The sequence below is a fragment of the Amycolatopsis sp. NPDC051061 genome (assembly GCF_040682935.1).
In the GTDB taxonomy this organism is placed as follows: Bacteria; Actinomycetota; Actinomycetes; order Mycobacteriales; family Pseudonocardiaceae; genus Amycolatopsis.
In genome coordinates this window covers 1-109,957 of record NZ_JBFBBZ010000026.1, presented here as the reverse complement: position 1 = coordinate 109,957, position 109,957 = coordinate 1, and the positions used below count along the sequence as shown (strand labels likewise).

113 protein-coding genes, 2 tRNA genes, 1 other RNA gene and 1 pseudogene (1 of these 117 cut by a window edge) are annotated in these 109,957 nt (G+C 70.4%); 73 read left to right on the top strand and 44 right to left on the bottom strand.

What is annotated here, in order from left to right:
* The 3 genes from AB0N03_RS31250 to AB0N03_RS31240 form a co-directional block, all read left to right on the top strand.
* Positions 1-47: the 3' end of a VOC family protein gene (locus tag AB0N03_RS31250; RefSeq protein ID WP_246265157.1), read on the top strand. The gene continues 292 nt to the left of window position 1, outside the view; the window shows 47 of its 339 coding nt (coding positions 293-339); its start codon lies off the left edge, out of view; it ends in the stop codon at positions 45-47.
* Positions 48-217: 170 nt separating this feature from the next.
* Positions 218-412 (top strand): hypothetical protein, encoded by a 195-nt coding sequence (locus AB0N03_RS31245; RefSeq protein ID WP_364378872.1) that lies wholly within the window; start codon positions 218-220, stop codon positions 410-412.
* Between the two features lie 182 nt (positions 413-594).
* On the top strand, positions 595-924 hold the full coding sequence (locus AB0N03_RS31240; RefSeq protein WP_364378869.1) for a hypothetical protein: 330 nt from the start codon (positions 595-597) through the stop codon (positions 922-924).
* Positions 925-1,149: 225 nt separating this feature from the next.
* Here AB0N03_RS31240 and AB0N03_RS31235 read toward each other — a convergent pair whose 3' ends face one another.
* Positions 1,150-1,386 (bottom strand): hypothetical protein, encoded by a 237-nt coding sequence (locus tag AB0N03_RS31235; RefSeq protein WP_364378866.1) that lies wholly within the window; start codon positions 1,384-1,386, stop codon positions 1,150-1,152.
* 517 nt (positions 1,387-1,903) lie between these two features.
* Between AB0N03_RS31235 and AB0N03_RS31230 the strand changes: the two genes are divergently transcribed.
* The 3 genes from AB0N03_RS31230 to AB0N03_RS31220 are packed head-to-tail and all read left to right on the top strand — an operon-like array spanning position 1,904 to position 3,745.
* Positions 1,904-2,242 (top strand): helix-turn-helix transcriptional regulator, encoded by a 339-nt coding sequence (locus AB0N03_RS31230; RefSeq protein ID WP_364378863.1) that lies wholly within the window; start codon positions 1,904-1,906, stop codon positions 2,240-2,242.
* 16 nt (positions 2,243-2,258) lie between these two features.
* The gene (locus AB0N03_RS31225; RefSeq protein WP_364378860.1) at positions 2,259-3,125 is read left to right on the top strand and encodes an ImmA/IrrE family metallo-endopeptidase; all 867 of its coding nucleotides are present in this window, start codon (positions 2,259-2,261) and stop codon (positions 3,123-3,125) included.
* Entirely contained in the window at positions 3,122-3,745 is a 624-nt protein-coding gene (locus AB0N03_RS31220; RefSeq protein ID WP_364378857.1) for a hypothetical protein, read from the top strand. The genes AB0N03_RS31225 and AB0N03_RS31220 overlap by 4 nt, the downstream gene beginning before the upstream one ends.
* Before the next feature lie 172 nt (positions 3,746-3,917).
* On the opposite strand, the gene AB0N03_RS31215 is transcribed toward AB0N03_RS31220, so the two are convergent.
* A complete protein-coding gene (locus tag AB0N03_RS31215) occupies positions 3,918-4,163 on the bottom strand; it encodes a hypothetical protein (RefSeq protein ID WP_364378854.1) in 246 nt (81 codons plus the stop codon).
* A gap of 798 nt (positions 4,164-4,961) precedes the next feature.
* On the opposite strand from AB0N03_RS31215, the gene AB0N03_RS31210 reads away from it, so the two are divergent.
* Together AB0N03_RS31210 and AB0N03_RS31205 are read left to right on the top strand one after the other, a co-directional pair.
* Positions 4,962-5,528, top strand: a complete 567-nt coding sequence (locus tag AB0N03_RS31210; RefSeq protein ID WP_364378851.1) for an excisionase family DNA-binding protein — start codon at positions 4,962-4,964, stop codon at positions 5,526-5,528.
* Positions 5,417-6,634 (top strand): site-specific integrase, encoded by a 1,218-nt coding sequence (locus tag AB0N03_RS31205; protein WP_364378848.1) that lies wholly within the window; start codon positions 5,417-5,419, stop codon positions 6,632-6,634. Before AB0N03_RS31210 ends, AB0N03_RS31205 begins: the two co-directional genes overlap by 112 nt.
* A gap of 89 nt (positions 6,635-6,723) precedes the next feature.
* Here AB0N03_RS31205 and AB0N03_RS31200 read toward each other — a convergent pair.
* Together AB0N03_RS31200 and AB0N03_RS31195 are read right to left on the bottom strand one after the other, a co-directional pair.
* A tRNA-Ser gene (locus AB0N03_RS31200) sits at positions 6,724-6,808 on the bottom strand.
* Positions 6,809-6,854: 46 nt separating this feature from the next.
* Positions 6,855-7,619 carry a protein phosphatase 2C domain-containing protein gene (locus AB0N03_RS31195; protein ID WP_364378845.1) on the bottom strand — a complete coding sequence of 255 codons (765 nt, stop codon included), beginning with the start codon at positions 7,617-7,619 and terminating at the stop codon, positions 6,855-6,857.
* Positions 7,620-7,695: 76 nt separating this feature from the next.
* On the opposite strand from AB0N03_RS31195, the gene AB0N03_RS31190 reads away from it, so the two are divergent.
* Together AB0N03_RS31190 and AB0N03_RS31185 are read left to right on the top strand one after the other, a co-directional pair.
* Positions 7,696-9,402, top strand: coding sequence for an N-6 DNA methylase (locus AB0N03_RS31190; RefSeq protein ID WP_364378842.1), 1,707 nt, complete (start codon positions 7,696-7,698; stop codon positions 9,400-9,402).
* Positions 9,396-10,286, top strand: a complete 891-nt coding sequence (locus tag AB0N03_RS31185; protein ID WP_364378840.1) for a serine/threonine-protein kinase — start codon at positions 9,396-9,398, stop codon at positions 10,284-10,286. The genes AB0N03_RS31190 and AB0N03_RS31185 overlap by 7 nt, the downstream gene beginning before the upstream one ends.
* Here the strand turns inward: AB0N03_RS31185 and AB0N03_RS31180 are convergent.
* Positions 10,276-10,785 (bottom strand): hypothetical protein, encoded by a 510-nt coding sequence (locus tag AB0N03_RS31180; RefSeq protein ID WP_364378838.1) that lies wholly within the window; start codon positions 10,783-10,785, stop codon positions 10,276-10,278. The two genes, AB0N03_RS31185 and AB0N03_RS31180, sit on opposite strands and share 11 nt — an antisense overlap.
* Before the next feature lie 251 nt (positions 10,786-11,036).
* On the opposite strand from AB0N03_RS31180, the gene AB0N03_RS31175 reads away from it, so the two are divergent.
* Both AB0N03_RS31175 and AB0N03_RS31170 read left to right on the top strand, forming a co-directional pair.
* Positions 11,037-11,684: a L,D-transpeptidase gene (locus tag AB0N03_RS31175; protein WP_364378835.1), complete on the top strand. Its 648-nt coding sequence runs from the start codon at positions 11,037-11,039 to the stop codon at positions 11,682-11,684.
* Positions 11,685-11,795: 111 nt separating this feature from the next.
* On the top strand, positions 11,796-14,624 hold the full coding sequence (locus AB0N03_RS31170) for a PQQ-dependent sugar dehydrogenase (RefSeq protein WP_364378832.1): 2,829 nt from the start codon (positions 11,796-11,798) through the stop codon (positions 14,622-14,624).
* 74 nt (positions 14,625-14,698) lie between these two features.
* Here AB0N03_RS31170 and AB0N03_RS31165 read toward each other — a convergent pair whose 3' ends face one another.
* Positions 14,699-16,216, bottom strand: coding sequence for a 3-hydroxyacyl-CoA dehydrogenase (locus AB0N03_RS31165; protein ID WP_364378829.1), 1,518 nt, complete (start codon positions 16,214-16,216; stop codon positions 14,699-14,701).
* Between the two features lie 53 nt (positions 16,217-16,269).
* On the opposite strand from AB0N03_RS31165, the gene AB0N03_RS31160 reads away from it, so the two are divergent.
* A complete protein-coding gene (locus AB0N03_RS31160) occupies positions 16,270-16,755 on the top strand; it encodes a TetR family transcriptional regulator (RefSeq protein WP_364378826.1) in 486 nt (161 codons plus the stop codon).
* Here AB0N03_RS31160 and AB0N03_RS31155 read toward each other — a convergent pair.
* On the bottom strand, positions 16,752-17,423 hold the full coding sequence (locus tag AB0N03_RS31155; protein ID WP_364378823.1) for a TetR/AcrR family transcriptional regulator: 672 nt from the start codon (positions 17,421-17,423) through the stop codon (positions 16,752-16,754). The two genes, AB0N03_RS31160 and AB0N03_RS31155, sit on opposite strands and share 4 nt — an antisense overlap.
* Positions 17,424-17,550: 127 nt before the next feature.
* Between AB0N03_RS31155 and AB0N03_RS31150 the strand changes: the two genes are divergently transcribed.
* Complete coding sequence (locus tag AB0N03_RS31150) at positions 17,551-17,997, top strand: nitroreductase family deazaflavin-dependent oxidoreductase (RefSeq protein ID WP_364378821.1); 447 nt, start codon at positions 17,551-17,553, stop codon at positions 17,995-17,997.
* On the opposite strand, the gene AB0N03_RS31145 is transcribed toward AB0N03_RS31150, so the two are convergent.
* The 4 genes from AB0N03_RS31145 to AB0N03_RS31130 all read right to left on the bottom strand — a co-directional run bounded on the left by AB0N03_RS31145 (position 17,987) and on the right by AB0N03_RS31130 (position 20,941).
* Complete coding sequence (locus AB0N03_RS31145) at positions 17,987-18,187, bottom strand: hypothetical protein (RefSeq protein ID WP_155547900.1); 201 nt, start codon at positions 18,185-18,187, stop codon at positions 17,987-17,989. The two genes, AB0N03_RS31150 and AB0N03_RS31145, sit on opposite strands and share 11 nt — an antisense overlap.
* A 9-nt stretch (positions 18,188-18,196) precedes the next feature.
* Complete coding sequence (locus AB0N03_RS31140; RefSeq protein ID WP_364378818.1) at positions 18,197-18,862, bottom strand: response regulator transcription factor; 666 nt, start codon at positions 18,860-18,862, stop codon at positions 18,197-18,199.
* Positions 18,859-20,019, bottom strand: a complete 1,161-nt coding sequence (locus AB0N03_RS31135; protein WP_364378815.1) for a histidine kinase — start codon at positions 20,017-20,019, stop codon at positions 18,859-18,861. The genes AB0N03_RS31140 and AB0N03_RS31135 overlap by 4 nt, the downstream gene beginning before the upstream one ends.
* 256 nt (positions 20,020-20,275) lie before the next feature.
* Positions 20,276-20,941 carry a hypothetical protein gene (locus tag AB0N03_RS31130; RefSeq protein ID WP_364378813.1) on the bottom strand — a complete coding sequence of 222 codons (666 nt, stop codon included), beginning with the start codon at positions 20,939-20,941 and terminating at the stop codon, positions 20,276-20,278.
* A gap of 175 nt (positions 20,942-21,116) precedes the next feature.
* Between AB0N03_RS31130 and AB0N03_RS31125 the strand changes: the two genes are divergently transcribed.
* The 11 genes from AB0N03_RS31125 (at position 21,117) to ffs (ending at position 32,534) form a co-directional block, all read left to right on the top strand.
* The gene (locus tag AB0N03_RS31125) at positions 21,117-21,866 is read left to right on the top strand and encodes a response regulator transcription factor (protein WP_364378811.1); all 750 of its coding nucleotides are present in this window, start codon (positions 21,117-21,119) and stop codon (positions 21,864-21,866) included.
* The gene (locus AB0N03_RS31120; RefSeq protein ID WP_364378809.1) at positions 21,844-23,352 is read left to right on the top strand and encodes a HAMP domain-containing sensor histidine kinase; all 1,509 of its coding nucleotides are present in this window, start codon (positions 21,844-21,846) and stop codon (positions 23,350-23,352) included. The genes AB0N03_RS31125 and AB0N03_RS31120 overlap by 23 nt, the downstream gene beginning before the upstream one ends.
* A gap of 86 nt (positions 23,353-23,438) precedes the next feature.
* Positions 23,439-25,304: a glycosyltransferase family 39 protein gene (locus AB0N03_RS31115; RefSeq protein WP_364378806.1), complete on the top strand. Its 1,866-nt coding sequence runs from the start codon at positions 23,439-23,441 to the stop codon at positions 25,302-25,304.
* A 445-nt stretch (positions 25,305-25,749) separates the two neighbouring features.
* Entirely contained in the window at positions 25,750-26,763 is a 1,014-nt protein-coding gene (locus AB0N03_RS31110; RefSeq protein ID WP_364378804.1) for an ABC transporter substrate-binding protein, read from the top strand.
* A complete protein-coding gene (locus AB0N03_RS31105) occupies positions 26,760-27,632 on the top strand; it encodes an ABC transporter permease (RefSeq protein WP_364378801.1) in 873 nt (290 codons plus the stop codon). The genes AB0N03_RS31110 and AB0N03_RS31105 overlap by 4 nt, the downstream gene beginning before the upstream one ends.
* Positions 27,629-28,417 carry an ABC transporter ATP-binding protein gene (locus AB0N03_RS31100; RefSeq protein WP_364378798.1) on the top strand — a complete coding sequence of 263 codons (789 nt, stop codon included), beginning with the start codon at positions 27,629-27,631 and terminating at the stop codon, positions 28,415-28,417. Before AB0N03_RS31105 ends, AB0N03_RS31100 begins: the two co-directional genes overlap by 4 nt.
* A 25-nt stretch (positions 28,418-28,442) precedes the next feature.
* A complete protein-coding gene (locus AB0N03_RS31095; RefSeq protein ID WP_364378795.1) occupies positions 28,443-31,016 on the top strand; it encodes a nitrate- and nitrite sensing domain-containing protein in 2,574 nt (857 codons plus the stop codon).
* Positions 31,017-31,063: 47 nt separating this feature from the next.
* Complete coding sequence (locus AB0N03_RS31090; protein ID WP_364378792.1) at positions 31,064-31,498, top strand: roadblock/LC7 domain-containing protein; 435 nt, start codon at positions 31,064-31,066, stop codon at positions 31,496-31,498.
* Complete coding sequence (locus AB0N03_RS31085; RefSeq protein ID WP_364378986.1) at positions 31,498-31,851, top strand: DUF742 domain-containing protein; 354 nt, start codon at positions 31,498-31,500, stop codon at positions 31,849-31,851. Before AB0N03_RS31090 ends, AB0N03_RS31085 begins: the two co-directional genes overlap by 1 nt.
* Entirely contained in the window at positions 31,829-32,437 is a 609-nt protein-coding gene (locus tag AB0N03_RS31080; protein ID WP_364378789.1) for an ATP/GTP-binding protein, read from the top strand. Before AB0N03_RS31085 ends, AB0N03_RS31080 begins: the two co-directional genes overlap by 23 nt.
* 2 nt (positions 32,438-32,439) lie before the next feature.
* An RNA gene (ffs, locus tag AB0N03_RS31075) (signal recognition particle sRNA small type) lies at positions 32,440-32,534 on the top strand.
* 107 nt (positions 32,535-32,641) lie between these two features.
* Here ffs and AB0N03_RS31070 read toward each other — a convergent pair.
* Positions 32,642-33,493 carry a fused MFS/spermidine synthase gene (locus AB0N03_RS31070; protein ID WP_364378787.1) on the bottom strand — a complete coding sequence of 284 codons (852 nt, stop codon included), beginning with the start codon at positions 33,491-33,493 and terminating at the stop codon, positions 32,642-32,644.
* 98 nt (positions 33,494-33,591) lie between these two features.
* On the opposite strand from AB0N03_RS31070, the gene AB0N03_RS31065 reads away from it, so the two are divergent.
* The gene (locus AB0N03_RS31065) at positions 33,592-35,712 is read left to right on the top strand and encodes a DNA polymerase III subunit gamma and tau (RefSeq protein ID WP_364378784.1); all 2,121 of its coding nucleotides are present in this window, start codon (positions 33,592-33,594) and stop codon (positions 35,710-35,712) included.
* A gap of 190 nt (positions 35,713-35,902) precedes the next feature.
* On the opposite strand, the gene AB0N03_RS31060 is transcribed toward AB0N03_RS31065, so the two are convergent.
* Complete coding sequence (locus AB0N03_RS31060) at positions 35,903-36,751, bottom strand: N-acetylmuramoyl-L-alanine amidase (RefSeq protein ID WP_364378781.1); 849 nt, start codon at positions 36,749-36,751, stop codon at positions 35,903-35,905.
* A 79-nt stretch (positions 36,752-36,830) separates the two neighbouring features.
* On the opposite strand from AB0N03_RS31060, the gene AB0N03_RS31055 reads away from it, so the two are divergent.
* Positions 36,831-37,190, top strand: a complete 360-nt coding sequence (locus tag AB0N03_RS31055) for a YbaB/EbfC family nucleoid-associated protein (RefSeq protein ID WP_155549341.1) — start codon at positions 36,831-36,833, stop codon at positions 37,188-37,190.
* A 5-nt stretch (positions 37,191-37,195) separates the two neighbouring features.
* On the top strand, positions 37,196-37,792 hold the full coding sequence (recR, locus tag AB0N03_RS31050) for a recombination mediator RecR (protein ID WP_364378778.1): 597 nt from the start codon (positions 37,196-37,198) through the stop codon (positions 37,790-37,792).
* On the opposite strand, the gene AB0N03_RS31045 is transcribed toward recR, so the two are convergent.
* Together AB0N03_RS31045 and AB0N03_RS31040 are read right to left on the bottom strand one after the other, a co-directional pair.
* Positions 37,789-38,346: a glucosaminidase domain-containing protein gene (locus AB0N03_RS31045; protein ID WP_364378775.1), complete on the bottom strand. Its 558-nt coding sequence runs from the start codon at positions 38,344-38,346 to the stop codon at positions 37,789-37,791. The genes recR and AB0N03_RS31045 overlap by 4 nt on opposite strands.
* A gap of 57 nt (positions 38,347-38,403) precedes the next feature.
* A complete protein-coding gene (locus AB0N03_RS31040; RefSeq protein WP_364378772.1) occupies positions 38,404-39,501 on the bottom strand; it encodes a UDP-N-acetylglucosamine 2-epimerase in 1,098 nt (365 codons plus the stop codon).
* A gap of 84 nt (positions 39,502-39,585) precedes the next feature.
* On the opposite strand from AB0N03_RS31040, the gene AB0N03_RS31035 reads away from it, so the two are divergent.
* The 11 genes from AB0N03_RS31035 to AB0N03_RS30985 all read left to right on the top strand — a co-directional run bounded on the left by AB0N03_RS31035 (position 39,586) and on the right by AB0N03_RS30985 (position 51,823).
* Positions 39,586-40,605: a glycosyltransferase gene (locus AB0N03_RS31035; protein ID WP_364378770.1), complete on the top strand. Its 1,020-nt coding sequence runs from the start codon at positions 39,586-39,588 to the stop codon at positions 40,603-40,605.
* Between the two features lie 11 nt (positions 40,606-40,616).
* The gene (locus tag AB0N03_RS31030) at positions 40,617-41,912 is read left to right on the top strand and encodes a hypothetical protein (protein WP_364378768.1); all 1,296 of its coding nucleotides are present in this window, start codon (positions 40,617-40,619) and stop codon (positions 41,910-41,912) included.
* A 64-nt stretch (positions 41,913-41,976) separates the two neighbouring features.
* Positions 41,977-43,956, top strand: coding sequence for a DUF6541 family protein (locus tag AB0N03_RS31025; protein WP_364378765.1), 1,980 nt, complete (start codon positions 41,977-41,979; stop codon positions 43,954-43,956).
* Positions 43,957-43,973: 17 nt separating this feature from the next.
* Positions 43,974-44,717 carry a glycosyltransferase family 2 protein gene (locus AB0N03_RS31020; protein ID WP_364378762.1) on the top strand — a complete coding sequence of 248 codons (744 nt, stop codon included), beginning with the start codon at positions 43,974-43,976 and terminating at the stop codon, positions 44,715-44,717.
* Positions 44,718-44,728: 11 nt separating this feature from the next.
* Positions 44,729-45,163 carry a DUF2304 domain-containing protein gene (locus AB0N03_RS31015; protein ID WP_364378759.1) on the top strand — a complete coding sequence of 145 codons (435 nt, stop codon included), beginning with the start codon at positions 44,729-44,731 and terminating at the stop codon, positions 45,161-45,163.
* A 37-nt stretch (positions 45,164-45,200) separates the two neighbouring features.
* On the top strand, positions 45,201-45,785 hold the full coding sequence (locus AB0N03_RS31010) for a uridine kinase (protein ID WP_364378984.1): 585 nt from the start codon (positions 45,201-45,203) through the stop codon (positions 45,783-45,785).
* A 248-nt stretch (positions 45,786-46,033) separates the two neighbouring features.
* The gene (locus AB0N03_RS31005; RefSeq protein ID WP_364378756.1) at positions 46,034-47,704 is read left to right on the top strand and encodes an ABC transporter substrate-binding protein; all 1,671 of its coding nucleotides are present in this window, start codon (positions 46,034-46,036) and stop codon (positions 47,702-47,704) included.
* Positions 47,705-47,790: 86 nt separating this feature from the next.
* A complete protein-coding gene (locus AB0N03_RS31000) occupies positions 47,791-48,792 on the top strand; it encodes an ABC transporter permease (RefSeq protein WP_364378754.1) in 1,002 nt (333 codons plus the stop codon).
* On the top strand, positions 48,789-49,712 hold the full coding sequence (locus AB0N03_RS30995; RefSeq protein ID WP_364378751.1) for an ABC transporter permease: 924 nt from the start codon (positions 48,789-48,791) through the stop codon (positions 49,710-49,712). The genes AB0N03_RS31000 and AB0N03_RS30995 overlap by 4 nt, the downstream gene beginning before the upstream one ends.
* Positions 49,713-49,718: 6 nt before the next feature.
* Complete coding sequence (locus AB0N03_RS30990) at positions 49,719-50,714, top strand: ABC transporter ATP-binding protein (protein ID WP_364378748.1); 996 nt, start codon at positions 49,719-49,721, stop codon at positions 50,712-50,714.
* Positions 50,711-51,823 (top strand): oligopeptide/dipeptide ABC transporter ATP-binding protein, encoded by a 1,113-nt coding sequence (locus AB0N03_RS30985; RefSeq protein WP_364378745.1) that lies wholly within the window; start codon positions 50,711-50,713, stop codon positions 51,821-51,823. The genes AB0N03_RS30990 and AB0N03_RS30985 overlap by 4 nt, the downstream gene beginning before the upstream one ends.
* 48 nt (positions 51,824-51,871) lie before the next feature.
* Here AB0N03_RS30985 and AB0N03_RS30980 read toward each other — a convergent pair whose 3' ends face one another.
* Positions 51,872-52,303, bottom strand: a complete 432-nt coding sequence (locus AB0N03_RS30980; RefSeq protein WP_364378743.1) for a nuclear transport factor 2 family protein — start codon at positions 52,301-52,303, stop codon at positions 51,872-51,874.
* A gap of 79 nt (positions 52,304-52,382) precedes the next feature.
* On the opposite strand from AB0N03_RS30980, the gene AB0N03_RS30975 reads away from it, so the two are divergent.
* The 3 genes from AB0N03_RS30975 (at position 52,383) to AB0N03_RS30965 (ending at position 55,060) form a co-directional block, all read left to right on the top strand.
* Positions 52,383-52,754, top strand: coding sequence for a YciI family protein (locus AB0N03_RS30975; protein ID WP_364378740.1), 372 nt, complete (start codon positions 52,383-52,385; stop codon positions 52,752-52,754).
* Positions 52,751-53,926: a DUF6596 domain-containing protein gene (locus tag AB0N03_RS30970; protein ID WP_364378737.1), complete on the top strand. Its 1,176-nt coding sequence runs from the start codon at positions 52,751-52,753 to the stop codon at positions 53,924-53,926. Before AB0N03_RS30975 ends, AB0N03_RS30970 begins: the two co-directional genes overlap by 4 nt.
* A gap of 486 nt (positions 53,927-54,412) precedes the next feature.
* Positions 54,413-55,060, top strand: coding sequence for a DedA family protein (locus AB0N03_RS30965; protein ID WP_364378734.1), 648 nt, complete (start codon positions 54,413-54,415; stop codon positions 55,058-55,060).
* Here the strand turns inward: AB0N03_RS30965 and AB0N03_RS30960 are convergent.
* On the bottom strand, positions 55,057-55,947 hold the full coding sequence (locus AB0N03_RS30960) for an EamA family transporter (RefSeq protein ID WP_364378731.1): 891 nt from the start codon (positions 55,945-55,947) through the stop codon (positions 55,057-55,059). The genes AB0N03_RS30965 and AB0N03_RS30960 overlap by 4 nt on opposite strands.
* 202 nt (positions 55,948-56,149) lie before the next feature.
* On the opposite strand from AB0N03_RS30960, the gene AB0N03_RS30955 reads away from it, so the two are divergent.
* Together AB0N03_RS30955 and AB0N03_RS30950 are read left to right on the top strand one after the other, a co-directional pair.
* The gene (locus AB0N03_RS30955; RefSeq protein ID WP_364378729.1) at positions 56,150-57,082 is read left to right on the top strand and encodes an EamA family transporter; all 933 of its coding nucleotides are present in this window, start codon (positions 56,150-56,152) and stop codon (positions 57,080-57,082) included.
* 24 nt (positions 57,083-57,106) lie between these two features.
* Positions 57,107-58,012: a LysR family transcriptional regulator gene (locus tag AB0N03_RS30950; RefSeq protein ID WP_364378726.1), complete on the top strand. Its 906-nt coding sequence runs from the start codon at positions 57,107-57,109 to the stop codon at positions 58,010-58,012.
* Here AB0N03_RS30950 and AB0N03_RS30945 read toward each other — a convergent pair.
* Positions 58,002-58,607, bottom strand: coding sequence for a TetR/AcrR family transcriptional regulator (locus AB0N03_RS30945; protein ID WP_364378723.1), 606 nt, complete (start codon positions 58,605-58,607; stop codon positions 58,002-58,004). The two genes, AB0N03_RS30950 and AB0N03_RS30945, sit on opposite strands and share 11 nt — an antisense overlap.
* A 62-nt stretch (positions 58,608-58,669) precedes the next feature.
* Between AB0N03_RS30945 and AB0N03_RS30940 the strand changes: the two genes are divergently transcribed.
* On the top strand, positions 58,670-59,287 hold the full coding sequence (locus tag AB0N03_RS30940; protein WP_364378720.1) for a peroxiredoxin-like family protein: 618 nt from the start codon (positions 58,670-58,672) through the stop codon (positions 59,285-59,287).
* On the opposite strand, the gene AB0N03_RS30935 is transcribed toward AB0N03_RS30940, so the two are convergent.
* Both AB0N03_RS30935 and leuA read right to left on the bottom strand, forming a co-directional pair.
* Positions 59,274-59,825 carry a DedA family protein gene (locus AB0N03_RS30935; protein ID WP_364378717.1) on the bottom strand — a complete coding sequence of 184 codons (552 nt, stop codon included), beginning with the start codon at positions 59,823-59,825 and terminating at the stop codon, positions 59,274-59,276. The genes AB0N03_RS30940 and AB0N03_RS30935 overlap by 14 nt on opposite strands.
* An 80-nt stretch (positions 59,826-59,905) precedes the next feature.
* Positions 59,906-61,666 carry a 2-isopropylmalate synthase gene (gene leuA / locus AB0N03_RS30930; protein WP_364378714.1) on the bottom strand — a complete coding sequence of 587 codons (1,761 nt, stop codon included), beginning with the start codon at positions 61,664-61,666 and terminating at the stop codon, positions 59,906-59,908.
* A 217-nt stretch (positions 61,667-61,883) separates the two neighbouring features.
* On the opposite strand from leuA, the gene AB0N03_RS30925 reads away from it, so the two are divergent.
* Entirely contained in the window at positions 61,884-62,264 is a 381-nt protein-coding gene (locus AB0N03_RS30925; RefSeq protein ID WP_364378711.1) for a hypothetical protein, read from the top strand.
* Positions 62,265-62,278: 14 nt separating this feature from the next.
* On the opposite strand, the gene AB0N03_RS30920 is transcribed toward AB0N03_RS30925, so the two are convergent.
* Both AB0N03_RS30920 and AB0N03_RS30915 read right to left on the bottom strand, forming a co-directional pair.
* Positions 62,279-63,454 carry a Fic/DOC family N-terminal domain-containing protein gene (locus AB0N03_RS30920; RefSeq protein ID WP_364378708.1) on the bottom strand — a complete coding sequence of 392 codons (1,176 nt, stop codon included), beginning with the start codon at positions 63,452-63,454 and terminating at the stop codon, positions 62,279-62,281.
* Positions 63,455-63,607: 153 nt separating this feature from the next.
* Positions 63,608-64,198 (bottom strand): nitroreductase family protein, encoded by a 591-nt coding sequence (locus AB0N03_RS30915; RefSeq protein WP_364378705.1) that lies wholly within the window; start codon positions 64,196-64,198, stop codon positions 63,608-63,610.
* 229 nt (positions 64,199-64,427) lie between these two features.
* Between AB0N03_RS30915 and AB0N03_RS30910 the strand changes: the two genes are divergently transcribed.
* Positions 64,428-65,693, top strand: coding sequence for an aspartate kinase (locus tag AB0N03_RS30910; RefSeq protein WP_364378702.1), 1,266 nt, complete (start codon positions 64,428-64,430; stop codon positions 65,691-65,693).
* The gene (locus AB0N03_RS30905) at positions 65,693-66,733 is read left to right on the top strand and encodes an aspartate-semialdehyde dehydrogenase (RefSeq protein ID WP_364378699.1); all 1,041 of its coding nucleotides are present in this window, start codon (positions 65,693-65,695) and stop codon (positions 66,731-66,733) included. The genes AB0N03_RS30910 and AB0N03_RS30905 overlap by 1 nt, the downstream gene beginning before the upstream one ends.
* Positions 66,734-66,782: 49 nt before the next feature.
* On the opposite strand, the gene AB0N03_RS30900 is transcribed toward AB0N03_RS30905, so the two are convergent.
* Positions 66,783-67,889 carry a DUF4034 domain-containing protein gene (locus AB0N03_RS30900; RefSeq protein WP_364378696.1) on the bottom strand — a complete coding sequence of 369 codons (1,107 nt, stop codon included), beginning with the start codon at positions 67,887-67,889 and terminating at the stop codon, positions 66,783-66,785.
* Positions 67,841-69,376 (bottom strand): M48 family metallopeptidase, encoded by a 1,536-nt coding sequence (locus tag AB0N03_RS30895; RefSeq protein WP_364378693.1) that lies wholly within the window; start codon positions 69,374-69,376, stop codon positions 67,841-67,843. The genes AB0N03_RS30900 and AB0N03_RS30895 overlap by 49 nt, the downstream gene beginning before the upstream one ends.
* A gap of 156 nt (positions 69,377-69,532) precedes the next feature.
* Between AB0N03_RS30895 and AB0N03_RS30890 the strand changes: the two genes are divergently transcribed.
* Positions 69,533-70,714 carry an RtcB family protein gene (locus tag AB0N03_RS30890; RefSeq protein ID WP_364378690.1) on the top strand — a complete coding sequence of 394 codons (1,182 nt, stop codon included), beginning with the start codon at positions 69,533-69,535 and terminating at the stop codon, positions 70,712-70,714.
* Between the two features lie 16 nt (positions 70,715-70,730).
* Positions 70,731-71,114, top strand: a complete 384-nt coding sequence (locus AB0N03_RS30885) for a hypothetical protein (RefSeq protein ID WP_364378687.1) — start codon at positions 70,731-70,733, stop codon at positions 71,112-71,114.
* 18 nt (positions 71,115-71,132) lie between these two features.
* On the opposite strand, the gene AB0N03_RS30880 is transcribed toward AB0N03_RS30885, so the two are convergent.
* Positions 71,133-72,269: an MFS transporter gene (locus tag AB0N03_RS30880; RefSeq protein ID WP_364378981.1), complete on the bottom strand. Its 1,137-nt coding sequence runs from the start codon at positions 72,267-72,269 to the stop codon at positions 71,133-71,135.
* Positions 72,270-72,501: 232 nt separating this feature from the next.
* Between AB0N03_RS30880 and AB0N03_RS30875 the strand changes: the two genes are divergently transcribed.
* The 3 genes from AB0N03_RS30875 to AB0N03_RS30865 all read left to right on the top strand — a co-directional run bounded on the left by AB0N03_RS30875 (position 72,502) and on the right by AB0N03_RS30865 (position 75,476).
* Positions 72,502-73,980, top strand: a complete 1,479-nt coding sequence (locus AB0N03_RS30875; protein WP_364378684.1) for a DHA2 family efflux MFS transporter permease subunit — start codon at positions 72,502-72,504, stop codon at positions 73,978-73,980.
* The gene (locus AB0N03_RS30870; protein WP_364378681.1) at positions 73,961-74,560 is read left to right on the top strand and encodes a TetR family transcriptional regulator; all 600 of its coding nucleotides are present in this window, start codon (positions 73,961-73,963) and stop codon (positions 74,558-74,560) included. The genes AB0N03_RS30875 and AB0N03_RS30870 overlap by 20 nt, the downstream gene beginning before the upstream one ends.
* Positions 74,561-74,951: 391 nt before the next feature.
* Positions 74,952-75,476 (top strand): hypothetical protein, encoded by a 525-nt coding sequence (locus AB0N03_RS30865; protein WP_364378678.1) that lies wholly within the window; start codon positions 74,952-74,954, stop codon positions 75,474-75,476.
* 256 nt (positions 75,477-75,732) lie between these two features.
* Here the strand turns inward: AB0N03_RS30865 and AB0N03_RS30860 are convergent, their stop codons facing one another.
* Positions 75,733-76,785 (bottom strand): alpha/beta hydrolase, encoded by a 1,053-nt coding sequence (locus AB0N03_RS30860; RefSeq protein WP_364378675.1) that lies wholly within the window; start codon positions 76,783-76,785, stop codon positions 75,733-75,735.
* 126 nt (positions 76,786-76,911) lie between these two features.
* Between AB0N03_RS30860 and AB0N03_RS30855 the strand changes: the two genes are divergently transcribed.
* The 6 genes from AB0N03_RS30855 (at position 76,912) to AB0N03_RS30830 (ending at position 81,585) form a co-directional block, all read left to right on the top strand.
* Entirely contained in the window at positions 76,912-77,484 is a 573-nt protein-coding gene (locus AB0N03_RS30855) for an NADPH-dependent FMN reductase (protein ID WP_364378672.1), read from the top strand.
* A 196-nt stretch (positions 77,485-77,680) separates the two neighbouring features.
* Positions 77,681-78,103, top strand: coding sequence for an organic hydroperoxide resistance protein (locus AB0N03_RS30850; RefSeq protein ID WP_364378669.1), 423 nt, complete (start codon positions 77,681-77,683; stop codon positions 78,101-78,103).
* 55 nt (positions 78,104-78,158) lie between these two features.
* A complete protein-coding gene (locus AB0N03_RS30845; RefSeq protein WP_155547858.1) occupies positions 78,159-78,635 on the top strand; it encodes a DNA starvation/stationary phase protection protein in 477 nt (158 codons plus the stop codon).
* A 73-nt stretch (positions 78,636-78,708) separates the two neighbouring features.
* The gene (locus AB0N03_RS30840) at positions 78,709-80,097 is read left to right on the top strand and encodes a glutamate decarboxylase (RefSeq protein WP_364378666.1); all 1,389 of its coding nucleotides are present in this window, start codon (positions 78,709-78,711) and stop codon (positions 80,095-80,097) included.
* A 246-nt stretch (positions 80,098-80,343) separates the two neighbouring features.
* On the top strand, positions 80,344-80,979 hold the full coding sequence (gene cmk, locus AB0N03_RS30835) for a (d)CMP kinase (protein WP_364378663.1): 636 nt from the start codon (positions 80,344-80,346) through the stop codon (positions 80,977-80,979).
* 162 nt (positions 80,980-81,141) lie between these two features.
* Positions 81,142-81,585: an HIT family protein gene (locus AB0N03_RS30830; RefSeq protein ID WP_364378660.1), complete on the top strand. Its 444-nt coding sequence runs from the start codon at positions 81,142-81,144 to the stop codon at positions 81,583-81,585.
* Here AB0N03_RS30830 and AB0N03_RS30825 read toward each other — a convergent pair.
* The 5 genes from AB0N03_RS30825 to AB0N03_RS30805 all read right to left on the bottom strand — a co-directional run bounded on the left by AB0N03_RS30825 (position 81,527) and on the right by AB0N03_RS30805 (position 86,067).
* Positions 81,527-82,129 (bottom strand): class I SAM-dependent methyltransferase, encoded by a 603-nt coding sequence (locus AB0N03_RS30825; RefSeq protein ID WP_364378658.1) that lies wholly within the window; start codon positions 82,127-82,129, stop codon positions 81,527-81,529. The genes AB0N03_RS30830 and AB0N03_RS30825 overlap by 59 nt on opposite strands.
* A 69-nt stretch (positions 82,130-82,198) precedes the next feature.
* Positions 82,199-82,966 (bottom strand): hypothetical protein, encoded by a 768-nt coding sequence (locus tag AB0N03_RS30820; protein WP_364378655.1) that lies wholly within the window; start codon positions 82,964-82,966, stop codon positions 82,199-82,201.
* Between the two features lie 24 nt (positions 82,967-82,990).
* Entirely contained in the window at positions 82,991-84,061 is a 1,071-nt protein-coding gene (gene thiL / locus AB0N03_RS30815) for a thiamine-phosphate kinase (protein WP_364378652.1), read from the bottom strand.
* 40 nt (positions 84,062-84,101) lie between these two features.
* Positions 84,102-84,779, bottom strand: a complete 678-nt coding sequence (locus AB0N03_RS30810) for an HIT domain-containing protein (RefSeq protein WP_364378649.1) — start codon at positions 84,777-84,779, stop codon at positions 84,102-84,104.
* Between the two features lie 226 nt (positions 84,780-85,005).
* The gene (locus AB0N03_RS30805) at positions 85,006-86,067 is read right to left on the bottom strand and encodes an NADH:flavin oxidoreductase/NADH oxidase (protein ID WP_364378646.1); all 1,062 of its coding nucleotides are present in this window, start codon (positions 86,065-86,067) and stop codon (positions 85,006-85,008) included.
* A gap of 73 nt (positions 86,068-86,140) precedes the next feature.
* Here AB0N03_RS30805 and AB0N03_RS30800 point away from each other — a divergent pair, with 73 nt between their 5' ends.
* Together AB0N03_RS30800 and AB0N03_RS30795 are read left to right on the top strand one after the other, a co-directional pair.
* Entirely contained in the window at positions 86,141-86,767 is a 627-nt protein-coding gene (locus tag AB0N03_RS30800; RefSeq protein WP_364378643.1) for a TIGR03085 family metal-binding protein, read from the top strand.
* A gap of 10 nt (positions 86,768-86,777) precedes the next feature.
* Positions 86,778-86,963: a tautomerase family protein gene (locus AB0N03_RS30795; RefSeq protein ID WP_086859558.1), complete on the top strand. Its 186-nt coding sequence runs from the start codon at positions 86,778-86,780 to the stop codon at positions 86,961-86,963.
* A 60-nt stretch (positions 86,964-87,023) separates the two neighbouring features.
* Here the strand turns inward: AB0N03_RS30795 and AB0N03_RS30790 are convergent, their stop codons facing one another.
* Positions 87,024-88,874: a prolyl oligopeptidase family serine peptidase gene (locus tag AB0N03_RS30790; RefSeq protein ID WP_364378640.1), complete on the bottom strand. Its 1,851-nt coding sequence runs from the start codon at positions 88,872-88,874 to the stop codon at positions 87,024-87,026.
* Between the two features lie 39 nt (positions 88,875-88,913).
* Between AB0N03_RS30790 and AB0N03_RS30785 the strand changes: the two genes are divergently transcribed.
* Positions 88,914-89,678: a methyltransferase domain-containing protein gene (locus tag AB0N03_RS30785; RefSeq protein ID WP_364378637.1), complete on the top strand. Its 765-nt coding sequence runs from the start codon at positions 88,914-88,916 to the stop codon at positions 89,676-89,678.
* A 127-nt stretch (positions 89,679-89,805) separates the two neighbouring features.
* Here AB0N03_RS30785 and AB0N03_RS30780 read toward each other — a convergent pair.
* Together AB0N03_RS30780 and AB0N03_RS30775 are read right to left on the bottom strand one after the other, a co-directional pair.
* A tRNA-Pro gene (locus tag AB0N03_RS30780) sits at positions 89,806-89,879 on the bottom strand.
* Between the two features lie 29 nt (positions 89,880-89,908).
* A complete protein-coding gene (locus tag AB0N03_RS30775; protein WP_364378634.1) occupies positions 89,909-90,889 on the bottom strand; it encodes a metallophosphoesterase in 981 nt (326 codons plus the stop codon).
* A 182-nt stretch (positions 90,890-91,071) separates the two neighbouring features.
* Here AB0N03_RS30775 and AB0N03_RS30770 point away from each other — a divergent pair, with 182 nt between their 5' ends.
* Positions 91,072-92,859 carry a protein kinase gene (locus AB0N03_RS30770; RefSeq protein WP_364378631.1) on the top strand — a complete coding sequence of 596 codons (1,788 nt, stop codon included), beginning with the start codon at positions 91,072-91,074 and terminating at the stop codon, positions 92,857-92,859.
* A 41-nt stretch (positions 92,860-92,900) separates the two neighbouring features.
* Here AB0N03_RS30770 and AB0N03_RS30765 read toward each other — a convergent pair whose 3' ends face one another.
* Entirely contained in the window at positions 92,901-95,075 is a 2,175-nt protein-coding gene (locus AB0N03_RS30765) for a transglycosylase domain-containing protein (RefSeq protein WP_364378628.1), read from the bottom strand.
* A gap of 341 nt (positions 95,076-95,416) precedes the next feature.
* On the opposite strand from AB0N03_RS30765, the gene AB0N03_RS30760 reads away from it, so the two are divergent.
* Positions 95,417-95,713, top strand: coding sequence for a WhiB family transcriptional regulator (locus AB0N03_RS30760; RefSeq protein ID WP_364378625.1), 297 nt, complete (start codon positions 95,417-95,419; stop codon positions 95,711-95,713).
* 73 nt (positions 95,714-95,786) lie between these two features.
* On the opposite strand, the gene AB0N03_RS30755 is transcribed toward AB0N03_RS30760, so the two are convergent.
* The 3 genes from AB0N03_RS30755 to AB0N03_RS30745 are packed head-to-tail and all read right to left on the bottom strand — an operon-like array spanning position 95,787 to position 98,170.
* Positions 95,787-96,896 carry an ArsA family ATPase gene (locus AB0N03_RS30755; RefSeq protein ID WP_364378622.1) on the bottom strand — a complete coding sequence of 370 codons (1,110 nt, stop codon included), beginning with the start codon at positions 96,894-96,896 and terminating at the stop codon, positions 95,787-95,789.
* On the bottom strand, positions 96,893-97,900 hold the full coding sequence (locus tag AB0N03_RS30750) for an ArsA-related P-loop ATPase (protein ID WP_364378619.1): 1,008 nt from the start codon (positions 97,898-97,900) through the stop codon (positions 96,893-96,895). Before AB0N03_RS30750 ends, AB0N03_RS30755 begins: the two co-directional genes overlap by 4 nt.
* 21 nt (positions 97,901-97,921) lie before the next feature.
* Positions 97,922-98,170 carry a hypothetical protein gene (locus AB0N03_RS30745; protein ID WP_364378616.1) on the bottom strand — a complete coding sequence of 83 codons (249 nt, stop codon included), beginning with the start codon at positions 98,168-98,170 and terminating at the stop codon, positions 97,922-97,924.
* A gap of 140 nt (positions 98,171-98,310) precedes the next feature.
* Here AB0N03_RS30745 and AB0N03_RS30740 point away from each other — a divergent pair, with 140 nt between their 5' ends.
* The 7 genes from AB0N03_RS30740 to AB0N03_RS30710 all read left to right on the top strand — a co-directional run bounded on the left by AB0N03_RS30740 (position 98,311) and on the right by AB0N03_RS30710 (position 102,693).
* Positions 98,311-98,472, top strand: coding sequence for a DUF4177 domain-containing protein (locus AB0N03_RS30740; RefSeq protein ID WP_086679227.1), 162 nt, complete (start codon positions 98,311-98,313; stop codon positions 98,470-98,472).
* Positions 98,473-98,476: 4 nt separating this feature from the next.
* Positions 98,477-98,932, top strand: coding sequence for a RidA family protein (locus AB0N03_RS30735; protein ID WP_086840822.1), 456 nt, complete (start codon positions 98,477-98,479; stop codon positions 98,930-98,932).
* Positions 98,932-99,558 (top strand): hypothetical protein, encoded by a 627-nt coding sequence (locus AB0N03_RS30730; RefSeq protein WP_360666663.1) that lies wholly within the window; start codon positions 98,932-98,934, stop codon positions 99,556-99,558. Before AB0N03_RS30735 ends, AB0N03_RS30730 begins: the two co-directional genes overlap by 1 nt.
* 36 nt (positions 99,559-99,594) lie before the next feature.
* The gene (locus AB0N03_RS30725) at positions 99,595-100,749 is read left to right on the top strand and encodes a hypothetical protein (protein WP_364378612.1); all 1,155 of its coding nucleotides are present in this window, start codon (positions 99,595-99,597) and stop codon (positions 100,747-100,749) included.
* Between the two features lie 110 nt (positions 100,750-100,859).
* Positions 100,860-101,678: an NUDIX hydrolase gene (locus AB0N03_RS30720; protein WP_364378609.1), complete on the top strand. Its 819-nt coding sequence runs from the start codon at positions 100,860-100,862 to the stop codon at positions 101,676-101,678.
* Complete coding sequence (locus AB0N03_RS30715; RefSeq protein WP_364378606.1) at positions 101,675-102,445, top strand: MBL fold metallo-hydrolase; 771 nt, start codon at positions 101,675-101,677, stop codon at positions 102,443-102,445. Before AB0N03_RS30720 ends, AB0N03_RS30715 begins: the two co-directional genes overlap by 4 nt.
* Positions 102,442-102,693: a glutaredoxin domain-containing protein gene (locus AB0N03_RS30710; protein WP_364378603.1), complete on the top strand. Its 252-nt coding sequence runs from the start codon at positions 102,442-102,444 to the stop codon at positions 102,691-102,693. Before AB0N03_RS30715 ends, AB0N03_RS30710 begins: the two co-directional genes overlap by 4 nt.
* Here AB0N03_RS30710 and AB0N03_RS30705 read toward each other — a convergent pair.
* Positions 102,674-103,855 carry a carboxylesterase family protein gene (locus AB0N03_RS30705; RefSeq protein ID WP_364378600.1) on the bottom strand — a complete coding sequence of 394 codons (1,182 nt, stop codon included), beginning with the start codon at positions 103,853-103,855 and terminating at the stop codon, positions 102,674-102,676. The genes AB0N03_RS30710 and AB0N03_RS30705 overlap by 20 nt on opposite strands.
* On the bottom strand, positions 103,852-104,673 hold the full coding sequence (locus AB0N03_RS30700) for a VOC family protein (protein WP_364378597.1): 822 nt from the start codon (positions 104,671-104,673) through the stop codon (positions 103,852-103,854). The genes AB0N03_RS30705 and AB0N03_RS30700 overlap by 4 nt, the downstream gene beginning before the upstream one ends.
* Positions 104,674-104,756: 83 nt before the next feature.
* Between AB0N03_RS30700 and AB0N03_RS30695 the strand changes: the two genes are divergently transcribed.
* A complete protein-coding gene (locus tag AB0N03_RS30695) occupies positions 104,757-105,719 on the top strand; it encodes an Lrp/AsnC family transcriptional regulator (RefSeq protein WP_364378594.1) in 963 nt (320 codons plus the stop codon).
* Here the strand turns inward: AB0N03_RS30695 and AB0N03_RS30690 are convergent.
* The 4 genes from AB0N03_RS30690 to AB0N03_RS30675 all read right to left on the bottom strand — a co-directional run bounded on the left by AB0N03_RS30690 (position 105,716) and on the right by AB0N03_RS30675 (position 109,585).
* Positions 105,716-106,777, bottom strand: coding sequence for a DNA polymerase III subunit beta (locus AB0N03_RS30690; protein WP_364378591.1), 1,062 nt, complete (start codon positions 106,775-106,777; stop codon positions 105,716-105,718). The genes AB0N03_RS30695 and AB0N03_RS30690 overlap by 4 nt on opposite strands.
* Before the next feature lie 57 nt (positions 106,778-106,834).
* On the bottom strand, positions 106,835-108,097 hold the full coding sequence (locus tag AB0N03_RS30685) for an MFS transporter (RefSeq protein WP_364378979.1): 1,263 nt from the start codon (positions 108,095-108,097) through the stop codon (positions 106,835-106,837).
* A 413-nt stretch (positions 108,098-108,510) separates the two neighbouring features.
* Positions 108,511-109,185, bottom strand: a complete 675-nt coding sequence (locus AB0N03_RS30680) for a Crp/Fnr family transcriptional regulator (protein WP_003081747.1) — start codon at positions 109,183-109,185, stop codon at positions 108,511-108,513.
* A gap of 148 nt (positions 109,186-109,333) precedes the next feature.
* Positions 109,334-109,585, bottom strand: coding sequence for a hypothetical protein (locus tag AB0N03_RS30675; protein ID WP_013230551.1), 252 nt, complete (start codon positions 109,583-109,585; stop codon positions 109,334-109,336).
* Between the two features lie 227 nt (positions 109,586-109,812).
* On the opposite strand from AB0N03_RS30675, the pseudogene AB0N03_RS30670 reads away from it, so the two are divergent.
* Positions 109,813-109,957 (top strand): annotated as a pseudogene (locus tag AB0N03_RS30670) (endonuclease III); the annotation flags it as partial.

Sequence of the window (109,957 nt, the reverse complement as noted above, 5' to 3'; positions counted from 1 at the left end):
TACTCCTGGATCCGGCCGGCCACCCCTTCTGCCTGACGTCTTCCTGACGTCACCGGCGTTGACAGGTATCCCCCGTCAGACGCCGTAGCGCTCAGGCTTGGGCGAGCGGTTCATCAGCTGCTGGCCGCCTCGGAGAGGGCATGGCCTCAGATGCGCTGGTCACAGCCACTCGTTGATGGCCGCTACCAGTACGGTTGCCTCGTAGCGGACCGCGAGCTTGTCGAAGACAATGAGCAATCACACGATCGGACATGCCGGGGCGGAGGTCAAGCGTCGCTGGCTGATGCTCGCTGCATGTGCCCTCGCCGCACTGGCCGTGGCGCTGGCCGTCACCGCCAACGGGCCGGTTGCGGTGCGCGATCCCGGCTGGGGGCGGCGTTCGAACCGTCTCGATGCAGCTGACCACGGCTGAGCTGGCGGCGTGGCAGGCGCAGACTGCGACGCCGGCCGGCCGCGCCGAAGTCGTCACGCTGATGCGGGACGCCTTCGCGGGCGTCGCTGTCGTCGGCACCGGTCCCCGGGAGACGCGGGGGTGCCGCCGTCGGTGCGGGGCACATCCAGACGGCTGCATACACCGGCGGTGTCCGTCCGGCCGTGGCCACCGGCATCACTGGTGACCGCTTCTGGATCACTGCGTCCTACGCCGACATGGCCAACGGTGCGATCTGGGGTGCGGTGCGCGCATGCCAGACCCGGCTGCCCGGCTGGCTGTGCACCAGCGCCGGCAACTTGCTGTCCAGCTGGGCGCAGGGCTGGGGTTCGGCCAGCAACCACGGCCTGTGGGCGGAGATCTATTGGGCTCCGCCGCACGTCAACGCCGGGCGTTGGAAGCCGGTTGATCGACGGCCGGGGCGCGCCATAGTGGCACGCCCCGGCCGTTCCAGCTGTCCGTGCATCTTGGCCGCGGGTTTGCAGTCGCGCTGATCTGGTGCCGAGGCTGCCGCGCGGTGGCCGCGAAACTCACGCGCGGCGAGCGACGACGCTCGCCGCGCGCATGAGTACATCGGCACCCCGCCGGGTCGCCACGGCAGCCTCGCCATCCTCGGCTCACCGGCGCCTGACCGCCCGTCTGGCTTGTGCCCGCGCGTCGGCATAGGCCAGACGGGACCTCAGGCGAGATTCATCAGCTCCTTGGCTGTCGAATTTTGATCAGCAGGCGAGGCGGGTCGCTCTTGACCGGGGTGAAGTCATGTTCGCGATAGAAGGCGGCTGTATGTCATCGAGTGCGTCGACGGCGAGTAGCCGGCCGGCAGCCAGGTCGGCGACGCCGACGATACGTCCGATGGCATCGAGCAGGAGATCGGTCCCGAGGTCCTGGCCGTGCAGGCTGCGATTGAGAGCGAGCCGAGCAAGGAGGTGGCCGGGTAGGTCCAGCGCAACGCGCAAGCCCTCATATTGGGCGACGACGCCCTCGGATGGTCACTGCTGATCGCAGTCTGACCCGGTCGTGGGTTTCGCATCGCAGCTCACCTGGGCTGGAGAGGACGGCGAGCTGGTCGCGTTGTCCGCCGCCTACCAGCGACACCGGCTCGTGCGGCAGGGTGATTGGACAGCAGATGTGGCGGCATCGATGCACCTGCCAGGCCGTCCGCATGCGTCGTCTGTGTCGCCTGAGGTATGCCCGAGGTTGCGCTCACTCCTGCGATGAGTGACAAGCGCAGGTGGTGTCCGTCAGCGGTCTCGGGTGAGAGTCGTGTGGTGTGCGGGCGGCGGCATGCGGTGGTGGAACGGCTACGCAAGCTGCCAAGGCGTGATCGACAGATTGCCTGGTCAGTGCAGTGAAGGGGATGGTCGAGTGTGACCAAATCGTGCTGTGTTCGCAGCCTCTGCCCTGGCGGGCTTGACGTCCGCACCTTATACTTGAATCACTGATGATGAGAATGATTCACCGATGTGAGGGGCTATGCCGACGACGAACGTTGGCGCGCTGATCGAGCGCGCTCTCAAGACCGCCAACCTCAGCCAACGCACCCTTGCAGACGCCACTGGCATCTCGCAGCCCACGCTATCTCGCATCATTGGTGGCCAGAGGGCTGCCAAGATGCCGGAGATCGTTGCCATCGCCCAGGCCACAGGGCATACGGTCGCCCAGCTCGCCGGTACAACGACGGTAGCTGACCGCGTGCAATGTGCGGCGAGGTCAACGAACGAATCGGAGATGCAGCAGATGCGGGAAGCGCTGCTGCACTACCTGGAGTTGGACGCATACCTGGACGACCAGGCTGTCCTGGCGACCGTGTGAGCAGCTGACAGGAATCATGAGCACGGAAGCTGAAGGCCGGAGCAAGGCAGAGAAGTTTCGAGCCGATCATCACCTGGGGGACCAGCCGCTGGGTGACCTTGCTGCAGTGATCGAGCAGACGACCGGTTTTGATGTAGCTGTGCTCGATGTCGGCCCGGACGAGCATGGGCTCGCCATGCGCGACCCAGCGCGCGACGCTGTCTTCATCGGCGTCGCGCGCACGCTCAACCCGATGCGGCAGCGCAGCACACTCGCCCACGAACTCGGACACGTGCTGTTCGCAGACTGGGTTGATACCCGCGAGGTCGCCTGGGGAGGCAAGAGCCCCACTGAGAGTCGAGCGAATGCGTTCGCGCGGCATCTGCTGGTCCCCCTCGCAGGGCTGCACGAGTTCCTTGAAGGGCGCCCGGGGCCCACGCTGGCCACCTTGTCGGCCGTAGTGCAACGGTTCCTCGTATCCCCTGCCGTCGCGGCCATCCAGCTGTGCGAGGGCCGGTACATCGACGTGGCCACCAAGGACGAGTGGAAGCGCCACGACACGCCACAGCTGGCCGCACGCTTCGGGTGGAGCGATCAATATGGTGGCCTGCAGGCGGAGTCCAATCGGCGTCGCGCGCCGCAACGGCTGCTGGCCCGAGCGATCAACGGCTACGCCGAGTCTGTCCTGTCTGCGCAGGCCATCGCCACCTTGCGCGGTATTCCGCTGTCCGAGGTCGAGAAAGACCTGCAAGAGGCAGGCGTGGTTCCTGAGCAGCGAGAAGTGGGTTGGGCCGACGCAGCGGAGCTGCCTAACGCTGATGTCGACCTGGCCGAGCTGGATGCGGCCCTCAGTCGCCCCGACGAGGAGGGCGAGGGTGACGCGCAGGATCGAGAGGTCAGATGAGCCATCGGCCGATCATTGACGCTGGCCCTGGCCTCAACTTCTTCTCGATCAACCGGGAGCGCCTGCTCATTGGCGCATTGGGCAAGCTCTGTACTCCGGAATGCGTGCGAGACGAGATCCGCGGGAAGGCGGCGCGCGACACGCGCTTCAGGGCCGCGGAAGCGGTCTGGGGAAGGATCACGCCCAACTGGATGGAAGTACTCTCCGACGACTCGACGGCGGAGCTCGAAGCGGCTGTGCAGCGGATCACTCAGTTGCCCATGGCTCAGCGGCTGGCAGATCCGAAGGATCTGGGCGAGCTGATGGTCGTCGCGCACGCGGTCGTCGTTGCAGAGGAGGGCGCTGACGTCACGGTCCTGATAGACGATGGGCAAGGTGCCCGCCTTGCGAGCTCCGAGATAGCGAGGCTCGGTCGCCGGCAAGCCCAGGGCAAGTCCGTGGGCTCCATTCAGCTGGTAGGTACCGTGACGGTCCTTCAGATCGCAGCTCGAAGAGGCCTGCTGCGGGATAAGGCGGAGATGCGTGATGTCTACGGGCGGATGCGCGGCCTCGATGACGGTCTCCAGCCGATCGAGGTCACGAATCTTCTTGCCAAGGAACTATGGGGCCGCCCAGACTGACCTGCCCATCGCTCAGGGCGGTGCCTGGGACCGGCAGGCAATCCGGCGGCCCTGCTTGGCGGGCTCTGATCGCTCGGTAGAGCTTCTCCTGTGCTGCGGCAGGATGTCCGTCAAAACGGATCAGGCTCACTCGCCGAACAGTTCGCCGCCCGTCGCATCAGTACCGACCAGATCACACTGGCAGATCGGCGAGGGAGCTTGTCCGGGAGGCTGCGGTGCGCCGGTACCACGCGACGCAGATGGCGATCCCCATGAGCACGGGCACCAGGAGCGGTGCGATCGCGAGGCTGAGGTCGGCGAGCTTCTGCAGAGCGGGGACGTGGTCGGTGGTCTTCTTGTAGTAGGTGTTCGGGAAGAAGTGGCCGAAGTACCACCAGCGCAGGCACCAGTAGACAACCCAGCCGCCCAGAACGAACACTGCGGCGCCAAGTCCGATGGGGCGATTTTCTGTGGTCCTTGTCCCCGCGGGGCTGTTTTTCCGGAACTAGTAGGTGACAGCACCACGACCCCGCCGGTACGTCCCGGCGGCACCTGGCACCGGAGGCCCCCTCATGACCCGACGCTGGCAGCCTCCGGACGGCCGTCCCCACTACCGAGGAGATTCGACCCGTCCGCCGCGCAGGTGGCGCGGCCGTAACCGCGCTCCCGCCGGAGCCCGCAGCAGCACCGCCGCCGACGCCCGCGCGGCCTCGTGGCCAAAGTGGTCCAGCGCGCCGACGCACGAGCACCGAGGCGTCAGCCCCGATCCCGGCGACGTGCGGAGCCGATCCGATCGACGCGCACGAGACCTGGCCGGCGCCGATTGTTGGGGGCGCAACGCGACCGCGTCACCGGGCCCTCTGCGGACTCGGCCACAGGCGCGGCAGGTAGTTCGGCTATCCGTGGTCGCGGCGGCGTTGGGCTCGTGGCGAGGGGAACGGGCAATCTGGCACTCGTCGCGCTATCAGCGCAGGTCGCCGAGCACGTGTCGTTCGACCGGCTCGCGCCACGCAGCACGCCGATCTGCTCTACCTACAGCACATCGTGGCGTTGCACACCCCGGTCCGGGCCAGCGTCTGCATGCCGGGCCGAGTGCGTCGGCGGCCGCAGCTGTCGGCTGTGTTCAGTTACAGACGGCGGGCCAGTTGACCCCAACGTCTCCAACACGCTGTTTCAGGTATCGACCCCTGAACCCGCACTTGCCAGCGCCAGTGCAAACCGAGTTTAAGAGGCCGTCATGACGAATCCTAAAGAGATCGCTCAACTCGTCGGCACACTCGTGCGGCTGACGGAGAGGCTGGCTGCAGACGCCAGCCAGCGAAAGTCCTTTGACGCGCCAGCGGCGTCTCAGGTCTTGCTGACCGTCGAAGAGACAGCCCGGCGACTCAGCGTCGGACGTACCACGACCTTCCGCTTGATTGGTTCAGGTGAGCTTGTTTCGGTTCGTATCGGTCGGCTGCGGCGGGTTCACGTTGATGTAATTGACGCCTACGCCGCAAGCCTGGCCTCTCAAGTGGACGGTGAGCGTGCTCCTCGGAGAGAGGGAAAGCCATGCCAAGACCGAAGCGACCCGAAGGTACTCGTGCACCCAACGGGGCAAGCAGCGTCTACTTCAGTGAAACGGACAGCCACTGGCACGGCCGGGTCACGGTCGGACGTAGGGACAACGGAGAACCGGACCGTCGCCACAGCATGTCCAAGGACGAGTCCAAAGTCCGCAACAGGGTGCGGGAGTGGGAGAACGAACGCGACGAAGGGCGCGTCCGGAAGGCGGGGAAGAACTGGACAGTCGAGAAGTGGCTGAACCACTGGCTGTACGAGATCGTGGCCCCACCGACCATCACCGAGAACGCCTGGGAGGCGTACGAGGTGGCGTGCCGCGTGCACCTTGTCCCGGGCGTTGGTGCACATCGCCTTCAACGATCCCACACAGATCACAAGCTGGAACCTGAGCACCTGGAGAAGCTCTACCGGAAAATGATGCAGGCCGGCGCCGCTCCCGGCCGCGTGCACCAGGTTCACCGCACGATCCGAACTGCCCTCAAGGAGGCCGCCAAGCGCGACATCATCACCAAGAACCCCGCGGAACTGGCTCGGGCCCCGAAGGTGGAGGAGCAGGACTACGAGCCATACGACGTCGACGAGATTCAGCGCATCCTCGAGACCGCCAATCGTCATCGCAACAGCGCGCGGTGGGCGATCGCGCTCGCCCTGGGGCTCCGACAGGGCGAAGCCCTGGGCATCCAGTGGTCGGATGTGAACTGGGATCGCTGGGACCGGCCGTGCAAGCAGCACAAGTCGCCATTCTGCGCCAAGTGTTTCAAGCGACACGCGCCGGAAATCGGTGTGCGGCGAAATCGGCTCCGGCCGAAGTACAAGCATGGTTGCGCGACGCCGTGTGGCCGGAAGTTCGCCGGATACTGCCCTCAGCGCGTCTCGACTCGCCGGGAGACCGCGCCCACGAAGTCGCGGGCCGGTAAGCGGTACATCGGGCTGCCGAAGCAACTCGCGCTCCTGCTCGTGCGGCACCAGGCTGCCCAGGCCCAGGAACGCGCCTTGGCGGCCGACCTCTGGGAGGAGACCGGCTACGTCTTCACCAAGCCGACCGGTCAGCCGCTCGTGCCCAACACCGACTACCACCACTGGAAGGAGCTGTTGCGCGACGCCAAGGCGGGAGAGCGTCGGCTCCACGATGCCCGGCACACCGCCGCGACGGTTCTCCTGCTGCTGGAGGTCCCCGAGCGGACTGTCATGTCCATCATGGGGTGGTCGAGTACCGCCATGGCCGCGAGGTACCAGCACGTGACCGACCGCATCCGCCGGGGCGTGGCCGGCCGGGTCGACGGGCTGCTCTGGGCACCGCCAGACGGCGCGGCGAACGAGGGCGACGAGACGCCGGAGGTGGCCTGACCAGGGTCAAATGAGACTAGAACTGAGACTAAGGCGGAAAACGCCGGGTGTCCCGAAGACGGGCACCCGGCGTTTTGCCTGATCAAGCGCGGAGGATACAGGATTCGAACCTGCGAGGGCGTGAACCCAACACGCTTTCCAAGCGTGCGCCTTAGGCCGCTCGGCCAATCCTCCGCAGGAGACGATACCGGATGGGTGTCCCGGGACCTGAAGGCGGGTCTCAGCTGTTGGTGGCGGGCGGCGCCGCGACGATGTCGGCCACCACGCACGTGATGTTGTCCGGGCCGCCGCCTTCGTTGGCCAGGCGGATCAGCTCCGGGATCACCTCGGCCGGGTCCGGGATCGCCGCCAGGACGTCGCGCAGGGTGGCTTCGCTCACCGGGCCGCTCAGACCGTCCGAACAGAGCAGATAGCGGTCTCCCGGCTTCGCCGTGAACGTCCAGATGTCGGGGTCGCTGGAACCCGTCGTCTGCAGCGCTTTCATCAGCAGCGACCGCCGCGGGTGCGAGTCCGCGTCCTCGGCCGCGACCCGGCCGTCCTCGACCAGGGCCTGCACGAGCGTGTGGTCGCGGGTCAGGCGGCGCAGGCCGCCTTCGCGCAGCAGGTACCCCCGGGAGTCGCCGACGTGGGCCGCCGCGAACTCGATGCCGTCGAACATCAGCGCCGTCAACGTCGTGCCCATGCCCACGGTCGCCGGCTCGTTCGAAGCGACCTCCGCAAGTCGTTCATCGATGGACTTGACCACGCCGGCCAGCGTCGCGGCCAGGTCGATGCTTGTGAGGTCGATCCGCCGCAGGTCGACGTCGAGCTCACGCACCACGTCGACCGCGGTCGCGCTGGCGACTTCGCCGTGCGGCTGGCCGCCGATGCCGTCGGCGACCGCGAGCAGGCGGGAACTCGCGTACAGCGAGTCCTCGTTGACCTGGCGGCGCCGGCCGACGTCCGACCCCGCGGCGTACCGGAGGACGTACCGATCGTGTGTCATGTCCCCATGAAAGCATTGGTTGACTGAGTTCACAAGCAACTCCGCTGAATGGAGCACTCTCCGATAGAGTGCCGCCATGGACGACGACGCCACGGTCAGCGCGGCCGACATCGCGCGGCTCGCCGGGGTCGGCCGGGCCGCGGTGAGCAACTGGCGCCGTCGCTACCCGGACTTCCCGCCGCCCGTCGGCGGCACGGCGTCGAGCCCGTTGTTCGGGCTGTCGGCCGTCGCCGGCTGGTTCCGCGCCCGCGGCAAGAAGTTCGAACTGTCCGCCGGTGAACGCGCGTGGCAGCGCCTGCGCGCGTTGGGCGACGACCTCGACCTCGCCGAGCGCGTGAGCCGCGCCGGCGCCTTCTTCGCCTTCCAAGCCGGGATTTTCGAAACCTTCGACAGCTTGCTCGACGATCCCGAGCTGCTCACCCTGCTCAGTGAGATGACGCACCGGGCCGGGCCGCTCGAGTCGTTCGAACTGTTGTGCCGCCGGTACTTCGAGGCGCATTCACGGCGGTTGTCGGCCACCCCGGAGCCGGTCGCCGAGCTGATGGCCCGGCTCGCCGGCCCGGTCTCGGCGATCCTCGACCCCGCCTGCGGCTTCGGCGCGCTCGCGCTCGCGAGCGGCGCGAAAACCGTGCTGGGTCAGGACAGCGACCCGATGACGGCCTCGATCGCGACGCTGCGGCTGCGGCTGCGCGGCATCGAGGCCGAGGTCTACGCGGTCGACGCGCTGCGCGAAGACGCCTTCGCCGGCCGGACCGCCGAAGCCGTGCTGTGCGACCCGCCGTTCAACGAACGGGCCTGGGGGCACGACGAACTCGTCGGCGACGCGCGCTGGGAGTACGGCCTGCCGCCGCGCGGCGAGCCGGAGCTCGCCTGGGTGCAGCACTGCCTCGCGCACGTCGAACCCGGTGGCCCGGTGGCGATCCTGATGCCGGGCGCGGCGGCCGGGCGGCGCAGCGGGAAGCGCATCCGTGGCAACCTGCTGCGCGCGGGCGCGGTGCGCGCGGTCGTCACGCTGACGTCGGTGGGTCCGGACCTCTGGCTGCTGCGGCGGCCGGTGCCCGGGCAGCGTCCGCCGTCCACCGTCCTGCTGGCGGAGGCGGGTGCCGATCTGTCCACAGTGGATGAACTGTGGCGGGAGTTCCGCGAGCATCCCGAATCCGGCGTCCGGATCATCGACCTGCTCGACGACGACGTCGACCTCACGCCGGCCCGGCGCCGCGGCCGGGACGAGGATCTCGGCCAGGCGTTCCAGGCGGTGCGGGGCCGGTTCGCCGGACTGGCGCCGCAGCTGCCGCCGCTCGAAGCCGTCGACACCGAGCCGGCGTTCACGACGATCGGCGAGCTGGTCAAAGCCGGGGTCCTCGAGGTCCGGCACGCGGCCCGCGCCGACGCCGAGCACCCGAGCGCCGAAGCGGGTGACGTCGTCGCGTCCGTGACCGGGATCGCGTACGTCCACAGTGGACCGTCAGAACCGGTCGGCGCCGGCCTCACCGTGTACCGCGTCGACCCGGACCGGCTGGACGCGGACTTCCTCGCCGGGTGCCTGCGCGCGGCCGACCTGCCCGCCGCGTCCGCGTCGACGCGCATCGACGGCAGGCGCGTGCGGGTCCCGCTGGTCGCGATCGACGTCCAACGCGAGTACGGCGAGGTCTTCCGGCGGCTCGCCGAGTTCGACGCCGTCCTGCGCGAGACGGCGGAAACGGGCCGTGAGCTGGTGAGGCTAGGCTTCGCTGGACTTGTCGAAGGACGGCTCACGCCGGGCCGTCAGGGGAACGGATGCTGATCGCCGACCGCTACGAGCTCGAGGAGCTGCCGCTCGGGCGCGGCGGGATGGGCGCGGTGCACGGCGGACACGACCGCAGGCTCGGCCGGCGCGTGGCGATCAAGCTGCTCAGGCTGCCTGGCCGCGACGAAGAGCTCGAAGCCCGCTTCGCCCGCGAAGCACGGATCCTCGCGACGCTCGATCACCCCGGCGTGCCGACGCTGTACGACTACGGCACCCACGACGACCGGTTGTTCCAGGTCATGCAGTTCGTCGACGGCGTGACGGTCGCCGACCTGCTCGCCGAGCACGGTCCGCTGCCGGTGCCGTGGGCCGCGGCGATCGCGGCGCAGGCGTGCGCGGTGCTGACCGCCGCCCACGCGCTCGCGGTCTGCCACCGCGACCTCAAGCCGTCCAACCTGATGCTCGGGCCGGACGGCGGGGTCAAGGTGATGGACTTCGGGCTCGCGGTGCTCCGCGAAGCCGACGCCGCGCAGTTCACTCGGGCCGGGCAGCTGCTCGGGACGCCGTCGTACATGGCGCCCGAGCAGATCCAGCGCGGTGGCGCGGAGCCGCGAAGCGATCTGTACGCGCTGGGGTGCGTGCTGCACGAGATGCTCACCGGGCGCCGGCTCTTCGACGGGCCCACGGCGTACGCGGTGTTCGAGCGGCAGGTCAAGGAGCTGCCGCCGCCGGTGCCGGGGGTGCCGAAGCAGCTCAACGCGCTGCTCGCCGAGATGCTGGCCAAGGACCCGGAAGCGCGACCGCCCGGGGCGGCCGCGCTGTACGAGCGGCTCGGCGCGTTCGTCGGTGCGCTGCCCCCGCTGCCGGGCTTCCTGGTGCCGCCGTCGGTGCCCAGCCCCGGCCGGATGTACGCCCGGATGCTGGGCCGCGTCAGCGGCTGAGTGCCGCCGGCCGCTGGTCGGCGAGCGGCAGGCCGCGCCGCTGGATGCGGGAGTACGTCGTCGCGTTCTGCACCGCGATGCTGACGCCGAGGGTGAGCGCGATCGACGCCGAGGTCAGCGGACCGGCGACGCCGAGCGCGGTGCCCAGCGCGATCAGGCCCACCCGGACGGCGATGGTCAGCAGCCACAGCCCGACGGTGACGGCCGAGCCCTTCTGGAAGGTCGTGCCGTCGCGCTCGGTGAGCGTCGTCGTGGTGCTGCGCAGGACCCCGAGCCCGGCGAGGACGACGAGGTCGGCGCCGAGCAGCCCGAGTTCGGCCGGCGACGCGCCGGGCAGCGCTTTCGCGGCGAGGTACCCGCCGACGGCGACCAGGATCAGCGGCATCACGACCAGCGTCTTGCGGGTGAGCAGCGTGCCGCGGACCTGCTTGTAGACGACCTTGTAGAGGACGTAGGCGGCGATGGCCGCGTAGAGCAGGACGTTCACTGCGCTGGGCATTTCGGGGCTCCCTGGCTTTCGAAGGTGCCCTCAGCTTCGGCGAACGGCGGCCGGTTTTCGTCGGCGTGGGGACCGGGGCCGGGTGGAATCCGGGCTCAACCCGGAGGTGGAGATGCCAGGTACTACGGCGAAACGATCACCGTGGGTTCATCATCTGCCCAAATCGTGACCTTTTCGGACGAACCTCGAACGGGTGACCGCCGTCTTTACGGGTGTCCACAAGCGATGATCGAGTATGGGGGTAACGGATCGTGAAGAGGCTTCTGGCGGGAGCGGCCGCGCTGGCCACCGCGTTCGTGCTGGCCGCGTGCTCCGGGGGTGGGGCGGCGCCCGAGGGGCCGAACGCCGGCGGCGGGGCCGTCGCCGCGGCCGGGACCGGGGGCGGGGCGCCGACCACGTCGAGCACCACCGCGGCCCCCACCACGACGAGCGCGACCCCGACGCCGTCGACCACCAAGCCGGCGCCGACCAGCACCACGGCCAAGCCGAAGCCGAAGCCCAAGCCCAAGCCGGCGGCTCCGGCCGGCGACCCGGGCGTCCCGTGCGCCGCCGCGGCCGCCGCGTCGGGCACCGCCGCCTGCGTCGACCTCTCCGCGCACAAGGCGTGGATCCTGCAGGGCGGCAAGGTCGTCTACGGGCCGGTGCCGATGCTGCCGGGCCGCAAGGGCTACGCGACACCGACCGGCACCTTCCACGTGCTGTCGAAGGAGAAGGTGCACCTGTCGAAGGAGTTCGACAACGCGCCGATGCCGAACTCGGTGTTCTTCTACCCGGGCGACGCCTTCCACACCGGCAGCCTTTCGGTGTACTCGCACGGCTGCATCCACCTGTCGGCGAGCGCATCCCTGAAGTTCTTCAACACTTTGCACGTCGGTGACGTCGTCCAGGTTGTCCCGTAACCACCGGCGAACCGGCACGGACAGTAGGTCACGAACAGATAAATTCGCTCGGCCGAGTGCAACTGGTTCCCCTGCTCAGGCGATAAGTGATCGCTTGGGAAGGGGGGCCAAATGGCCTTGGGAAAGCTCAGAGCACTACGCCACGCCTTGGTGGCGGCGGTGCTGACAGGGGCGTTGCTGCCCGTCGTGTCCACGGGGGTGGCGACGGCGGCGACGACGCTCCCGCAGGGATTCGTCCTGCGGGACACCAGTACCGGGCTGGGGAACTACCAGCTCACCGATTTCGCGTACCTGCCCGACCAATCCGTGCTCGCCACGGCGAAGAACGGGCGCGTCCAGTGGGTCCCGGTCACCGGGACGCCACGGACGGTCGCGACACTGCCGACCCGTGAGATCAGCGACCTGGGGCTGGTCGGGCTGGCCGTGGCGCCGGACTACGCGACGTCGCACACGATCTACGTGACGCGGTCGGTCAACGTCGGCAGCGGCTTCGTCCTGCGGCTCTCGAAGTTCACGGTGACCGTGGACGCGGCGGGCGCGCCGGCCGGGCTGACCGGCGAGCAGCCGGTGTTCGAGGTGCCGGGCTTCTTCGACGTCCACGGCATCGACACGGTCGTCGCGGCCGCCGACGGGACACTGTGGCTGTCCATCGGCGACAACGGCGACTTCACGCAGGTGGACGCGGGCGCGCTGCGCGCCCAGGACGTCAACCAGCCGTACGGCAAGATCTTCCACCTGACCGCCGACGGCAAGGGCGTGCCGGGGAACCCGTACTACGACGCGGCCAACCCGGCGTCGACCGCGAGCAAGGTCTTCGCGCGCGGTTTCCGCAACCCGTTCCGGTTCACCATCGACGCGAACCTCGGCCTGCCGGTCGCGGGTGACGTCGGCTGGAACAACTGGGAAGAGGTCGACGTCGTCCAGCGCGGCGGCAACCAGGGGTGGCCGTGCTGGGAAGGCACCCACCCGACGCCGGGCTACAGCACGCTCGCGGGCTGCGCTGGCGTGGCGAACCAGGCCCCGATCTTCGAGTACCCGCACGGCAACGGTGCCATGCAGGGCAACAGCGTCAGCGGCGGGATCGTCTACAACGGATCCAGCTACCCGGCGTCGTACCGCGGCTCGTACTTCTTCGCCGACTACGTGACGCACAAGCTGTGGACCCTGCGCTACGACGACCAGGGCAAGCTCACGCAGGCCCCGGAGAACCCGCCGGTCTTCACCGACATCGGCGGCCCGACGAGGCTGGCGTCGGCGCCGAACGGCGACATCGTCTACGCCGACATCCTCACCGGCAACCTGCGGCGGCTGAGCTACTCGGCCGGCAACACCGCGCCGGTGGCGAAGGCCACGACGACGACCGACCCGGACACCCGCACGGTGTCGTTCGACGGCTCCACGTCGGTCGACTTCGACGGCGACCTGCTGAAGTACGACTGGGACTTCGGTGACGGGACCACGGTCACCGACGGCGGCCCGGCGGTGAACCACGCCTACGCGGCGGGCACCGGGTCGTTCACCGCGCAGCTGACGGTCCGGGACCCGCTGGGGGCCACCGGCACGACCACCATCGCGGTCGCGCCCGGCAACCACACCCCGCAGCTCGAGCTGACCACGCCCGGGGACACCGCGACCTTCGCGGTGAACCAGCAGGTCGGCGTCAGCGCCACCGCGACGGACGCCGAGGACGGCACGCTGCCGATCTCGTGGACCACCGCGGTCCGGCACTGCCCGAGCGAGGCGACGTGCCACTCCCACCCCGGCGCCGGCGGCACCGGGACGAGCTTCGCGCAGCCGTTCACCGAGCACCCGGACTCCCGGATGGAGTTCACCGCGACGGTGACCGACAGTGCGGGCGTCACCACGTCGAAGACGTACACGGCGATGCCGCGTCAGCACCGGATCACCCTGCTCAGCACGCAGCCCGCGGCGCTGAGCATCCCGGTCGAGGGCGGCGTCAACTCGGCGCTGGTGACCGAGGGCGCCAGCTTCGACGTCGAGGCCGCGCCGCTGGGCACCGACGGCGTCTCGAAGTTCATCGGCTGGCAGGGCGGTCCGTCGGCGACGACGTGGGTCGTCACGGTCGGCGCGAGCGACCTGACGCTGACGGCGAACTACGACACCCCGATCGACCAGCGCTACAACGCCGACCCGGCGTTGCGGACGATGCTCGGGGCGCCGACCGGCACCGAGGTCACCGACGGCACGGTCCACTACCGGACCTACGCCAACGGGCGCCTGTACTGGAGTGCCGTCGGCGGTACGAAGGTCCTCACCGGTCCGGTGCTGGACAAGTACCTCGCCGTCGGCGGGATCACCAAGCTCGGGCCGCCGACGTCCGACACCGCGACCAATGCGGACGGTGCGCAGTTCAACGACTTCGTCAACAACGGCAACGTGGGGTCGATCTACTACACGGCCGCGACGGGCGCGCACACGATCTACGGTGAGATCCGGAAGAAGTGGGCGGCGCTCGGCTACGGGCAGATCCTGGGTTACCCGACCAACGACGAGGACGGCACGCCGGACGGTGTCGGCCGGTTCAACCACTTCATCAAGGGCACCAACGTGGGGTCGATCTACTTCACGCCCCAGACGGGCGCGCACGGGATCTACGGCGAGATCCGGAAGAAGTGGGCCGCCCTCGGGTGGGAACGCGGCCTGGGTTACCCGACGAACGACGAAGACGGGACTCCCGACGGCGTCGGCCGGTTCAACCACTTCAGCCTCGGCCACTCGATCTACTTCACGAACGCGACCGGTGCGCACGCCGTGAAGGGCGAGATCCGCAAGCGCTGGGCGGCCCTCGGGTGGGAGCGGTCCTACCTGCGGTACCCGACCACGGACGAGTACGTGACGAACGGGGTGTACCGCAGCGACTTCCAGGGCGGCTACATCACGTTCACGCCGGCGACGGGAGCGGTCGACCGCCCCTGGTGAAGCTGAACTGATCAGCGCCCACCTGGCCCCGGAAAGCTCCGGGGCCAGGTGGGCGCTTTCCCGTGCAAGCCCGCTCAGGAACGCAGGCCGGCGGGGGTGGTCCCGGCCGACGTCAGCGGCAGCCCGAGCGCCACCCGCTCGGTCAGCCAAGGACTCGGCCGGTACCGCGGATCCCCGGTGGTCGCGGCCAGGCCGCGCAGGATCCGCAGCACGATGTCGCCCCCGACGAGGTCGCCCCACGCCAGCGGTCCGCGCGGATATCCGAGACCCAGCCGGACCGCCGTGTCGATGTCCTCCGGGGACGCCAGGTTCTGGCCCGCGATGAAGCACGCCGTGTTGACGATCGACGCGAGGAGGCGCTGGGCGATCGGGGCCGGGCCGTCGCGGACCACCGTCACCGGGTGACCCGTGGCCGCCAGCGCGCCCCAGGCCGCGCGGCCCGCCGCCGGGTCGAGACCCGGGTGGACCGACATCGTCAGGCGCCGCTCGTAGCCACCCAGCGGATCCACGCCGGCGACGCGGTCCAGCGGCAGCCCCGCGCGGGTGGCCGCGTCCACTGTGGACTCGCCGTAGAGCGGGACGAGCAGGACCGCGTCCGGGTACGCGTCCGACACCACCTGCACGCCGGCCGTCGACAGCACGCGGCCCAGGTGCTCGTCCGCCACGAACACGGGGCTCGACGGCATCGGCGGCGCCTCCGGCTCCTCGGTGACCTGCTGCTTGCCGTCGGTGTAGGAGTAGAAGCCTTCGCCGTTCTTGCGACCGAACTGCCCGGCGGCGACGCGCGGGCGGGTCAGCCACGACGGCCGCAGCCGCGGTTCGCCGTGGAAGCCGCTCCAGATGCTCTCCAGCACCGCGTGGGACACGTCGAGACCGGTCAGGTCGAGCAGTTCGAACGGCCCGAGCTTCAGGCGGAGTACGTCCCGCGCGACGCGGTCGACGTCGGCGGGCTCGGCCAGCGCCTCGGCGAGGATCTGCAGCGCCTCGGTGTTCAGGCCGCGCCCGGCGTGGTTGACCAGGAAGCCCGGCGCGTCCTTCGCCAGCACCGGCTCGTGGCCCCAGCTCTTGACCAGTTCGAGCGCCTCGCCGGGCAGCCAGTCGTGCGTGCGCGTGCCCGGGACCACCTCGACCAGGCGCATCAGCGGCACCGGGTTGAAGAAGTGCAGGCCGATCAGGCGGCCCGGGTCGGCCAGTTCGGCGGCGATCTCGGTGACCGACAGCGAACTCGTGTTCGTCGCGAAGATCGTCTCCTGTGGACAGACGCGCTCGAGGTCGGCGAACAGGGCCCGCTTCGTTCCGAGGTCCTCCCGCACGGCCTCGACGACGAGGTCGACGCCGTCCGCGGGCGCGTCGGGGGCGTCCACCGCGACCAGCCTGCCCTTGACCGCCTGCGGGTCGTCGAGCTTGCCCTTCGCGGCCAGCTTGCCGACCATCGCGCCGACGTGGTCGATCGCCTCGGCGACGGCCTCGCGCCGGACGTCGGCCAGTTCGACGGTCACCCCCGCGGTCGCCGCCAGCTGGACGATCCCGCGGCCCATCACCCCGGTCCCGATCACCCGGATCCTGCCGACCTTCCCGGCCCACCCCGTCACGTCGTGCCCGCCTTTCGCGCCGATGTTCCTCGGGCGACGGTACCGTCTCGGCCGTGACGGGGAAGCGGCTGACGCGGGCGGAAAGCCGCGAACGCACGAAGGACCGGCTGCTCGCGGCGGCCGCGGAGCTGTTCGCCGGACGCGGTGTCAACGGCACGTCGGTCGAGCAGATCGCCGAGCGTGCCGGGTACACGCGCGGAGCCTTCTACGGAAACTTCGAGGACAAGCACGAGCTGGTCGTGGCTTTGCTGGAGCGTCCGGTGCCGGGGGTGCTGCGGGCCGAACTGGTGCTGCACGCGGTTCGGGACCCGGCGGTCCGGCCGCACTTCGAAGCGCACGAACGGTGCGCTCGCGCGCTCGTCGAGACCCGGTTGCGGGCGGACTTCGCCGCAGGGGGAAGCACGCCACCCGCGAGCCCGGAGTTCCTGGCGCTGGTCGTCCGCGCGCTCGAGGACGGCTTGCTGCTGCACGGCCTGCTGACCCCGGAAGCCGGGCCGGCCGCGCTCGCCGAAGCCGTTGGTCTGCTGCTGCGCCCCTAGAGGCCGACGAACTCCGCCATCCGCTTCGCCGAGTGCGTGAAGAACTCGTCGGCCGGGTCGACGCTGCCGACGTACTGGCCGAAGAGGTCGAAGTTGATCGCCCCGAACAGCTGGGTCCACGCCATGATCAGCCGCGTGACGGTCTCGGGTCCGGCGACGATCCCGAGGACCTTGGTGAGCGTCTCGGCCTGGGCGCGCAGCTGGGGCGGGACGTCGCCGTCGATCGCCCGCAGCTCGGTGTGCGTGAGGACCTTGACCAGGGCGAGCGCGACGCGGCCGGCCGGCGCGACCGTGTCTTGTGGGGCCTGGTAGCCGGGGATCGGCGAACCGTAGATCAGCGCGTACTCGTGCGGGTGCGCGCGGGCCCAGTCGCGCGTCGCGTGCCAGATCGCGAGCCAGCGGTCGCGGAGGGCGCCCTTGCCCGGGTCGGCCTGCTCGGCCGCCTCGCCGATCGCGTTGTAGGCGTCGACGATCAGGTCGGTCAGGAGCCGGTCGCGGCTGGGGAAGTACCGGTACAGCGCGGACGACACCATGCCCAGCTCCCGCGCCACCGCGCGCAGGGACAGCCCGTGCGCGCCGACCTCGGCGAGCTGGCGGCGGGCCTCGTCCTTGATCTCCTGGGTGAGTTCGGCGCGGGCACGTTCGCGCGCGGTCCGGGTCGCGGTCATGGCGATCAGTGTGCCACGACGAGAGCGGCGCACAAAATAGAGATCGGTGCTCTTGACACAGTGCGGTGCTCAGGTGTTCACTGCTCTTAACCGAGAGCACTGCTCTCCCGAAGCTTCGGAGGACACCATGACCGGGACCCGCTACATCAAGCCGAAGAAGTCGACCAACGCCTTCAACGAAACCGTTGCGAAGCTGACCCGGATGGGCTTCAGCGTCTGGGGCAGCCGGGTGCTGACGGTCGTCGGCCGCAAGAGCGGCGAGCCGCGGTCGGTGCCGGTCAACCTGCTGACCGTCGACGGCGTGCGCTACCTCGTCGCCCCGCGCGGCGAGACGCAGTGGGTGCGCAACCTGCGGGCCGCCGGCCAGGGCACGCTGCGCGTCGGGCGCCGCGTCGAGGAGTTCACCTTCCGCGAGCTGGGCGACGACGAAAAGCCGGGCATCCTGCGCGCCTACCTCAAGCGCTGGAAGTTCGAGGTCGGCGTGTTCTTCGACGGCGTCGACGCGAAGGCGTCGGACGAGAAGCTGCGGGAGATCGCGCCCGGCTACCCGATCTTCGAGATCTTCACGAAGTAGGTTTGCGCCGCTTGGTCAGGTTCGCCGCCATCAGGACGACGCCGACCAGGAACGCGACGAGCCCGATCAGGAACCACAGCTTCTGCCCGGTCATGAAGCTGCCGGTGATCACCCCGATGCCCTGCAGCACCCAGACGGCGCCGACCAGCACGAGCACGACCCCTACCGCGAAGGTGATCCAGCGCCTCATTCGGCCAGTCTAGGCAGGCCGGTCGCCCGGGACGAGTTCGTGCCGGTAGGCGTAGACGACGGCGTGCACGCGGTCGGGCAGCCCGAGCTTGCTCAGTACGCGCGACACGTGCGTCTTGACCGTCTCCTCGCCGACGTGCAGCTGCCGCGCGATCTCGGCGTTGCTGCAGGCGCCGGCGATCAGCAGCAGGACCTCCCGTTCGCGGGAGGTGAGCCGGGCCAGCTCGGGTGGCTCGATGGCCGCGGGTTCGAGCACCGACGCGAACTTCGCGACCAGCCGCCGCGTCACCGACGGGTCGATCAGCGCGTCGCCGCGCGCCGCGACCCGCATCGCCGCGACCAGCTCCTCCGGCGCCAGGCTCTTCAGCAGGAACCCGCTCGCCCCGGCACGCAGCGCGCGGTAGACGTACTCGTCGGCGTCGTAGGTCGTGAGCACGAGGACGCGGGTGTCGTTGCCCGGCGCGGCGAGGATCGCCTCGGTCGCGGCGAGGCCGTCGAGGCGGGGCATCCGGACGTCGAGGACCGCGACGTCCGGGCGCAGGCGCGCGGTCTCGGCGACGGCTTCGCGACCGTCGGAGGCCTCGCCGACGCAGGTGAAGTCGGGCTGGGTGTCGAGCAGCGCGCGCATCCCGGAGCGGAACATCGCGTGGTCGTCGGCCAGCAGGACGCGGATCATGTGCTCTCCACCGGGAAGGTCGTGCGCAGCTGCCAGTGCTCGCCGGTTTCGCCGTAGGAGACCTGGCCGCCGAACAGGGTGACGCGCTGCCGGATCCCCGCCAGGCCGCGGTGCGCGTGTTCGTTCCGGCTCGTGCGGCCGGGACGCAGGCCGTTCGTCACGGTGAGCACGACTTCGGTGCGGCCGTGGTTCAGCTCCACCTCGACCGGGCCCCGGCCGTGGCGCAGCGCGTTGGTCAGGGCTTCCTGGACGATCCGGTACAGGGCGACGTCGAGCGAGCCGGGGAGCTCGCGGGGTTCGCCGCGCAGGGTCAGCCGGGTCGGCAGGCCGGCGGCGCGGACGGTCTCGACCAGCTCGTCGAGGTTGTCCAGGCCGGGCTGTTCGGCGTTGGTCTCCGCGTGCAGGAGGTCGAGCAGGCGGCGCAGGTCGGCCATCGCCGAGCGGCTGGCGGACTCGACCGCGCCGAGCGACTTCCGCACGGGCGTGTCGCCGTCGGGCAGCCCGAGCCGGGCCGCGCCGGCGTGCACGCCGATGGCGCTGACGTGGTGGGAGATGACGTCGTGCAGGTCGCGCGCGATGGTCGTGCGCTCCTCGGTGACGGCTCGTCGGATGGCTTCTTCTTCGTGCTGGCGGCGTTCGTCGGCTTCGCGCTCGAGATCGGCGATGTAGGCGCGCCGGGCGGTCGTGTACCGGCCGACCAGCCACGGCAGGAGGCCGCTGACGCTGACGCTGATGGCGATCAGCCGCCAGTCGGACGCGGTGCGCCCGCCGCCTTCGATGCACCCGGCGACGACCCCGGCGAGCAGGGCGAGGAGCGCGAGGACGGCCGGTTTCGGGCGCAGCCAGGCGCCCGCCCGGTAGCCGGCGATGAGGATGCCGGCGTTGTTGCCGACGACGTAACCGGTGCAAGTGCAGAGAAGCAGGGGCGAGCCGGCGAAGAGGAGGGCGTGCGCGAGGGCGACCCAGCCGGAGTACCGGGCGGGGCCGGCGAGGGCGGCGTTGACGGCGACCCCGCCGAGCAGGACGACCCAGGCGCGCCAGCCGGTCTCGCCGAGCTGCGCTTGGGCGCGGAGGCCGAAGAGGGCGGCGTCGCAGACGACACAGACGAGCGCGACCAGCAGCGACTGGCGTCGCAGGGACCCGCTGATGTCGTGCACCCCGCAACTGTGCCCTAGTCGGAAGGCGGGATGGGCGGGAACGCCCCGATGCGGCGGGAGGGGGACGCGGCACCGGGGCGTTCCCTGGTAGGAGGGTCAGTGGTTCCCGAGCGCCCCAAGGTGGCCTTGGTTGCGTCCAACGCACCGAAGGCCACCTTGGGTGCGTTGAATCAGCATTGCGGCGCTAAGCGCCTCCGTTGAGGGCGGCGGTGGGGGCATCGGTGGAGCACCGAAGGCCACCTTGGGGCGCTCGGCCTCAGTTCGTCGGGCGGGCCGAGTAGCTGCCGCCGCGGCGCTGGCCGCCGCCCGGGCGCTGGCCCTGCGTCGCCTGGCCCAGCGAGGCCGCCGTCGCCGTGGTGCCGTCCACCTTCGCCACCACCGTCACGTTCGCGTCGCCCTGCTTCACGTCGCCCGTCTTCTGGGTCGAGCCGTCGAGCGTGTACGTCTGCTTGTAGCCGTCCTTGCTCGTCAGCGTCACCGAGGTCGCGCTCAACGCCGTGACGTCGCCCGTCTGGAGGCGCTCGGTCGTGTAGCCGCCGCTGCCGTTCGACACCACGAAGTCGCCGTGGAGCGCCTCGCGCAGCGCCGTCATTCCGCCGCCGAAGCCGCCGCCGAAGTTGCCGCCCGGACCGCCTTGGCCGGGGAACTGGCCGCCGCCCGGGCCGCCGAATCCGCCCGGGCCCTGCTGGGCCGAGTTGTCGGCACTGCTGGTGCCCGCCCAGATCGCCGCGCCGCCGCCGGCCGCGATCACCACCGCGATGCCGGCCGCGATCGCCGTCTTCTTGCCGGACCAGCCCTTCTTCGGCGGGGCGGACGCCGGGTCGCCCCAGTTCGCCGGGGCCGGTTCGCCCCAGGCCGGGGTGCTCGCGGCGGGTGCCGGGCCGCCCTCGGGCGGCGTGTTCGGCGTCGGCTCGGTCGTCATCGTGTCCTCCGGTCGTACCCACACTGGTCCTGGCCAGACTCACCGCCGAGGCTGTGTTTGAGCTGTGCGAGGCGTCAGCACGCGCTGTGGCTCCCTTACCCGGACGAAGGACTCTCACAGGAAACGCACAGCGCGGTCACAGTGAGCACCGATGAGCCGCCGAGAAGATGGCACTATGACCGCTATGAACGCCACGTCACCCGGCCCCGGCAAGGCCGACCTGCGCCGCGCCGACGGGAGCCCGGTGCGGGTCCTCGTCGTCGACGACGAGGCGACGCTGGCCGAGCTCGTGTCGATGGCGCTGCGCATGGAGGGCTGGGAGGTGCGCAGCGCGGGTGACGGCACCGAGGCCGTCCGGATCGCGCGCGACTTCCGCCCGGACGCCGTCGTCCTCGACGTCATGCTCCCCGACTTCAGCGGCCTCGAGGTGCTGCGGCGGATGCGGTCCGAGGCGGCGAACCTGCCGGTGCTGTTCCTGACGGCGAAGGACGCGGTCGAGGACCGCATCGCCGGGCTCACCGCGGGCGGCGACGACTACGTCACCAAGCCCTTCAGCCTCGAAGAGGTCGCGCTGCGCCTGCGCGCGCTGCTGCGCCGGGCGGGCGGGGTGACCGGCGCGAGCGGGTCGACGCTCGTCGTCGGCGACCTCACCCTCGACGAGGACAGCCGCGAGGTGCACCGCGGCGGCGACCTCGTGCCGCTGACCGCGACCGAGTTCGAGCTGCTGCGCTACCTCATGCGCAACCCCAAGCGGGTGCTGTCGAAGGCTCAGATCCTGGACCGCGTGTGGAGCTACGACTTCGGCGGCCAGGCCAACATCGTCGAGCTCTACATCTCCTACCTGCGCAAGAAGATCGACGCCGACCGCGAGCCGATGATCCACACCATGCGGGGCGCCGGGTATGTCCTCAAGCCAGCGGGCTGAGCGGCGGCGGTTCCGGGTGCAGCGGCCGTGGTCGCTGCGGCGGCGGCTGATCGTCCAGCTCGCCGCGCTGCTCGCGCTGGTGTGCCTGGTCGTCGGCGTGGTCACGGAGTTCGCGCTGAGCGAGTTCCTCGTCGGCCAGCAGGACAAGCGGCTGGCCGCGGCGACGGACCGCGCCGCGCACGCGCCGGACCGGTCGACCTGGCCGTACGGCGACGCCCCGCCGCCGGACCCGCTGCGCGCGCTCGGCCAGGGCGACGGCACGCTCGCGGTGGTCCAAAAGGGTCCGCTCGCCCAGGGCAGCGTGCTCGACTCCAGCGTGGGCGCGCCGTCGAAGCACAAGCCGCCGTTCCGCGGCCTCCCGAAAGACCAGGTGCTGGCGCTGCTGGCGGTGTCGTCCGACGGGAGGCAGCACAGCATCGACCTCGGCGGCGGTCTCGGCGAATACCGCGTGGTCTCGACCGTGGCGCCCAGCGGCGAAAAGACGGTCATCGGCCTGCCGCTGAAGGACGTCAACGAAACGCTCTGGCGGCTGGGCTTCATCCTCGGCGGCGTCGCGCTCGCCGGGATCCTGGTGGCCGGCGCGGTCGGCGCGGCGACGATCCGGCGCACGATGAAGCCGCTCGACCGGCTGGCCGCGACGGCGACGCGCGTCTCCGAGCTGCCGCTGGACCGCGGTGAGGTCGCGTTGTCGGAACGGGTCCCGGACGCCGACACCGACCCGAACACCGAGGTCGGCAAGGTCGGCTCGGCGCTGAACCGGATGCTGCAGCACGTCGCGAACGCGCTCACCGCGCGGCACGCGAGCGAGAACCGCGTCCGCCAGTTCGTCGCGGACGCGAGCCACGAGCTGCGGACGCCGCTGGCGGCGATCCGCGGGTACGCCGAGCTGACCCGCCGCGGCGGCGAGCAGGTGCCGCCGGACGTCGCGTTCGCGATGAGCCGCGTCGAATCCGAGTCGCGCCGGATGACGACGCTGGTGGAGGACCTGCTGCTGCTCGCGCGGCTCGACTCCGGGCGGCCGGTGGTGCACGAGTGGGTGGACCTGTGCCGGCTGGTGGCCGACGCGGTCGCGGACGCCCACGTCGCGGGGCCGGGCCACAAGTGGCTGATGGACGTCCCCGGCGAGCCGATCGGCGTCCTCGGCGACGCGGGCCAGCTGCACCAGGTGGTGATCAACGTCCTGGCCAACGCGCGCACGCACACGCCGGCCGGCACGACGGTCACGACCGCACTGTCCACTTCGGACGGCGTGGTCCGGCTCCGCGTGGCCGACGACGGGCCGGGTATCCCGCCGGACGTCCTCCCGGACGTCTTCGAGCGCTTCGCCCGCGGCGACAACTCGCGCTCACGGGCGGCGGGGAGCACCGGGCTCGGGCTGGCGATCGTGGCCGCGGTGGTGGGGGCGCACGGCGGCCGGGTCCGAGTGCAGAGCCGGCCGGGGCGGACGGAGTTCGAGATGACTTTCGCGGAGGCCCCTGGCCCCTAGGCCGCTCACCCGATCGGGCCGGATGCACAGCGCACGCACAGCTTCGGCACAAGTTCACCACATGCGGCACCGACACGGTCGGAACCATGACGACCACGCTGTCGGCGCCCGAACACGCCCAGCCCGCTCCCGAGACCGCCCGGGAACCGCGCTGGGTCAAGCCTTCCGTCGCCGGGCTGCTGCTCGGCACCGGCCTGCTCTACCTGTGGGACCTGGCGAAGACCGGCTGGGCCAACGACTTCTACGCGATGGCCGCCCAGGCCGGCACGTGGAGCTGGAAGGCGCTGTTCTTCGGCTCGCTCGACCCGGGCAACGTCGTCACCGTCGACAAGCCGCCGTTCTCCCTGTGGGTCATGGGGCTGTCCGGCCGGCTCTTCGGCTTCTCGAGCTGGAGCCTGCTCGTGCCGAACGCGCTCGCCGGCGTCGCCTCCGTGGGCCTGCTCTACCTCGCCGTGCGACGGCTTTCGGGGCCCGGCGCCGGGCTGCTCGCCGGGGCCGGGCTCGCGCTGACGCCGGTCGCCGCGCTCATGTTCCGCTACGACAACCCCGACGCCTTCCTCGTCCTGCTGCTGGTCGCGGGCGCCTACTGCGTCGTGCGCGCGCTCGAGCACGCGAGCACGAAGTGGCTGCTGCTCGCCGGGGTCGCGGTCGGGTTCGGCTTCCTCGACAAGATGCTGCAGGCGTTCCTGGTCCTGCCCGCGTTCGTGCTGGCGTACGCCGTCGCGGCGCCGACGTCGCTCGGGCGCCGGATCGGCCAGCTGGTCGCCGCGGCGGGCGCGGTGCTCGTCTCGGCGGGCTGGTGGATCGCGGTCGTCGCGCTCTGGCCGGCGGCGGACCGGCCGTACATCAGCGGGTCTACCGACAACACCGTGCTGGAACTGGCTTTCGGCTACAACGGTCTGGGAAGGATCTTCGGGGAAGGCCGGGGCGGCGGGACGTTCACCCCGCCGTCCGGGGCCGGTGGTGGCTTCGGAGGTGGCTTCGGTGGCGAAACCGGCCTGACGCGGTTGTTCGGCGGCGAGTTCGGCGGGGAGGCGTCGTGGCTGCTGCCGGCCGCGGTGCTCGGCCTGGTCGCGGGCCTGTGGTTCACGCGGCGGGCGCCCCGCACCGACCGGACCCGCGCGGCCCTGCTGCTGTGGGGCGGCTGGCTGGTCGTCACGACGCTCGTGTTCAGCTACATGAGCGGCATCATCCACCCGTACTACACGGTCGCGCTGGCGCCGGGGATCGCGGCCACGCTGGGGATTTCCGCGCGTGAGCTGTGGCACGGCCGGGCGAACTTCGCGGCCCGCGCGGTGCTGGCCGTGCTGCTCGCGGTCACCGCGGTCTGGGGGTTCGTGCTCCTCGCGCGGACGCCGGACTGGCAGCCGTGGATCCGCTACGCACTCCTCGTGCTCAGCGCGGCCGGTGTCCTGGCCCTGCTGTTCGGCGCCGACCGGTTCCGGCGCTTCGGCCCGGCGGTGGCCGTGGCCGGGCTGTGCGGCGCGCTGCTCGGCACGGCGTCCTTCACCCTGGCCACGGCGGCGACCGCGCACTCCGGCGGCACGCCGTCGTCCGGCCCGGCCGTCGCGAGTGGACGCGGGTTCGGCGCCCGGGGCGGCTTCGGCGAAGGCCAGACCGACGCGGCGGTCATCGACCTGCTGAAGAGCACGACGACGAAGTGGGCCGCCGCGCAGAGCGGTGCGATGCAGTCGGCCGGGCTGGCGCTGTCGAGCGGGCGGCCGGTGCTCGCGATCGGCGGCTTCAGCGGCAGCGACCCGGCGCCGACGCTCGCGCAGTTCCAGCAGTACGCCGCGGCCGGTGACATCCACTACTTCGTCGCGGGCGGGCGCGGCGGCTTCGGCGGCGGCCGCGGTACCTCGGGCGAAATCCAGACCTGGGTCGAGCAGAACTTCGCGCCGGCGACGGTCGGCGGCACGACGATTTACGACCTCACAAAATCTGTCAATTGATCGAAATTCGAGCGATTGTTTCCGGCGTGTTAACAGTCGAGGAATGATTCGCCGATCCGAGGCCGGTGCGATATCGGCGGAGGCGTACACCTGTTCGATCTCCGTCTCGATGACCGGCGCATTGTGAACGATTGTTCGGTTCCCGGAAATAGCGCTCGGTGATGATCACGGCGTGAGGTAACGACGAGGGACTACAGCCCGTGCAATCGCACGTGCCCGGAGCCGTGATCTTGGCCGGGCGGCCGACAGAAACGCGGGATACTCGATCTTGAAGCAGTCTGATATCGCTGGTCCGCCCGGCCGGAGGTCACTCGTTCGGCTGCATTGCCGGGGCGTTGTGGAGATCTTGTGCTAGTCGCTAGGCTCTCCGCCGGTCCGTGGTCCTGAGCACCGCGTTTCCTCAGGTACGGCACCACACCACTTCCCCCGCAGCTGGGAGTTCGTTGTGATTTCCCGTTCCCGCCCCCGTCCGCTGACGGTGCTCCTGACCTTGCTGACCCTCGCCGGGGTCACCGCGCTTTCCGGGTGCAGTGACAGTTCCGCCACCGGCACCGGCGGCAAGATCACCCTCGGGTTCAGCGCCTGGCCGGGCTGGTTCCCCTGGCAGGTGGCGCAGGAACAGGGCCTGTTCGCCAAGAACGGCGTGAACGTCGACCTGAAGTACTTCGACAACTACACCGACAGCATCAACGCGTTGTCCAGCGGAGCCATCGACGCGAACAGCCAGACCCTCAACGACACGCTTTCCTCGGCTTCCGGCGGCGCCAAGCTGTCGATCGTGCTGGTGAACGACAACTCCACCGGCAACGACAAGATCATCGCCCGGGACGGGATCAACGCCGTCGCCGACCTGAAGGGCAAGAAGGTCGCGGTCGAGCAGGGGACGGTCGACCACTACCTGCTGCTGCTCGCGCTGCAGGAGGCGAAGCTGACCGAAAAGGACATCGAGCTGGTCAACCTGCCGACCGACGCCGCCGCGGCCGCGTTCGTCGGCGGCCAGGTCGACGCCGTGGGCGCGTTCGCGCCGTTCACCTCGAAGGCGCTCGAGCGCCCGGGCAGCCGCGCGATCTCGACGTCGGCGGAGTTCCCCGGCGCCATCCCGGACCACCTCGTCACGTCGCAGAAGCTCATCAAGGAGCACCCCAAGGACGTCCAGGCGCTGGTCGACACCTGGTTCGAGACGCTCACCTGGATCAAGAACAACAAGGACGCGGCCGTGGGGATCATGGCCAAGCGCGGCGGGGTCTCCGACGCGGACTACCGGACCTACGACGCCGGCACCACGATCTTCACGCGCCAGCAGAACCTCGACGCGTTCACCCCCGGGGTCACCGCGCAGCACCTCGACTTCCAGGCGAACAAGATCGTCGACTTCATCGTGAACACCGGGCTCGCCCAGCAGCGGCCGTCGCTGGACGGGCTGTTCGACGACCAGTTCGTGAAGGCCGCGCCGCAGTGACCGGCCCGGCCCAGCGGCTCGCCGAACGCCGGGAGGCCGGCCGCCCGGCCTGGGGACCGCTGCCGCGCCGGGACGCGCCGAAGTCCGTCTCGCCGCTGTTTTCGTTGCGCACGCCCATTTCCGCGTCGGCGCGCTGGAAGCTGGCGTTGCTGTCGTTCGCGATCCCGATCCTCGCGTGGATCGTGCTGAGCGTCAGCGGGGTCGTCAACTCGACGTTCCTGCCGTCCCCGGTCGCGGTGGTCAAGGCCGGCGTCGGCATGGCGGGCACCGGCGAGCTCTTCGACGACCTCTGGGCGACGACCCAGCGGGTGCTCGAAGGCTTCGGCCTCGCCGTGCTGGTGTCGGTGCCGCTCGGCATCCTGATGGGCGGCTTTTCCGCCGGGCTAGCGTTTTTCGAGCCGCTGCTCGGGCTGCTGCGCTACCTGCCGGCGAGCGCCTTCATCCCGCTGCTGATCATCTGGCTCGGCATCGGTGAGCCGTCGAAGATCGCCATCCTCTTCATCGGGACGGTCTTCTTCAACACGCTGATGACCGCCGACGTCGTCCGCGGAGTGCCGGGCGAGCTCATCGACGTCTCCTACACCCTCGGCGCGCGCCGAGGCGAGGTGCTGCGCAAGATCGTCGTGCCGCACTCGCTGCCGGGCATGATCGACGCCATCCGGGTCAACGCCGCCGCGGCGTGGAATTTCGTGGTCGTCGCCGAGCTGATCAACTCCTCCGCGGGCCTCGGCTACCGGATCGTGCGGGCGCAGCGGTTCCTGCGGACGGACCAGATCTTCGCCGTGCTCGTGGTCATCGGGATCGCCGGGCTGGTCATCGACGTCCTGCTGCGCCTGCTGCGGACGCGCGTCGGGAAGTGGACGGCATGACGCTGGAACTGCGGAACGTCGCGAAGGACTACAGCGTCCGCGGCCGGGTGACGCGCGCGCTCGACGGCGTCGACCTCGAGGTGCTGCGCGGCGAGTTCGTCTGCGTCGTCGGCGCGAGCGGCTCGGGCAAGTCGACGCTGCTGTCGCTGGTGGCGGGGCTCAGCCGGCCGACCGAGGGCGAGATCGTGCTCGACGGCGTCCCGGTGACCGGCCCCGGCCCGGACCGCGGGCTCGTCTTCCAGGCCGGTGCGCTGTACCCGTGGCGCAACGTCGAGAAGAACGTCGCGTTCGGGCTCGAGCTGCTGCCGGTCGACGCGGCCGAGCGCACCAAGCGCGTGGACTGGTACCTCGCCGAGACCGGGCTCGACGCCGTGCGCAAGTCGCTGCCGAAGCAGCTGTCCGGCGGCCAGCAGCAACGCGTCGCGATCGCGCGGGCGCTCGCGTGCGAGCCGGATGTCCTGCTGCTGGACGAACCCTTCGGCGCCTTGGACGTCCAGACCAAAGAGGACATGCAGGTGCTCATCCGCCAGGTGCAGGCCGACACCGGCACCACGGTGCTGATGGTCACCCACGACGTCGAGGAAGCGGTGTTCCTGGGCGGCCGGGTCGTGGTGCTCGCTTCCGACCCGGGCCGGATCGCCGCGGACGTCGAGGTGACACTGCCCGCCGAGCGGGACCTGGCGGTGAAGCGCGAGCCCGCGTTCCTCGCGCTGCGCGCCCGGATCGAGGACCTCGTCCGCGAGCAGCACCGGGGTCACGTGAGACGGGTGGCCGCGGTCGAGTGAGAACGGAAGACGGGAAGGTGGCGGGATGAGGCACGGCAGGGCGACCGCGGAACGGGCCGGCGGCGGGGGAATCCTCGCCCGGCTCGGCATTCGCGGCAAGCTGAACCTGCTGCTCCTGCCCCCGCTGGCCGCGGTGGTGCTGGTGTCGGTGCCGTTCGTGCTGACCCAGGCGAACAGCGCGCTGGCCGCGACGCAGTCGGCGACGGTGGCACGGCACACCCAGCAGCTCGGCGGGCTGGTCTGGCAGCTGCAGCGCGAACGGCTGCTGACCGGCGCGTACGTCGCGACGCCGTCGATGTCCGCCGACCAGATGCTGCGGCAGCAGAAGGTGGTGAACGCGGCGGTCGAGGACGTGCGGTCGTCGCTGGGCGCCGACGCGCCGGACGAGCTTTCCGCGGCGCTGACCCGGATCGGCTCGCTCACCGAGCTGCGACAGAACGCGCAGGTCCGCGGCGTCGCGCTCGACAGCGTCGCCCGCACCTACCACGCGGTGATCGGCGCGGTAATCGATTCACTGCGGCTCGTCCCGCAGCTCACCAGCGACGCCGAGGGCACGCGGGAGCTGACCGCGCTGGAGGCGCTGCTGCGCGCGAACGAAGAGAACTCGTTGCGCGGCATGGCGTTGATCGTGACGGCGGTGTCGCCGGAGGCCGGCCGGTCCATCCTGGACGACGCGACCCAGCAGGCGCCGATCTTCACCGACCGGTTCGTCCAGCAGGCCGACGACGACACCGACCGCGACCAGTCCGCCCTGGTCGTCAACGTCGAACAGAGCGACGCGGGCCGCCGGATCGACGAGCTCGCGACCCAGGTCGGCAACCCGCGGGACGCGGCCGCGATCTCCCAGTACGTCACCGACGTCCTCACCGCGTCGGAAAGCCAGGCGGGCCAACGGAAGCTGGTCCAGGAGCGGGTCACCGGCGAGATCGCCGACGCCGCGAACGGCCGGGCGGACGCCGGCACGCGGCTGGCCTGGCTGGTCGGCGTCGGCGCGGGCCTGCTGTTCCTGCTGGTCGCGTTCCTCGCCGTCGCGGTGTCCCGCTCGATCGCCTTGCCGCTGCGGCGGCTGACCACCGCGGCGACGTCGGTCGCCGACCTCGCCGGCACCGAGCTCGTCCGCGTGACCGACACCGAGGAGGCCGAGGAGCAGGTCCCGCGGCTGGCCACCATCGACGTCGTCTCCGGCGACGAGCTCGGCCAGCTGGCCGCCGCGTTCAACCGGGTCCAGACCACCGCGGCCGAGCTGGTCGAACGGCAGGCGCTCACCCGGCGCAACACCGGCCTGATGTTCGCGAACGTCGCGAAGCGCACGCAGAACCTCGTCGGCCGCCAGCTCGCGCTGATCGACGAGGTCGAGCGCAACGAGCAGGACACGCGGCTGCTGGCCAGCCTCTACCGGCTCGACCACCTCTCCACCCGCCTGCGCCGCAACGCCGACAACCTGCTCGTGGTGTCCGGCACCCGCGACGAGACGCGCATCGCCGGCCCGATCGAGCTGTCGACGGCCCTGCGTTCCGCCCTCGCCGAGATCGAGGACTACCAGCGCGTCAAGCTCGGCGTCGTCGCGGAAATCCTGCTGTCGTCGGCGCTCGGCGCCGACCTGGTGCTCGTGTTCGCCGAGCTGCTGGAGAACGCGACGTCGTTCTCGCCGCCGGGCTCGATGGTCGAGGTCGACACGATGTTCCTGGCCGACGGCTCCTGCCTGGTGAGCATCGTCGACCACGGCATCGGCATGACCGCGCAGAAGATCGCCGAGGAGAACCAGCGGCTCGTCGAGCGCGAACGGCTCGAGCTGGCGCCGACCAGCGTGCTCGGCCTGTTCGTGGTCGGCCGCCTGGCGCGGCGCCACGACCTGGGCGTCGAGCTGCTCGCGACGCCGACCACCGGCGGCGTGACCGCGCGGCTGACGATCCCGCCGTCGCTGTTCAGCCACCGCGCGGGGGTGCGCGTGAAGACCCCGCCGGCGATCCCCGCGCAGGTCGTGCCCGAGGCGCGTCCCGCGGAAGCCGTCGCGGTGACCGCCGCGGCGGCCACTGTGTCCACTGTCGACGCGCTGCGCCCGGTCGAGCTGCCCGCGCCGGCGATCCCGGCGCTCCTCGGGTCCCGGAACGGCTTCCTCTGGTTCAACCAGCGGGAACCGGTGTGGCCGGACGCCGAGCCGGAAGAGCCGGCGAGCCGGGGCGGCCTCAAACGGCGCGTCCGTGGCGCGCAGCTGCCGAGCCCGGGCACCACGGCGCCGGTCGCCGCCGAGGCCAAGCCACGGCACGACCCGGAGGCGACGAGGACCGCGATGGACGGGTTCCAGAGCGCCTTCGCAAGGGCTGCCTCACCGGGCGACGGCGCGTCGCTGCCGGCCCGGGTGCCCGGGGGCTCGGCGATGGCCGCCGAAGCCCCGGCGTCACGGGACGGCCTGGTCCGCCGGGTCCCCGGCGCCCAGCTCGCCCCCGGCCTGCGCCCGGCGACCGCCGCGGGCCGGCCGGCCGCGAGAGCCGTCGTGAACCGCCCCCGGCGGGACCCGGCGGCCGAGCGGGCGGCGTTCGACTCGTTCGCCGCCGGCCTCGCCAAGGCGGACGTGGTTACGGCAGACAGCCCGCCGTAAGGCGTGGTCGCCGGTCGTGTGATGGAACGAGGAGAAGAGAGCAGGAAATGAGCATCCCCGCAGCTGGCGTCAGTGTCGAAGCCCAGAACTTCAACTGGCTGGTGAGCCGCTTCGCGCAGCACACCGCGGGCGCGATCGCCGCCATCGCGGTCTCGGCCGACGGCTTGCTGATCGCCGTGTCTTCGGAGCTCGAGCGGTCCAACGCCGACCGCCTCGCCGCGATCTCCTCCGCCATGCTCGGGCTCGCCCACGGCGTCTCCGAAAGCCACCCGCTCGGCTCGCCCGACAAGGTGATCATCGAGCTGGAGCACGGGTACCTGCTGGTCTGCACCATCAGCATCGGCTGCTCGCTGGGCGTCCTCGCGAACAAGCAGGCCAGCCTCGGGACGATCGCCTACGAGATGGCGATGTTCGCCAACCGCGCCACCGAGGTCCTCACGCCCGGCCTGATCGAGGAGCTCAAGAACACCGTAGGTTCGTGATGACCGAGGAACCGGACACGTCCCTGCTGCGGCCGTACCTGATGACCTCGGGGCGGGCCCAGCCGGTCGACCAGAGCCTCGAGATCGAGGCGCAGGTCATGACGTCCCGCCTCGGGGCCGCGTCGCACCCGAAGCTCACGTTCGAGCGGCAGGAGATCGTCTCGCTCTGCCGGAGCACCATGTCGGTCGCCGAGGTGGCCGCCATGCTCGGCCTGCACATCGGCGTCGCGCGGGTGCTGGTGGCCGACCTCGCCGAGCTGGGCTACGTCGTCGTCCGGCGGCCGGCGAACCACAATTCGCGCGACCTCGGCATGATCGAAAGGGTCATTCGTGGACTCGAAGCCATTCACTGAACCGGGGGCCCGCCCACCGGCGCCGGTCAAGATCGTCATCGCGGGCGGTTTCGGCGTCGGCAAGACGACGGCGGTGTCGTCCATCTCGGAGATCAAGCCGCTGACGACGGAGGCGGCGATCACGTCGGTGGCGGCTTCGGTGGACAGCACCGGCCACGTCCCGGCCAAGACCACCACGACGGTGGCGCTGGACTTCGGCTGCATCACGATCGACGACGAGGTGAAGCTGTACCTGTTCGGCACGCCCGGCCAGGACCGCTTCGGCTTCATGTGGCAGGACCTGGTCCACGGCGCGCTGGGGGCGCTGGTGATCGTGGACACCCGCCGCATGGACGACTGCTACCCGGCGGTCGACTACTTCGAGAACGCGGGCCTGCCGTTCGTGGTGGCGGTGAACATGTTCGACGGCGCACTGGGGCACGACCTGGAGGACATCCGCTGGGCGTTGGCGGTCAGCGAGGACGTCCCGCTGATCACGTTCGACGCGCGGCAGAAGCTTTCGGTGCGGGACGCGCTGCTCGCGGTGCTGCACAACACGTTCAAGAAGGCCCGAGCCCAGGCGGGCGCGGGGACTTCGCTACACTGATCCACGGACCCCGCGCGGCGTCCACCCTGTGAACTTCCCCAGGGCCGGAAGGCAGCAAGGATAAGCAGGCTCTGACGGGTGCGCGGGGTCCCCTTCGTTTCGGCTCCGGCTCTCGGGGCTTCGCCCCCTTCGCCGGGCCTTCACTTCGTCCTTTCACCCGGGGGCCGAGCCCCCGGACCCCCACGGTGCCTCGGCTGCGGCCTCCTAGAACAGGCCCAGCACGTCTTCCGGTGGCTGTGGTGATGGCGGGCGGTCCTCGTCCGTGATCGGGGCCGCTCTTCCCGCCAGCTTTCGCAGCTCCGCGCCGTGGACGCACCTCGCCGGGAACGCCGCCGACGCCGTTCGTTGCGCGATCTCCGCCGTCGGGAGGTCGGTTGCCGAGGCCGCGAACACCAGGTTGCCGAAGCGGCGGCCCTTCAGCACCGCCGGGTCCGCCAGCAGCAGGACCTCGGGGAACACCTCGCGCAACGTCGCCAGGAAGCGGCGGGCGAACGGGAGCCCCGCGCCGTCCGTGATGTTGGCCAGGTAGCTGCCCTCCGGCCGCAGGATCGTCGCGATCGCCTGGGTCGCTTCCAGCGTGGCCAGGCCGCCCGCCAGGGTCGCGCGCTCGAACGCGTCGACCACCGCCAGGTCCGCCGTGTCCTCGCGTCTCGTCGCCAGCCCGGCGCGGCCGTCCGTCACCCGGACGCGCAGGCCCGGCACCCGCAGCCCCAGCTGGGCGCGAACCAGCTCGACCAGCTCGCCGTCGGCGTCGAACACCAGCTGCCGCGACCCCGGGCGCGACGCCGCGACGTAGCGCGGCAGCGTGCACGCCGCTCCGCCGATGTGCAGCGCGTCCAGCGGGCCCGGCGGCAGCTGGTCCACGACGTCGCCGAACCGGCGGATGTAGTCGAACTCGAGGTTGGCCGGGTCGTCGAGGTCGACGTACGACTGGGCGACCCCGTCCACCGACACCAGCCAGGCGTTGCCCCGGTCGGCGTCGCGGAGGAGCTCCGCCGTCCCGAACCTGACCGGGTACCGCCCGGGCACCGGACCGGGCTTTCGCGCACGCGCCACGACCGGCGAGCCTAGTCGTCGGACCCTCCCGGTACTCCATCCATGCCCCCACCACCGCCCTCAACGGAGACGCTTCGCGTCGCGGTAGATTCACGGGCGTGGCTCTAGCGCTGTACCGCAAGTACCGTCCGGCGACGTTCGCCGAGGTAGTCGGTCAGGAGCATGTGACCGAACCCCTCCGCACGGCGTTGTCCGCCGGGCGCATCAACCATGCCTACCTCTTCTCCGGCCCCCGCGGCTGCGGCAAGACGTCGAGCGCGCGCATCATGGCGCGCTCACTGAACTGCGTGAAGGGGCCGACGCCGGACCCGTGCGGCGAGTGCAGCTCCTGCAAGGCGCTCGCGCCGGAGGGCTCAGGCAGCGTCGACGTCACGGAGCTCGACGCCGCCAGCCACGGTGGTGTCGACGACGCCCGCGAGCTGCGCGACAAGGCGTTCTACGCGCCGGCGGAGTCGCGCTACCGCGTGTTCATCATCGACGAGGCGCACATGGTCACCACGCAGGGCTTCAACGCCCTGCTGAAGATCGTGGAAGAGCCGCCCGAGCACGTCATCTTCATCTTCGCGACCACCGAGCCGGAGAAGGTGCTGACCACCATCCGCTCGCGGACGCACCACTACCCGTTCCGGCTGATCCCGCCGGGCGTGATGCGCACGCTCCTGGAGGGCAACGTCGCGGCCGAGGGCGTCGAGGTCGAGCCGGCGGTGTATCCGCTGGTCATCCGGGCCGGCGGCGGTTCGGCGCGGGACACGCAGTCGGTGCTCGACCAGCTGCTCGCCGGCGCGGGCCCGGACGGCGTTTCGTACCCGCGCGCGGTGGCGCTGCTGGGCGTCACGGACGTCGCGCTGATCGACGACATGGTGGACGCGCTCTCGACCGAGGACGCCGGCACGGTGTTCGGCACGGTCGAGAAGGTCACGGAGGCCGGGCACGACCCGCGGCGGTTCGCGACGGACCTGCTCGACCGGCTGCGCGACCTGGTGCTGCTGCGCGCGGTGCCGGACTCCGCGGGCGGGCTGGTGTCGGCGCCGGAGGAAGAGCTGTCGCGGATGGTCGCGCAGGCGGAGCGGATCGGCCTGGCGACGCTCTCGCGGTACGCGGACATCGTCCACAATGGACTCCTGGAGATGCGCGGGGCGACCTCGCCGCGGCTGGTGCTGGAGCTGCTGTGCGCGCGGATGCTGCTGCCGTCGGTGACGGAGGCGGAGAACGCGCTGCTGGCCCGCCTCGAGCGGCTGGAGCGCCGCGCGACGCTGGCGGGCGGGGGTGGCGCGCCTGCCGAGGGTGGCGTGGAGCCTCCGGTCCGGGCGACGTCGGAGCGGTTCTCACGTCCTTCGCAGCGTCCGGCCTCGGCGGAGGCGGAAGCGGCGCCGATCGCGGCCCCGGAGCCGGCGCAAGCCGAGCCCGCTCCGCGACCCGCGCCCACTCCCGAGCCCGTTTCGACGGCGAAGCCCGCGGAGCCGGTCCCGGCGGCCAAGCCCGCGGACAACGGCTGGGGGACGCCGCGCACCCCTGGTGGCGGCACGCCCGCTCCGGCGGCCGCGGCTCCGAACACCAGCGCCCCGCCGGCCACGGTAGCTCCTGCTCCGGTCAAGGAAGCGTCGACCGGTGAGCTGGACGCCGCCGCGATCCGGAACGTCTGGCCGCAGCTCATGACCGCCCTGCGCAAGTTCACCGGCGGCCGCAGCCTCGAGGCGATGCTCACCCAGGCCACCGTCGCGACCGTCGAAGGCCACGCCCTCACCCTCACCCACAAGTCCGAACCCCTGGCCCGCCGCCTCTCCGACCAGGACAACGCCCGCAAGATCGCCGGCGCGCTGGCGGACGTCGTGGGTGGCGACTGGCAGGTCCGCTGCGTCCACGGCAACGCCCCGGCCACGTCCGCCGCGCGTTCGCAGCAGGCCGCGCCCGCGCCGGAACGGTCGTTCACCCGGCAGTCGGCCGCACCGGCCGCCGCTGCCACACCCGCACCCACACCTGCCGTGGCGGCCGCCCGGCCCGCGCCGGCGCCCGCCGCCGCACCGGCCCGGCCGAAGGTGACCATGGCCGAGCCGGACATCCCGCTGCCCCCGGAGCCCTCCGACGAGGACGACGAGGACCTCTACAACGAGGACGCCAGCCCCGCCCCGCCACCGCCCCCACCGCCGCCGGACCAGGACCCGGACGAGCTGGCCCGCAAGCTCATCTCGGACCATCTCGGCGCCCGCCCCCTCGACTGACCGAAAGCCGTGAAGGCCTCCTTGCCGGCCATAAGAGCCGGTAAGGAGGCCTTCACGGCTTTCGGCCGTCCACACGTCAGGACGCCCAGGGCCCGATACCCGTCGCAGCGCCTGGGTGAGGACCTTGCGGGAGATGCGGCCGATGAGGTCGACGAGCTCGCCGTGGCCACGGCGAAGCCGTCCTCGAGGCTCAGGAAGCCAGGTAGGCCTCGATCGCCGCCGCGATGGCGGACGCGTACTGCTGGCGTCCCTCCGCGCTGGTCATCCGGGCCGCTTCCGCCGCGTTGCGCATGTTCCCGCACTCGACGAGCACCGCCGGCCGCGTCGAGAGGTTCAGCCCGCCGAGGTCCGAGCGCGCCGAAAGGCCGTTGCCGCCGATGTAGTTCGACGTGCTGAAGCTGCCCGACCGCATCGTGTCCCGGACGACCTGCGCGAGCCGCGTCGAAGGCTCGCCCTGCGCGGCGTTCAACGGCGGCGACGAATACGCGACGTGGAAGCCGTTGGCCCCGGCCGCGGTCGAGCCGTCGGCGTGGATGGAGACGACGGCGTCGGCGCTCGCCTCGTTGCCGATCGCGGCCCGGCGGTCGACGCAGGGCCCGACGCCGGTGTCGTCCGGTCGCGTGTAGACGACCCGGATTCCCTTGCTCGCCAACGCTTTTCCGACCCGCTGCGAGACGTCCCAGGTGAACTCGTGCTCGGGGTAGCCGGCGTTGGTGGCGGTGCCGGTCGTGTTGCACGGCTTCCGCTGGCCGCGCCCGGCGGGAACCTGCCGGTTGATCTCCGCCGGGTGCGAACCGTTCCCGCCGTTGTGGCCGGGGTCGAGCACGACGACCTTCCCGGACGCGACCGGCGGCGCGGCGGCCGAGGACGGCGGCAGCGAAGGCGACGGGGACGGCGTCACGGTCGTCGGCGTTGGCGTCACCGTCCGGGTGGTCACGGGAGCGGGCGCCGGAGCCGCCGGGGTGTCTTCTTCGCAGCCGGTGAGCAGCAGGGCACCGGCCAGCAGGAGGGGGGCAATCGCGCGTCGCACGGCGACCACGGTGCCACAGCCCGGCACCCGGCGTGGCGCGACTACCCTGGTGGATGACACAGGCGTGCAGAGAGGACCGAGTGCGATCATGGTGCAACCCGGCGGCGGCTTCGACATTTCCCAGCTGATGCAGCAGGCCCAGCAGATGCAGCAGAAGCTCGTCGAGGCCCAGGAAGAGCTCGCCAACACCGAGGTCACCGGCACGGCCGGTGGCGGGCTGGTCACCGCGACCGTCTCCGGTGACAGCCAGCTGAAGAGCCTCCAGATCGATCCGAAGGTGGTCGACCCGGACGACGTCGAGACGCTGTCCGACCTGATCGTGGCGGCGGTCCGCGACGCGTCGGCGAGCGCGCAGAAGCTCACCGAGCAGAAGCTCGGCCCGCTGGCCGGCGGCCTCGGCGGTGGTGGCGGGATGCCGGACCTCGGCGCCCTCGGCTTCGGCGGCTGACGAACTTGTACGAAGGTGTCGTCCAGGACCTGATCGACGAGCTCGGGCGGCTGCCCGGGGTCGGGCCGAAGAGCGCCCAGCGGATCGCGTTCCACCTGCTGGCCGCGGACCCGGCGGACATCTCGCGGTTGCAGGACGTCCTCGGCAAGGTCAAGGAAGGCGTGCAGTTCTGCGAGGTGTGCGGCAACGTCTCCGAGCAGCAGAGGTGCCGCATCTGCCGCGACGAGCGCCGCGACCTCACGGTGATCTGCGTGGTCGAGGAGCCGAAGGACGTCCTGGCGGTCGAGCGCACGCGCGAGTTCAAGGGCCGCTACCACGTCCTGGGCGGCGCGCTCGACCCGCTGTCGGGCATCGGCCCGGAGCAGCTCCGGATGCGCGAGCTGCTCAAGCGCATCGGCGAGGCCGACATCAGCGAGATCATCATCGCGACGGACCCCAACACGGAGGGCGAAGCGACGGCGACGTACCTGGTGCGGATGCTGCGGGACTTCCCGGGCCTGAGCGTGACGCGCTTGGCGTCGGGGCTGCCGATGGGCGGTGACCTGGAGTTCGCGGACGAGCTGACGCTGGGTCGCGCGCTCTCGGGCCGCCGGGCGCTCTAACCCGCGTCGAAGCGGCGCAGGTCGTACAGGTCCATCAGCCTGATCACCTTGTTCGCGTACTCCGGGTCGGTGGCGTACTTGCGTGCCACCGCCCGGACGAACGCGTCGGGATCCGAACGCACCGGCAACGCCGCCGCGTAATTCGGCGAAGTCGTCAACAGCCGCCCGTAATCACGGAATGAGTCCTCGACCGAGGCGTACGAGCGGAAAAACGCATCCACCGGATGACACGGCGACGGAATGCACTCCGTGGTCGGGTACCGCGCGCAGCTCAAGGCCAGCGGTCCCGGGCTCGTCGGCGTCACGCACTTGAAGCCGAAGTGGTTCAGCTCGGCCGTCGACAGCTTGCTGCGGCCCCAGTTCGACTCCAGGATCGACTGCGCCACCGTCACCGAGGCCGGGATGTCGTACGTCGCGTGGATCGCGCGGGCGATCGGGCCCGCCACGCCGACGTACGACTCCTGGTAACCCGCGTCCAGCGCCGCCGAACGAACCGAGGCCTGGTCGATGGGCGGCGTCACCAGCAGCAGGGCTGCCAGTCCGATGTGGATCATGGCGACACGGTTCCCGATCCGTCCCGGACCGGAAACCGGCTGTCACCCGAAAGGGACTCAGCAGTAGCCGAGCTGCGCCAGCGTGTCCACGACGATCTCGGACGGGTGGTACTTGTCCATCCAGGACTCGCCGCGGCGGTTCTGGTACGTGTCGAGGAAGTTCTGCAGCTTGTCGCCGCGCATTTCCGTCAGCACGACCGTCTCGCCGAGGTGCTGCGGCGTCTCCGTGCGCTCGCGGTGCACCGCGCAGGGGAGGCCGAGGTAGTAGCACTCCGCCGAAAGACCACCCGAGTCGGTGACGACGTACTCGGCGCGCGCCACCAGCGGCAGGAACTTCAGGTAGCGCATCTTCGGCTGGACGATGAACTGGTCGTCGAAGATGTTCCCGATGCCCAGCGCGCGGATCTTCTCGCGTTCCGGTGCCCCGGCCATGTACAGGATCGGCATCTGCCGGCTCTGCTCGCGCAGGATCTCCAGCGCCTCGCGGTACTTGTCCGGGCGCGAGACCAGCTCGAAGCGGTGCAGCGTGGCCAGGCCGAACTTCTCCGGCAGGTCCGGCACGTCCAGCGGCTGGTTGATGGCCAGGCGCATCGCGTCGATCGCCGTGTTCGCCTCGGTGTCGACGACGACGCCGCGGGCGTGGCGCAGGTTGTTCACCTCACGCGCGCTCGGCGCGAAGTGGATGTCGACGATCTTCGCCGCGATCTTGCGGTTGAGCTCTTCCGGCAGCGGCGACAGGATGCTGCCCGACCGCGCGCCCGCCTCGACGTGCCCGACGCGGGACTTGAGGATCCGCTTCCCGATCAGCGAGCCGTACGGCGTGGTGAACGTGTCGCCGTGCACCAGCACCAGCGGGGGACGGCCGTCCTCGGTCAGCGCGGCGCGCAGCTCGTGGCGGCGGCTCCAGGCGGTGCGCATGACCTGCGCGGCCCAGCCCGGCACCTGCGCCGGCGACTCGAGGTTGTGCGCCTTTTCCTCCGGCACCAGCCAGACGTCCGGCGCGGGCATGTCGAGGTCCGCGAGGACGTCCGCGACCTCGTCGACGTGCTGCGCGGTGAACCAGATCTTCGGCCGCACCCCGCGATCGCGGATCCCGTGGTAGACCGGCGCGATCTTGATCAGTTCCGCGGTGGTGCCGAGAATGAAGGAAATCACCGTGAAAGCCCATTTCTGGTCGGGTGCGGTTGCGTAAGGATACTGGCCGACCCATCGCGGGGGCCGCCGGGTAGCCTCGGCCCGGTGAGTGCGAACCCGCTCCTCCCCTCGCTCAGCGTCGTGATCCCGGTCTACAACGAGCAGGACTGGATCGAACGCAGTGTCGGCGCGCTGCTCGCCTCCGCGACGGAGGCCAGCTGGCCGATCGAGGTCGTCGTCGTCGACGACGGCAGCACGGACGCCACCCCCGCGCGGCTCGACGAGCTGCGCGAACGCCACGGCATCACCGTGCTCAGCCAAGCCAATTCCGGCCGCTTCGAGGCCCGGCGGGCGGGTATCGCCAAGGCCTCCGGGAACCAGCTCCTCCTGCTCGACAGCCGCGTGGTGGTGGACACCGGCGCGCTGACGTTCCTGCGCGACCAGCTGGTCGACCACCCCGAGCGGACGGTCTGGAACGGGCACGTCAACGTCGACTCCGAGGACAACCCGTACGCCGGCTTCATGGCCGGGCTGGTGAAGATCCCCTGGCGCCGGTACTGCGCGAATCCGCGCCTGATGTCCTTCGGCATCGAAGAGTTCGACCTGTTCCCGAAGGGCACCGGTTTCTTTTCCGCGCCGCGCGCGGTTCTCGAATCGGCGTCGGACGCTTTCGTATCGCTGTTCGACGACGTCCGCTTCGCCAGTGACGACACCGGTGTCCTGCGCTGGATCGCCGAACGGCACCGCATCTTCCTGGCCCCGGAGTTCTCCGCGACCTACCACGGGCGCGAGAGCTTCAAGAAGTTCGCCGCCCAGGCGTACTTCCGCGGGACGACCTTCGTGGACTCCTACCTCGGCTCGCCGGGCCCGGCCCGCACCGGCCTGTTCGCCGCGTTCGGCGTCGGCCTGCTCGGCCTCGGCATCGCGGTCAAGCGCCCGAAGACGGCCGTCGCGCTGGCCGCCGCCGGGTCGGCCGCGGCCGGGATGGCCGTGACGCGCTTCGGCGCGACGAACGCGGAGGCCAAGGCCGTCGCGAAGCTGGCCCCGGTGTTCGGTGCCGGGTTCGGCGCCGGTGCCGTCCGCGGCCTCGTGATGGCGCTGCGTGCCCGCCGGCGGCGGGGCTGATGAGCTCGCCGATGACCGAGGAAGCCGACGGGCGCAGCCTGGCGAAGGAGACCGGGCGCTCGGCCGGGAAGATCGGCGTCTCGCTGCTCGTCGCGATCGCGCTCGGCTACGTGCTGACGCTGGTCGCGACCCGCTGGCTCGGGCCGGAGAACAGCAAGGTCTACCTCTCGTTCTGGGGCATCCTGATGGGCCTCGGCAGCGCGCTGTCGCCGCTGGAGCAGGAGCTGTCCCGCCAGTCCGCGGTGGCCGCGCTCGACGGCGGCAAGGCAGGCAAGCCCGCGCTGCGCGCCCTGACCGTCGGCGCGGTGACCGTCGCCGTGGTCGCGGCGCTGACGATGGCCGTGCCGGTGCTGTCGGACCGGCTCTACGGGGGCAACACCGCCCTCGGCGTCATCGTGCTGTGCGGGGCGATCTCGTTCGCCTGCCAGTTCGCCGCCCGCGGCCTGCTCGTCGGGCAGCAGCGGATCAAGCCGTACGCGGGGCTGGTCGTCGCCGAAGCCGCGGTCCGGGTGCTCGTGCTGCTCGGGATCGCCGCGGCCGGGCTCACCGGCGTGACGTCGTTCGCGATCGCGGCCGCCACCGGCTCGTTCGCCTGGCTGCTGTTCGTCAAGCCGGTCACCGGACTGATCGACCCGCACGCCGACGGCGAGGGCTGGGGGCCGGTGACCGGCCGGATCCTCGTCCTGCTGACCGGCGCCGCGCTCACCGCGAGCGTCATCACCGGCTACCCGGCGATGGTGAGCCTGCTCGCGCCCGGCGGGTCCGTGGCCGGCGTCGGCGTCCTCTTCGCGACGCTCACCGTGTCGCGGGTGCCGCTGCTGCTGCTCTCCCCGCTGCAGGCGCTCGCCGTCCCGACGGTGGTCCGGCTCTCGGGCACCGAAGAGGGGCAGCACCGGCTGCGGAAGCTGCTCGCGGCCGGCGCGCTCGGCACGATCGTCCTCGGTGTGGTCGGCGCGCTGGTCGGCTGGCTGATCGGGCCGTGGCTGGTCTCGCTGCTCTACGGCTCGGGCTTCGTCGCCCAGGGCTGGTGGGTGGCGTGGATGGTGTGGGGTGCGGTGCTGCTCACGGCGTTGCAGCTGATGACGGCCGTGCTCGTGGCCCGCAAGGAGGCGAGCAAGGTGCTCGTCACCTGGGCCGTCGTCGCGGTCGCCACCGCGGCGACACTGCTGCTCGTGCCGGGTGACCCGATCCTCAAGGCGGTCGCCGGGCTGGCCGGGGGGCCCACGCTGGGTCTCGTGGTCGTGTTGATGTTCGTTCTGCGGCGTCCGGGCAACGTGCGGCCCGCTCCGGACGTCCCAGTAGGGTGACCCCGGCCGGAACCCGGGACAGGATCGGCGGGAAGACGCCGGTGAGGTTGGACAGCGGAAAACCATGAACGTACTTCTGGTCGTGCTCGCCTTCTGGCTGCCGGGCCTCGTCTTCGGGGCCGCGATCCGGCTGCGTGGCTGGCTGCTCGCCGCGGCCGCGCCCATCCTGACGTTCGGCATCGTCAGCCTCGGCGTGCCGGTGCTCGGCGGCCTCGGCATCCGCTGGACGATGCTCGACGTCGTCCTGTGGACGCTCGTGCTCTCCATCGCCGGCTTCGGGCTGGCGTTCGCCGTCGCGCGCTTCACCGCGCGGCGTCACCCGGACTGGGCCGAGAAGGACGCCGCCGCGGCGGCCCCCGCCCGGTCCGTGCGCGAGCACCTGCTGATCGGCGCCGGCGTCCTGGCCGGCAGCCTCGTCGGCATCGTCACGTTCCTGCGCGGCGCCCGCGGCCTCAACCAGGTCCAGCAGGGCTGGGACGCGCCGTTCCACGCCAACCTGGTGCGCTGGATCGCCGAGCACGGTGACGCCCGGCCGTCGACCGTCGGCACCATCGCGAACCTGCCGGACCAGACGAACTACTTCTACCCGGACACCTACCACGCCCTGCTCGCGCTGGTCTTCGACAAGGCCGGCCTGGCGATGATGCCGACGCTGAACATGGGCGCGCTCACGGTGATCCTGTGCGTGCCGATCGGCGTCGCGGCGATGTGCCACGTGTGGCGGATGCCGGCGCTCGCGGTCGCCGCGGCCGCGGCGGTGACGGCGTCGTTCACCAACTTCCCGTACGACTCGCTGTGGCGCGGCCCGCTCTGGCCGTACGTCGCCGGCGTCGCGCTGATCCCGGCGATGCTCGCGCTCGCCCGCCTGCTGCTGGAGCCGCGCGGGGTCGCCGGCCCGGTCGCGATCGGCATCGGCGTCGCCGGCCTGATCGGCCTGCACACCAGCGTCGCGTTCGTCGTCGTCGTGTACTTCCTGCTGATCCTGCTCGCCGTCCTCTTCCGGTTCGAGCGGATCGACTGGCGCCGGTCCGGGGCCTCGCTCGGGGCCACGATCGCGCTCGCCGTCCTCTGCGGGCTGCCGCTCGCGTTGCCTTCGCTGTACAACGCCGGCGGGGTGACGGGCGCGTCCTGGGCGTCGCAGGCCACCGTCACCGGCGGGCTCGGCGAAACGATCACGTTCTCGCCGATGGCGGCGTTCCCGCAGTGGTGGATCGGCGTGCCGGCCCTCATCGGCATCTTCCTGCTGGTGAAACACCGCCGGATGCTGTGGATGGTCGCCGCCTACGTCGTGTTCGGCGGCCTGTTCGCGGCCACCGTGTCGCTGGAGACGCCGCTCATCCACACGCTCACCGGCATCTTCTACAACGACCACTGGCGGATCGGCGCGCTGGTCCCGCTGGCCGGGGCGGTCGCGTTCGGTGAGTTCACCGACACCGCGGCCCGCTGGTTCGGGCGCAAGGCCGGCACCCGGCTGCCGAACGTCCGGCCGGCGACGCTCACCACCGTCGGCGTCGTGCTGCTGATCGTCGTCGTGGGCGGGCTGAGCCGCGGCGGGTACATCGGCCGCAACGCCGCCCGCCTGCAGATCAACTACAGCGGTGGCCCGACGGTCAGCGATGACGAGCGCCAGGCGTTCAACTGGCTCGGCGCGCACGTCGCGCCCGGCGAGCACGTGATGAACGGCAAGGCCGACGGCTCGGTCTGGATGTACGCGCTCGACGGCGTCCAGCCGGTCGAATGGACCTTCTACGGCGCCGAGCCGGACACCCCGACCGGCTACCTCAGCCTCTACCTCGACGACATCGACGAGTTCCCGCACGTGCGGGAACTGCTCACCGACCTCAAGGTGCGCTACGTCTTCGTCGGCAAGGGCAAGGTCACGTCGGAGACGAACAGCGGACCCGGCCTGAGCCACCTCGACACCACGCCCGGCTTCAAGGTCGTGTTCCAGAACCCCGGCTCCACCGTCTACGAGATCGAGGGCCAGCAGGGCGTTGTCGCAGCTGGTGCCGCTCCAGGGTCCGCGGCCGGTAACGGGCAGTGAAAGGCTAGAGTGATCGCGTGTCCAGCACCTCCGTGACCAGCCGCCGTGTGCTCATCGTGATGCCCGCGCTGAACGAGTCCGCGAGCGTCGCTTCGGTCATCGAGCAGGTGAAACGCGCCCTGCCGGGCGGTGACCTGCTGGTCGTCGACGACGGTTCGGTCGACGACACCGCCAAGCTCGCCCGCGCGGCGGGGGCCGAAGTGGCCCGGCTCGCGGTGAACCTGGGCGTCGGTGGCGCGATGCGCACCGGCTTCCGCTACGCCGCCGCCCGCGGGTACGACGTGGTCGTGCAGGTGGACGCGGACGGCCAGCACGATCCCGACGAGCTCGACGCGCTGCTGCGCGGCCTGGACGACGCGGACATCGTGATCGGCTCCCGGTTCGCCGGCAAGGGCTCGTACAAGGCGAGCGGGCCGCGCAAGTACGCGATGGTCGCGCTCTCGCTCGTTTTCTCGCGGCTGGGAAAGACCAAGCTCACCGACGTCACGTCGGGGTTCAAGGCGATGGGGCCGCGCGCGATCCGGCTGTTCGCCGGCTACTACCCGGCGGAGTACCTCGGGGACACCGTGGAGTCGCTGGTGATGGCCATCCGGGCCAAGCTGACCATCAAGGAGATCCCGGTCGTCATGCGGGAGCGCGCGGGCGGCACGCCCAGCCACTCACCCGTCAAGTCGGCCGTCTACCTGGGCCGCGCCGGGCTCGCGCTGCTGCTGGCGCTCGTGCGCCGCCGGCCCGCGGTCGACTCCTCCGACTCGGCGTAAGGGGAACTGAAATGGCCGGTTGGCGCATCCTCAGCATCGTCGTCGCCTGCGTTGTGCTGTTCGTCGTCCTCGAGATGATGCGGCGGCGGAAGCTGCGCGAGAAGTACGCGGGCGTGTGGCTCGTCGTCGCGGTCGGCGTCGTCGTCCTCGCGGTGCTGCCGCAGGCGGCCGACTTCCTCGCCAAGCACACCGGTGTGCAGACGCCGTCGAACTTCGTCTTCCTCCTCGCCGGCGTCGTGCTGGCGCTGGTGTCGCTGCACCTGTCCACCGAGGTCGGGCACCTGGAGGAAGAGGTGCGCACGTCGGTCGAGGAGACCGCGCTGCTGCGCTGCGAACTCGAGGACGCCAAGCGCGAGCTGGCGGGCCGGATCGCCGAGCTGGAGGCGCGGACCACCGCGCCGGACGACGTCAAAGGGCTTCCCGAGGTCGAGCGCGTCAGCAAGTGACCGGGTGATCGAAGCCCTGCTTTCCGCTCCCGCCCGGTTGGGGGCGGTGCGCCTGCTGGCCGTCGACGGCCCGTCGGGCGCGGGGAAGTCCACACTGGCCGCTCGGATCGTCGCCGGACTGCGTGCGCGCGGGTGCCGGACCGAGCTGGTGAGCACCGACGCCTTCGCGACGTGGGACGACCCGGTTTCGTGGTGGCCACAGCTGGCCGGTGGTGTCCTGCGGCCCTTGGCGAACGGTGTCGAAGGTGCTTACCGGCGCATGGACTGGTCCACCGGGGCACCCCGGCCGGGGGAACTCGTCCGGGTGGTGCTGCCGGAAGTCCTGGTGCTGGAGGGTGTCTCGTGCGGCCGGACTTCGGTAAGACCCCTGCTTTCGCACCTCTGCTGGCTCTCCGGGGGTTCCGACGAGGAACGGCTGGCCCGGGCCGTGACGCGCGACGGCGAGGCTGCCCGGGCCGAACTGGGCCGCTGGCAACGGTTCGAGCGCGGCTGGTTCGCCGTCGACGGCACCCCCGCGGCCGCCGGTACCCGACTTTCGTCGGAAACCGTGTCGTCACCGTGCGTCAACGGCCCACTCCGGATCGATCAAGGTAAGCCACTCGGGTCACCACGACCGGGCTAACGTTGGTACCGCCATCTGAGTTAGTGATCCGGCGCCGGGCGGAGTGCTCCGCCACAAATGGTCACAGTCTGTCGTGATTTCCGGACACATTGCGGTCAAATCGACGCCCACGTAGCGCGATCGTAACCTCACGTGCTTAAGTGCGAGCCGAGTTCCCGCTAGTGTCGGCGAGCACACCGATCGTCCGGGGTGTTCCTGACCGACCGGACGGTGACTTAAAAACCCGAACATCTCCCAAGGGGTGCCAGATGCAGCAATTGCGGCTGACCCGAACACGCCGCGTGGCCCTGATCGGGCTCACCGGCGCGCTCGCGGTTTCGCTGTCCGCGTGTGCGGATTCGAAGCGTGACGAGGGCGCTGGAGGTGGTACCGGAGGCACGATGATCTTCGGTGCCGCCGGAAACCCGAAGATGTTCGACCCGGCGTTCAACGACGAGGGCGAGACCTTCCGGATCACGCGGCAGATCTACGACACGCTGATCCAGAACAAGCCGGGCACCGCCGACCTCGAGCCCTCTCTCGCCGAGAAGTGGGAGTCGAGCAACGAGGGCAAGACCTGGACGTTCACCCTCAAGTCCGGCGTGAAGTTCTCCGACGGCACCCCGATGGACGCCACGGCGGTCTGCTTCAACTTCAACCGCTGGTACAACATGAAGGGCGCCGCCGCCCAGAGCCAGATGATCTACTACGGCGACGTCTTCGAGGGCTTCGCCAAGAACGAGGGCGACGCGAGCGGCGACCCGGTCTTCAAGAGCTGCGAGGCGAAGGACCCGGCGACCGCGGTCCTCAACCTGAACAAGGCCAAGGGCGCGTTCCCGTCGGCGTTCACGCTGCCGTCGTTCTCGATCGAGAGCCCGACCGCGCTCAAGCAGTACAACGCGGACACGGTCACCCAGAGCGGCGACTCGTTCACCTACAGCGAGTACGCGAACAAGCACCCGGTCGGCACCGGCCCGTTCAAGTTCGAGAGCTGGGACCAGGCCAAGGGTGAGATCACCCTGGTGCGCAACGACACCAGCCCGTCGCCCGCGAAGCTCGACAAGCTGATCTTCAAGGTCATCCCGGACGAGAACGCCCGCAAGCAGGCGCTCAAGGCCGGCGACATCAACGGCTACGACTACCCGAGCCCGGCGGACTACGGCCTGCTGCGCAACGACGGCGAGCAGGTGCTCATCCGCCCGTCGTTCAACGTGCTGTACCTGGGCATCAACCAGGCCAACAACCCGAAGCTCAAGGACGTCAAGGTCCGCCAGGCGCTGGCCTACGGCATCAACCGCGAGCAGTTCGTGAAGTCGAAGCTGGCCGAGGGTTCCGAGGTCGCGACCGAGTTCGTCCCGAAGGTCATCTCGGGCTACACCGACGACGTCACGAAGTACCCGTACGACCAGGAGAAGGCGAAGCAGCTTCTCAAGGAGGCCGGCGCGGAGGGCTTGACGCTCAAGTTCTACTACCCGACCGAGGTCAGCCGTCCGTACATGCCGAACCCGGCGGACACCTTCACCGCGATCTCCGAGGACCTCAAGAAGATCGGCGTCAACATCGAGGCCCACGCCGAGCCGTGGAACGGTGGCTACAAGGACGACGTGCAGAAGGCCGGCAAGCAGGACCTCCACCTGCTCGGCTGGACCGGTGACTACAACGACGCCGGCAACTTCGTCGGCACGTTCTTCGGCCGCAAGAAGGCGGAGTTCGGGTTCGACAACCCGCAGCTCTTCTCGGCCCTGAGCGCGGCGGACGCTTCGCCCGCCGGTGACGCCCACGCCAAGGCGTACCAGGAAGTCAACAAGCAGGTCATGGACTTCCTGCCGGCGATCCCGATCGCCTACCCGACCCCGGCGATCGTGGTCGGCCCGAAGGTCAAGGGTCTGGTGGCGAGCCCGCTCACCGACGAGCGTTTCAACACCGTGACCGTGAGCTGACGAAGGAATTCAGCCAAAGGCAGGGGGTGGGTGCTACCGCACCCACCCCCTGCGCCTGATCCCGGGCTGGCAACAAAGGACTGCAAGTGCTCCGTTTCCTCGTGCGTCGGCTGCTACAAGCGATCCCGACGCTCTTCATCCTGTCCATCCTGGTCTTCGCCTGGCTCCGGTCCCTGCCCGGCGGTCCCGCCGCCGCCCTGCTGGGTGACAAGGCGACGCCGGAGAAGATCGCCAACCTCAACCACGTGCTCGGCCTCGACCAGCCGATCTTCGTGCAGTACTTCGGATTCCTCGGCCGGGCCCTCACCGGCGACTTCGGCAACTCCCTGGTGTCGACCCAGCCCGTGATGGGCGAGATCGTCACCTTCCTGCCGGCGACCATCGAGCTCGGCATGACCGCGATGATCATCGCGGTCATCATCGGCATCCCGGCCGGTTATCTGTCCGCGCGGTACCGCGGCGGAGCGGTCGACAACGTGGTCATCGTGCTGAGCCTCATCGGCGTCGCGGTGCCGGTGTTCTTCCTCGGCTACATGATGCAGGACATCCTGGCCGCGCCGCTGGGCCTGCCGTCGCAGGGCAGGCAGGCCGCGGGCCTCGACGCCACGGCGATCACGAACTTCGCCATCCTCGACGGCATCATGACGGGCGAGTGGGACGCCGTCTGGGACGCGATCAAGCACCTGATCCTGCCCGCGTTCGCCCTCGCCACCATCCCGCTCGCGGTGATCACCCGGATCACCCGCGCGTCGGTGCTGGACGTCCTCAACGAGGACTTCGTCCGCACGGCCAACTCCAAGGGCCTGACGCAGCAGGTGGTGCGCACCCGGCACGTCCTGCGCAACGGCCTGCTGCCGGTGGTCACGACGATCGGACTCCAGACCGGCGCCCTGCTCGGCGGCGCCGTGCTGACCGAGCGGGTGTTCAACTTCCGAGGCCTCGGTTTCCTGCTGGCCGAAGGGATCGAACGGCGTGACTACCCCCGGCTGCAGGCGCTGCTGCTGTTCGGGGCCGTGGTGTACGTCCTGGTGAACATGCTGGTCGACGTCTCGTACGGGATCATCGACCCGAGGGTGCGTGTGCGATGAACACTCTGCTGAACAAGAAGAAGGAACCGATCGACAAGCTCGCCGCGGCGAGCGGCCGCAGCCTCGGCGGGGATGCCCTCCGCCGGATGCTGCGCAGCCCGGTCGCGATCACCGGTGGCGTCATCACCGGCCTGTTCCTCATCGTCGCGATCTTCGCGCCCCTGCTGGAACCGAAGGACCCGGACGTCCACTACCTCGGCGACCAGATCCGCCCGAACTTCATCCCGGGTGCGCAGAGCGGGTTCCCGCTCGGCGTGGACGACTTCGGCCGCGACTTCCTGTCGCGACTGATCGCCGGTGCCCAGCAGACGCTGATCGTCGGCGTGCTCGCCACGATCGTCGGCGTGCTGATCGGCATCATCATCGGTGGTCTGGCCGGCGCGTTCGGCGGCTGGGTCGACACCGTCCTCATGCGACTGGTCGACGTCATGCTGTCGTTCCCGTCGCTGCTGCTGGCCATTTCGATCGCGGCGCTGTTCGCGAAGCCGAGCCAGTGGACGGTCATCCTGGCCGTGTCGATGATCGGCGTGCCGATCTTCGCCCGGCTGCTGCGCGGTTCCATGCTGACCCAACGGGACGCCGACCACGTGCTGGCGGCGACGTCACTGGGCGTCAAGCGCGGGACGATCGTGTTCCGGCACATACTGCCGAACTCGCTCGGCCCGGTCATCGTTCAGGCGACCCTCACGTTGGCCACTTCGATCCTGGAGGCCGCGGCGCTGTCGTTCCTCGGTCTGGGCGACCCGGACCCGTCGCGGGCGGAGTGGGGACTGATGCTGGGCAAGGCCTCGCACCAGTTCCTCGACGTCCGTCCCGAGCTCGCGTACTACCCGGCGATCGCGATCATCATCGTGGCGCTCGGGTTCACGCTGGTCGGCGAGTCCCTCCGTGAAGCCCTCGACCCGAAGAACAGGCGGTGAGCACCCATGGCACTCCTTGAAGTCCGTGACCTGACGGTCAACTTCGTCCGCCGTGGCGAGCGGCCGTTCGCCGCCGTCGACGGGGTCAGTTTCGACGTCGAGCCGGGCCAGACCGTCGGCCTGGTCGGCGAGTCCGGCTGCGGCAAGTCCGTGACGTCGCTGGCGATCATGCGGCTGCTGGCCCGGCGCGGCAACAAGGTCAGCGGTTCGGTGCGCTTCGAAGGCACCGACCTGCTCAAGCTGTCCGACAAGGACATGCGCGACCGCCGCGGCCGCGACCTCGGCATGGTGTTCCAGGACCCGCTGTCCTCGCTGAACCCGGTCATCCCGATCGGGCTGCAGATCACCGAGGTGCTGGAACGCCACCGCGGGATGTCGCGCAAGGCGGCGTCCCTCGAAGCGACGGACCTGCTGGACAAGGTCGGCATCCCGGACCCGTCACGACGGCTTTCCGAGTACCCGCACCAGCTTTCCGGCGGGATGCGGCAGCGCGCGCTGATCGCGATCGCGCTGGCGTGCCGGCCGCGGCTGCTCATCGCCGACGAGCCGACCACCGCGCTGGACGTCACCATCCAGGCGCAGATCCTGGCGCTGCTGCGGGAACTGGTGCAGGACACCGGCACCGCGCTGATCATGATCACGCACGACCTCGGCGTGGTCGCCGGGCTCTGCGACGAGGTCAACGTGCTCTACGGTGGCAAGATCGTCGAGCGGGCGCAGCGGCACCAGCTGTTCGGCGAGCCGCGGCACCCGTACACGCACGGCCTGCTGGCCTCGATCCCGCGCCTCGACGCGGGCCGCGGCGAAAAGCTGGTCCCCATCCGGGGTTCGGTGGCCGACAACATCCCGTGGGACGGCGGCTGCGCGTTCGCGCCCCGCTGCCCCAACGCGCTGCCGGTCTGCCGCGAGGTCTCGCCGCAGCTGGTGCCCGACCACGGCGGGCTGCTGCGCTGTCACAACCCCGTGCGGCCCGCGGTCGCGGCGGGAGGAGGAACCCGATGACCCGTCCCGGTGGTGACGTGCTGCTCGAGGTCACCGACCTCAAGGTGCACTTCCCGATCAAGAGCGGCGTGGTGTTCGACCGGACGGTCGGGCACGTGTTCGCGGTCGACGGCGTCGACCTGGCCATCCGCCGCGGCGAGACCTACGGCCTGGTGGGCGAGTCCGGCTGCGGCAAGTCCACTTTGGGCCGGGCGATCCTGCGGCTGAACGAGCCGACGGCCGGTTCGGTGAAGTTCGACGGCACCGACGTCGCGAAGCTCAAGGGAGAGGAACTGCGGAAGGCCCGGCGCCGGATGCAGATGATCTTCCAGGACCCGATGTCCAGTTTGGACCCACGGCAGTCCGTCGAGTCGATTCTGCTCGAGGGCATGCACGCGCACGGCCTCGACAAGGACAAGGACGCCGCCCAGCGTCGGCTGCGCCAGCTGCTGGCGGCGGTCGGCCTGCCGGAGACGTCGCTGCGGAAGTACCCGCACGAGTTCTCGGGCGGACAGCGCCAGCGCATCGGCATCGCGCGGGCGCTGGCCGTGGAGCCGGACCTGATCGTCGCCGACGAGCCGGTGTCCGCATTGGACGTTTCGGTGCAGGCCCAGGTGGTGAACCTGCTGGAGGACCTGCAGGACCAGCTCGGCCTGACCTACCTGGTGATCGCGCACGACCTCGCGGTGGTGCGGCACATCTCCGACCGCATCGGCGTGATGTACCTGGGCGCGCTGGTCGAGGAGACCGACGCGGACTCGCTGTACCGGGACCCGCTGCACCCGTACACGCGGGCGCTGCTGTCGGCGATTCCGGTGCCGGACCCGCAGGTCGAGGACACCCGCGAGCAGATCCTGCTCGCCGGTGACCTGCCTTCGCCGGCGAACCCGCCGTCGGGCTGCCGCTTCCACACGCGCTGCCCGTGGAAGCAGGCGAGCCTGTGCGACACGGACCGCCCGCAGCTGCGGGAGATCGGCGACGGTCACCGGGTGGCGTGCCACTACGCGGAGGACATCCGCGACGGGCGCATCCAGCCGCACGAGGTGGAGCCGGAGCTGATCGAGCTCACCGGGGCGCTGAATCCCGACCTGGGCCCGCCGGACGTCGGGACGTCCGCCGAGATCCTCTGAGGTCTGTTCGGGGACCGGCCGGGGTGCACTCCCCGGCCGGCCCCTTTTTCACGGCTTGAGGTCGAGCGCGGCGCTCATCGTGGCGTCCATGTAGAACGGCGTCGAGTCGTGCACGTGGGTGATCCGCCACCGGCCGTCATGCTTGCGGAACCCGAGGGTGGAACGGAACCACAGCTCGAACGGCTGGGGCATGCCCTTCGGCGTCGTCGAGAGCCGGTTGAGGGCGTGGCTGAAGGCGACGTCGCCGCCGACGGTGACTTCGAGGTCGCGGACCTCGTACTCGATCGGGCCGTCGAAGCCCGCGAACCAGGCCTTGCGGGCCTCGACGTCTTCGCCGTGGTGCACGAGCGGCGGGGCCAGGGTGAACGCGCGGACGTCCGGTGCGGACTGCCCGGCGAGGGCTTCGGCGTCACGCTCGGTCATGGCCTTCGTGCGGGCCGCCACCAGTTCGCGAATCCGCTTGTCGTCCTGCTCGGTCATGCCATCCTCCTGTGAGTCGGTGCTTCGGATGGGACGTAGGCGCCGCCACGCGGATTTCGACATCGACCGGGAGGCGTTCGTGAAATACGTGGTCCTGATCTACGGCAACCCCGAGTCCCGCACGGCCTGGGCGGGCATGAGCGACGAGCAGCGGGCCGCCGGGCTCGCCTACTACCAGCAGCTCAACGACGACCTCGACGCGTCCGGCGAGCGCGTCGTCTCCGAGCGGCTCGCTTTCCCCGAGCTCACGACGCGGGTCAGCGTCGGCGAGCGCGGCACGACGACGACCGACGGCCCGTTCGCCGAAGCCAAGGAGTTCCTCGCCGGCTTCTACCTGCTCGAGTGCGAGAGCCGCGAACGCGCCGTCGAGATCGCCGCGCGGATCCCCGAAGCCGCGTTCGGGGTGGTCGAAGTGCGGCCGGTGATGGGGCTGCACGGGCCGGAGCTGTGACTCCGGATCTGCTGCGCTCGCTCGCGCCCGAGGTCCTGGCGGCCCTGGTCTGGCGGTACGGCGATTTCGAGGCTTGCGAGGACGCCGTCCAGGAGGCGCTGCTGGCGGCGTCGCAGCAGTGGCCGGCCGACGGCGTGCCCGACCACCCGAAGGGGTGGCTGATCACGACGGCGTCCCGGCGGCGCATCGAGCAGTGGCGCAGCGAGACGGCCCGTCGCCGGCGCGAAGAGGCGGTGGCGCTGGCCTCGCTGCCGGAGCCGGAGCCGGTCGCCGTCGACGACACGCTGACGTTGCTGCTGCTGTGCTGCCACCCGGAGCTTTCCCGGCCTTCGCAAGTGGCTTTGACGCTGCGCGCGGTCGGCGGCCTGACGACGGCGGAGATCGCCCGGGCGTTCCTCGTCCCGGAGGCCACGATCGGCCAGCGCATCAGCCGCGCGAAGCAGAAGCTCCGCGGCGAACGCCTCACCCGTGGCGGTGGTCCGGAGCGGCTGGCGGCCGTGTTGCAGGTGCTGTACCTGATCTACACGGAGGGCCACACGGCCAGCTCGGGCGACGCGCTCAACCGCGTCGACCTGACGACCGAGGCGATCCGCCTGACCCGCCGGCTGCGCGCGGAACTCCCGGACGACGGCGAGGTCACCGGCTTGCTGGCCCTGATGCTCCTGACGGACGCCCGCCGCCCGGCCCGCGTCTCTCCGTCGGGCGCGCTGGTCCCGCTGGCCGACCAGGACCGGAGCCGGTGGAACCCCCAGCTCATCGAGGAGGGTGTCTCGCTGATCACGGTCGCTTTGTCGACGGCACCGGTGGGGCCATACCAGCTCCAGGCGGCGATAGCGGCGGTCCACGACGAGGCCCCGACGGCCGCCGAGACGGACTGGGCCCAGATCCTCACGCTGTACGACCTGCTGCGGGTGGTGGCGCCGGGGCCGATGGTGACGTTGAACCGGGTGGTGGCGTTCGCGCAGGTCAACGGGCCCGAGGCGGGGTTGGCGGAGCTGGCGGGCGCCGAGGTGGTGGAGCATCACCGGGTGGACGCGGTCCGGGCGCATCTGTTGGAGCTGTCCGGTGACGTCGCCAGGGCGCGGGAGGCTTACTTGGCCGCGGCTCGGCGGACGTTGAGCCTGCCTGAGCAGGCTTATTTGGAGTCGCAGGCTGCGAAGTTGGCGCCCTGACCGGTTTCGTGGGGATCCCCGGCTCGCCGGGACTTGGCCTGGTCGGGGCTTGGGCTATCGGTACTTGGGTCTCGCAGGCGCCAATGCCGATTCTGGTGCGCTCAACGCACCAAAAGAGGCATTGGGCTCCCGACCGCATCGACCCGGCCCCGCATCGACCCGGCCCCGCCGGGACCCCGCCCTTCCCTGGGGGGCGTGCCCACGTCCAGTCTATCGGCGACCACCGACCGAACCCGCCGTTCAACCCCCACCCACGAAAGTTGTCCACATGGGGGTGAACCCTGTGGATAACTCCTCGAGGGCTCCGGCGTCGTCATCAACACCATCGGCGCCCGATCCGGAACCCGAACCGGTGAACCAGTTCGCCGACTCGACTGACCCCGCCTTAAGTCGTACCCCTGCCAATACCTGAGTAGGCCGCCCCGAGCGCGTCACCCCCGGTACTCTGCGGAAAGCAGATTCACCGGACAGCAGGGGGTACGGGCAGTGCACATCGACCAATGGCTGGAGGCGATCCCGCCGCTCTCGGTGTACCTGATCGTCGGCGCGGTGATCATGATCGAGAGCCTGGGCATTCCGCTGCCCGGCGAGATCGTGCTGGTCAGCGCGGCTTTGCTGGCTTCGCAGCACAGCAACCTGAGTCCGTTGTGGATCGGCATCCTGGCCAGCGCCGGCGCCATCATCGGCGACAGCATCGGCTATCTGATCGGCAAGACCGGTGGTCAACGGCTGTTCGCCTGGGCCGGCCGGAAATTCCCGAAGCATTTCGGCCCGACGCACCTCGCCAACGCCGAACGGATCTTCGACAAACGCGGTGTGTGGGCCGTCTTCCTCGGCCGGTTCATCGCGTTCCTGCGCATCCTCGCCGGCCCGCTCGCCGGGTCGCTCAAGATGCACTACCCGAAATTCCTGCTCGCGAACGCGGCCGGCGGCATCGTGTGGGCGGGCGGCACCACGGCCCTCGTCTACTACCTCGGCGTCGTCGCCGAAGAGTGGCTCGGCAACTTCTCCAAGTACGGCCTGGTCCTCGCGATCGTCATCGGCGTCGTCGTCTTCTTCGTCATGAAGAAGCGTCTCGGCCGCAAGCACGAAAGCGAAGAAGAGACGCCGAAGCAGGAAGAGACGGCGGCCTAGACCGCGACGAGCTCCGGCTTCCGCGCCGGCCGCAGCGACCCCAGCAGCACGCCGCCGATCACGACCAGCGCCGCGACGATCTCCAGCACCGTCGGCCGCTCGCCGAGGATCGCGAACGACGCCGTCAGCCCGACCACCGGCACGAGCAGCGAGAACGGCGAGACCACGCCCGCCGGGTTGCGCCGCATCAGCGTCGTCCACAGGCCGGATCCGACCACGGTGCCGATCAGCACGACGTAGGTCAGCCCGCCCAGCGCGGTCAGCCCGGTCGGCGTCCCCAGCGTCGTCAGCGATCGCCACTGCGCGGCCGGACCCTCCATGACCAGCGACAACGCGAACATGGGCAGCGGCGGCACCACCGACATCCACAGCGTGAAGTGCAGCGGGTTGTCCGGCTCGGCCTTGCGCGTGCTGAGGTTGCCGAACGCCCAGCTCAGCGCGGCCAGCAGCGTCAGGACCATCGGCAACAGGGCCGCGTGCCCGGACTGCTGCCACGCGATCGCGACCATCCCGGCGACGGCCAGCGCGATGCCGGCCAGCTGGTGCGGCGTGACGCGTTCGCGCAGGAAGACGGCGCCGAGCAGCACCGTGAACGGCGCCGACGCCTGCAGCACCAGCGACGCGAGCCCGGTCGGCATCCCGGTGTCCATCGCGATGAACAGGAACGCGAACTGCCCGGTGCCGAAGCCGAGGCCGTAGCCGAGCAGGTGCCGCACCTTCACCCTCGGCCACGGCACGAACAGGATCGTCGGCACGGCGATGACGGCGAACCGCAGCGCGCCCGCGAACACCGGCGGGAACTGGCCGAGCGTGGCGTGGATGGCGAGGAAGTTCAGGCCCCAGAGGACGGCGACGAGCACGGCGAGCAGGCGGTCACGGGTGGGCATGCCTCCACTGTGACAACGGCGATCGTGAAGGACCAGCGAGAATATCTGCAGGGACCGTTTAGCCGTCCTTCAAGAAAAAAGCCGTGACCTGGGCCGTTCGGTGGAGATGACGTCTTGGGCCTTGCTCACCGGCCGGTGCGGTATTGCCCGCGATGTCCGGATCCGGCAACGATGGGCGTCCGCTGACGACTGGGAGATTCCGATGCTGCGAGGCGTACTGCCGCTGACCGGGTTCGCGGCGCTGACGGCGGCGCTCGACGTCTTCGCCGGCAACCAGCTGGAACAGCTCCGCCCGGCGACCGTCGCGGCGGTGTCGTTCACCCTCGCCGCCGTGTTCTTCCTCGGGTTCGCGCTGCTGCGGGACGGCGCGGCCGTGACGTTCCGTCCGCTGCGCGAGCTGCGCCGAGACGTCGTCATGATCAACGTGACGACCGCGGCGACCTGGCTGTCGATGCTCTTCGCGCTGCGCTACCTCGAACCGGCGGTGGTGAACGTCGTCGGCATCGCGCTCGGCCCGGTGCTGACCCTCGCGTTCAACCCGTTGCTGCGCAAGGGAACCGCGATCCTCCGCGCGGAGACGTGGGTGGCGGTCGGGATCGGCGTGCTGATCGCGCTGCTCGTCTGGGGTTCGTTCACCGGCCACAGTGGACTAGACCGGACGTCCGGCGAGACGCTCATCGGGGTGGCGCTCGTGCTCGTCACGGGCGTCGGCTCGGTGACGAACGTGATCTACTCGAAGCGGCTGAGCGACGCCGAGCTGCCGCCTCGGCGGGTGCTCGCCGTGCGGTTCTTCCTCATCCTGGCGATGACCTGGGCGCTCGTCGCGGTCGACGACGCGCCGGGGTTCGGGGCGGCGTTCGGGCCGTCCGCGCTGATCGCCCTGCTCGGGGTCGCGTTGCCGCTCTACCTGCTGCAGGTGGGGATCCGGCGGACCGAGCCGATCACCGCGTCGATCCTGCTGACGCTCTCGCCGCTGTTCGCGTACGTGATGCAGCTGGCCGACAACCGCCTGACGCCGTCGGTGCTCACCCTCGGCTGCGTGGCGGGGATCGTCGCGCTCGTCGGTGCCGGGACGGTCGCACGGCTGCGCCACGACCGTGAAGCCGCGGCCGTCGAAAGCGTCACCACCGTGTAGCGCCGCTTCAACTACGCTGGGGCCGTGGATCTGGGTCGCCTGCGCACGCTGCGGGAGTTCGCCGACCGCGGGAGCGTGACGGCGGCCGCGCGGGCGCTGCACTGCACGCCGTCCGCGGTTTCGCAGCAGCTGCGCGCCCTGCAGGGCGAGGTCGGCCTGCCGCTCACCGAACCGGCCGGGCGGGGGCTGCGCCTGACCGACGCCGGCCGCGCGCTGGTCGCCCGCGCCGACGAGGTGCTTGCCGCGCTCGAACGCGCGGAGTCCGAACTGGACACCTACCGCAGCGCCCCGCGCGGCCGCGTGCGGATCGCGATCTTCCAGTCGGCCGGGCTGATGCTGCTGCCCGGCCTGCTGAGCCGCGTCGCCGGGTACGAGGGCCTGGAGGTCGACGTCCGCGACGTCGACATGACGCCACCCGAGGTGCCCGGCCTGGTCGCGGACTACGACATCGTCGTGGCGCACCGGGACGAGCACGCGCCGGAGTTCGACTCCGGCCGCCTCGACGTCGTGCCGCTGCTGCGCGAGCCGCTCGACGTCGCGCTCCCGGCCGGGCACCGCCTGGCGAACCGGCGCCGCGTCGAGCTGGCGGAGCTGGCCGACGAACGCTGGATCAGCGTCGACTTCGGCTTCCCGGTGGACGACGTGCTGCGCTCCCTGACCATCCGCACCGGCGTGCGGCCGGTGGTGGTGCAGCGGATCAACGACTTCCGGATCACCGAACGGCTGGTCGCGGCCGGGCACGGGATCGCGCTGCTGCCGCGGTACACCATGAACACCGGGCGCGGGCGCGGCCTGGTCGCGCGGCCGCTGGCCGGGATCCGCGCGGCCCGGCTGGTGGAGGCAGTCTGCCGCACCGGCGCGCTGCAGCGCCCGGCCGTGGCCAAGGTGATCGAGGAACTGCGCGCGGAGATCGCCCAGCTCACGACCTGAAGCCGCGCAGGTAGGCGAGCGCGATCCGCAGCGCGTCCTCCAACGCCGTGAGGTCGTGCCGGATGTGCGCTATGAGCAGTCCACCTTGGACGGACGTCATCGCCGCCTGGGCCAGCCGGGCCGGGTCGGCGTCGGGAGCCAGCTCTCCCTTGTCCTGCAACGTCTTCAGGCCGCGCACCAGATGGGACTCCCAGTTCCGGTACGCCTGGTCGACCAGTGGTGCGAGCTTCGGGTTGTCGCCCACCTCGCCGGCGAGGTTGCCCAGCGGGCAGGCGATCGGCCCGCCCGCCCGGCGGTGGACGTCCAGCAGTTGCTCGGTCCACGTCTCGAGGTCCGCCCAGGAAGTCAGCTCGAAGATCGCGGGCTGGTTGCCGAGGATCTGCTCGAGGTAGCGGTCGATCACGGCCTCGACCAGCTGATCCTTGTTCTTGAAGTAGTGGTACATCTGCGATTTCCCGGCCCCGCTCGCGGCGAGCACCTTGTCGACGCTCGTGCCCGCGACGCCGTCGACGTACATCAGCTGGGCCGCGGCGTCGACGATCGCGTCCCGCGTCCGCTTGCCGCGCGGGGTCGAGGCCGCCGCTTGCGTCTCCATGTACCGAATAGTACAGTCAGTCTCACTGTACCGATCAGTACAACAAGCTAGGGGGATCGACGATGCTCAACAACGCGTTGACCGGAGTGAACGACCACCTCCGGGGTGTGCTGCCGCCGGAGGTCTTCGACGTCCTCGAAGCGGACCGCCGCCGAGCCGCCGGGACGAAGTTCGCCGAAGCGGGCGACAAGATCGAGGACTTCACGCTGCCCGGGGCCGATGGTGCGCCGGCGAGCCTGGGTGAGCTGGTCGCGGACGGGCCGGCGGTGCTCGTGTTCTACCGCGGCCAGTGGTGCCCGTACTGCAACCTGACCCTGCGCACCTACCAGCAGGAAGTCGTGCCCGAGCTGACGGCGCTGGGTGCGACCCTGGCGGCGATCAGTCCCCAGCGGCCGGACGGCTCACTGCCGGTGGCGGAGCTGGAGTTCCCCGTGCTTTCGGACGCCGGCAGCACCGTCGCGCGGGGGCTTGGGCTGAGCTACCCGGTCTCCGCCCCGGTGCGCGAGGCCATGGAGGCGCTCGGCACGGACCTCGAGCAGGTCAACGGCACCTGGGAGCTGGTCCACCCGGCGGTCGTCGTGGTCGACCAGGACCGGGTGCTCCGCTTCGCCGACGTCCACCCGGACTTCACGACGCGCACCGAGCCGGCGCAGATCCTCGAAGCGGTCAAATCGCTCTAGCCGACCGCTTCACGCCGTAGGTGATCACCGAACCCAGGACCAGGGCCACGCCGAGGGAGAGCAGCAGGCTGATCCCGGGTTCGGTGATGATCTGGCCGCCCGCGTAGCCGAGGAAGGCCACGTACGACGTCCAGAGCGTGACGCCGACGGCCGACGCGGTGAAGAACTCCGCCATCGGCCACCGCAGGGACCCGGCGAGCAGGGCACCGACCGTCCCGCCCGACGGCAGCCAGCGGGCGACCACCAGCACCGGCCGGGGGTGGCGCTGCAGCCGCCCGTCGAGCCAGCCGATGCCGGCGGCGAGCTTCTTCCGCCGGCTCAGCCGGTCCAGCGCCGCCCGGCCACCGAACCGGCCGAGGGCGTAGAGCGCCTGGTCGGACACCAGGCACCCGGCACTCGACACGGCGATCACCAGTGCCAGCGACGTCCCGCCCTGCGCCGCCGCGACACCCATCCCGAGGATCGTCACCTCGGTGGGCAGCAGGGGCACGAGCGAGACGACGAACAGCACCAGCAGTCCCGTCGTAGTCGCGTCCACACCTCCATTAACCGCCTGCCCGGGGCCGGTGAGTCCCGATCACCGGGGACTCACAGGAACCCGACAGGCGGCCCACAGGTTCAGCGGTTGGCGCGGTTCACCGCCGAGACGACCGCGCGCAGCGACGCCGTGACGATCGACGGGTCGATGCCGATGCCCCAGAACACCCGGTCCGAGATGGCGCACTCGATGTACGACGCGGCGCGCGCGTCGTCGCCCGGCGAGAGCGTGTGCTCGGAGTAGTCCAGGAGACGCAGGTCGAAGCCCACGGTCGACAGCGCGTCGAAGAACGCCGCGATCGGGCCGTTGCCGCGGCCGGTGACCTCGTGCTCGTCACCCTCGACCTTCACGGTCGCGGTGATGTCGTACTCGCCGTCGCCGTTGTCGCGAACGTGCTGGCGGACCAGCTCCAGCGGCGTCTTCAGCTCCAGGTACTCGGCCGAGAAGGCGTTGTACATCGTGGCCGGGTCGACCTCGCCGCCCTCGGTGTCGGTGTAGCGCTGGATGACCTTCGAGAACTCGATCTGCAGGCGGCGCGGCAGGTCGAGCTGGTGCTCGGCCTTCATGATGTAGGCGACGCCGCCCTTGCCGGACTGCGAGTTCACGCGGATGACGGCCTCGTACGTGCGGCCGACGTCCTTCGGGTCGATCGGCAGGTAGGGGACCTCCCAGGGGTACTCGTCGAGCGGGACGCCCTGCTTGTCGGCGGCGTCCTTCAGCGCGTCGAGGCCCTTGTTGATCGCGTCCTGGTGCGAGCCGGAGAAGGCGGTGAACACCAGGTCGCCGCCCCACGGCGAGCGCTCGGGCACCGGCAGCTGGTTGCAGTACTCGACGGTCCGCTTGATCTCGTCCATGTCGGAGAAGTCGATCTGCGGGTCGATGCCCTGGCTGTAGAGGTTCATGCCCAGCGCGACCAGGTCGACGTTGCCGGTGCGCTCGCCGTTGCCGAACAGGCAGCCTTCGATCCGGTCCGCGCCGGCCTGGAAGCCCAGCTCGGCGGCGGCGATGCCGGTGCCGCGGTCGTTGTGCGGGTGCAGCGACAGGATCACCGAGTCGCGGCGCTCCAGGTTCCGAGACATCCACTCGATCGAGTCGGCGTAGATGTTCGGCGTCGCCATCTCGACGGTCGCCGGCAGGTTCAGGATCACCGGCTTCTCCGGCGTCGGCTGCCAGATCTCGGTGACGGCGTTGCACACCTCGAGCGCGTAGGACAGCTCGGTGCCGGTGTAGGACTCGGGCGAGTACTGGAAGCGGAAGTCGGTGTCCGGCTGCTTCGCGGCCAGCTCGACGACCATTTCCGCGGCCTGCGTCGCGATCTTCTTGATGCCTTCGCGCTCCTCGCGGAAGACCACGCGGCGCTGCAGGATCGACGTCGAGTTGTAGATGTGGACGATCGCCCGCGGCGCGCCTTCGAGCGACTGGAAGGTCCGCTCGATCAGTTCGGGGCGGCACTGGGTCAGCACCTGGATGCTGACGTCGTCCGGGATCGCGCCTTCGTCGATGATCTCGCGGACGAAGTCGAAGTCGGTCTGCGACGCGGCCGGGAAGCCGACCTCGATCTCCTTGTAGCCCATGCGTACGAGCAGGTCGAAGAACTTCCGCTTGCGCGCGGGCGACATGGGGTCGATCAGGGCCTGGTTGCCGTCCCGCAGGTCGACGGCGCACCACAGCGGCGCGCGGTCGATGCGCTTGGCGGGCCAGGTGCGGTCGGGCAGGTCGATGTTCTCGACGAGGTCGTACCAGGGGCGGTAGCGGTGCACCGGCATGGACGTGCCGCGCTGGGTGTTCCAAGCGGGCTGGTCAGTGGGCGCGGTACGAGAAGGCTTGCGGATCTTGCTCATGGGATCGGGGGTGTCTCCAGCTCGACGGGTGCGACCGGCACCACGAAGCCCCGCGACGGGGAGCCGGTCCGGTCAGGCCCCGTCGCGGCAGCGAAGCAGGAGAGTACGCGCCACGACCCCACCATAACCACGGGACGCCGGGTGAGGGAAGCCGGGCGGTTCCTTTTGGGGTTACCTGTGGGTAGCGACGGGACGGTCGCCGTGCGAAACTGCGACCATGGGTGAGCACGCAGAGTCCTCTTCGGCGCCGTCGTCGGAGGAGACGGAGGTCTCCCGCCGGACCCCGGTCGACTGGCGGCGGACCGGAGGCCGCATCGCCTCGGTGGTGGCGTCGATCGTCCGCTGGATCGGGCTGATCTTCGCCGCGCTGCTGGTGATCCACGTGATCTTCACGGTCGGCTCGGCCAACCCGGACAACGGGATCGTCTCGTTCGTGAAGTCGTGGGCGGACAGCCTGGCGCTGGGGTTCAGCGACCTGTTCACGCCGAGCGACGGGAAGCTGCGGGTGCTGGTGAACTACGGCATCGCGGCGATCTTCTGGCTCGTGGTGTCGGGGGTGCTGGCGAAGATCATCCGCCGGGTGGGCGGCGCTTCCTGAGGTGAAGCTCGAGCCTAGCTCTCGGCGAGCTCGTCGAATACCCGATCGCAGATGTACCTGCGCCCGTAGTTCCCACCGGTGATCTCGCGGAGGAAGCCGGCCTCCTCCAGTTTCTTGATGGCGTTGGCGGCGGTCGGATAGGACACACCCAGGCTCGCCTGCACCTTGGGGATGGTCGTCATCGGGTAGCCGATGATGTTCACCGCCAATTCGTGGACACTGCCTCGTGCGCCCGCGCCCTTCATCGTTTCGATGACCTCCTGGGAAAACGCCATCAGGTTTCGGATGGTCGCCGTGGCTGCCAGCGCACGTGCTTTCACCGCTTCGGCGAAGAATCGCACCCACGGGTCGAAGTTTCCCGTCCTGCTCACGGAGAGCAGGTGGTCGATGTAGTCCTCGCGGCGAGGCTCCAGCCACGGGGACAGGTTCAGGACGGGGTGCTTGAGCACGTGTTCTTCGATGAGTTGCAGGGTGATGAGCAGGCGGCCGATCCGGCCGTTCCCGTCGCTGAACGGGTGTAGCGTTTCGAACTGATAGTGACCCAGCGCCACTTTCACCAGCACCGGCATTTCCTGGTCGGCATTGATCCACTTTTCCCAGTCGCTCACGCCGTCGCGGAGCAGGTCGCCATTGGGCGGCGGGACGAACCTCGATCGTTCGATTCCCCTGCCGCGGTCTCCGATGCAGACGAGTTGCTCGCGGAGCCTGCCTGCGTCGAATGCGTCACCACGCGTTCCCGCCACGAGAATCCGCTGGAGTTTTGCCACCACCTGCAGGCAGATCGGCAGTTTCTCGATGAGGTCGAGGCCGGCGAAAGCCGCTTTAACGTAGTTCTGTACTTCACGTACCTCTGCCGTCGGCTGATGGCTTTCGACGTACTGGGCTTCGAGCACATCGGCATAGGGTGCGAAGGTTCCTTCGAGCGCCGAGGTGCTGACGGCTTCCCGGGTCAGCGAGGGGCGCACCAGCAGTCCGGGATTGGGCAGCTGGTCGGTCAGGGCGTCCAGCGAGCCGAGGGCACGGTCAGCCTCACTGATGAGCTTGTACGTCCGTGGCGAGAGGTCGACTACGCTGGGGAGCGGAGCCGGTACGAAGGCGAAGTGGTTGTACGGCTGCTTGGTTCGACCGTCGACTCCGCTGATCGGTGCCAGGTGGCCGACCGGGGACTGCTTGAAGGACTCTAGCTGCACTTTTAAAGCTTAGCGCATGAAGCTTTAGTTTCGCTGCTGAGATCTAAGGGGTTCTTGCAGTTGCAGGTTCAAAATGCAAGGTTTCGGCCAAATCCTTGAGATCTCGCCGTTCGCGGAGACGCGCGGGGCTCCGCGCCCGACCGGCATCCACAGTCACAGAGCCGGCGTACCCCACTGGCCGGTGAACGCGAACTCCTCCAGCGGCACCCGCTTCCGCTCCGCCTTCTCGCGCTCGATCCGCCAGTCCTCCTCCAGGACGTCCGCCGAAGCCACGGAGCCCACCGCGATGGCCACCTTCGGGACGGCGTTGTCCGGGAGACCGAAAGACGCGCTGACGTCGGGAGCGGAAAACCCGGCCATCTGGTGCGCCACCAACCCCAGCTCCACCGCTTGCAGCACCAGGTTCTCCGAAGCCAGCCCCAGCCCGTACTCGGCGTACGGCACCGATCCCTTCTCGTTCGTCGTCACCATCACGCCGACCAGCAGCAGGCTCGCCCGGTGCGCCCACGCCCGGTTGCCCGAATTCAACGTCGCCAAGATCGCGTCGAACGACGGCGTGCCGCGCGCGCCCACCAGGTAGCGCGCCGGCTGGGTGTTGCCGAACGACGGGGCCCAGCGGGCCGCCTCCAGCAGGGCCCGCACCTGGTCCGGACCGACTTCGGAAGACGCGTCGAGGGCCCGCGGGCTCCACCGCTCGGCCATCGCGGCAGCGATCGGGACGCTCGTCACAGCTGGCTTTCGCACGTTCGACACCGTACCTACCTAGTGCGCTGCATCACTCGGGAGGAAGGCTTCGCGCATTTCCTTGGTGTTGCGGAAGATTTACTTCCGCGCTGCCTCCATCCGGTGCCCGCCGCACGTCAAGAGGGTGGCGGGCCGCGAAACCCCCGGTAGGCTCCTCTTCAAATATGGGACGCGGGGGCTCCTCGGTGCCCACCAGGGAGCAGACCCGGCCCGTCTAGGAGGTTCGGGCGTGGCCCTCGTGGTCCAGAAGTACGGCGGATCGTCGCTGGAAAGTGCCGACCGGATCAAGCGCGTCGCCGAACGGATCGTCGCCACCAAGAAGGCAGGCAACGACGTCGTCGTGGTCTGCTCGGCGATGGGAGACACCACCGACGAGCTGCTCGACCTGGCGCAGCAGGTGAACCCCGCGCCGCCGGAGCGGGAGATGGACATGCTGCTCACCGCGGGTGAGCGCATCTCGAACTCGCTGGTCGCCATGGCCATCTCGGCCCAGGGCGCGGAGGCGTGGTCGTTCACCGGTTCGCAGGCCGGCGTCGTCACGACGTCCGTCCACGGCAACGCGCGCATCATCGACGTCACGCCGAGCCGCGTCACCGAGGCCCTCGAGCAGGGTTACGTCGCGCTGGTGGCGGGCTTCCAGGGCGTCGCGCAGGACACCAAGGACATCACCACGCTGGGCCGCGGGGGTTCGGACACCACCGCCGTCGCGCTGGCCGCCGCGCTGAACGCCGACGTCTGTGAGATCTACTCCGATGTGGACGGTGTGTACACCGCCGACCCGCGGGTGGTGCCGGACGCGAAGAAGCTCGACACGGTGACCTACGAGGAGATGCTCGAGCTCGCCGCGAGCGGGTCGAAGATCCTCCACCTGCGTTCGGTCGAGTACGCGCGCCGCTACGGCGTCCCGATCCGTGTCCGTTCTTCCTACAGTGACAAGCCGGGCACGACGGTGACCGGTTCTATCGAGGAGATCCCCGTGGAACAAGCCCTGATCACCGGTGTGGCGCACGACCGCTCCGAAGCGAAGATCACGGTCACCGGGGTGCCGGACCACGCCGGTGCCGCGGCCCGGATCTTCCGCGTGATCGCGGACGCCGAAATCGACATCGACATGGTGCTGCAGAACGTGTCCAGCACGGTGTCCGGCCGCACGGACATCACGTTCACGCTGTCGAAGGCCAACGGCGCCAAGGCGGTCAAGGAGCTGGAGAAGGTCAAGGCGGAGATCGCTTTCGAGTCGGTGCTCTACGACGACCACGTCGGCAAGGTCTCGCTGGTCGGCGCCGGGATGCGCTCGCACCCGGGTGTCACGGCGACGTTCTGCGAGGCGCTGGCCAACGCCGGCGTGAACATCGAAATCATCAACACCTCGGAAATCCGGATCTCCGTGCTGATCCGCGACGCGCAGCTGGACGACGCCGTGCGCGCGATCCACGACGCGTTCGAGCTCGGCGGCGACGAGGAAGCCGTGGTCTACGCGGGGAGTGGTCGCTGATGGCGGACGGGCTGCGGGTCGGGGTGGTCGGCGCGACCGGCCAGGTCGGCGCGGTGATGCGCAAGCTGCTGGCGGAGCGGGAGTTCCCGATCGCCGAGCTCCGGTACTTCGCTTCGGCGCGCTCGGCGGGTTCGACGCTGCCGTGGCGCGACACCGAAATCACGATCGAAGACGCGTCGACGGCGGATCCGTCCGGTTTGGACATCGCGCTGTTCTCGGCGGGCGGGTCGACGTCGAAGGCGCAGGCGCCGCGGTTCGCCGACGCGGGCGTGACGGTGATCGACAACTCCTCGGCGTTCCGGATGGACCCCGACGTGCCGCTGGTCGTCAGCGAGGTGAACCCGGAGGCCATCAAGGAGGCGCGCAAGGGGATCATCGCGAACCCCAACTGCACGACCATGGCGGCGATGCCGGTGCTGAAGCCGCTGCACGACGAAGCCGGGCTGGTCCGGCTGGTCGCGTCGACGTACCAGGCCGTGTCCGGCAGCGGGCTGGCCGGCGTCGACGAGCTGGCCGGTCAGGTCAAGGCGGGCGCGCAGCACGCGGCGCTGCTGACCCACGACGGCGCGGCGATCGACTTCCCCGCGCCGAACAAGTACGTCCGCCCGATCGCGTTCAACGTCCTGCCGATGGCCGGGTCCATTGTGGACGACGGTGAGCTCGAGACGGACGAAGAGAAGAAGTTCCGCAACGAGAGCCGCAAGATCCTGAGCATCCCGGGCCTCGGTGTGTCCTGCACGTGCGTGCGGGTGCCGGTCTTCTCGGGGCACTCGATCTCGGTCAACGCCGAATTCGAGCGGGCGCTGACGGTCGAGCGCGCGACGGAGCTGCTGAGGCACGCGCCGGGCGTCGAGCTGTCGGAGGTCCCGACCCCGCTGCAGGCGGCGGGCAACGACCCGAGCTACGTCGGCCGCATCCGCGCGGACCAGGGCGTCGAGGGCGGCCGCGGCCTGGCGCTGTTCATCGCGAACGACAACCTGCGCAAGGGCGCGGCGCTCAACGCCGTGCAGATCGCGGAGCTCATCGCCGGGCAGTCCTGACGACGCCGAAGGCCCCTCACCGAACGCGGTGAGGGGCCAACGCGTGAGTTCACGGCCGGGTCGCGCCGTAGCAGGCCAGGTAACGCGTCTTCTTGAACTCGTGCTCCCGGCCGTTGCCGCCGTAGGCCCAGATGAGCGCGTCCGCGTGCACGCCGAGCGCCTTGAACTGCTCGACGGCCTCGTCGCAGCGGCCGTTCACCACCAGCACCTTCGCCGCGTACGCGCGGTCACGAAGGTTCGCCGGGTGGTCCTGGTCTTCGCCGGCCAGCCACGGCAGGACGACGTCCAGCGCGCGCCCGGTCCGGTCGCTCTTCCAGGCCTCGACCTTCTTGTCCTCCGCTTCGTGCGCGGCGACGAGGCCGAGGCCCGCGAGCTTCGGCGCCTTCGCGACGGCTTCGTCGGCGAAGGCGAACATCTGCTCGTGCGAGCCGAACCACTTGGCGCACCAGTACTGCAGGGCCTGCTCGTGGCCCTGCCGGTGGAGCGGGTCACGCGCCACGAGCTCCGCCCAGACCGCGCGGAAGTCGTCGTTCTCGTACTGGCGCCCGCGGGCGACGGTGAGCATGGTCCACCACGGCGTCGGGTCTTCCGGCGCCGCTTCGGTCGCCGCGCGCGTCGCGGTTTCGGCTTCCTCGAGCACCCGGAAGAACCCGGCCCACTGGTCCTCGGAGACGTGCTCGGGCGTGAACGATGTGCGGATCTGCCAGGCCAGCGCGACCAGGCCCTGGGCGTGGACGGTGGCCGCGTCCGCGCTTCCGGACTCCCGCCACGCCTTCAGCGGGCCTTCGTCGTCCGCCGCGACGTCGCCGAGCTGCTGCACGGCGTGGGCCCGGCGGTCCCAGTCGGTGCCGAGGTCCGCGAGCAGGGCGGCACCCGGTTGCCAGTCGCCGTCGCGGTACGCCGTGACGGCTTCGGCGAGGCGGGCGTCGGCGATGAACTTCGCCGCCGTCACGGCACTGTCGGGCGGCAGGCCCCACAGCGCGACGTCCGGCATCTCGACCTTCGGCGCTTCCGGCTTCTTGTCCTGCGGGACGTACTGCGCCAGTTCCGCGGGCGAGAGCGTCTTCGCGTAGTCCTCGACGCTCATCCCGCGGACCCGCGCGGCCTTCACCAGCGCCACCGCGGCCTTGCGGCGCTTGAAGTCGAACAACGGCATGGGTCTCCTCCGTAACGGACCGGCAGGGCGCCGGCGGTGGTCAGCAGGCGGCGCAGCGGGGCCGTGTCGGGGCCGGCCGCCGCGGCGGCGTCGAGCGCGGCGGGCAGCGCGCTGCCGTGCGGCTCGTCGACGACCAGGTCGGCCGGGCCGGACCAGGACAGCTTCCAGTGCGCCACCCCGGCCTCCGCCAGCGCGGCGGCGACCATGGTGGACAGGTTCTCGCGCACGGAGGCGACGACGAACTCGCGCTGGGCCCGCGGCCCGGCGGTGGCCGGGGGCCGCACGTCCGGGTCGGCGAACTCGCTCGCGTGCCCCTCGTCGATGAGCGTGAGCGCCTCGTCGAGCGTGCGCCCGGCCAGGAACGCCGCGGCGACCTTGGTCGCGGCGTGCCGGAAGCCGAGGTCCACCAGGCTGTCCCAGTCCGTGCGCCGCTTGGCCGCCGCTTCGGTGGCCAAGTCGGCGAACAGGGCCGCGTCCAGTGTCGCGTCGGCGTCCCGCAGGACGTCGCTCGCCGGGCGGTCGCCGCCCGGCCGGCCCGGGACCTCCGGCTGGGCTTCCAGCGCCGCGATCCGGTCCGGCGTCGCCGGGTGCGTGTCGTAGCGGGAGGTCTCCTCTTCCGGCAGCTCCCGCCGGAGCCGGTCGAGCTGCTCGGCGCGCCCGGTGTCGGCGAGCAGCGAGCGGAACCCGGCCGCGGGCCGATCCGGCAGGTAGCCCGCGTGCCAGCCGACCAGCAGGTAGTGGTCGAGGTAGTACTTCCAGGCGACGTCGAGCGCTTCGACCTCGCGCAGCGCGCTCGCCGCGGCCGCGGTGCCGGCGAGCCGCGCCGCGGCGGCGTCGGCGGCGAGCTCCTGACGGCGGCAGACCGAGGCGGAGACCACGAAGTAGAGCTTCGCGTAGAGCACGAACAGCTTCCGGACCAGCCCTTCGAACCAGCCGTCGCCGGCCAGCCCGGTCAGCGCGCGCTCGATGGCTCGCCGGCCGCGGTAGGTCAGCCCGGCGAGCCGGGTGTCGCGGTTGGTGTAGTGCGCCAGCTCGTGCCCGAGCAGGGCGCGCAGCTGGTCGTGGCGCAAACCCGCGAGCAGCTGCGCCCCGATGAACATCTCGCGGCGGCGCACCCGCAGCCCGAGCCACCCGGTCCGCTCGCGCACGCCGGCGTTGACGTCGTTGAGCAGCGAGATCGCGTCCGGCGGCCGGGTGCCGACGGTGTCGGCGAGCTCTCTCACGAGCGCCCACAGCCCGGGCTGGTCCGCCGGGGTCACCAGCACGCCCGGCAGGTCTTCCCCGCGGGTCCGCTCGATCGCGAACAGGGCCTTGAGCAGCGCGAACGACACCGGGACCGCGACGATGCCGAGCTTGATCGCCAGCAGCCCGGACTGCCGGAAGGCGTAGTACTCGGCGACGGCGAGACCGCCGACGACCAGCAGCACGAGGACCGGGAACCCGGCCAGCAGCACGACGGCGACGAGCGCGCGCCACGACGTCTTCACCATTCCTCCCCCACACCGTCCCTTCGGGACAGTCGGCTCATTCTGCCGGATGGATCGCTTCCGCCGGATTTCTTTTTGCTCACGAAGAAATCGCCTTGGCGTTTTGCCGGATTCGGTGGATCCTGTGCACCGCAAGCACTTCAAGGGGAGGAAACCATGTACACCGCTGTCGAAGGCGCCCGCGTCCCGATCCGGATGTGGGCGGACCCCGCGTCGGTCGAAGACCAGGCCATGCGGCAGCTGCACAACGTCGCGAACCTGCCGTGGGTGCACGGTCTCGCCGTGATGCCCGACGTGCACTACGGGAAGGGCGCGACCGTCGGCAGCGTCATCGCCATGCGCGACGCCGTTTCGCCCGCCGCGGTCGGCGTGGACATCGGGTGCGGCATGAGCGCCGTCCGGACGTCGCTCACCGCGAGCGACCTGCCGGACGACCTCGGGAAGCTGCGTCGCCGCATCGAGTCGGCCGTTCCGGTCGGGTTCGGGCTGCACAAGACGCCCGTGAACCCCGCGAAGGTGCACGGCGTCGGCGGCTGGGACACGTTCTGGAAGGGCTTCGGCGAGCTGCACACCGGCGTCCAGGAGCTGCACGACCGGGCCGCGCGGCAGATCGGGAGCCTCGGTGGCGGGAACCACTTCATCGAGGTCTGCCTCGAAGAGGGCACCGGCCAGGTCTGGCTGATGCTGCACTCGGGTTCGCGCAACATCGGCAAGGAGCTGGCGGAACGGCACATGGCCGTCGCGCGCAAGCTGCCGCACAACGCCGACCTGCCCGACCGGGACCTCGCGGTGTTCGTCGCCGGCACGCCGGAGATGGCGGCCTACCGGCGTGACCTGTTCTGGGCGCAGGACTACGCGGCGCGCAACCGCGCCACGATGGTCGCGCTCGTGAAGCTGGCGCTGGCGGAGGTCGTGCCCGGCACGACGTTCGACGACGCGATCTCCTGCCACCACAACTACGTCTCCGAGGAGACGTACGACGGGATCGAGCTGCTGGTCACCCGCAAGGGCGCGATCCGCGCCGGATCGGGTGACCTCGGGATCATCCCGGGCAGCATGGGGACCGGTTCGTACATCGTCCGGGGCCTCGGGAACGAGTCGTCGTTCCGGTCGGCGTCGCACGGTGCCGGCCGCCGGATGTCGCGCACCAAGGCCAAGAAGCTCTTCACGGCCGACGACCTCGCGGCGCAGACGGCCGGCGTCGAATGCCGCAAGGACTCGGGTGTCGTCGACGAGATCCCGGCGGCGTACAAGGACATCGATTCGGTGATCCGTGCCCAGACGGACCTGGTCGAGGTGGTGGCGCACCTCAAGCAGGTGGTCTGCGTGAAGGGCTGAGCGGTACCTTGGCGCCATGACGAGGGGTGGAACGACGGCCGCGCTGCTGGCCGCGGCCGCACTGCTGCTGAGCGGGTGCGCCGAGGTCGGCAACGCGGTCGACCAGGGCTCGAAGACGGCGGACAAGGTGGGCGCGTGCACCGAGGCGCTCGGGCTGGCGGACCTGAACCCGCTGGTCGACCCGGACAAGCTCAAGGCTCGCGCCGCGGACAAGGAGAAGCGGCTGCGGGAGCTCGCGGGGAACGTCGAGGACCAGGACGTCAAGAACGCGCTGCTGGGGATGGCCGGCTCGTACGTCGAGGTGCAGAAGGAACGCATCGAGGACGCCGGCGTCGTCGCCCAGTGGGTGCAGCGCAACGTCAAGAAGCTCGACGCCCTCCGCGTGGCCTGCGGCGGCTGACAGACCGCGGCGGACCCGCTAGCTCTCGGCCAGCGCGGGGGCCGGCTCCGCCGCGGGTTCCGGCGCGCGGCGGTACAGCAGGCCCGCCGCCGCGATGACCAGGCCGCCGAGCCCCGCCGCGGCGAAGCCCCACGCCGGGCTCGAGTGGTCGATCGCGAAGCCGACCACCGGGCTGCCCAGCGCCAGGCCGAGGCGCGTCGACGCGTCCTGCAGCCCCATCGCCTCGCCGCGGACCTGCGGCGGGGCGATCCGGCTGACCGTCTCGGTGGTCGCCGCGAGCGTCGGCGCGCAGACCAGGTTCGTCGGGATCAGCACCAGCATCAGCAGCCACCACGGCTGGTCCGCGAGCCCGACCGGCACCACCAGCAGCGCGAGCAGCAGCATCAGCAGGCCCTGCGGCAGCGACTTCTTCACCGCGCCGTGCACGATGCCGCCGGCGATCGACGCCACGCACATCACCGCGATCACCACCCCGGTCATGCCGATGTCGCCGTTCGAGCGCAGGGCGGCGAGCGTCGCCAGTTCGGTGCCGACCAGCACGAACAACGCGCCGGCGGCGATCAGCAGCGTCGCCACGAGCCGGCCGGTGAGCCAGCTCCGCAGCGGCGGCCGGATCGTCGACGCGCCGGGCTCGGCCGATTCACGGATCGGCGGGTCGACCAGCCAGATCAGGAGCGCCGTGCCGCCGAACAGCACGCCGAGCGCGCTGAGCGTGAAGGACGGCGAGAGCGTCGTGATCGCCGCGATGCCGATCGCGGGGCCGATCATGAACGTCGCCTCGATGGAGATCGTGTCGAGCGAGTACGCCGCCCGGCGCTCCTCGACTGGGACGAGCGCGGCCAGGATCTGCCGCGCCAGCGAGCCCGCCGGCACCGAGAGCATCCCGGCCGGGATCGCGACGACCGCGAGCGCCTCGTAGGGCAGGTGCGGTGCGGCGAACCAGAACGCCGTCGTGCCGATCCCGCAGACGGCGACGATCGGACGCAGGCCGTAGCGGTCGAAGCAGCGCCCCAGCAGCGGCGCGCCGAGGCCCATCCCGAGGGTGATGCCGGCGCCGACCAGCCCGGCGGCGCCGTAGCCGCGGCCGAGGCCGGTGACGATGTACAGCGTCATCAGCACGCCGTTCATGGTCATCGGCAGCCGCGCCAGGAACATCAGCGCCATCGTCGAGGGGACGCGGGGGACGGACAGGACCCGGCGGTAAGGCTGCAGCGGCACGTTCTCGATGAGAACCCAAGGTGGTACGCGCGTGCAAGTTATTTCCCGGACAGCGGGCCCTGGTGTCCGGAGATTTTGAGGGTTACTCTCATTTGGTAGTCACTATCAATTGGGGGTCGCTATGACTCAACTTCATCCCCGCAGGTGGTGGGCGCTCGGAGCGCTCGCGGTGAGCCTGCTGACCGTCGGTCTCGACCTGACCGTGCTGAACGTCGCCGTGCCGACGCTCGCCGTCGACCTCGGCGCCACGACCACGCAGCTGCAATGGTTCGGCAACGCCTACATGCTGGCCCTGGCCGCGCTGCTGCTGCCGGCGGGCCTGCTGGGCGACCGGTTCGGCCCGAAGAAGCTGCTGCTCGGCGCGCTCGCGCTGTTCGGGCTGGCCTCGCTGGGGTGCGCCTACGCCGGCTCGCCGGGCGAGCTGATCGCCGCCCGCGTCGTGCTCGGCGTCGGCGCCGCGTTCCTTATCCCGCTCTCGCTCTCGCTGCTCAACATACTGTTCCCGCCGGAGGAGCGGGCGAAGGCGCTGACGACGTGGGTGATGGCGACGTTCGTCGGCATCCCGCTCGGCCCGCTGCTCGGTGGCTGGCTGCTCGACCACTTCGCGTGGGGCTCGGTGTTCCTGATCAACGTCCCGCTGACCGTGGTCGGCCTGGTCGCGGTGCTGTTCCTGGTACCGCTCACGCCCGGGTCCGGCCGGGGCGCGATCGACTTCACGGGCATCGCGCTCTCGGCCGCCGGGCTGGTCGCGCTGACGTACGGCTTCGTCTACGCCGGCGAGCACGGCTGGGCCGACCCGGCGACGTACGGCCTGATCGCGCTCGGTGTCGCGTTGCTCGCGGTGTTCTGCCTGCTGCAGACGCGGACGGCCGCGCCGCTGACCGACCTCGCGTTGTTCCGTGAGCCGCGGTTCGTCTGGGGCGCGGTGCTCGCCACGATGGCGTCGTTCGCGCTGATGGGCCTGCTGTTCGTGCTGCCGCAGCTGTTCCAGGCGGTGCAGGGAGCCGACGCGCTGCAAACCGGCGTGCGGCTGCTGCCGCTGATCGGCGGGATGCTGGTCTCGGCGAAGATCGCCGAGAAGCTGGTCGCCGCGGCCGGCGTCCGCGTGGTGGTCACGGCCGGGTTCGTGCTGCTCGCGGCCGGGCTGGCCTGGGGCTCGACGACGTCGCCGTCGGACGGCTACGGCCTCACCGTGGCCTGGGCGAGCGTGATCGGGCTGGGCACCGGGTGCACGCTGCCGCCGCTGATGACGATGGCGATGGGCGCGCTCACCGAGGGCCGCTCGGGTGCCGGCTCGGCGCTGATCCAGGTGTTGCGCCAGGTCGGCGGCACGATCGGCGTCGCGGTGCTGGGCACGGTGCTCAACGGCGTCTACCGCGCCGGCGTCGCCGTGGACGGCCTGCCCGTGCCGGTCGCCGACGCGGTGCGCGGCAGTGCGTCGGCCGCGGTCGCCGTCGCGGCGAAGCTCCACCTGCCGGCGCTGGGCGATTCGGCGCGGGCCGCGTTCACCGACGGCATGGCGGCGACGCTGTGGGTGTGCGCCGGGCTCGGGCTGGCCGGCGCGCTGCTCGCGCTGCTGTTCCTGCCCGGGCGGACGGCCCCGGGGGCGCAGCCGCGAGAATCGGAGCATGACGTCGTCGCCATCTGAGCCCTCGGGGCTGCGGGAACGGAAGAAGGCCAGGACGCGTGCCGCGATCCAGCGGCACGCGTTGCGGCTGTTCCGGGAGCAGGGCTACAGCGCCACGACGGTGGACCAGATCGCGGCGGCGGCCGAGATCTCGCCCAGCACGTTCTTCCGGTACTTCCCGACGAAGGAAGCGACGGTCCTCTACGACGCGTTCGACCCGCTGCTGATCGCGGCGACGTTCGCCCAGCCGGCCGAGCTCAGCCCGCTCGCCGCGCTGAGGGCGACGGTCGACATCATCCGCGAGCAGGTCTCGGGCGAGGAGTGGAAGGACGAACGCCAGCGGCAGATGCTGGTGTTCCGCGAGCCCGAGCTGCGCAGCGCGATCATGGACCGGTTCGCGGAGGGGATCGAGCTGCTGGCGGACATGGCGGCCCAGCGGACCGGCCGGTCGGCGGGCGACTTCGAGGTCCGCAACTGGGCGGGCGCGGTGGTCGGGGTGGTCATGGCGGCGTTCCTGGGTGCGGCGGCGGATCCCGAGGCGGACACGCTGGTGGTGCTCGACCGGGCGGTGGCGCACCTGGAGGCGGGCCTGCCGCTTTGACGGTTCTTTCGGAATTGGTTGCGCATTTCGGTACCGGCCACGCGAGAACCTTGGGGGTGGCGGTGCGAGTGTGGGGGACGCCCCGTCTGGAGCAGTCCCGCCACGCGGTTCGACGGAGTGATGAAGGTAAACGATCACCGTTTACACCCGTGTGAGTGGCTTAGGCGTTCCATAGTGGACGCTTGCTACCAGCGGTGACGGGGAAACTCGATCAGATGATCTTCGGGGGGACGGGCAAGCTTTCGACGTTAATCAATTGCGGTCGAGTTCGCTGCCTGCGCATCCGGCACGTAAGGGTTAGAAAACGTCTCCAACCGGTGATCGGGTGGCTTATCTCCGATACGGGGAGTATCGATTTACCCCGTCAGGTCTCGAGGCCAGGAGGTAAGCAATGAAAGGCAAGTTCGGGCGGTCCATCGCCCTGGTAGCCGCCGGCAGTCTGCTCGCGGTCGGAATGGCGGGGATCGCTTCGGCGAGCCCGGCCGGGGGCAAGGGGTCCTCCAGCACCCAGGCCCTCGCCGGGCAAGTGCTCCAGCTGCGCGACGACCTGACCAAGGTGGCCTACGCGGCCAACGTCGGCGCCACGCGGTCGGACCTGGGCCGGCTGAGCCCGGTGCTGGCGGACATCGCCGCCGGGAAGCGCTACACGGTCCAGACCGACACCGAGCAGCTCGCCGGGCTCGCCAAGGGGCGCGCCGACGAGTCCAGCCGGCTGCTGGCCGACCCGACGGCGAAGGCGCGCCAGCTGCCGCCGTTGCCGTTGCCGATCCCGTCGCTGCCGGACCTGCCGGGTCCGCTGAAGATCGTCAGTGACCTGGTGAAAGCGTTGCTCGCCGCCGTCACCGGCATCTTGGGCGGGCTGCTGGGCGGCCTTCCGGTGCCGCCGCTGCCGGTACCGGTGCCGCCGCTGCCGTAACCCGGCTATCGGAAACAGGGGGCCCGGAGCCCGGCCGCGGACATTCCTCCGCGCCGGGCTCCGGGTTCGTCCTCCGGGTGCAGGACTTCTCGTGCCAGGGCTCCGGCAAAGTCACGGCCGCGCGCGGAGACGTTGGGCGGGGGTTGGCGACGTCATGAACGACTCTTTCCTGTCGTCCAACGTCATGAACGACCCTTTCATGACGTCCCGCCCGGCAAACGCGACTTCGCCGGGACGCCGGCCGCCACCGGCAAGCTCAGTCCCGTTTGGACAGTCCCTGCCGCAGCGCGCCCGCCATCTCGGCCAGCGCCTCGCGGAACCGGGTCCCGACGCCGGTGAAGTTGATGAACCCGTGGATCAGATCGTCGTGCCGGCGCAACGCCACCTCGACACCCGCCTCGCGCAGCTTCTCCGCGTACGCCTCACCTTCGTCGCGCAGCGGGTCGAAGCCCGCCGTGACGACCAGCGCCGGGGGCAGGCCGCTCAGGTCGTCCGCGCGCAGCGGGGACAGGCGCGGGTCGGTCAGGTCCGCGCCTTCCGGCACGTAGTGGCCCTCGAACCACTTCATGTGCACGTCGGTCAGGAACAGGTCCTCGGCGAACAGGTCCTGCGAGCGGTAGCGCCGCGCGAAGTCCGTCGCCGGGTAGATCAGCAGCTGGAACGCCGGCGCCGGGCCCCCTCGCCGGACCGCCTGCTGGGCCGTCACCGCGGCGAGGTTGCCGCCCGCACTGTCGCCGCCGACGGCGATCCGCGCCGGGTCGGCGCCGAGGTCGCTCGCCTTCGCCACCGCGTATTCGAACGCCGCGAGCGCGTCCTCCGCGGCCGCCGGGAACGGGAACTCCGGCGCCAGCCGGTACTCGATCGACAGCACCCGCACCCCGGCGTGCTTGGCCAGGAAGCGGGCGGCGTTGTCGTGGCTCGCGCGCGTGCCGATCACCCAGCCGCCGCCGTGGAAGAACACCAGCAGCGGCGACTTCTCGGGCAGCCCGACCGGCGTGTAGAGCGTCGCGGGGAGGTCGCCATCGGGCGTCGGCACGGCGATCTCCCGCACCGAAACCGGCTCGATCGGCTTGCCGCTGACCAGGTGCCGCCCGGTGTCGAGCAACGCGCGCGACTGCTCCACCGAGCCCTGCACCAGTTCGGCGCCCGCGAGCTTCTGGAGCCGGAGCAGCAGCTGGGCGTCGAGCGCGAGGTCCTGGCCGTCGAGGCGCACCGGGCGGCCCGCGACCGCCCGCCGCAGCGGCGTGGGCAGCCAGAACGCGAGCTGGGACGCCGCGGCCTGCACGCGGACCGGGAGCGGGATCGCCATCTTTGCCTCCTGAGCGTCGGTGCGCCGGGGATGTTACTCGTCAGTAGGTAACAGGTCCAGCTGTGACGCGGCCCTCGGTCCCAAAGTCTGGATATCCACTTAAGTGGAGGGGTTAGCCTGGAAAGCGTGACTTCAGCCAGGACGATCAACGTGCTCGGGATCGGCGGCTCCCTGCGGGAGGGCTCCCAGTCCGAACGCGCCCTGCAGATCGCGCTCGCCGGCGCGGCCGAAGTCGGGGTCCGGACCCGGATGCTCACCGGTCCGGACCTGGTGCTGCCGTTCTACGACGCCGGCGAGCCGGCCCGCGACGAACGCGCCACCACGCTCATCGAGGCCGTGCGGCAGGCGGACGGGCTCATCGTCGTGTCGCCGGGCTACCACGGCGCGCTGTCCGGCCTGGTCAAGAACGCCCTGGACTACGTCGAAGACCTGCGCGACGACCAGCGTCCCTACCTCGACGGCCGGGCGGTCGGCCTGGCCGCCGTCGCCTACGGTTGGCAGGCCGCGGTCACGACGCTCGAGCAGCTGCGCACGATCACGCACGCGCTGCGCGGCTGGGCCACCCCGCTGGGTGGTGCGATCAACTCGGCCGAGACCAAGTTCGACGAGGGCGGCGGCGCGTCGGACGAGAAGAGCGTCCGCACCCTTCGCCTGATCGGACGCCAGGTCGCCGAATTCGCGGTGACGCGCACCGCATGAGGATTTCGGGGGTTCCGGGTGGCGGAGCCCCCGGCCGGGGTGGAGCCCCGATTGAACACAGACGTTTCGCCCGGGGGGCGCCGGGTAATCGACCGACGTGATGCCTGCCATGTGGGGGCACTGTTCCGCGGGTGCGGGATGTTGTGCTCAGTGAGACGCTCGGTGTGGAGTGTCCGCGACAGAAGGCAGGCTGAGCATGGGTCAGGCGATCTACACCGCGGTGGCGACGGCACGCGGCGACGGCCGCAACGGCGAAGTGACCTCGTCCGACGGCGTCATCGACGAGTCGCTGGCCATCCCCAAGGAGATGGGCGGCCCCGGCGGGGACAAGACCAATCCCGAGCAGCTGTTCGCCGCCGGCTATTCGGCCTGCTTCCACAGCGCCCTGCAGCTGGTCGCCCGCCAGGCCAAGGTGGCGCTGGGCGATTCCACGGTGACCGCCGAGGTCAGCGTGCTCAAGCAGGACGTCGGCTTCGGCCTCGGCGTCGCGCTGAACGTCTCCCTGCCGGGCCTCGAGCAGGCCCAGGCCGACCAGCTGGTCGAGCAGGCCCACCAGGTGTGCCCCTACTCCAACGCGACCCGCGGCAACATCGAGGTCGCGCTCTCCGCCACCGTCTGACCTCCCGCTTCGAATGCACACGAGTCGAACGAGTCCGAGGAAAGGAACACCAGAGATGAGCAAGTCTCCGATCAAGAGCCCGCTTTCCGAGGCCGACAAGGAGATCACCGGCAACGCCCTCCAGGCGACGCTGGTCGACCTGGTCGACCTGTCCCTCATCGCCAAGCAGGCGCACTGGAACGTCGTCGGCTCGAACTTCCGCAGCGCGCACCTGCAGCTCGACGAGCTCGTCGCCACCGCGCGGCAGTACGTCGACGAGGTCGCCGAGCGCGCCAACGCCATCGGCATCTCCCCGAACGGCAAGGCGAAGACCGTCGTCGAGAGCTCGGGCGTGCCCGAGTACCCCGACAACTGGCAGTCGGTGGAATCCACGGTCGCCGCGATCGTCGACATCCTCTCCGCGCTCATCGAGCGGCTGCGCGCCCGCATCGACGAGACCGACAAGAGCGACCTCGTGACGCAGGACCTGCTGATCGAGATCACCCGCGCGCTCGAAGAGGCGCACTGGATGTGGCAGGCCCAGCAGGCTTGATTTTTCGCGCGAAAGGGGTCGTTCCGGACGGGACGGCCCCTTTCGCGTTGCCGGGCTCAGTACGTTCGGTGGCATGGTCTTGCATCAGGGAAAAGCCGACCGCCCGGACCGTGCCGGCGGCACCAACCCGCTCTACGCCGGGGTGAACCCGGCGCTGGCGGCGGGGTTCGTCATGCCGCACGACCAGCTGCGCGCCGACCCGCTGCCGCCGGACACGGCCCTGCAGCTCGTGCGCGACGAGCTGATGCTCGACGGCAACGCGCGGCTCAACCTCGCCACGTTCGTCACGACGTGGATGGAGCCGCAGGCGCGGGAGCTGATGGCCGAGTGCGTCGACAAGAACATGATCGACAAGGACGAGTACCCGCAGACGGCCGAGCTGGAGCGGCGCTGCGTGAACATCCTCGCCGACCTGTGGCACGCGCCCGACCCCGCCGACATCATGGGCTGTTCGACGACCGGTTCGTCCGAAGCCTGCATGCTCGCCGGGCTGGCGTTGAAGCGGCGCTGGTCCCAGCTCGGCCGCACGGGGAAGCCGAACCTGGTGATGGGCGTCAACGTCCAGGTCTGCTGGGAGAAGTTCTGCGAGTACTGGGAGGTCGAGCCGCGGCTGGTGCCGATGGACGGCGACCGGTACCACCTCACCGCCGACGAGGCGGTGGCGCGCTGCGACGAGAACACGATCGGCGTGGTGGCGATCCTGGGCTCGACGTTCGACGGCAGCTACGAGCCGGTCGCGGAGATCGCCGCGGCGCTGGACGAGCTGGCCGGGCGCACCGGCTGGGACATCCCGGTGCACGTCGACGGCGCGTCGGGGGCGATGATCGCGCCGTTCCTCGACCCGGATCTGGAGTGGGACTTCCGGCTGCCGCGCGTCGCGTCGATCAACACGTCGGGCCACAAGTACGGGCTCGTGTACCCGGGCGTCGGCTGGGTGATCTGGCGCGATCAGGCCGCGCTGCCGTCCGAGCTGGTGTTCAGCGTCAACTACCTGGGCGGCGACATGCCGACGTTCGCGTTGAACTTCTCCCGGCCGGGTGCCGAGGTCGCGGCGCAGTACTACACGTTCGTGCGACTCGGCCGGGAAGGATTCCGCGCGGTGCAACAGTCTTCGCGTGACGTCGCGACGCACCTGTCGTCCGGGATCGAGGCGCTGGGGCAGTTCGAGCTGCTGACCCGCGGCGACCAGCTGCCGGTGTTCGCGTTCACGACGCGCGAGGACGCCGGGTTCGACGTCTTCGACGTGTCACGACGGCTGCGCGAGCGGGGCTGGCTGGTGCCGGCGTACACGTTCCCGGAGCACCGGACGGATCTGGCGGTGCTGCGGATCGTGGTCCGCAACGGCTTCACGCACGACCTCGCCGACCTGCTGCTGGCCGATCTGAAGCGCGTGCTGCCCGAGCTGGAGAAGGAGGGCGGCCGCCCGAAGGACCCCGCGAAGGCGACCGCCTTCCACCACTGATCATCGGAAAATCTTTGTCAGAATTGCACGAAAGCGTGGTCGAAACACGTTCGCGTGCATTAAAGTATACGTTGCGTCAACTGTGTTGTGTGCCACTGAGCGAAACATCGAGTCGTGTATCTGCGATTACCAGTACTGTGCTCGAATTCCTGAGGCCGGTGCAAGATCGCGGAGCCGGCTTCGTCGTCTCTTGTGGGTCGGAGTTGAACTGTGTCGCTCGAAACGAGTACGGCCACCGTCATAGCTGTGGACGGCCCCGCTGCGGCTGGTAAGACGACCACCAGTCTTCGTTTGGCGGAACGCTTCGGGTTCAGCTATCTGGAAAGCGGCCGCGCCTACCGTGTGTTGGCCTATGAAGCCCTCCGTAGCGACATCGAACCCGACGATCCCTCGGCCATGATCGAGCTCTGCGCCCGGATGGTCCGCAACAACCTCTCCGTGTTGCTCGGGCTGGACCGGTACGACACCGGCGAGCTGCGTTCGGCCGAGGTGGGGCGGGCGGTCAGCCTGGTGGCGAGGATTTCCGAACTGCGGCTGCGGGTGACGAACTGCCTGCGGGCCTGGGCGAAGGGAAACTCGCGCAGCATCGTGGAGGGGCGCGACATCGGCACGGTCGTGTTTCCGGCCGCGCCGTTGAAGTTCTACCTGACGGCCAAGCCCGAGACGCGCGCGGCTCGCCGGGTGGCCCAGGAGAATTCCGGTTCGTACAAACAGGTTCTCGACGACGTCCTGCGCCGGGATCACGCCGACATGACGCGGTCGGTCTCCCCGCTCAAACCCGCGCCGGATGCGATAATCATCGACACCACCGATCTGACGGTTGATCAGGTTATCGACCGGATGTCGGCCCACTGTCGTGAGGCGGGCCTGGTCGAGGCCTGAACCCGCCTTCGCCACGAACGTGGCTCTACCGCGGCGCGCTGATCCGGGGCTATGTTGGCCGTAATTGGGACAGGGGCCAGGTGATCCGAAGGAGGTCGGCAGCAGCGGACGTTCCATCGGATTGTAACAGTTCCGTGACATTGAGTGAAGCCGAGGTGTTCAATGAACCACGCTGCCGCCGTCGATCTTCCGTCCGTGGGATTGCACAGTTGCCTGTTCTGCCGTTTCGATGATTCGACCATGAACACCGTGCTCAGCGAGACGCCGAACTTCTACGCACGTCTCGACAATTTCCCGGCCACCGAAGGGCACGTCGAGATCGTTCCCAAGAGACACATCCTCTCCTTCTTCGAGATCGATCCGGACGAGATCCGGGAGATGTACGCCTTGATGACGGACGTCAAGGCGAAGCTGGAAGAAAAGTACCGGCCGAACGGGTACACGATCGGCGTCAACGAAGGCCGGGCCGCGGGACGGACGGTCGACCACCTGCACGTTCACCTGATTCCGCGCTACGACGGGGACGTCAGCGACCCGCGCGGGGGCATCAGGCGGATTTTCCCGGACTGCGATCCGGACGCGTGGAGCTCTCCGACGGGTTCCTGATCCCCTCGGCGACGAACCAGCTGCCGCGTCCGCTCGGCACCGTCACGATCCGCACGAAGCCGGCGTCCTGCATCAGGTCGGCGAAGTCGTGCCTGCGCACGTCGGTGAACCACCGCTCGTCGGCCAGCTTGGTGCCGACGCGCCAGCCCTCTTCGCTGCCCTCCTTCATGCTGATCGCGGCCGCCGCGCCGGGGCGCAGCACCCGGTGCAGGTCCTGCACCGCCGCCGGCAGCAGGCAGCGCGGGAGGTGGATCATGCTCGCGCAGACCCAGGCTCCGGCGAACACGGCGTCGCGGAACGGCAACGCGGTCATGTCGAGCTGAACGTGGTCGACCGCGGGCACCCGCCGGGCGCTGAGCCGGAGCATCGGGTGGCTGAGGTCGCCCGGGACGACGAAGAACCCTCGCGCGGCGAGCCACTCGGTGTCCCGGCCGACCCCGCAGCCGAGATCGAGCACGACACCGCCGGCCGGCGTTCTCTCGCCGAAGCGGGTCAGTTCCTCGTCGAGTCCAGGGAAGAGCTCGAAGTCTCCGGTCGTGTCCACGTAGGCGGTGGCTCCTTGGTCGTAGACAGCACGCATCTCGGCGACTACCGGGTGCATGGACCGGGCGCGCTACACGAACTGAAAATCGTCCTGTCCGATCGCTAGGCTGAGATTGCTCATTTCTTCGATCAGTATCCGGTCGTTGAGGATTTCGAAGCCACGGCTCGCGTCCACGCTGATGCACCCGATGAACTTGCTCCGCCCGTTCCGGATGGGAACGGCGAAGAGGGCTGTCCGGTGCCTGAAGTATTCGAACTGCCGCCAGGTCAGGTTCATCACAGCGCCAGGGCCGAACTCGTCGACATACTTGTCGAACTCGGTCTCCGATCCGATCGTCTCGGTCAGTTCTGTTGCGTTGATCCGGATTTCCTGGTCGTTCTGCCAGCACAAGCCGATAGCGCCGACTCCCTTCAGCGGCGAGAACGCCCGGGTCATCGGGGACGTTGCCATCCGGTAGGTGGCCACCCGCTTGAGCGTGCCGGAAACGGGATGGCGGATGCTCCGGCGCTTCCGCCACACGTGCAGTGCCAGATCGCCCGTCTCCAACGGTGGTTCGATGCGGGTAGCAAGTTCTAGGATCTTCCCGAAGCTCGACAGGATGCTGCGGCGCATCAACACGTTCTGGTCCGAGACCGACCGGGATTGCCACTGCTCGAACGGGGTGAAAGCGCCGAAGACCCCGACGACCAGCAGGAAGAGCGGCAACAAGTAGGGCTTTCCCTGCAGGATCGACGACCAGGCGCCGGCGGAGGGGACGTGGTAGGCGTTTCCGGCGAGGCACAGGGTGCCCAGGAGCAGGAACGAGCGATCGGCCAGTTTCGCCATCCCGCGCGTCAAGGGGTCACTCCCGCCGAGCCGAGGTCAGTTCTGCTGGTGTCGCCAGGACTTCCCCGGCAGGGGCAGGCGTTGCCCTGATCTGGTTTCAAGGCGGACGCCCATCTCGCTCGTCGTCACGCCGATCGAGTGGAACTCGGCTCCGGCTTCGTCGAACATCTCCTCGAGCGGGTCCTGCTTTTCCGGCGGGACCGTGAAGAGCAGCTCGAAATCGACGGAATCCCCCATGACGACCTCCAGCGGATCCAGGCGGAGGTGCCGGCAGACCGCTCGGACCGGCGGGGGAATCCTCAGCCGGTCCTCGAACACGGTGATGCCGACGCCGCTGGCGCTCGCCACGCACTCGAGGGTCGCCTTGAGCCCGTCGGACGTGTCCTGGCAGCTCGTGACGACCCCGCTTTCGCCCATGGTGATACCGGCGGTGGTTCGCGCGCGGGGACGAGCCCAGCTGGCCAGCAGTTCCTCCCGGTGCCGGGTTTCGATGTCATCGCTGGTGTCGCGGGCCCGGAAGTACGCGGTCGCGGCGCCGGCCGTGCCCGTGGGCCCGGTGAGGCAGACCAGTTCGCCGGCCTTCGCGCCACTGCGCAAGAGGGCTCCGCCGGGGCGGCAGACCCCCAGGGCGGTCGCGGACAGGATGAGCCGCTCGGCTCCGCCGATGTCGCCGCCCACGTTCGGCGCCCCGAACGTCTCGCAGGCGTCGTGGATCCCCAGCACGACCTGCTTGAAGACGAAATCCGTCATGGCGGGCGGATATCTGATCACCGAGAGCAGCCCGATGGGGTGGGCGCCCATGGCCGCCACGTCGCTGATGTTCGCGGCGGCGAGGTAGTACCCGAGGTCGTACTCGGTCAGCAGTCCGTACTCGTACAGCCGGAACTTCGGCCCGCGAACGTAGTCGGAGCCCACCACGAGCTGCTGGTTCCCGTGGAACGAGAAGACCGCGCAGTCGTCTTGGGTGTCCGCGCCGGCGGTGAGGCGCACCTGGCTGGCCGGTGCCGCCTCCCGTGCCCGGTAGTTGGGTGTCTGGCTCGAGAAGATCGCCATGATCGTGTTCTCGAGCCGGGTCGGCTCGTCGGAACAGTGGTCTTCTGCGGACATCGCATCGACTCGTCTCGGTGCTCCGGGGGATGAGCTCGGTCTAGGTTTCGATCCGTGAAGCCGTCCACGACGCGGTCATCCGCAGGGTGAGCCGCAGCTGATCCTTTCTCGTGACGAGCGAATAGTCCCATTCCGGGTCTTCGATCTCGAGTATCGATCCGACGATCGAACGAAGGTACTGGCGCGGATTGGTCTCGGCGGGCAGATAAACCCGCGCGCGGTCACGGTACAGGCGGAAGTAATAGGAGTGGCTGGGCCAGGGTTCGTGGCCGAGCTCGTCGAGCCCGGCCAGATCCAGGTAGGGAAGTCCCGCGCTTCCGAGGGCGTCGTCCACGGCATCTCCGGAGAGCGGGAAAACGTGCCAGTGCGCGTGGGTGATGCAGGCCTGCCGGCCCATCTCTTCGGTCGAGCCGTGCTCGAGCACCAACGGCGGGGCGAAAGTGGCGGCGTACCGAGGAACGAGCCAGGCCAGCAGGCTCCGCAGTTCGGTGTGGTCGTCGGCGATCAGCCTGGCGAACGAGAGGTGGTGCTGCTTGGGGAGGACGAGCAGGTGCCCGACGACCAGCGGCGACATGTCCGCCAGTACTTCGAACCGGCTGGTGGAGAAAATCCGGCGGCTCGGCGGGTCGCCCTCGTAAACGCGGGTGAAGGACGTATCGGTCGAGCCGGAGAGCTCCTGGCAGAGGTCAGCTCCCTGGCACGCTACTTCGGTGATCATGCCACCCCCATCTCGTGGATGGTTCCAGGCGCATATTACGGTGCCGATCCGCCGGGTAAAACCACCATTCGGACGGGCCGCACGGGACAAAAGGTTGACAGATTGTCGCCGTGCACGAGCACGGATCACAGCCGTCTTTGATTTTGGCCGGTCTCGGAGCTCGGAGCGGACGAAGAAACAGTTGTTCGGCTTCTTCACCGCAGTTCGCGGGTAACCGTGAGGCGCGTCAGTGCCAGGACTTGGCGCGGGCGTACTGGTCCGGCCACCGGACGTCCGCTTCGAGGGTGTTCGCCGCCCGGAGCGGCCAGTGCGGGTCGCGCAGCAGGGCGCGGGCCAGGAACACGACGTCCGCTTCGCCGCCGGCGATGATGTCCTCCGCCTGCTGCGGGTTCGTGATCATGCCGACCGCGCCGGTCGGGAGGCCGGTTTCCGCGCGGATCCGCTCGGCGAACGGGACCTGGTAGCCCGGGCCGACCGGGATGTCCGGGTTCGGGGTGTTGCCGCCGCTCGACGTGTCGATCAGGTCGATCCCGCGCTCGGCGAGGAGCTTCGCCAGGCGGACCGATTCGTCGAGCGTCCAGCCGTCGTCCGTCCAGTCCGTGGCCGACAGCCGGGCGAACAGGGGGACGTCGGTTCGCGCCCGCACCGCGTCGGCGATCTCCAGCGCCAGGCGGGTGCGGCCCTCGAAGTCGCCGCCGTAGCGGTCGGTGCGGGTGTTCGACAGCGGGGACAGGAACTGGTGGACCAGGTAACCGTGGGCGAAGTGCAGTTCGAGCAGGTCGAACCCGGCGTCGACCGCCCTTCCGGCCGCTTCCGCGAAGGCGTCCGGAAGGGCGCTGACCTCGTCCGTGGTGAGCGGCCGCGCGGGGGTGTAGGTGCCGAAGGGCTGCGCGTCGGCGCCGACGCTCGGCCAGCCGCCCTCGTCGACGGGGACGCTGCCGCTGCCTTCCCACGGCCGCCGCGTCGAGCCCTTGCGGCCGGCGTGCCCCAGCTGCATGCCGATCGCGGTGCCCTGCCGGTGGACGAAGCCGGCGATCCGCCGCCACGCCTCGGCCTGCGCGTCGTTCCAGATGCCGGTGTCCTGCGGGCTGATCCGCCCTTCGGGCACGACGGCGGTCGCTTCGGTCATGACGAGCCCGGCGCCACCGGTGGCGAACTGGCCGAGGTGCACGAGGTGCCAGTCGTCCGGGACGCCGTCGGTCGCGGAGTACTGGCACATCGGCGACACCCACGCGCGGTTCGGCAGGGTGAGGCCGCGAACGGTGATCGGGCTGAAGAGTCGGCTCACCTTTCGATCAACGACACGTGCCCGCCGTCTCTTCCCGTCGCCAGGGCGTCTACCGACGGGTAACGTCGACCACATGGGTGTCGCTGCTGACGAACGCCAGGCGTTGAGCTCGCTCCTCCACGACCTCGGGCCCGACGCGCCCACGTTGTGCGAAGGCTGGACGACGCGGGATCTCGCCGCGCACCTCGTCGTGCGTGAGCACCGGCCGGATGCCGCGCCCGGGATCATGGTGCCCGCGCTCGCCGGGTACACGCGGAAGGTCCAGGACCGCTACGCCGCGAAGCCGTGGACGAGCTTGGTCGAGCAGGTCCGGAAGGGCCCGTCGAAGTTCTGGCCCACCGCGATCGGCCCGCTCGACGAGCTGACCAACACCGCCGAGTTCCTCGTCCACCACGAAGACGTCCGGCGCGCGCAGCCCGGCTGGGAGCCGCGGCCCGCCGATGCCACCCGGGACGCCGCCGCGTGGCGCTCGGCCAAGGGCGCCGCGAAGCTCAACCTCCGCAAGTCTCCGGTCGGGGTGACCCTGCGCACGAAAGACGGCCGGGAAGCCGCCGTCAAGACCGGGCCCGACCCGGTCACGGTGGTCGGCGAGCCGATGGACCTGCTGCTGTTCGTCTTCGGCCGCGACGCCGTGCACCTCGGCTTCGAGGGGGACGCGGCCGCGGTCAGCCGTCTTCAGTCGGTGCAGCGCGGGCTCTAGGCTGCGCTGCATGCCGATGATCAGCGTTGCCATGTTCCCCGGCCGCACGCCCGCCCAGAAGAGCGCCCTGGTCCGGGAGCTGACCGACGCGTTCGTCCGCACCTGCGGCGGCAAGCCCGAGGGGGTCCAGGTGACGCTCGTCGAGATCGGCGCCGACCACTGGGCCACCGGCGGCGTCCTGCACTCCGAACGCTGAATGTCATGGAGGGGCACCGTCATGGACTTAAAGCCATGACGGTGCCCCTCATGACAAGCGTCAGCGCAGGCCGAGGGCCCGCTGGGCGAAGTTGACCTCGATCGACGTCTGCTTGATCGTCTCCGCGATCACCAGCGAGCCGTGGCCCGCGTCGTAGCGGTAGAACTCGTGGTGCAGGTCGCGGCCGCCGAGCCGGTCGAGGTAGTTCTCGATCTGGCGGATCGGGCAGCGCGGGTCGTTGTCGCCGGCCAGCACCAGCACCGGCGCCGTCACAGCGTCGACGTACGTGAGCGGCGAGCACTCCCGGTACACCGCCGGCACGTCCTCCGGCGAACCGCCGAAGAGCGCGCGGTCGAACGAGCGCAGCTGCTCCATCTCGTCTTCGTACGCGGCGACGTAGTCCGCCACCGGCACCCCGGCGACGGCCGCCGCCCACCGGGTCGGCTGGGTGCCGATCGCCAGCAGGGACAGGTAACCGCCCCACGAAGCGCCGTTCACGACGCACTTGGCCGGATCGCTGAGTCCACTTTGGACGGCCCAGTCGTGGACCGAGGCGACGTCCTCCAGCTCGGTCAGGCCAGGCCGGCCCTCGATGGCGTCGCGCCAGGCCGAGCCGTAGCCGGTCGAGCCGCGGTAGTTGACCTCGATCACGGCGAACCCGGCGTCGAGCCAGGTCGCGCGGTAGGCCGAGAACCGGTCCTCGTCCGCGGCGTGCGGGCCGCCGTGCAGGGAGAACACCGTCGGCAGCGGGCCCTCCGGCGCCCCGGGCGGCCGCGACACCAGCGCGTGGATCCGGCCGCCGACGCCTTCGACGAACGCGTCGGTCACCGGCTCCGACCCGGGCGCGCGGTCACCCGGCGGCTCGAGCAGCACGGAGTCCGCGCCGTCGGTGGTCCGTGACCGGACCGCGGCCGGCTCGGCGGCGCTGGACCACGAGTACTCGACCGTCCCGTCCGGACGGACCCCGGCGCCGCCGATCCGGCCGGCCGGAGTGTCCACAGAGGACAGCTCGGCCGTGTCGAGGTCGTAGCGGTACAACGAGCTCCGGCCTTCGTGGAAGTGGACGACGAGCAGGGCCCGCGCGTCCGGGTACCAGCCCGCGACGACCTCGCCGGGCAGGTCGAGCTCGAGCTCCGTCTCGGAGTCGTCCCGGACGTCCCAGACGAGCAGTTCCTCGCGGCCCCGGCGTTCGTGCAGCACCAGCAGGCGCTGGTCGCCGGGCAGCGGGGAGAACTCCAGGGCGGTCAGGCCCTTGCCTTCGCCGTCCCACTTCTCGGCCACCGCGGCGAACCCGTCGGTCGCCAGCACCCGCAGCGCGGGGTGCCGCGAGTCGCCGTGCTCGGAGTGGGAGATCGCGATCAGGCTCTCGTCGCGGGAGAGCGACGCGATGCCGGCGTCGTCCGCGTGGCTGTAGAAGCGGTGGGTCTCGCCGTCGATCCGGGCGAACAGCTCGCTGCCGTCGTCGGTCGAGACGCCGACCGCGACGAGCTTGGCGCCGATCTCGAGGCCGGCCGGGTAGCCGTCGTGGACGTCCGGCACGGCCTTCTCGGGCTTGCTGCCCTCGGTCGCGGCGAACGGCTCGCGCACCCAGGAGCCGAACTCGTCGCCGTCGGTGTCGTCGAACCACCAGAGCCACTCGCCGTCCGGGGACGGCGTCGCGTGCAGGGTGCCGTTCGGCCGGTCGGTGACGCGGCGGTGCTCGCCGGTCGCGCGGTTCCAGGCGTAGACCTCCCAGACGCCGCTGGCGTTGGAGACGTAGACGTTGGCGTCGGGGGCGTCGCGGGCCCAATCGGGCGTCGAGATGCGGGGGGCGTGGAAGCGGGCGCGCCAGCGGGCTTCGGCTTCGGCGTCGTCGAACAGCCGGTCCGGGACCACCGCGGGCGGGAATTGCTTGGCTGACTGCGTGCTCACCCCTCGATCCTGCCACCTTCTGGCCGTACTGTGTGCGGGGTGCTGGAGGGTTACGCGCCGGGCTACGGGCGAGACGCGGTTTCGATGATGTCCGCGCGCACGGCGGCGGAACGCGCGACGTTCGCCCAGCCGCTGTTCGGACCGGGGATGTGGGTGGTCGACCTCGGCTGCGGCCCGGGCTCGATCACGCTCGGTCTCGCCGCGGAATCCCGCGTGACGGGCATCGACCTCGACGCGGGTCAGATCGCGATGGCCCGCGACATCGCGCGCCGGGCCGGAAGGTCCACAGTGGACTTCCTGGTGGCGTCGGCGTACGACCTGCCGTTCGCCGACGCGAGCGTGGACGTCGCTTTCTCCCACGCGTTGTTCGAGCACTTGGCCGCACCGTTGGACGCGCTCGCGGAGCTGCGCCGGGTGCTGAAGCCGGGCGGCAGACTGGCTTTGTCCACTTCGGACTGGAGCAAGGCGCGTGTTCGTCCGAAGACGGCGAACGTCGACGCGGCCCTGCGTGGCCATTACCTGCTGCGCCGCCAGGCGGGTGGCAACCCGTTCGCGGGCCGGGTGATCGCCGAACAGTGCGCGGCGGCGGGGTTCACGGAGATCGTGTCGAGAGCCCGCTACCGCTCCGACATGAGTTACCGCGACCTGGCGAGGTACGTGGAGTCCCGCTTGGAGGCGGCGGCAGCGGAGCCGGGCCGCGACCGGGACCAGCTGGCGAGCGCGGCCCGTTCGGCCTTGACGTGGGTGCGCGGTGGTGACGGGGATTTCAGTCAATGCTGGGTCGAAGTGACGGCGACGCGATAGCCGGGACGCGCGGGGGGTCCGGGGGCGAAGCCGCCCGGCGGGGTTTGGGGTTCGACCCCAAAAAATGCCGAGAGGGCCAGCTTGGTCGGCGCTTTCCGCCAACACACCGGCCCTCTCGGCACTCTCGTCGGGGTGGCGGGATTCGAACCCACGACCTCCTCGACCCGAACGAGGCACGCTACCAAGCTGCGCCACACCCCGAGGTACTGCTTAACGGGTCGTGGAGAAGTCTAGCGGACGGTGTCGTGGGCTTTTCGGGGGGCCAGCTTTCGGGGCTTCGCCGTCCCCGATCCGCGCGGGACCAGCGTCAACAGGCTCGCCTCGGGGGGGCACGCGAACCGCGCCGGCGCCCACGGCGACGTCCCCAACCCGGCCGAAACGTGCAGCCACATGTGCGCGCCCCAGCGCGAGGCGCCGCGGGCGCGGGTGCGATCCAGCTCACAGTTCGTGACCAGCGCGCCGTAACCCGGGAGCCGGAGCTGGCCGCCGTGGGTGTGGCCCGCCAGGACCAGGTCGTAACCGTCCGTGGCGAACGTGTCGAGCACCCGCGGCTCCGGCGAGTGCGTGACGCCGATGCGGACGGCCGCGCCGCTGTCGGCCGGGCCGGCGATGTCGGTGTAGCGGTCGCGGCGCAGGTGGGGGTCGTCGACGCCGGCCGCGAACACCGACTGCCCGCCGACGTCGATCGTGCGGCGGACGTGCGTCAGGTCGGTCCAGCCGTGCTCGACGAACGCCGCGCGCAGGTCGCGCCACGGCAGCTGGACGCCGTGGACGCGCTTCTTCTTGCCGTGCGGCATCAGGTAGCGGGCCGGGTTCTTGGGCTTCGGCGCGTAGTAGTCGTTGCTACCGAAGACGAACACGCCCGGGCGGTCGAGCAGCGGGCCCAGCGCGCGCAGCACGGACGGGACGGCCTGGTGGTGCGAGAGGTTGTCGCCGGTGTTGACGACGAGGTCGGGGTCGAGCTCGTCGAGCGCGGCGACCCAGCGCTGCTTGCTGCGGTGCCCCGGCAGCATGTGCAGGTCCGAAACGTGCAGGATGGTGAACGGCCGCGAGCCGGGCGCCAGCACCGGGAGCTGGGCGGTGCGCAGGGTCCAGTGGCGCCGTTCGATGCCGACGGCGTAACCGAGGGTCGCGGCGCCGAGCGCCAGCGTCCCGGCGGCGAGGCGTGCCGCTGTCGCCCCCGACGTGGATTTGTTACTGAGCGTGCTCACGGAGTCCAGGATACGTGCTCAACGGTTGGGTGACTTCGCCGCCGTTCCGGGGAACCTGCCGCTTAGCATTTGCGTCGGCCTGATTACGGGTGCTTTTGCGGGGGTTCCGGGTGGCGGAGCCCCCGGCCCGGGGCGGAGCCCCGGTTGTCACGGGTGACAAGCCGGGGGGCTTGGGGAGAACGATGGAGCAGTTCGGGCCGTATCGCATCGAAGGCCTGCTGGGCCGCGGTGGCATGGGCGAGGTCCACCGCGCCTACGACACGGCGCACGATCGCGTCGTCGCGCTGAAGCTGTTGTCCGGGCCGAACGCGGGTGACGAGGCGTTCCGCGCGCGGTTCCGCCGCGAGTCGCAGATCGTCGCGCGGCTGCGCGAGCCGCACGTGATCCCGATCCACGCGTACGGCGAAATCGACGGGCAGCTGTACCTCGACATGCGGCTCGTCGAGGGCAAAGACCTGAAGGAGCTGCTCGAGGACGGCCCGCTGACGCCCGAGTGCGCGGTGGGGATCGTCGAGCAGGTCGCGGGCGCGCTCGACGCCGCCCACGAGGACGGCCTGGTGCACCGGGACGTCAAGCCGTCCAACGTGCTCGTCACGAACAGCGACTTCGTGTACCTCGTGGACTTCGGCATCGCGCGGTCGATGAGCGGCGAGGGGACGTCGATCACCGGCACCGGCAACGTGATCGGCACGCTCGACTACATGGCGCCGGAACGCTTCGGTGACGCGCCGATCACCGGGCTCGTCGACGTCTACGCGCTCGCGTGCGTCTTCTTCGAGTGCCTCACCGGGCATCGCCCGTTCCAGGCGGACGGCGCGGCCGCGCAGATGGGCGCGCACCTGAACGCGCCGCCGCCGGTGCTTTCGCAGGAGCGGCCGGGCCTGCCCGTGGGGCTGGACGCCGTCGTGGCGCGCGGGATGGCGAAGAGCCCGGCCGGCCGGTATCCGACGGCGGCCGCGTTCACCGACGCCGTCCGGGCCGCGCTCACCGCGCCCGCGCCGCCGATCCCGACGTGGCAGCAGACCCTGCCGGTCCCGGTGACCCCGCCGCGGCCCACCTCGGCCGCCCCGCCGCCCACCCTGGCCGCGCCGCCGCCCACGTTCTCCGGGCCGGTTTCCCGGCAGCACGCCATGCCCGCGCCGCTGACGCCCCCGCGGGCGACACCGGTCCCGGCCGGGCCGTACGGCGGGCCGCCGACCGGTGCCCACCCGGCGCCGGCCCGGTACCCCGGGCCGGCGGACAAGGTCGCGGCGGCGGGGCCCCGGCGCAACCGGTGGATCGCGCTGTGCGCCGCGCTCGCCGGGGTTGTCGTGGTCGCGCTGGTGATCACGTACCTGGTGACGAAGGACGACAAGACGCAGACCGGCGAGCCGCTGGTCCCGGTGACCGTCGACCCCGCGACGTCGGCATCCGCGCCGACGTCCGAGAAGACGACCCCGCCGCCACCGTCCACATCGGAACCGAAGCCGACGCACGACGAGAAGCTCTACGCGGCGCTCCCGGCCGTCTACAAGCAATACACGTGTGAGGACGCGGCGGTGCCGGCCGGCGCGGCCGCCGCGGTCGAGTGCGCGGACTCGAACGTCGGAGACGTGAAGATCGGCAACGTCCTGTTCCCGCAACCGACGGGAGCGAAGTTCCTGCGCTTCGCGGACGCGGCGGCGATGGACGCCTTCTTCCAGAACATCGTGAAGACCCAGGGCCTCACCCGCAACGACGCCCAGGGCGCGTGCCGCCCGGACAAGTACCCGAAGATCTGGGGAACGTACTACCGCGCCGAAGTCCCGAATCCGGTCCCCGGGGAGTACCTGACGTGCTTCCTGGGCGATCCGGCGCAGCTGGTGTGGACGGAGAAGGCGAACCTCGTGGCCGGCATCCTGCTGTCCACGAAGGTCACTGACAACGACGAGCTGGACAAGCTCTACCAGTGGTGGAACACCGAGATCCTGTCGGAAATGCCGCGGAACTGACGGCGAAGGGGCCCGCGGTTTCCCGCGGGCCCCTTCGGTGGCTAGCGTGCGCCGCCGCCCATGTAGTGCGGATCCGGTTGCGGTAGCTCCATTCTCGGCTGGCTCGCGTCCATGATGTTCTTCATCGCGCCGAACCAGGTCCGCGCGGGTGCCTTGCCACCGAAGATGTTCCCGCTGCCGCAGACCCGGACGTTGCCCGGTCCCGCGTCGCAGATACCGCCCTGGCCGCCGCCGAACTTGAACGTCATCGCCGCGCCCGCCAGCTGCGGGGTGCCGCCGACGAACGTCGCCGAGACGTTGCCCTGCGTCGTGCCCGTCTTGCCGATGATCGGGCGGTCCCACTTCGCCGCGGCCGCCGCGGCGGCCGACGTGCCGCCCGGCTGGTCGTCCTTGCTCATTCCGACGGCGAGCGTGTTCGCCAAGCCCTCCGGCACCGCCTGCTCGCACGGGGCTTCCTTGACCGGCACCGGCTGACCGTTGCGGTCGGTCACCCCGGCGAGCGGGGTCGGCGGGCACCAGACCCCGCCCGAGAGGATCGTCGCGGCGACGTTGCCCATCTCCAAACCGCTCACCGGGCTGAATCCGAGCGTGAACGCGCCGAAGCCCGGGCTGTTCCCGTTGGGGCCGTACGCCTCTGCCTGGCTCTGGCTCTTGCTCTTGACGCTCGGGTCGACCGGGCCACCGCCGGTGTTGCTCGCCATCGTGTCACGCAGGCCGAGCCGTTTCGCCATGTCGATGGCGGGGCCGGTGCTGCCGAGCTTGTCCTCGAGTCCCACGAACGTGGTGTTCGGGGAAGTCGCCAACGCCGTCTGGAGCGTCGCGTTGGCGCCCACGCGGCTGTAGTCGCCCGCGTTCCCGACGCAGTACCAGTACGTGGCGGGCTTTCCGGTCGGCGTGGTGCTGCAGCCGCCCTTGCCGGTCGAGAACACGCGTGACGTGTAGGAGTCCGGCATGTCGACCGGCGAGTAGATGCCCGCGAGGCCCTTGTCGAGGACGGCTGCGGAGGTGAAGATCTTGAACGTCGACCCCGCGCCACCGGTGTTGTAGACGCCGGTCGGCAGCGCGTACGTCGTCTGGCCTTCGTCCTGGTTCTGGCCGTAGTCGCGGTTCGCGGCCAGCGCGACCACCTCGTGCCGCTCCTTGCCCGGTCTGATCAGGGACAACGTGTTCGCCACGTACGGCTGGGTCTTCTTCACCTGCGCCTCGGCCGAGACCTTCGCCTCGTGGTTGGCGCGCTCGTCCAGCGTCGTCTTGATCGTGTAGCCGCCGGTGTAGAGCTGGTCCTTCGTCATCCCGCCGGCCTTGAGGAGGTAGTCCTCGACGTACTGGCAGAAGAACCCGGACTCCGGGCCCGCGCCGATGCAGTTGGCCGCCGGCTTGGCCGGGAAGTCCGGCACGACGCCCAGCGGCTCGGCCTTGAAGCGGTCGGCGTCGGCCTTGGCGAGCTTCTTGTTCTCCACCATCCGGTCGAGGACGAGGTTGCGGCGTGCGGTGGCCTTGTCCGCGTGCTTCCAGGGGTCGTTGTTGACCGGGTTGTTGACCAGCCCGGCCAGCAGGGCGGCCTGCGGCACGGTCAGCTTCTCGGGCGTCGTGTTGAAGTACGCGTGCGCGGCGGCGCCGATCCCGAAGATCTGCCGGGAGAACTCGACGATGTTCAGGTAACCGGCGAGGATCTGCTGCTTGCTCAGCTTCGTCTCGAGCTGGATCGCGATCCGCGCTTCCTTGAGCTTGCGGGCGACCGACTGCTCCTGGGCCTTCTTCTGGCCGACCTGGTCGTTCCGGTAGACGACGTTGATCAGGTAGTTCTTGACGTACTGCTGGGTCAGCGTCGAGGCGCCCTGCGTGTCGGCGCCCGTGCTGTTGCTGACGGCCGCGCGCAGCGTGCCCTGCCAGTCGACGCCGTGGTGGTCGTAGAACCGCTTGTCCTCGACCGAGACCAGGGCCCACTTCATGGCCTCGTTGATCTGGTCCGGGGTGATCGGCAGCCGGTACTGGTCGTACAGGGTCGCGATCGGCTTCCCGGTGCTGTCGGTGACCGTCGTGACCAGCGGCGGCGGGATGTCCGCGAGGTCGGACGACGTCTTCTCGACGGTCTCGCTCGCCTGGTTGGACATCACACCTGCGGCCCCCACGACCGGGAAGAGCATGCCGGCGACGAGCACGCCCGCGAGCAGACAGAGGCCGATGAGCTTGAACAAACCATCTGCTTTTCGCACGAGGGCCAGGCTACCCGGAGTGAGTCAGGCGCCGGTGACGCCGTGTCTCCGCAGGTGTGAAATCAGTGACAAAACCGACCCCCTTCGGTGACATCTGGTAACGGAAGGCATTCTAGGTCTTGGCGGAGGGAACCGACGGCCCCTACAGTCCGTCAACGTCTCACGAAGAAAGCCGTCGGATGGATCAACGCGGGTGGGAGCTCGCTTGGTCGATGCGGCGGCACCGGCACCGGGGAGGTGCCCGGAACCGACGTGAGCAGAGGGAGACACGCTCGCGGGGGCAAGGAGCGCAGTGCCTTTCCCCGCTGGTGCGTCGATCACCAGGGTAGGGAGCTGGGGGTATGGAAACCAACCAGTCGAGCTGGCGGATGAACGCGTCCTGCCGGGACGCCGATCCGGACGGGTTGTTCGTCCGGGGCGCGGAGCAGAACCGGGCCAAGGCGGTCTGCCTGGGCTGCCCGGTCCGGACCGAATGCCTCGCCGAAGCACTCGACGGCCGGATCAACTTCGGCGTGTGGGGAGGCATGACCGAACGGGAAAGGCGGGCGTTGCTGCGCCGCCGTCCCGACGTGGTGAGCTGGGCGGACCTGCTCGACGCGGCCAAGAGGGACGCGCTCGAGCGGGTGGAAGTCGGCTGAGCGATCTGCCGCAGCTGGTCGTGAGTGTTCAGGGCGGTTCCAACCGCCTTGAACACTCATGACGGGCACGCGATCAGCCGGCGAGCTTCACCCCGATGTCGCGCAGGCCCTCCAGGTCGTGCACGTCACCGGCCAGCGCCGGGACCCGGGCCAGCGCCACCTCGGGGTGCGCCCGGGTGAACCGCGCCAGCAGCCGTTCCTCGCGCGCCGCGAGGTCGACGCGGTCCGCGTGCAGCCGCAGCACCGCTTCGGCCAGGGGTGCGCCCTGCAGGGAATCGGCCGCGGCGCGCGCTTCGGAACCCGACAGCGACGCCAGCACCGGGTGCGTCCGGTTCGCGATCAGCCCCGCCAGCGGCATCGACTCCGAGGACAGCCGCTCCACGAAGTAGGACGCCTCGCGCAGCGCGTCCGGCTCCGGCGCGGCCACCACCAGGAACGACGTCCCGGACGAGCGCAGCAGCTCCGACGTCTTGCGGGCGCGCTCGCGGAAGCCGCCGAACATGCTGTCGAAGGCCTGCATGAACGCCGACGCGTCGGTCAGCAGCTGGCCGCCGATGATCGTGGACACGGCCTTCGCGAACATCGAGAAGCCCGCGTTGACGACCTTGCGCAGACCCCAGCCGCCGGCCTTCGCCGGGCCCGTCAGCAGCCGGATCATCCGGCCGTCCAAAGCGGACGACAGCCGCGTCGGCGCGTCGAGGAAGTCCAGCGCGGACCGGCTCGGCGGGGTGTCGACGATGATCAGGTCCCAGTCGCCGCTGGCCGCGAGCTGGCCCAGCTTCTCCATCGCCATGTACTCCTGCGTACCGGAGAACGACGTGGAAATGGTCTGGTAGAAGGGGTTCTGCAGCAGCTGCTCGGCGCGCTCCGGGCCGGCGTGCACGCGCACCATGTCGTCGAACGTGCGGCGCATGTCGAGCATCATCGCCCACAGCTCGCCCTTGGGCTCGAACCCTTCGACCTTCACCTGCTTCGGGTGGTTGCCGAGTTCGCGCAGCCCGAGCGCCTGGGCCAGCCGCCGCGCGGGGTCGATCGTCAGCACGACGGTCTGGCGGCCGCGCTCGGCCGCGCGCAGGGCCAGCGCCGCGGCGGCGGTGGTCTTGCCGACGCCGCCGGAGCCGCAGCAGACGATCACGCGGCTCTCCGCGTCGTCGAGCAGCGCGTCGATGTCGATGGTGGTCACAACCGCACCCCCTGGTCGGTCAGGGCCTCGGCCAGGTCGTAGAGGGCCGCGACGTCGACGCCGTCGGTCAGGTCCGGCAGTTCGAGGGTCGGCAGATCGGCCTCGGCGAGCTGCTCGCGCGCCCGCTGCTCGGCCGCGACCCGCACGGCGTGCTCGACGGTTTCCTCGACCAGCGCGTCCAGGGTGGCGTCCGGCAGCTTCAGCCCGGCCGACGCGAGCCCGCTGCGGACGCGGGAGGCGTCGACGCGCCCGTCCGCGGCCGCGGTCACCGACCGGGCGGGCAGCCGCGGCGGTCTGACCCGGTTGACCAGCACCGCGCCCGGGCGCAGGTCGGCGCCGTCCAGCTCGGCGACGGCTTCGACGGTCTCGCGGACGGGCATCTCCTCCAGCAGCGTGGCCAGGTGGATCACCGTCTCGCCGGAGTGCAGCAGCCGCACGACGCCTTCGGCCTGGCCGCGGATCGGGCCGGTCTTCGCGAGGTCGGTCAGGGCCTTGGTGACGTCGAGGAACTTGACGACCCGGCCGGTCGGCGGCGAGTCGACGACGACGGCGTCGTAGGTGTGCCGCCCGTCGGACTCGGTGCGGCCGACGCACTCCTTGATCTTCCCGGTGAGCAGGACGTCCCGCAGGCCCGGCGCGAGCGTGGTCGCGAACTCGATCGCGCCCATCCGCCGCAGCGTCCGCCCGGCGAAACCCAGGTTGTAGAACATCTCGAAGTACTCGAGCAGCGCGGCCTCGACGTCGATGTGCAGCGCGCGCAGCTCGCCACCGCCGGGGACGGACGCGATGCGCTGCTCGGCGTAGGGCAGCGGCTCGGTGTCGAAGAGCTGGGCGATGCCCTGGCGGCCCTCGACCTCGATGAGCAGCACGCGCCGGCCTTCGCGGGCGAGCGCGAGCCCGAGCGCCGCGGCGAGCGTCGTCTTTCCGGTCCCGCCCTTGCCGGTGACGAAGTGCAGCCGGGCGCGGGCAAGCTCGTCGGTCCAGCCGGCATGGGAAGTGGTCACTTCTTCACCCTAAATCAGCGCTCAGCTGGCCAGCAGCATGACGCTGACCGCAGCGGCGACCGCCGCGACGAGCACCCAGGCGACGAGCCCGGGCAGCACGGTGAGGAGGAGCACACCGAGGACGACCAGCAGCGTGAAGGTGATCACCCCGCCGAGGGCGACCTGGCCGGAACTCTGCGTCCGGTCGCGGACCTTCGCCATCACGACGAGCACCAGGGGTAGCCCGGCCGCCGCGAGCAGCGCCGTCGCGATCACGCGCCACGTTTCCACTCCGGACACGCTAGCGGTGCGCCCGCTCGGGCCGAGCGAGTGTGAAGTCCACCACACCGACGGCGTGTCGGGTGATCTTCGCCGCGCTTTTCCGGCGGCGCCCCCCGGTGGTCTTGCCCGCTTGGCTACGCTCCCGGTTCATGAGCGCCACCAAGTGGGAGTACGCGACCGTCCCTCTGCTGATCCACGCCACGAAGCAGATCCTCGACCAGTGGGGCGAGGACGGCTGGGAACTGGTCACCGTGCTGCCGAACCCGACGGGCGAGCAGCACGTCGCGTACCTCAAGCGTCCGAAGGGCTGACCCCGTGAGCTGGAGCGAACGGCTGAAGGAGCTCGGCATCGAGCTGCCCGGCGTGGCCGCCCCGCTGGCCGCCTACGTGCCCGCGGTCCAGAGCGGCAAGCACGTCTACACCTCCGGCCAGCTGCCCTTCGTCGACGGCGTCCTCGCCGCGACCGGCAAGGTCGGCGCGGAGATCAGCCCCGAAGAGGCGAAGGGCCACGCCCGCACGTCGGCGCTCAACGCGCTCGCGGCCGTGCACGCACTGGTCGGCATTGACAACGTCGCGCGGATCGTCAAGGTTGTCGGCTTCGTGGCTTCCGCGGAGGGCTTCACCGGCCAGCCCGCGGTCGTCAACGGCGCGTCCGAGCTCCTCGGCGAGGTCTTCGGTGACGCGGGCATCCACGCCCGCTCGGCCGTCGGCGTCGCGGAGCTGCCCATCGGCTCGCCGGTGGAGGTCGAACTGATCGTGGAGGTGCAGTGATGGATCCGGACATCGAGCAGTCCACCCACGAGCTGCTGCTCCGGCTGGCCGGGCGGCTGCCCGACCAGCTGCTGTGGCGGTTCCGCGACTGGCTCGGCGAGGGCGCCATGGGCACCCTCGCCCGGACCCTGCCCAGGTCTTTGCTTAAGCACAGGATTGACCTCGACCAGACGGAGTACCGCCTGCTCGTGGCCGGGCTCATCCCGCACGGCGCCGACTGGCACCAGGTCAGTTCGACGCTGGGGGTAGACGACGTCACCGAGAACCGGTACACATTCACGTCGAGTGCGCCCGAATGGGTTAACTCGGTCGACTCCGTGTCCGTGTTGATCCACGCAACGTTGCGAGGACGCCCGGACGTGGGGGAAGTGCGGCAGAGCTGGCGACACGTCGGTGTGGTCGGACAGGGGACCGCGAAGCGCGTCCTGCTGATCACCGCGCTGTCGGGGTTGCCGAGGTTGACCGGCGAACTGCAGCGGGTGCTGCGCGTTCTGGGCGACGAAGAGCCCAGCGTCGAGGTCATCCCGCCGCGCTTCGACCTGCCGGGTTACCACCGGGCCGCGCTGGCCGACTCAGAGCTGGTCTGCGTGGGCGCGGTGACGGGGAATCGGCTAGTAGCCGCATAACGCTCGCCCGCCAGCGAGCTGGGAGGGAGCAAGGCAATGGTGGAGGTCCACGACGGCCCGCCCATGGACGGGTTCTCGGTGCCCCTGCGCCTGCACAACCTGTTGCTGGCCCTGGCGGGCCGGATCGACGACAGCGCGCTCACCGAGGCGCGTGAGCTGATCGCCCGGGCGCACATCGACGAGGCGGTCGAACTGACCACCGGCACGCTCATCGCGGGCCGGATCCCGGTCAGCTCGGCCGAGCAGCGCGAACTCGCGCTGGTGCTCGAGATGAGCCGCTCGGACGCGACGCTGGCGAACGATCTGCTGGTCGACGAGGCCGAGCAGGTCAGCGCGCACCGGTTCAGCGGCGAGAACTCCCCGGAGTTCGGCATCGCCGAGGCGCTCGACCGGACCCTGCAGGTGCTGCCGGACGTCCGCTCGGTGCACGCGGTGTGGCGCAACACCCCGGCCGGCAGCGTGCCGGGCGCGCTGCCGCAGCGCGTGGTGCTCGTGGAGCTGGGGCCGGAGGGCAACCCGCCGGCCGTCGCGTTCCGCGTCGACACGGCGCTGCGCCGGGCCGGGATCCACTCCGTCGTCGAGGTCAGCGGCCCCGGCGTCGCGCACTCCGAGTACCACCAGGCCGCTTCGGCGGCAGCGTCGCCGGCGTGGGTGACCGGGAGCACGACGTCGACGGCGTCGGTGTACCGCCCCGAGCCGGCCAAGCCGCCGGTCGCGGTGGCGCCGGAACCGGTCGCGGAGTCCTCGGGCAGCCGGCACAGCATGCGGTCGAGCACCGCTACGACGACCCCGCCGGAGCCCGTCGCCCCGGTGGTGCCGATCGTGTCGCCGCCGCCGCCCGCCCCGGAGCCGCCCCGCCAGTCGCGGATGGAGCGGTCCTCCGACCGGTCCGAGACGCGGGCGGAGCGCACCGCCGACCTGACCCCGGCCGAGGTGGCGCAGCTTCGGCAGGCGCTGGCGGAAGACCCGGAGAAGGGCCGCGAGATCGCCGCGGGCAAGCCGTCGATGCACGAGGTCGTCGAGCTGCCGGCGCTGGACCTGGACGACCCGAGCTTGAGCGAGCGCGACCGGGCGCTGCTGCGTGAGCTGCACGCCGAGCTGGCCGAGCGCGAGCGGGCCGAGGCGGCGAAGATGCGGCTCAACGGCGCTTCCCGCTCCGGCGGCGACCAGCGCGGCTGGACCGCCCCGTAAGACCTCTTTCGCGAGAAGGCGGTGTCTCCCTCGGGAGGCGCCGCCTTTTCACTGTCTGAGACGCCACAACTGCGCGACGGAACGTCGGGGTCCGGAGGTATGTTGCCCGGGTGGAGCAGCCAACGGAGTTCGTCTTCGACATCCCGGTCGGCGCCGGGGTAGCCACCCGCGCCAACGCCGACGGCCCGCCGGCGACGCCGAAGCACGCGGCCACCGTGATCCTCGTCCGGGACGGCGCCGACGGCGTCGAGATCTTCCTGCAGCACCGGGTCAAGGGCATGCCCTTCGCGGGCGGGATGACCGTCTTCCCGGGCGGCGGGGTCGACAAGCGCGACGCCGACGCCTCGGTGGCGTGGGCCGGCCCGGAACCGTCGTGGTGGGCTTCGCGGTTCAGCTGTGACGACGCTCTGGCCCGCGCGCTGACCTGCGCGGCGGTGCGCGAGACGTTCGAGGAGTCCGGCGTGCTGCTCGCGGGCAGCGCCGACGCGGTGCTCACCGACGTCACCGCGTACGCGGCCGCGCGCCAGGCCCTGGAGACGCGCGAAGTCTCGCTCGCCGGGTTCCTCGCCGACGCCGGGCTGACGCTGCGGGCGGACCTGCTGCGGCCGTGGGCGCACTGGATCACGCCCGAGGAGGAGCCACGCCGGTACGACACCCGGTTCTACGTCGCGAAACTGCCTGAAGGCCAGGAGGCCGACGGCGCGACGTCCGAGGCGTCGAGCTCCGGCTGGCAGCGCCCGGAAGACGCGATCGCCGACGCGCGCGAAGGCCGCCGGATGCTCATGCCGCCGACCTGGCTGACGCTGAGCGAGCTGGCCGAGTTCGCCACCGCGGACGACGTGCTGAACGCGCCGCGCGAGATCGTCCGCATCGCGCCCACGCTCATCCGCGAGGGCGACCACGTCCGCGTCGTGCTGGAGCGGCGATGAGCGCCCCCGCGTACGGTGTGCTGCGCCCGGTGACGGAGACGGCGTCGGTGCTGCTGGAGAACAACCCGTCGTCGATGACGCTCGAAGGCACCAACAGCTGGGTGCTGCGGGCGGCGCCGGACGTCCCGGCCGTCGTCGTCGACCCGGGGTACCGCGACCTCGAGCACCTCGAGCTGCTGGCCGCGACCGGCGAGGTCGAGCTGGTCCTGCTGACGCACTTCCACCCCGACCACGCCGAGGGCGCGCCGTGGTTCGCCGAGCGCGTCGGCGCGCCGGTGCGGGCCTTCGACCCCTCGCTGTGCATTTCCTCGAAGTCCTTTGTGGACGGTGAGGTTATCTCGGCGGGTGGCCTGTCGATCCGCGTCCTGCACACGCCGGGGCACACCGGCGATTCGGTGTCGCTGGTGCTCGACGGCCAGGTGCTGACCGGCGACACCATCCTCGGGCGCGGCACCACCGTGCTGCACGACCTGGGCGACTACCTGCGCTCGCTGCGGAAGCTGATCGAGCTCCCGGCGGCCACGCTCGGGCTGCCCGGCCACGGTCCGGAGCTCCCCGATCTGGCCACGACCGCCCGCGAGTACCTTGCCCACCGGGAACAGCGGCTGGACCAAGTGCGTTCGGCTCTGCAGACGCTCGGTGCGGACGCCACTCCGCGCCAGGTCGTCGAGGTCGTGTACGCCGACGTCGACCGGGCGCTGTGGGCGCCGGCCGAGCTGAGCGTGCAGGCGCAGTTGGACTACTTGCGGTCGGAGGACCAGGGATGAGCAACGTCGAGGTCGAGTTCTACTGGCGGCCGGGGTGCGGTTTCTGCGCCGCGCTGGACCGGCCGATGTCGAAGAGCGGCTTCACCATCCGGAAGATCAACATCTGGGAGGACCCGGACGGGGCCGCGCGCGTGCGCGAGGTCGCGAACGGGAACGAGACGGTCCCGACCGTGATCGTCGGGTCGACCGCCATGGTCAACCCCTCCTTCGCCGAGGTCGAGGCCGCGGTCAAGGCCGCGTCGGCCTGATCGCCTCCCACGTCGGGCTGGGCCGCTTTCCGTGCAGGAAGGCGGCCCAGACTTCGCGGAGGCCGGATTCGTCTTCGAGGCCCTTCGGCGCGCCTTCGAGCATCGGCGCGTCCCAGACGTCGTGGGTGCCGAAGAGGAACGGGAGATCGACGCAGTGGCACGCCTTGAACGGGTTTCCCGGCGCTTCCCAGTCGAAGCGGTAGACGAAGGCGTCGAGCCTCGCGGCCAGTCTGTCGCTGACGAAGAAGCTGTTCGCGGCTTCGACGGTTTCTTGCGGCGCGTCGGGCGCGAACGCGCGTAGCTCGTCTTTCGTCGAGCTGATGAGCGCCGGGCCTGCCGGAGCGGCCTCGATGAGGTCCTTCGCGACGAGGTCGTCGTCGGCGACCAGCTGGAACGGCGGTTCGAGGGAGCCGGGCTTCGCAGTTTTGGCCGCGACCTTGAGTTGGGCTTTGAGGAGTTGTTTCGTCGGTGCCGTGCGGAGGTCTGCGCCGAGTTCTTGCTGTAGCAGCAATGCGTTCGCATTCGCCTCGTCCCATGTAGACGGTCGCATGCCGACGGGGGCGCTCTGCAGGGCGATCCGGTTGACGAGGCCCTGGGCGCGCGGCGCCGACCACAGGGCGAGCGTCGACTGCGCGCCGGCCGACTGTCCGCCGAGGGTGACGTCGGCCGGGTTCCCGCCGAACGCGGCGATGTTCTCGCGGACCCATTCGAGCGCGGCGAACTGGTCGGCGGTGCCGAGGTTGGGCGGGATCCCTGGCGCGCTCAGGAAACCGAGAGCGCCGAGGCGGTAGTTGAGCGTCACGACGACGGCGTCGGCTTCGCGGGCCAGGCGCGTGCCGGTGTACCAGACCTGGCCGCCCGAGCCGCTGGAGAACCCGCCGCCGTGGATCCACACCAGCACCGGGCGGCTGCCGGCGATCGACGGCGTGAACACGTTGAGCGACAGGCAGTCCTCGCTCTGCGGCAGGGGCATCGGCCCGAGGGCGTGCTCCAGGCGTGACGGCGGCTGCGGCGCCGCGGGGCCGGGCTCCAGCGCGTCCCGGACACCGGTCCACGGCTTCGGCTTTTCCGGCGCTTCGAAGCGTTTCGCGGTGGCGTAAGGGATTCCCCGGAACGCGCCTTGGTCTCCGCGCACCCGGCCGGTGGTGGTTTCGACGATCATCGTGCCTCCTCGAAGTACACCGCGGCGCCTTCGGCGTCTTCGGCGCGGACGAAGAACCCGTTCCCGCGGGTCGTGGTCGGGACGTGGTCCTCGATCAGCTTCCGCGCTTTCGCCAAATCCGCAACCACGACGCCGTGGGCGGCGAAGTACGGCAGCGTCTTCGGGGTTTCACCCGGCAGGACGGTGTCGAGGTCGCTCACGCCGATGATGTCGACCAGCTGCTGGCCGGCGGTGATCACGTCGTAGCGCCTCTGGTAGGCGTCGATCTCGTCGTCGGGGACGATGAGGACGATCCCGGCGATTCCGCGCGCGCCGTTGGGGTGGTCGAAGTAGCGCGGCTGGTGGACGTACTCCGGGGTGAGGTGCTCGGCGGTGTGGAGGATGCCCTCGGGCGTCCGGTCCCGTCGGATGTGGACGCTGCGGAAGCGGGCGGTGCGGGTGCCATCGGGCAGCTCGACGTCGCGTTGCAGCTTCAGCACGCCGGAGTTCGAGAGGCCGGCTTCGCTGAGCCTTTTCGACGTCTCTTCGGAGTCGTCGACGCCGAAGGAACAGCCGTGGAGGCCGTCGCCGCGGGAGTCCAGGATCGGCAGCACCCGCCAGGGGTCGCCGGCGGCTTCGTCGACGATGCCGATGAACTCGAGGAAGGAGCCGCCGAAGTAGGCGCAGCGGTTCGCGGTGCAGCTCGGGACGGGTTCGGTTTTGTCGGTGGAGGCGGCGAAGTGGCGCGACGGCGGGCTGAGCGTGAAGCCGAGTCGCTCGTAGCGTCGCCAGGTTTCGTCGTAGGCCCTGGTCAGGAAGACGGTGTGGTCGATGTTCATGCCTTGAGGGTGGAGCTCTTTGTTCTTTTCCTCCGCTCGCTCGCGGATTGTGCGCGGATTCCGACATTGCCTAGGCTGCTCTGGTGGAATCCGGCCTGCTCGACGACCTCGACCGTCGCCTGGCGCACGCGCTGCAGCTGGACGGGCGGGCGTCGTTCAGCACGATCGCGTCGGTGCTGGGCGTCTCGGACCAGACGGTGGCGCGCCGATACCGGAAGCTGCGGTCGTCCGGGGTGCTGCGGGTGGTGGGAGTCCCGGAGGCGGCGCCCCTGGGCCAGGTCCATTGGCTGGTCCGGCTGCGCTGCGTCCCGGACGCGGCGGCGGCGATCGCGGCGGCCCTGGCCCGGCGGCCGGACACCCAGTGGGTGAGCCTGATGTCGGGCGGCACGGAGATCGTGTGCTTCATCCGGGCACCCTTGCGCGAGGAGACGGACGGGTTGCTGCTGGGGCAGCTGCCCCGGACACCGCGGGTGGTGTCGATGACGGCGTACCGGCTGTTGCGCCGGTTCGCGGGTGGGCCGGCCGGGTGGACCGGGCGGTCGAACGCTTTGTCGGCTTCGCAAGTCGCTGCTTTGCGCCGCTCGCCTTCCGTCGTTCGTTATCGCGCTGAACCCGGCGACTCCGGCCTGTTCACCGCCCTGGCTCACGACGGACGTGCCGACATATCGACATTGGCGGCGGCCGCGGGCCGGTCGGAGTCGACGGTCCGCCGTCGCCTTTCGGTGCTGTGTTCGTCGGAAGCGCTGTACTTCGACGTGGAGGTGGACGCGGCCCTGCTGGGCTACCCGTTGACGGCGACGCTCTGGCTGACGGTGGCGCCCTCGGCGTTGGAGTCGACGGGCCGCGCGCTGGCCACGCACCCCCAGGTGGCGTTCGCGGCGGCGACGACGGGCCCGGCGAACCTGGTGGCGAACGTGGGCTGCCGCGACGACGCGGCGCTGTACTCGTACCTGGCCGACGACCTGGGCGGGTTGGCGGGAGTCCAGCAGGTGGAGACGGCCCCGATGATCCGGACGTTGAAACGCTTCGGCACCCTGGCGCCTTAGCGGGCCAGCATCGGCATCAGGTAGTACGTCAGTTCCACCTCCCCGGGCTCCGCGGCCCGCAGGATGCACGCCCGCATCCCCGGCTGGATCGACAGCACCACCCGCTCGCCGCCGAACGCCTGCAGTGCGTCCAGCAAGTACCTCGCCTGGAACGACGGGGATGTCCGGCCGCCGCCGACGTCCGCCTTCAGCGTCTCCTCCGCTTCGCCCGTGTCTTGGCGGGCACTCGCCAGACGAACCTGCGCGTCTCCGACCTCCAGGGTCAACACCCGGCGGTCCTCGGCGTACACCCCGACGCGGCGGACCGCTGCCGTCAGGGCGTCCGCGTCCAGGGTCACCGTTGTGTCGACCGCGGCCGACGGGATCGAGTCCTCCGACAGGAATCCCGCGTCGAGGACCGCCGTGCCGACCAGGCCGCCCGGCCAGCTCAAGCCGAACCGGCCCGGGCCCGCGTGCAGGCCGACGACGCCCTTCGCCTGGCGGGCCGCCTCGGTCAGCAGGGTTGCCGGGACCAGCACGTCCAACGATCCCGGCGTGCGCAGCGGGAGCCGGGCCACCGCCATCCGGTAGCGGTCGGACGCCGTCAGCGTCAGGCGGTCGGCCGCCTGCACGCGGACGCCGGTGAACAGGGGCAGCGGGTCATCCTTCGACGCCGTGCCCGCGACGATCCGCAGCGCCGAGGCGAACGCCGCACCGTCCACTTCGGACACTTGCGGTGGCTCGGGAGCCGGCGGGCCGGCTTCGGTCGAGAGGAGGGGGAGCGCGAATCGGGCGTGGTCGAGCCGCAGGGCCAGGCGGCTGCCTTCGACGACCAGGCGCACCAGGTCCGTCTCGAGCATTCGAAGCGTCTCGGCGAGGGGCGCCGCGGGGACGGTGACCGTGCCGTCCGTGTGGGTGGTCGCCGGGCAGTCGAACCGGACGGCGAGATCCGGGTCGCTCCCGGCGACCGTCAGCCCGGCCGCGTCCGCCCGCAACCGCAGGCCGGCGCGGGCAGGAAGGAGCCGCGAAGCAGCGGAGACGGCCGCCGAGAGGCGGTGGGCAGGCGCGGTGACGTCCATGCCTCGCAAACTAGCGGCGAGCACCGACAAAACCGCGCGACAAGCCCCTGACCAGGCCTAACGACCGGCGCCGACCAGTTCCGAAACCGCCGGCGCCCGCTCAGGCTCCCGGACCGTCCCCCGGAGCAGCCAGACCACCGCCGCGAGCACCAACCCGGCGACGCTCGCGGCCAGGAACGCCGCCGAAGGCCCGGCGTGCTCCACGACGTACCCGCTGACCGACTGGCCGGCGGCCAGCCCCAGCGTCACCGCCGTCAGCACCCAGCCGAACGCTTCCGCGGCGGTCCCGGACGGCGCCACCAGTTCGATCGCCGACGAATGCGCCGTCGACTGCGGCGTGATCAACGCCCCCGCCAGCAGCATCATCAGCGCCAGCCCCCACAGCGACGACGGCCACGCGAGCAGCGCCACCAGCGCCCCGAAGCCGCCGAGCAGGACCGGCAACCGCAGGCCCATGCGACGGGGCCACGGCCGCAGGCTGTACGCCACGCCGAACGCCACCGAGCTCAGCGACCACGCCGACAGCAGCAGCCCGCCGAACGTGGGCGAACCGGCCTCCGTCGCCGAGGCCGGGACCGCGACCTCGACGAACCCGATCACCACGCCGAAACCCAGCGCGGCCAGCGCCAGCGTGCGCATACCCGGGCTCGCCAGAGCGCCCAGCAGCGAACCGCCGGAAGCCGGAGACGCCCGCCACGCCCGCACCGCCGGGCTCAGCGCGAACAGCACCGCGCCGGTGAACTGCAGGGCCACGCCCAGCACCAGGCCGGTGCCCGCCCACGGCGCCAGCACCAGCAGGCCGGCCAGGCCGGGACCGAGGATGAAGAACACCTCCATGCTGATCGCCTCGTACGAGAACGCCGCGTTGCGCGCGCCGCCCGGGGGGAGCAGGCGGGTCCACAACGCCCGGGACGCCGAGCCGACCATCGGCTCCGACAGCCCGGTGGCCGCGGCGAACGCGAGCAGCACGCCGGTCGGGGCGTGCGCCTCGATCGCCGTGACCAGAGCGGTCATCGACAGGGCCAGGAGCAGGGAGGCGACGAGCAGTGGCCGCGTCGGGCCGAACCGGTCGATCAGCCTGCCCTGGATCACCGCGCCCACCGAAACGCCGACGAGCGAGCCGGCCGAAACCAGCCCGGCGGCGGCGAAGGACCCGGTCTCGCGCTGGACGTAGAGCAGCGCGGAGATACCGATCATGGCGATCGGCAGGCGGGCGAGCACGGACGCGATGGCGGGCCACCGGGCGGCGCGGGTCGTCAGCGCGCCGCGGTAGTCGGCCAGAGACGTACGACCTTCGGAGTGGGACACGCGTACCAGTATGCAACAGAGTGGTACGCGAGTACCAGTTATTTGACGGTCAGGTGCGTCACCGGCACACTGGAAGTGGATCACGTGTGGTCTCGATCAGGTAACACTCACGATATTCTCCGTGGGCTCGTGCAACAAAACGGCCGGCACGGCGTCCTTGAGAGTGAATGGCCTTGAATTCGTGGGTATGGGCCGTGATGGTTGAACAACAGCACAGAACCCAGCTCCCTCCGGCGTATGGGTCGGGGCCTGGCCCGGAGGGCGGGGAGCGCGGATCGTCGGGGGATGGTCCGCGCGACAAACGAAGAGCCGGTGCGCCACGTCGGGGGTGGCGCCCGGCTCTTTGTCTTATCAAACACTGTGTTCGTCGCAGGACGCGAGAAGGCCTCCTCACCAGGGTGAGGAGCCCTTCTCGCGTGAAAAGCTCAGCGGGCCCGGCGGGCGAGCCTCTCCGGGTCCAGGATCAGCACGCTCTTGCCCTCGAGCCGCAGCCAGCCGCGGTGGGCGAAGTCGGCGAGCGCCTTGTTGACGGTCTCGCGCGAAGCGCCGACGTACTGGGCGATCTCTTCCTGCGTCAGGTCGTGCGTGACTCGCAGCAGCCCCGCCTCCTGGCTGCCGAACCGCTGGGCGAGCTGCAGCAGCGCCCGCGCCACGCGCCCGGGGACGTCGGTGAAGATCAGCTCCGCGACCATGTTGTTCGTCCGGCGCAGGCGGCGCGCGACCACGCGCAGCAGCTGCTCGGCGATCTCCGGGCGGGTCGAGATCCACTGCCGCAGCGCCGGGCGGTCCATGGTGACCGCGCGGACCTCGGTGACGGTGGTCGCGCTCGACGTCCGGGGGCCGGGGTCGAAGATGGACAGCTCGCCGAACATGTCCGACGGGCCGAAGATGCCCAGCAGGTTCTCGCGGCCGTCCGGGGACTTGCGGCCGATCTTCACCTTGCCGGACTGGATGATGTAGAGCTTGTCGCCGGGTTCACCCTCGTTGAAGATGACATGGCCGCGGGGGAACTCCACGGATTCCAAGGTCTGGGCCAGCGCCTCCGCCGCTGCCGGCTCCACACCCTGGAAAATGCCCGCACGGGCCAGGGTTTCGTCCACCTCGGGTGCCTCCTCGTCGAGAAACGTTCACGCCCTCCCGTGCTGGAAGAGCGTGACGCCGATCACTTGCGCGTCAGTCTAGGGCGTACTCGCGAGATCGCCTGTCGGACGCGCGCGGCCGCCAGATGATCTCGTTCGAACGTGGAGCCTAACTCCGCACGCGACGCGCGCGTAGCCTGGCCGCCCGTCCGCCCAGCCTACGCAGCCGGAACAGCTCCAGCGCGCGGCCGATGCCGTGCCCGTAGAGCGCCCTGACCTCGTTGGGTTGCGCCTGCTCGAGGAACTCTTCGACCTCGTTCTCCTGCACGGCGACGTGCTTGAGCCGGCTTTCCACGCGCTCCATGAACAGCGCGAAGAACATGATCACGAGGGGGACCAGGATGACGAACCAGACGGTCATGACCGGACCCCGAAACACTCAGTGGGAAGCATCTACTCCAGATCCTCGCTCATGGCGGCCGGAAAACTGCGCCGAGGTGGTGCTCTGGCGTGTCGGTCGTCCACCGGTGCACTGACCGGCTCGTCCGACGGCGCCCGTAGGCTATCGGGGTGCCACCTGCCACCACGAACGCCCCCCAAGAGGGCGCGGGTGAAAGCCGGTTAGCTCTGGTGAGACGCGCCAGGCGGATGAAGCGTTGCCTCGACGACGTGTATCCCGACGCCCACTGCGAGCTCGACTTCACCACTCCGCTGGAACTGCTGGTCGCGGTCGTGCTGTCCGCGCAGACCACCGACGTCCGGGTGAACCTGGTCACGCCCGCGCTGTTCAAGC

Excerpts from the sequence above, each read along its gene's own strand:
- AB0N03_RS31230 (WP_364378863.1), top strand. The coding sequence starts at position 1,904 with ATGCCGACGACGAACGTTGGCGCGCTGATCGAGCGCGCTCTCAAGACC.
- AB0N03_RS31225 (WP_364378860.1), top strand. The coding sequence starts at position 2,259 with ATGAGCACGGAAGCTGAAGGCCGGAGCAAGGCAGAGAAGTTTCGAGCC.
- AB0N03_RS31220 (WP_364378857.1), top strand. The coding sequence starts at position 3,122 with ATGAGCCATCGGCCGATCATTGACGCTGGCCCTGGCCTCAACTTCTTC.
- AB0N03_RS31210 (WP_364378851.1), top strand. The coding sequence starts at position 4,962 with ATGACGAATCCTAAAGAGATCGCTCAACTCGTCGGCACACTCGTGCGG.
- AB0N03_RS31205 (WP_364378848.1), top strand. The coding sequence starts at position 5,417 with ATGTCCAAGGACGAGTCCAAAGTCCGCAACAGGGTGCGGGAGTGGGAG.
- AB0N03_RS31195 (WP_364378845.1), bottom strand. The coding sequence starts at position 7,619 with ATGACACACGATCGGTACGTCCTCCGGTACGCCGCGGGGTCGGACGTC.
- AB0N03_RS31190 (WP_364378842.1), top strand. The coding sequence starts at position 7,696 with ATGGACGACGACGCCACGGTCAGCGCGGCCGACATCGCGCGGCTCGCC.
- AB0N03_RS31185 (WP_364378840.1), top strand. The coding sequence starts at position 9,396 with ATGCTGATCGCCGACCGCTACGAGCTCGAGGAGCTGCCGCTCGGGCGC.
- AB0N03_RS31180 (WP_364378838.1), bottom strand. The coding sequence starts at position 10,785 with ATGCCCAGCGCAGTGAACGTCCTGCTCTACGCGGCCATCGCCGCCTAC.
- AB0N03_RS31170 (WP_364378832.1), top strand. The coding sequence starts at position 11,796 with ATGGCCTTGGGAAAGCTCAGAGCACTACGCCACGCCTTGGTGGCGGCG.
- AB0N03_RS31155 (WP_364378823.1), bottom strand. The coding sequence starts at position 17,423 with ATGACCGCGACCCGGACCGCGCGCGAACGTGCCCGCGCCGAACTCACC.
- AB0N03_RS31150 (WP_364378821.1), top strand. The coding sequence starts at position 17,551 with ATGACCGGGACCCGCTACATCAAGCCGAAGAAGTCGACCAACGCCTTC.
- AB0N03_RS31145 (WP_155547900.1), bottom strand. The coding sequence starts at position 18,187 with ATGAGGCGCTGGATCACCTTCGCGGTAGGGGTCGTGCTCGTGCTGGTC.
- AB0N03_RS31140 (WP_364378818.1), bottom strand. The coding sequence starts at position 18,862 with ATGATCCGCGTCCTGCTGGCCGACGACCACGCGATGTTCCGCTCCGGG.
- AB0N03_RS31130 (WP_364378813.1), bottom strand. The coding sequence starts at position 20,941 with ATGACGACCGAGCCGACGCCGAACACGCCGCCCGAGGGCGGCCCGGCA.
- AB0N03_RS31125 (WP_364378811.1), top strand. The coding sequence starts at position 21,117 with ATGACCGCTATGAACGCCACGTCACCCGGCCCCGGCAAGGCCGACCTG.
- AB0N03_RS31120 (WP_364378809.1), top strand. The coding sequence starts at position 21,844 with ATGTCCTCAAGCCAGCGGGCTGAGCGGCGGCGGTTCCGGGTGCAGCGG.
- AB0N03_RS31115 (WP_364378806.1), top strand. The coding sequence starts at position 23,439 with ATGACGACCACGCTGTCGGCGCCCGAACACGCCCAGCCCGCTCCCGAG.
- AB0N03_RS31100 (WP_364378798.1), top strand. The coding sequence starts at position 27,629 with ATGACGCTGGAACTGCGGAACGTCGCGAAGGACTACAGCGTCCGCGGC.
- AB0N03_RS31095 (WP_364378795.1), top strand. The coding sequence starts at position 28,443 with ATGAGGCACGGCAGGGCGACCGCGGAACGGGCCGGCGGCGGGGGAATC.
- AB0N03_RS31090 (WP_364378792.1), top strand. The coding sequence starts at position 31,064 with ATGAGCATCCCCGCAGCTGGCGTCAGTGTCGAAGCCCAGAACTTCAAC.
- AB0N03_RS31085 (WP_364378986.1), top strand. The coding sequence starts at position 31,498 with ATGACCGAGGAACCGGACACGTCCCTGCTGCGGCCGTACCTGATGACC.
- AB0N03_RS31055 (WP_155549341.1), top strand. The coding sequence starts at position 36,831 with ATGGTGCAACCCGGCGGCGGCTTCGACATTTCCCAGCTGATGCAGCAG.
- AB0N03_RS31045 (WP_364378775.1), bottom strand. The coding sequence starts at position 38,346 with ATGATCCACATCGGACTGGCAGCCCTGCTGCTGGTGACGCCGCCCATC.
- AB0N03_RS31030 (WP_364378768.1), top strand. The coding sequence starts at position 40,617 with ATGACCGAGGAAGCCGACGGGCGCAGCCTGGCGAAGGAGACCGGGCGC.
- AB0N03_RS31025 (WP_364378765.1), top strand. The coding sequence starts at position 41,977 with ATGAACGTACTTCTGGTCGTGCTCGCCTTCTGGCTGCCGGGCCTCGTC.
- AB0N03_RS31015 (WP_364378759.1), top strand. The coding sequence starts at position 44,729 with ATGGCCGGTTGGCGCATCCTCAGCATCGTCGTCGCCTGCGTTGTGCTG.
- AB0N03_RS31005 (WP_364378756.1), top strand. The coding sequence starts at position 46,034 with ATGCAGCAATTGCGGCTGACCCGAACACGCCGCGTGGCCCTGATCGGG.
- AB0N03_RS30995 (WP_364378751.1), top strand. The coding sequence starts at position 48,789 with ATGAACACTCTGCTGAACAAGAAGAAGGAACCGATCGACAAGCTCGCC.
- AB0N03_RS30990 (WP_364378748.1), top strand. The coding sequence starts at position 49,719 with ATGGCACTCCTTGAAGTCCGTGACCTGACGGTCAACTTCGTCCGCCGT.
- AB0N03_RS30985 (WP_364378745.1), top strand. The coding sequence starts at position 50,711 with ATGACCCGTCCCGGTGGTGACGTGCTGCTCGAGGTCACCGACCTCAAG.
- AB0N03_RS30980 (WP_364378743.1), bottom strand. The coding sequence starts at position 52,303 with ATGACCGAGCAGGACGACAAGCGGATTCGCGAACTGGTGGCGGCCCGC.
- AB0N03_RS30960 (WP_364378731.1), bottom strand. The coding sequence starts at position 55,947 with ATGCCCACCCGTGACCGCCTGCTCGCCGTGCTCGTCGCCGTCCTCTGG.
- AB0N03_RS30955 (WP_364378729.1), top strand. The coding sequence starts at position 56,150 with ATGCTGCGAGGCGTACTGCCGCTGACCGGGTTCGCGGCGCTGACGGCG.
- AB0N03_RS30945 (WP_364378723.1), bottom strand. The coding sequence starts at position 58,607 with ATGGAGACGCAAGCGGCGGCCTCGACCCCGCGCGGCAAGCGGACGCGG.
- AB0N03_RS30940 (WP_364378720.1), top strand. The coding sequence starts at position 58,670 with ATGCTCAACAACGCGTTGACCGGAGTGAACGACCACCTCCGGGGTGTG.
- leuA (WP_364378714.1), bottom strand. The coding sequence starts at position 61,666 with ATGAGCAAGATCCGCAAGCCTTCTCGTACCGCGCCCACTGACCAGCCC.
- AB0N03_RS30925 (WP_364378711.1), top strand. The coding sequence starts at position 61,884 with ATGGGTGAGCACGCAGAGTCCTCTTCGGCGCCGTCGTCGGAGGAGACG.
- AB0N03_RS30905 (WP_364378699.1), top strand. The coding sequence starts at position 65,693 with ATGGCGGACGGGCTGCGGGTCGGGGTGGTCGGCGCGACCGGCCAGGTC.
- AB0N03_RS30900 (WP_364378696.1), bottom strand. The coding sequence starts at position 67,889 with ATGCCGTTGTTCGACTTCAAGCGCCGCAAGGCCGCGGTGGCGCTGGTG.
- AB0N03_RS30890 (WP_364378690.1), top strand. The coding sequence starts at position 69,533 with ATGTACACCGCTGTCGAAGGCGCCCGCGTCCCGATCCGGATGTGGGCG.
- AB0N03_RS30885 (WP_364378687.1), top strand. The coding sequence starts at position 70,731 with ATGACGAGGGGTGGAACGACGGCCGCGCTGCTGGCCGCGGCCGCACTG.
- AB0N03_RS30880 (WP_364378981.1), bottom strand. The coding sequence starts at position 72,269 with ATGTTCCTGGCGCGGCTGCCGATGACCATGAACGGCGTGCTGATGACG.
- AB0N03_RS30870 (WP_364378681.1), top strand. The coding sequence starts at position 73,961 with ATGACGTCGTCGCCATCTGAGCCCTCGGGGCTGCGGGAACGGAAGAAG.
- AB0N03_RS30865 (WP_364378678.1), top strand. The coding sequence starts at position 74,952 with ATGAAAGGCAAGTTCGGGCGGTCCATCGCCCTGGTAGCCGCCGGCAGT.
- AB0N03_RS30860 (WP_364378675.1), bottom strand. The coding sequence starts at position 76,785 with ATGGCGATCCCGCTCCCGGTCCGCGTGCAGGCCGCGGCGTCCCAGCTC.
- AB0N03_RS30850 (WP_364378669.1), top strand. The coding sequence starts at position 77,681 with ATGGGTCAGGCGATCTACACCGCGGTGGCGACGGCACGCGGCGACGGC.
- AB0N03_RS30845 (WP_155547858.1), top strand. The coding sequence starts at position 78,159 with ATGAGCAAGTCTCCGATCAAGAGCCCGCTTTCCGAGGCCGACAAGGAG.
- AB0N03_RS30840 (WP_364378666.1), top strand. The coding sequence starts at position 78,709 with ATGGTCTTGCATCAGGGAAAAGCCGACCGCCCGGACCGTGCCGGCGGC.
- AB0N03_RS30830 (WP_364378660.1), top strand. The coding sequence starts at position 81,142 with ATGAACCACGCTGCCGCCGTCGATCTTCCGTCCGTGGGATTGCACAGT.
- thiL (WP_364378652.1), bottom strand. The coding sequence starts at position 84,061 with ATGTCCGCAGAAGACCACTGTTCCGACGAGCCGACCCGGCTCGAGAAC.
- AB0N03_RS30810 (WP_364378649.1), bottom strand. The coding sequence starts at position 84,779 with ATGATCACCGAAGTAGCGTGCCAGGGAGCTGACCTCTGCCAGGAGCTC.
- AB0N03_RS30800 (WP_364378643.1), top strand. The coding sequence starts at position 86,141 with ATGGGTGTCGCTGCTGACGAACGCCAGGCGTTGAGCTCGCTCCTCCAC.
- AB0N03_RS30795 (WP_086859558.1), top strand. The coding sequence starts at position 86,778 with ATGCCGATGATCAGCGTTGCCATGTTCCCCGGCCGCACGCCCGCCCAG.
- AB0N03_RS30770 (WP_364378631.1), top strand. The coding sequence starts at position 91,072 with ATGGAGCAGTTCGGGCCGTATCGCATCGAAGGCCTGCTGGGCCGCGGT.
- AB0N03_RS30760 (WP_364378625.1), top strand. The coding sequence starts at position 95,417 with ATGGAAACCAACCAGTCGAGCTGGCGGATGAACGCGTCCTGCCGGGAC.
- AB0N03_RS30740 (WP_086679227.1), top strand. The coding sequence starts at position 98,311 with ATGAGCGCCACCAAGTGGGAGTACGCGACCGTCCCTCTGCTGATCCAC.
- AB0N03_RS30730 (WP_360666663.1), top strand. The coding sequence starts at position 98,932 with ATGGATCCGGACATCGAGCAGTCCACCCACGAGCTGCTGCTCCGGCTG.
- AB0N03_RS30725 (WP_364378612.1), top strand. The coding sequence starts at position 99,595 with ATGGTGGAGGTCCACGACGGCCCGCCCATGGACGGGTTCTCGGTGCCC.
- AB0N03_RS30715 (WP_364378606.1), top strand. The coding sequence starts at position 101,675 with ATGAGCGCCCCCGCGTACGGTGTGCTGCGCCCGGTGACGGAGACGGCG.
- AB0N03_RS30710 (WP_364378603.1), top strand. The coding sequence starts at position 102,442 with ATGAGCAACGTCGAGGTCGAGTTCTACTGGCGGCCGGGGTGCGGTTTC.
- AB0N03_RS30705 (WP_364378600.1), bottom strand. The coding sequence starts at position 103,855 with ATGATCGTCGAAACCACCACCGGCCGGGTGCGCGGAGACCAAGGCGCG.
- AB0N03_RS30700 (WP_364378597.1), bottom strand. The coding sequence starts at position 104,673 with ATGAACATCGACCACACCGTCTTCCTGACCAGGGCCTACGACGAAACC.
- AB0N03_RS30690 (WP_364378591.1), bottom strand. The coding sequence starts at position 106,777 with ATGGACGTCACCGCGCCTGCCCACCGCCTCTCGGCGGCCGTCTCCGCT.
- AB0N03_RS30675 (WP_013230551.1), bottom strand. The coding sequence starts at position 109,585 with ATGACCGTCTGGTTCGTCATCCTGGTCCCCCTCGTGATCATGTTCTTC.